Origin of the sequence: Streptomyces agglomeratus (assembly GCF_001746415.1) — a bacterium.
GTDB lineage: Bacteria > Actinomycetota > Actinomycetes > Streptomycetales > Streptomycetaceae > Streptomyces > Streptomyces agglomeratus.
Genome location: NZ_MEHJ01000001.1, coordinates 2,430,343 through 2,543,780, shown reverse-complemented (window position 1 = coordinate 2,543,780; position 113,438 = coordinate 2,430,343). Strand labels below are relative to the sequence as shown.

Annotated in this window: 105 protein-coding genes, 5 tRNA genes and 5 pseudogenes (2 of these 115 only partly in view); 90 read left to right on the top strand and 25 right to left on the bottom strand. The window is 70.2% G+C overall.

The genetic code is table 11. From position 1 onward, the window contains the following. On the top strand, window positions 1–38 hold the end of the coding sequence (locus AS594_RS47230) for a hypothetical protein (RefSeq protein ID WP_256096938.1). 88 nt of this gene lie to the left of the window's left edge; only the last 38 of its 126 coding nucleotides appear in the window; the start codon falls outside the window, past its left edge; its stop codon occupies window positions 36–38. A gap of 29 nt (window positions 39–67) precedes the next feature. Here the strand turns inward: AS594_RS47230 and AS594_RS10650 are convergent, their stop codons facing one another. Then, entirely contained in the window at window positions 68–1,645 is a 1,578-nt protein-coding gene (locus AS594_RS10650; RefSeq protein ID WP_206281712.1) for a purple acid phosphatase family protein, read from the bottom strand. Window positions 1,646–1,772: 127 nt separating this feature from the next. Here AS594_RS10650 and AS594_RS10645 point away from each other — a divergent pair, with 127 nt between their 5' ends. Both AS594_RS10645 and AS594_RS10640 read left to right on the top strand, forming a co-directional pair. Then, a complete protein-coding gene (locus tag AS594_RS10645) occupies window positions 1,773–2,816 on the top strand; it encodes a 3-isopropylmalate dehydrogenase (RefSeq protein WP_069926778.1) in 1,044 nt (347 codons plus the stop codon). A 223-nt stretch (window positions 2,817–3,039) separates the two neighbouring features. After that, window positions 3,040–4,128: a branched-chain amino acid aminotransferase gene (locus AS594_RS10640; protein WP_069926777.1), complete on the top strand. Its 1,089-nt coding sequence runs from the start codon at window positions 3,040–3,042 to the stop codon at window positions 4,126–4,128. A 220-nt stretch (window positions 4,129–4,348) separates the two neighbouring features. Here the strand turns inward: AS594_RS10640 and AS594_RS10635 are convergent, their stop codons facing one another. Then, entirely contained in the window at window positions 4,349–5,788 is a 1,440-nt protein-coding gene (locus AS594_RS10635) for a cytosine permease (protein WP_069935080.1), read from the bottom strand. Between the two features lie 141 nt (window positions 5,789–5,929). Here AS594_RS10635 and ureA point away from each other — a divergent pair, with 141 nt between their 5' ends. From ureA to AS594_RS10605, 6 genes are all read left to right on the top strand, one after another. Then, a complete protein-coding gene (ureA, locus tag AS594_RS10630; RefSeq protein ID WP_069926775.1) occupies window positions 5,930–6,634 on the top strand; it encodes an urease subunit gamma in 705 nt (234 codons plus the stop codon). Further along, window positions 6,631–8,319: an urease subunit alpha gene (locus AS594_RS10625; protein ID WP_069933108.1), complete on the top strand. Its 1,689-nt coding sequence runs from the start codon at window positions 6,631–6,633 to the stop codon at window positions 8,317–8,319. The genes ureA and AS594_RS10625 overlap by 4 nt, the downstream gene beginning before the upstream one ends. A 9-nt stretch (window positions 8,320–8,328) precedes the next feature. Further along, window positions 8,329–9,360, top strand: a complete 1,032-nt coding sequence (locus AS594_RS10620) for an agmatine deiminase family protein (protein ID WP_069933109.1) — start codon at window positions 8,329–8,331, stop codon at window positions 9,358–9,360. A gap of 43 nt (window positions 9,361–9,403) precedes the next feature. Further along, window positions 9,404–10,018, top strand: a complete 615-nt coding sequence (locus tag AS594_RS10615; protein ID WP_069933110.1) for a TetR/AcrR family transcriptional regulator — start codon at window positions 9,404–9,406, stop codon at window positions 10,016–10,018. 321 nt (window positions 10,019–10,339) lie between these two features. Beyond that, window positions 10,340–11,941, top strand: a complete 1,602-nt coding sequence (cimA, locus tag AS594_RS10610; RefSeq protein ID WP_069933111.1) for a citramalate synthase — start codon at window positions 10,340–10,342, stop codon at window positions 11,939–11,941. Between the two features lie 94 nt (window positions 11,942–12,035). After that, on the top strand, window positions 12,036–13,358 hold the full coding sequence (locus AS594_RS10605) for a hypothetical protein (RefSeq protein ID WP_069933112.1): 1,323 nt from the start codon (window positions 12,036–12,038) through the stop codon (window positions 13,356–13,358). 394 nt (window positions 13,359–13,752) lie between these two features. On the opposite strand, the gene AS594_RS10600 is transcribed toward AS594_RS10605, so the two are convergent. Then, the gene (locus AS594_RS10600) at window positions 13,753–14,373 is read right to left on the bottom strand and encodes a YceI family protein (RefSeq protein WP_069933113.1); all 621 of its coding nucleotides are present in this window, start codon (window positions 14,371–14,373) and stop codon (window positions 13,753–13,755) included. 194 nt (window positions 14,374–14,567) lie between these two features. Here AS594_RS10600 and AS594_RS10595 point away from each other — a divergent pair, with 194 nt between their 5' ends. Continuing rightward, window positions 14,568–15,077 carry a hypothetical protein gene (locus AS594_RS10595; protein ID WP_069933114.1) on the top strand — a complete coding sequence of 170 codons (510 nt, stop codon included), beginning with the start codon at window positions 14,568–14,570 and terminating at the stop codon, window positions 15,075–15,077. A gap of 157 nt (window positions 15,078–15,234) precedes the next feature. Here the strand turns inward: AS594_RS10595 and AS594_RS10590 are convergent, their stop codons facing one another. Then, complete coding sequence (locus AS594_RS10590; protein WP_069933115.1) at window positions 15,235–16,458, bottom strand: glycoside hydrolase family 64 protein; 1,224 nt, start codon at window positions 16,456–16,458, stop codon at window positions 15,235–15,237. 332 nt (window positions 16,459–16,790) lie between these two features. On the opposite strand from AS594_RS10590, the gene AS594_RS10585 reads away from it, so the two are divergent. The 3 genes from AS594_RS10585 (at window position 16,791) to AS594_RS10575 (ending at window position 21,116) form a co-directional block, all read left to right on the top strand. Further along, on the top strand, window positions 16,791–19,148 hold the full coding sequence (locus AS594_RS10585) for a polysaccharide lyase 8 family protein (RefSeq protein WP_069933116.1): 2,358 nt from the start codon (window positions 16,791–16,793) through the stop codon (window positions 19,146–19,148). A gap of 164 nt (window positions 19,149–19,312) precedes the next feature. Then, on the top strand, window positions 19,313–20,896 hold the full coding sequence (locus tag AS594_RS10580; protein WP_069926765.1) for an acyl-CoA carboxylase subunit beta: 1,584 nt from the start codon (window positions 19,313–19,315) through the stop codon (window positions 20,894–20,896). 25 nt (window positions 20,897–20,921) lie between these two features. Then, window positions 20,922–21,116 carry an acyl-CoA carboxylase subunit epsilon gene (locus AS594_RS10575; RefSeq protein WP_069926764.1) on the top strand — a complete coding sequence of 65 codons (195 nt, stop codon included), beginning with the start codon at window positions 20,922–20,924 and terminating at the stop codon, window positions 21,114–21,116. A gap of 109 nt (window positions 21,117–21,225) precedes the next feature. Here AS594_RS10575 and AS594_RS10570 read toward each other — a convergent pair whose 3' ends face one another. The 8 genes from AS594_RS10570 to AS594_RS10535 all read right to left on the bottom strand — a co-directional run bounded on the left by AS594_RS10570 (window position 21,226) and on the right by AS594_RS10535 (window position 31,653). After that, window positions 21,226–21,807: a GTP-binding protein gene (locus tag AS594_RS10570; protein WP_028813754.1), complete on the bottom strand. Its 582-nt coding sequence runs from the start codon at window positions 21,805–21,807 to the stop codon at window positions 21,226–21,228. After that, on the bottom strand, window positions 21,788–22,348 hold the full coding sequence (locus AS594_RS10565; RefSeq protein WP_069933117.1) for a DUF742 domain-containing protein: 561 nt from the start codon (window positions 22,346–22,348) through the stop codon (window positions 21,788–21,790). The genes AS594_RS10570 and AS594_RS10565 overlap by 20 nt, the downstream gene beginning before the upstream one ends. A 92-nt stretch (window positions 22,349–22,440) precedes the next feature. Beyond that, window positions 22,441–22,854, bottom strand: coding sequence for a roadblock/LC7 domain-containing protein (locus AS594_RS10560; RefSeq protein WP_037649449.1), 414 nt, complete (start codon window positions 22,852–22,854; stop codon window positions 22,441–22,443). A 10-nt stretch (window positions 22,855–22,864) separates the two neighbouring features. Further along, a complete protein-coding gene (locus AS594_RS10555; RefSeq protein WP_069935079.1) occupies window positions 22,865–26,068 on the bottom strand; it encodes a sensor histidine kinase in 3,204 nt (1,067 codons plus the stop codon). A gap of 338 nt (window positions 26,069–26,406) precedes the next feature. Then, entirely contained in the window at window positions 26,407–26,988 is a 582-nt protein-coding gene (locus AS594_RS10550) for a GTP-binding protein (protein ID WP_028813751.1), read from the bottom strand. Beyond that, window positions 26,969–27,376, bottom strand: a complete 408-nt coding sequence (locus AS594_RS10545) for a DUF742 domain-containing protein (RefSeq protein ID WP_069926761.1) — start codon at window positions 27,374–27,376, stop codon at window positions 26,969–26,971. Before AS594_RS10545 ends, AS594_RS10550 begins: the two co-directional genes overlap by 20 nt. Window positions 27,377–27,489: 113 nt before the next feature. After that, window positions 27,490–27,903, bottom strand: a complete 414-nt coding sequence (locus AS594_RS10540) for a roadblock/LC7 domain-containing protein (RefSeq protein WP_037649408.1) — start codon at window positions 27,901–27,903, stop codon at window positions 27,490–27,492. 9 nt (window positions 27,904–27,912) lie between these two features. Next, complete coding sequence (locus tag AS594_RS10535; protein ID WP_069926760.1) at window positions 27,913–31,653, bottom strand: sensor histidine kinase; 3,741 nt, start codon at window positions 31,651–31,653, stop codon at window positions 27,913–27,915. A 573-nt stretch (window positions 31,654–32,226) separates the two neighbouring features. Here AS594_RS10535 and AS594_RS10530 point away from each other — a divergent pair. The 12 genes and pseudogenes from AS594_RS10530 (at window position 32,227) to AS594_RS10475 (ending at window position 42,693) form a co-directional block, all read left to right on the top strand. Continuing rightward, window positions 32,227–32,406, top strand: a complete 180-nt coding sequence (locus AS594_RS10530) for a hypothetical protein (RefSeq protein ID WP_069926759.1) — start codon at window positions 32,227–32,229, stop codon at window positions 32,404–32,406. A 94-nt stretch (window positions 32,407–32,500) separates the two neighbouring features. Further along, window positions 32,501–33,288, top strand: a pseudogene (locus tag AS594_RS10525) (fumarylacetoacetate hydrolase family protein). Beyond that, complete coding sequence (gltX, locus tag AS594_RS10520) at window positions 33,281–34,756, top strand: glutamate--tRNA ligase (protein ID WP_069926757.1); 1,476 nt, start codon at window positions 33,281–33,283, stop codon at window positions 34,754–34,756. Before AS594_RS10525 ends, gltX begins: the two are co-directional and overlap by 8 nt. Window positions 34,757–34,914: 158 nt before the next feature. Next, entirely contained in the window at window positions 34,915–36,435 is a 1,521-nt protein-coding gene (locus AS594_RS10515) for a type I restriction-modification system subunit M (protein ID WP_069930426.1), read from the top strand. Beyond that, window positions 36,432–37,586: a restriction endonuclease subunit S gene (locus AS594_RS10510; protein WP_069926756.1), complete on the top strand. Its 1,155-nt coding sequence runs from the start codon at window positions 36,432–36,434 to the stop codon at window positions 37,584–37,586. Before AS594_RS10515 ends, AS594_RS10510 begins: the two co-directional genes overlap by 4 nt. 150 nt (window positions 37,587–37,736) lie before the next feature. After that, window positions 37,737–41,348 (top strand): DEAD/DEAH box helicase family protein, encoded by a 3,612-nt coding sequence (locus AS594_RS10505; protein ID WP_079148701.1) that lies wholly within the window; start codon window positions 37,737–37,739, stop codon window positions 41,346–41,348. Between the two features lie 17 nt (window positions 41,349–41,365). Continuing rightward, window positions 41,366–42,088: an HAD family hydrolase gene (locus AS594_RS10500; protein ID WP_069926755.1), complete on the top strand. Its 723-nt coding sequence runs from the start codon at window positions 41,366–41,368 to the stop codon at window positions 42,086–42,088. Between the two features lie 87 nt (window positions 42,089–42,175). After that, window positions 42,176–42,247 (top strand) — tRNA-Gln (locus AS594_RS10495). A gap of 39 nt (window positions 42,248–42,286) precedes the next feature. Further along, a tRNA-Glu gene (locus AS594_RS10490) sits at window positions 42,287–42,359 on the top strand. A 63-nt stretch (window positions 42,360–42,422) separates the two neighbouring features. Continuing rightward, window positions 42,423–42,495: transfer RNA gene (locus AS594_RS10485), tRNA-Glu, on the top strand. 31 nt (window positions 42,496–42,526) lie between these two features. After that, window positions 42,527–42,598 (top strand) — tRNA-Gln (locus AS594_RS10480). A 22-nt stretch (window positions 42,599–42,620) separates the two neighbouring features. Then, a tRNA-Glu gene (locus AS594_RS10475) sits at window positions 42,621–42,693 on the top strand. A 234-nt stretch (window positions 42,694–42,927) separates the two neighbouring features. Here the strand turns inward: AS594_RS10475 and ndgR are convergent. Beyond that, the gene (gene ndgR / locus AS594_RS10470; RefSeq protein ID WP_028813744.1) at window positions 42,928–43,647 is read right to left on the bottom strand and encodes an IclR family transcriptional regulator NdgR; all 720 of its coding nucleotides are present in this window, start codon (window positions 43,645–43,647) and stop codon (window positions 42,928–42,930) included. A gap of 173 nt (window positions 43,648–43,820) precedes the next feature. Here ndgR and leuC point away from each other — a divergent pair, with 173 nt between their 5' ends. The 4 genes from leuC to AS594_RS10450 all read left to right on the top strand — a co-directional run bounded on the left by leuC (window position 43,821) and on the right by AS594_RS10450 (window position 47,103). Further along, the gene (leuC, locus tag AS594_RS10465; protein ID WP_069926754.1) at window positions 43,821–45,245 is read left to right on the top strand and encodes a 3-isopropylmalate dehydratase large subunit; all 1,425 of its coding nucleotides are present in this window, start codon (window positions 43,821–43,823) and stop codon (window positions 45,243–45,245) included. A gap of 11 nt (window positions 45,246–45,256) precedes the next feature. Next, window positions 45,257–45,850, top strand: coding sequence for a 3-isopropylmalate dehydratase small subunit (gene leuD / locus AS594_RS10460; protein ID WP_069933119.1), 594 nt, complete (start codon window positions 45,257–45,259; stop codon window positions 45,848–45,850). Window positions 45,851–46,042: 192 nt separating this feature from the next. Next, complete coding sequence (locus AS594_RS10455; protein WP_069926752.1) at window positions 46,043–46,270, top strand: SCO5555 family protein; 228 nt, start codon at window positions 46,043–46,045, stop codon at window positions 46,268–46,270. Window positions 46,271–46,413: 143 nt separating this feature from the next. Continuing rightward, window positions 46,414–47,103 (top strand): HU family DNA-binding protein, encoded by a 690-nt coding sequence (locus tag AS594_RS10450; RefSeq protein ID WP_069926751.1) that lies wholly within the window; start codon window positions 46,414–46,416, stop codon window positions 47,101–47,103. Window positions 47,104–47,509: 406 nt separating this feature from the next. On the opposite strand, the pseudogene cofC reads toward AS594_RS10450, so the two are convergent. Continuing rightward, window positions 47,510–48,181: pseudogene (cofC, locus tag AS594_RS10445) on the bottom strand (2-phospho-L-lactate guanylyltransferase); the annotation flags it as partial. Between the two features lie 147 nt (window positions 48,182–48,328). On the opposite strand from cofC, the gene AS594_RS10440 reads away from it, so the two are divergent. The 3 genes from AS594_RS10440 (at window position 48,329) to AS594_RS10430 (ending at window position 51,395) form a co-directional block, all read left to right on the top strand. Further along, window positions 48,329–49,081, top strand: a complete 753-nt coding sequence (locus tag AS594_RS10440) for a lysophospholipid acyltransferase family protein (protein WP_069933120.1) — start codon at window positions 48,329–48,331, stop codon at window positions 49,079–49,081. Then, window positions 49,078–50,091, top strand: coding sequence for an NAD(P)H-dependent glycerol-3-phosphate dehydrogenase (locus AS594_RS10435; protein WP_079144681.1), 1,014 nt, complete (start codon window positions 49,078–49,080; stop codon window positions 50,089–50,091). Before AS594_RS10440 ends, AS594_RS10435 begins: the two co-directional genes overlap by 4 nt. A gap of 146 nt (window positions 50,092–50,237) precedes the next feature. Next, window positions 50,238–51,395 carry a D-alanine--D-alanine ligase family protein gene (locus AS594_RS10430; protein WP_069926749.1) on the top strand — a complete coding sequence of 386 codons (1,158 nt, stop codon included), beginning with the start codon at window positions 50,238–50,240 and terminating at the stop codon, window positions 51,393–51,395. A gap of 38 nt (window positions 51,396–51,433) precedes the next feature. Here the strand turns inward: AS594_RS10430 and AS594_RS10425 are convergent, their stop codons facing one another. Beyond that, window positions 51,434–51,934: a DUF3515 domain-containing protein gene (locus tag AS594_RS10425; RefSeq protein ID WP_069926748.1), complete on the bottom strand. Its 501-nt coding sequence runs from the start codon at window positions 51,932–51,934 to the stop codon at window positions 51,434–51,436. A gap of 20 nt (window positions 51,935–51,954) precedes the next feature. Next, the gene (locus AS594_RS10420) at window positions 51,955–52,188 is read right to left on the bottom strand and encodes an Lrp/AsnC family transcriptional regulator (RefSeq protein ID WP_069926747.1); all 234 of its coding nucleotides are present in this window, start codon (window positions 52,186–52,188) and stop codon (window positions 51,955–51,957) included. Between the two features lie 205 nt (window positions 52,189–52,393). Here AS594_RS10420 and AS594_RS10415 point away from each other — a divergent pair, with 205 nt between their 5' ends. Together AS594_RS10415 and thiD are read left to right on the top strand one after the other, a co-directional pair. Continuing rightward, window positions 52,394–53,380 (top strand): thiamine-phosphate kinase, encoded by a 987-nt coding sequence (locus AS594_RS10415; RefSeq protein WP_069926746.1) that lies wholly within the window; start codon window positions 52,394–52,396, stop codon window positions 53,378–53,380. 37 nt (window positions 53,381–53,417) lie between these two features. Further along, window positions 53,418–54,221 carry a bifunctional hydroxymethylpyrimidine kinase/phosphomethylpyrimidine kinase gene (gene thiD, locus AS594_RS10410; RefSeq protein WP_069926745.1) on the top strand — a complete coding sequence of 268 codons (804 nt, stop codon included), beginning with the start codon at window positions 53,418–53,420 and terminating at the stop codon, window positions 54,219–54,221. 135 nt (window positions 54,222–54,356) lie between these two features. Here the strand turns inward: thiD and rpmB are convergent, their stop codons facing one another. Beyond that, on the bottom strand, window positions 54,357–54,542 hold the full coding sequence (gene rpmB, locus AS594_RS10405) for a 50S ribosomal protein L28 (protein ID WP_003957616.1): 186 nt from the start codon (window positions 54,540–54,542) through the stop codon (window positions 54,357–54,359). Window positions 54,543–54,744: 202 nt separating this feature from the next. On the opposite strand from rpmB, the gene AS594_RS10400 reads away from it, so the two are divergent. The 9 genes from AS594_RS10400 (at window position 54,745) to mutM (ending at window position 63,791) form a co-directional block, all read left to right on the top strand. Continuing rightward, window positions 54,745–56,436 carry a DAK2 domain-containing protein gene (locus AS594_RS10400; protein WP_420877893.1) on the top strand — a complete coding sequence of 564 codons (1,692 nt, stop codon included), beginning with the start codon at window positions 54,745–54,747 and terminating at the stop codon, window positions 56,434–56,436. 69 nt (window positions 56,437–56,505) lie between these two features. Then, window positions 56,506–58,731: an ATP-dependent DNA helicase RecG gene (recG, locus tag AS594_RS10395; protein WP_069926744.1), complete on the top strand. Its 2,226-nt coding sequence runs from the start codon at window positions 56,506–56,508 to the stop codon at window positions 58,729–58,731. A 64-nt stretch (window positions 58,732–58,795) separates the two neighbouring features. Then, window positions 58,796–59,380 (top strand): 16S rRNA (guanine(966)-N(2))-methyltransferase RsmD, encoded by a 585-nt coding sequence (gene rsmD, locus AS594_RS10390; RefSeq protein WP_069926743.1) that lies wholly within the window; start codon window positions 58,796–58,798, stop codon window positions 59,378–59,380. A 26-nt stretch (window positions 59,381–59,406) separates the two neighbouring features. Then, a complete protein-coding gene (gene coaD, locus AS594_RS10385; protein WP_206281711.1) occupies window positions 59,407–59,886 on the top strand; it encodes a pantetheine-phosphate adenylyltransferase in 480 nt (159 codons plus the stop codon). 97 nt (window positions 59,887–59,983) lie between these two features. After that, window positions 59,984–61,051, top strand: a complete 1,068-nt coding sequence (locus AS594_RS10380) for an ATP synthase F0 subunit B (protein WP_069926741.1) — start codon at window positions 59,984–59,986, stop codon at window positions 61,049–61,051. 140 nt (window positions 61,052–61,191) lie between these two features. Continuing rightward, window positions 61,192–61,833, top strand: coding sequence for a YceD family protein (locus tag AS594_RS10375; RefSeq protein ID WP_069930422.1), 642 nt, complete (start codon window positions 61,192–61,194; stop codon window positions 61,831–61,833). A gap of 2 nt (window positions 61,834–61,835) precedes the next feature. Continuing rightward, window positions 61,836–62,009, top strand: coding sequence for a 50S ribosomal protein L32 (rpmF, locus tag AS594_RS10370; protein WP_003965982.1), 174 nt, complete (start codon window positions 61,836–61,838; stop codon window positions 62,007–62,009). 19 nt (window positions 62,010–62,028) lie between these two features. Then, entirely contained in the window at window positions 62,029–62,853 is an 825-nt protein-coding gene (gene rnc / locus AS594_RS10365; protein WP_069926740.1) for a ribonuclease III, read from the top strand. Window positions 62,854–62,921: 68 nt separating this feature from the next. After that, window positions 62,922–63,791 (top strand): bifunctional DNA-formamidopyrimidine glycosylase/DNA-(apurinic or apyrimidinic site) lyase, encoded by an 870-nt coding sequence (gene mutM, locus AS594_RS10360; RefSeq protein WP_069926739.1) that lies wholly within the window; start codon window positions 62,922–62,924, stop codon window positions 63,789–63,791. A 2-nt stretch (window positions 63,792–63,793) separates the two neighbouring features. On the opposite strand, the gene AS594_RS10355 is transcribed toward mutM, so the two are convergent. Beyond that, window positions 63,794–64,207: a winged helix-turn-helix transcriptional regulator gene (locus AS594_RS10355; protein WP_069926738.1), complete on the bottom strand. Its 414-nt coding sequence runs from the start codon at window positions 64,205–64,207 to the stop codon at window positions 63,794–63,796. A gap of 80 nt (window positions 64,208–64,287) precedes the next feature. Between AS594_RS10355 and AS594_RS10350 the strand changes: the two genes are divergently transcribed. From AS594_RS10350 to AS594_RS10340, 3 genes are all read left to right on the top strand, one after another. After that, window positions 64,288–64,923 carry a flavodoxin family protein gene (locus tag AS594_RS10350; RefSeq protein WP_240508979.1) on the top strand — a complete coding sequence of 212 codons (636 nt, stop codon included), beginning with the start codon at window positions 64,288–64,290 and terminating at the stop codon, window positions 64,921–64,923. A 310-nt stretch (window positions 64,924–65,233) separates the two neighbouring features. Next, window positions 65,234–65,494, top strand: a complete 261-nt coding sequence (locus AS594_RS10345; RefSeq protein ID WP_141747163.1) for a hypothetical protein — start codon at window positions 65,234–65,236, stop codon at window positions 65,492–65,494. 315 nt (window positions 65,495–65,809) lie between these two features. Further along, window positions 65,810–66,355, top strand: coding sequence for a hypothetical protein (locus AS594_RS10340; RefSeq protein ID WP_069926736.1), 546 nt, complete (start codon window positions 65,810–65,812; stop codon window positions 66,353–66,355). A gap of 1,147 nt (window positions 66,356–67,502) precedes the next feature. Here the strand turns inward: AS594_RS10340 and AS594_RS10335 are convergent. Continuing rightward, window positions 67,503–67,970, bottom strand: a complete 468-nt coding sequence (locus tag AS594_RS10335; RefSeq protein ID WP_069933124.1) for an NUDIX hydrolase — start codon at window positions 67,968–67,970, stop codon at window positions 67,503–67,505. Between the two features lie 18 nt (window positions 67,971–67,988). Here AS594_RS10335 and AS594_RS10330 point away from each other — a divergent pair, with 18 nt between their 5' ends. The 14 genes from AS594_RS10330 (at window position 67,989) to AS594_RS10275 (ending at window position 75,842) form a co-directional block, all read left to right on the top strand. Further along, on the top strand, window positions 67,989–68,768 hold the full coding sequence (locus tag AS594_RS10330; RefSeq protein ID WP_069933125.1) for a GntR family transcriptional regulator: 780 nt from the start codon (window positions 67,989–67,991) through the stop codon (window positions 68,766–68,768). A 138-nt stretch (window positions 68,769–68,906) separates the two neighbouring features. Next, window positions 68,907–69,251 carry an SCO3933 family regulatory protein gene (locus AS594_RS10325; protein WP_069935078.1) on the top strand — a complete coding sequence of 115 codons (345 nt, stop codon included), beginning with the start codon at window positions 68,907–68,909 and terminating at the stop codon, window positions 69,249–69,251. 2 nt (window positions 69,252–69,253) lie between these two features. After that, window positions 69,254–70,609, top strand: a complete 1,356-nt coding sequence (locus AS594_RS10320; protein ID WP_069935077.1) for an FtsK/SpoIIIE domain-containing protein — start codon at window positions 69,254–69,256, stop codon at window positions 70,607–70,609. An 85-nt stretch (window positions 70,610–70,694) separates the two neighbouring features. Continuing rightward, window positions 70,695–70,880 carry a hypothetical protein gene (locus AS594_RS10315; protein WP_069935076.1) on the top strand — a complete coding sequence of 62 codons (186 nt, stop codon included), beginning with the start codon at window positions 70,695–70,697 and terminating at the stop codon, window positions 70,878–70,880. Between the two features lie 69 nt (window positions 70,881–70,949). Then, window positions 70,950–71,126 (top strand): hypothetical protein, encoded by a 177-nt coding sequence (locus AS594_RS44625; RefSeq protein ID WP_167368012.1) that lies wholly within the window; start codon window positions 70,950–70,952, stop codon window positions 71,124–71,126. Window positions 71,127–71,143: 17 nt separating this feature from the next. Next, window positions 71,144–71,779 (top strand): DUF2637 domain-containing protein, encoded by a 636-nt coding sequence (locus tag AS594_RS10310; protein ID WP_069935938.1) that lies wholly within the window; start codon window positions 71,144–71,146, stop codon window positions 71,777–71,779. A 15-nt stretch (window positions 71,780–71,794) separates the two neighbouring features. Beyond that, complete coding sequence (locus tag AS594_RS10305) at window positions 71,795–71,977, top strand: hypothetical protein (protein WP_069926729.1); 183 nt, start codon at window positions 71,795–71,797, stop codon at window positions 71,975–71,977. Window positions 71,978–71,982: 5 nt separating this feature from the next. Beyond that, window positions 71,983–72,174 (top strand): mobile element transfer protein, encoded by a 192-nt coding sequence (locus AS594_RS10300; protein WP_069933128.1) that lies wholly within the window; start codon window positions 71,983–71,985, stop codon window positions 72,172–72,174. Next, entirely contained in the window at window positions 72,174–72,329 is a 156-nt protein-coding gene (locus tag AS594_RS42890) for a hypothetical protein (protein WP_107357950.1), read from the top strand. The genes AS594_RS10300 and AS594_RS42890 overlap by 1 nt, the downstream gene beginning before the upstream one ends. A 22-nt stretch (window positions 72,330–72,351) precedes the next feature. After that, complete coding sequence (locus tag AS594_RS10295) at window positions 72,352–72,657, top strand: hypothetical protein (RefSeq protein WP_069933129.1); 306 nt, start codon at window positions 72,352–72,354, stop codon at window positions 72,655–72,657. 92 nt (window positions 72,658–72,749) lie between these two features. Further along, window positions 72,750–72,938, top strand: coding sequence for a hypothetical protein (locus tag AS594_RS10290; RefSeq protein WP_069935075.1), 189 nt, complete (start codon window positions 72,750–72,752; stop codon window positions 72,936–72,938). Next, window positions 72,935–74,413: a replication initiator gene (locus AS594_RS10285; RefSeq protein WP_069933130.1), complete on the top strand. Its 1,479-nt coding sequence runs from the start codon at window positions 72,935–72,937 to the stop codon at window positions 74,411–74,413. Before AS594_RS10290 ends, AS594_RS10285 begins: the two co-directional genes overlap by 4 nt. Then, window positions 74,410–74,604 carry a helix-turn-helix transcriptional regulator gene (locus AS594_RS10280; RefSeq protein ID WP_069926724.1) on the top strand — a complete coding sequence of 65 codons (195 nt, stop codon included), beginning with the start codon at window positions 74,410–74,412 and terminating at the stop codon, window positions 74,602–74,604. Before AS594_RS10285 ends, AS594_RS10280 begins: the two co-directional genes overlap by 4 nt. Beyond that, entirely contained in the window at window positions 74,604–75,842 is a 1,239-nt protein-coding gene (locus AS594_RS10275) for a tyrosine-type recombinase/integrase (protein WP_069933131.1), read from the top strand. The genes AS594_RS10280 and AS594_RS10275 overlap by 1 nt, the downstream gene beginning before the upstream one ends. A 20-nt stretch (window positions 75,843–75,862) precedes the next feature. Here the strand turns inward: AS594_RS10275 and AS594_RS10270 are convergent, their stop codons facing one another. Then, on the bottom strand, window positions 75,863–76,801 hold the full coding sequence (locus AS594_RS10270; protein ID WP_069926722.1) for a CAP domain-containing protein: 939 nt from the start codon (window positions 76,799–76,801) through the stop codon (window positions 75,863–75,865). A 148-nt stretch (window positions 76,802–76,949) separates the two neighbouring features. Between AS594_RS10270 and AS594_RS10265 the strand changes: the two genes are divergently transcribed. From AS594_RS10265 to AS594_RS10250, 4 genes are all read left to right on the top strand, one after another. Then, the gene (locus AS594_RS10265; protein ID WP_069926721.1) at window positions 76,950–77,231 is read left to right on the top strand and encodes an acylphosphatase; all 282 of its coding nucleotides are present in this window, start codon (window positions 76,950–76,952) and stop codon (window positions 77,229–77,231) included. 371 nt (window positions 77,232–77,602) lie between these two features. Next, the gene (locus AS594_RS10260; RefSeq protein ID WP_028814575.1) at window positions 77,603–77,818 is read left to right on the top strand and encodes a hypothetical protein; all 216 of its coding nucleotides are present in this window, start codon (window positions 77,603–77,605) and stop codon (window positions 77,816–77,818) included. Between the two features lie 202 nt (window positions 77,819–78,020). Next, window positions 78,021–81,602 carry a chromosome segregation protein SMC gene (smc, locus tag AS594_RS10255; RefSeq protein WP_069926720.1) on the top strand — a complete coding sequence of 1,194 codons (3,582 nt, stop codon included), beginning with the start codon at window positions 78,021–78,023 and terminating at the stop codon, window positions 81,600–81,602. 222 nt (window positions 81,603–81,824) lie between these two features. After that, window positions 81,825–83,243, top strand: a complete 1,419-nt coding sequence (locus tag AS594_RS10250) for a sugar porter family MFS transporter (protein ID WP_069926719.1) — start codon at window positions 81,825–81,827, stop codon at window positions 83,241–83,243. 40 nt (window positions 83,244–83,283) lie between these two features. Here AS594_RS10250 and AS594_RS10245 read toward each other — a convergent pair whose 3' ends face one another. Both AS594_RS10245 and AS594_RS10240 read right to left on the bottom strand, forming a co-directional pair. Next, window positions 83,284–84,255 carry an LLM class flavin-dependent oxidoreductase gene (locus AS594_RS10245; RefSeq protein WP_069926718.1) on the bottom strand — a complete coding sequence of 324 codons (972 nt, stop codon included), beginning with the start codon at window positions 84,253–84,255 and terminating at the stop codon, window positions 83,284–83,286. A gap of 62 nt (window positions 84,256–84,317) precedes the next feature. Further along, entirely contained in the window at window positions 84,318–85,745 is a 1,428-nt protein-coding gene (locus AS594_RS10240) for a cytosine permease (protein ID WP_069935074.1), read from the bottom strand. A gap of 188 nt (window positions 85,746–85,933) precedes the next feature. Here AS594_RS10240 and ftsY point away from each other — a divergent pair, with 188 nt between their 5' ends. Next, window positions 85,934–87,157 carry a signal recognition particle-docking protein FtsY gene (gene ftsY / locus AS594_RS10235; RefSeq protein ID WP_069926716.1) on the top strand — a complete coding sequence of 408 codons (1,224 nt, stop codon included), beginning with the start codon at window positions 85,934–85,936 and terminating at the stop codon, window positions 87,155–87,157. 98 nt (window positions 87,158–87,255) lie between these two features. Here the strand turns inward: ftsY and AS594_RS10230 are convergent, their stop codons facing one another. Next, complete coding sequence (locus tag AS594_RS10230) at window positions 87,256–87,933, bottom strand: bifunctional DNA primase/polymerase (protein WP_069926715.1); 678 nt, start codon at window positions 87,931–87,933, stop codon at window positions 87,256–87,258. A gap of 427 nt (window positions 87,934–88,360) precedes the next feature. Here AS594_RS10230 and nsdA point away from each other — a divergent pair, with 427 nt between their 5' ends. From nsdA to ffh, 5 genes are all read left to right on the top strand, one after another. Beyond that, window positions 88,361–89,836: a transcriptional repressor NsdA gene (nsdA, locus tag AS594_RS10225; protein ID WP_069933133.1), complete on the top strand. Its 1,476-nt coding sequence runs from the start codon at window positions 88,361–88,363 to the stop codon at window positions 89,834–89,836. Between the two features lie 328 nt (window positions 89,837–90,164). Then, on the top strand, window positions 90,165–91,526 hold the full coding sequence (locus AS594_RS10220; RefSeq protein ID WP_069926713.1) for an ammonium transporter: 1,362 nt from the start codon (window positions 90,165–90,167) through the stop codon (window positions 91,524–91,526). After that, on the top strand, window positions 91,523–91,861 hold the full coding sequence (locus AS594_RS10215) for a P-II family nitrogen regulator (protein WP_069926712.1): 339 nt from the start codon (window positions 91,523–91,525) through the stop codon (window positions 91,859–91,861). The genes AS594_RS10220 and AS594_RS10215 overlap by 4 nt, the downstream gene beginning before the upstream one ends. A gap of 51 nt (window positions 91,862–91,912) precedes the next feature. Further along, window positions 91,913–94,393: a [protein-PII] uridylyltransferase gene (locus tag AS594_RS10210; RefSeq protein WP_069935073.1), complete on the top strand. Its 2,481-nt coding sequence runs from the start codon at window positions 91,913–91,915 to the stop codon at window positions 94,391–94,393. Window positions 94,394–94,482: 89 nt separating this feature from the next. After that, window positions 94,483–96,036 (top strand): signal recognition particle protein, encoded by a 1,554-nt coding sequence (gene ffh / locus AS594_RS10205; protein ID WP_069926710.1) that lies wholly within the window; start codon window positions 94,483–94,485, stop codon window positions 96,034–96,036. Between the two features lie 72 nt (window positions 96,037–96,108). On the opposite strand, the gene AS594_RS10200 is transcribed toward ffh, so the two are convergent. Next, window positions 96,109–96,996: a methyltransferase domain-containing protein gene (locus AS594_RS10200; RefSeq protein ID WP_069926709.1), complete on the bottom strand. Its 888-nt coding sequence runs from the start codon at window positions 96,994–96,996 to the stop codon at window positions 96,109–96,111. A gap of 595 nt (window positions 96,997–97,591) precedes the next feature. On the opposite strand from AS594_RS10200, the gene AS594_RS10195 reads away from it, so the two are divergent. The 17 genes and pseudogenes from AS594_RS10195 to AS594_RS10115 all read left to right on the top strand — a co-directional run bounded on the left by AS594_RS10195 (window position 97,592) and on the right by AS594_RS10115 (window position 110,556). Further along, the gene (locus AS594_RS10195; RefSeq protein WP_069926708.1) at window positions 97,592–98,185 is read left to right on the top strand and encodes a hypothetical protein; all 594 of its coding nucleotides are present in this window, start codon (window positions 97,592–97,594) and stop codon (window positions 98,183–98,185) included. A 248-nt stretch (window positions 98,186–98,433) separates the two neighbouring features. Beyond that, a complete protein-coding gene (gene rpsP, locus AS594_RS10190; RefSeq protein ID WP_069926707.1) occupies window positions 98,434–98,880 on the top strand; it encodes a 30S ribosomal protein S16 in 447 nt (148 codons plus the stop codon). 2 nt (window positions 98,881–98,882) lie between these two features. Further along, a complete protein-coding gene (locus AS594_RS10185) occupies window positions 98,883–99,122 on the top strand; it encodes an RNA-binding protein (protein ID WP_005311361.1) in 240 nt (79 codons plus the stop codon). Between the two features lie 96 nt (window positions 99,123–99,218). Then, window positions 99,219–99,800 carry a ribosome maturation factor RimM gene (gene rimM, locus AS594_RS10180; protein ID WP_069926706.1) on the top strand — a complete coding sequence of 194 codons (582 nt, stop codon included), beginning with the start codon at window positions 99,219–99,221 and terminating at the stop codon, window positions 99,798–99,800. After that, entirely contained in the window at window positions 99,800–100,621 is an 822-nt protein-coding gene (gene trmD, locus AS594_RS10175; protein WP_069933134.1) for a tRNA (guanosine(37)-N1)-methyltransferase TrmD, read from the top strand. The genes rimM and trmD overlap by 1 nt, the downstream gene beginning before the upstream one ends. A 131-nt stretch (window positions 100,622–100,752) precedes the next feature. Further along, window positions 100,753–101,103, top strand: coding sequence for a 50S ribosomal protein L19 (gene rplS, locus AS594_RS10170; RefSeq protein ID WP_069926704.1), 351 nt, complete (start codon window positions 100,753–100,755; stop codon window positions 101,101–101,103). A 46-nt stretch (window positions 101,104–101,149) separates the two neighbouring features. After that, window positions 101,150–101,941: a signal peptidase I gene (gene lepB, locus AS594_RS10165; protein ID WP_069926703.1), complete on the top strand. Its 792-nt coding sequence runs from the start codon at window positions 101,150–101,152 to the stop codon at window positions 101,939–101,941. Continuing rightward, window positions 101,934–102,983, top strand: a pseudogene (gene lepB / locus AS594_RS10160) (signal peptidase I). The gene lepB (AS594_RS10165) and the pseudogene lepB (AS594_RS10160) overlap by 8 nt, the downstream one beginning before the upstream one ends. Continuing rightward, window positions 102,901–103,821 (top strand): signal peptidase I, encoded by a 921-nt coding sequence (lepB, locus tag AS594_RS10155; RefSeq protein WP_420877771.1) that lies wholly within the window; start codon window positions 102,901–102,903, stop codon window positions 103,819–103,821. The pseudogene lepB (AS594_RS10160) and the gene lepB (AS594_RS10155) overlap by 83 nt, the downstream one beginning before the upstream one ends. A 49-nt stretch (window positions 103,822–103,870) precedes the next feature. Continuing rightward, window positions 103,871–104,602, top strand: coding sequence for a signal peptidase I (lepB, locus tag AS594_RS10150; RefSeq protein WP_069926701.1), 732 nt, complete (start codon window positions 103,871–103,873; stop codon window positions 104,600–104,602). 7 nt (window positions 104,603–104,609) lie between these two features. Next, window positions 104,610–105,122, top strand: coding sequence for an NUDIX hydrolase (locus tag AS594_RS10145; protein ID WP_176741048.1), 513 nt, complete (start codon window positions 104,610–104,612; stop codon window positions 105,120–105,122). Window positions 105,123–105,177: 55 nt separating this feature from the next. Further along, window positions 105,178–105,486 carry a DUF2469 domain-containing protein gene (locus AS594_RS10140; protein ID WP_003993268.1) on the top strand — a complete coding sequence of 103 codons (309 nt, stop codon included), beginning with the start codon at window positions 105,178–105,180 and terminating at the stop codon, window positions 105,484–105,486. Window positions 105,487–105,568: 82 nt separating this feature from the next. Next, window positions 105,569–105,937, top strand: a complete 369-nt coding sequence (locus AS594_RS10135) for a YraN family protein (protein WP_069926700.1) — start codon at window positions 105,569–105,571, stop codon at window positions 105,935–105,937. Then, window positions 105,937–107,562, top strand: a pseudogene (locus tag AS594_RS10130) (YifB family Mg chelatase-like AAA ATPase). Before AS594_RS10135 ends, AS594_RS10130 begins: the two are co-directional and overlap by 1 nt. Next, a complete protein-coding gene (gene dprA / locus AS594_RS10125; RefSeq protein WP_176733158.1) occupies window positions 107,559–108,827 on the top strand; it encodes a DNA-processing protein DprA in 1,269 nt (422 codons plus the stop codon). The pseudogene AS594_RS10130 and the gene dprA overlap by 4 nt, the downstream one beginning before the upstream one ends. A gap of 239 nt (window positions 108,828–109,066) precedes the next feature. Continuing rightward, on the top strand, window positions 109,067–109,903 hold the full coding sequence (whiG, locus tag AS594_RS10120; RefSeq protein ID WP_069926659.1) for an RNA polymerase sigma factor WhiG: 837 nt from the start codon (window positions 109,067–109,069) through the stop codon (window positions 109,901–109,903). A gap of 95 nt (window positions 109,904–109,998) precedes the next feature. Continuing rightward, window positions 109,999–110,556: a TetR/AcrR family transcriptional regulator gene (locus AS594_RS10115; protein WP_069926658.1), complete on the top strand. Its 558-nt coding sequence runs from the start codon at window positions 109,999–110,001 to the stop codon at window positions 110,554–110,556. Window positions 110,557–110,720: 164 nt separating this feature from the next. Here the strand turns inward: AS594_RS10115 and AS594_RS47555 are convergent. Continuing rightward, window positions 110,721–111,083: pseudogene (locus tag AS594_RS47555) on the bottom strand (peptidoglycan DD-metalloendopeptidase family protein); the annotation flags it as partial. A 321-nt stretch (window positions 111,084–111,404) separates the two neighbouring features. Between AS594_RS47555 and rpsB the strand changes: the two are divergent. The 3 genes from rpsB to pyrH form a co-directional block, all read left to right on the top strand. Next, a complete protein-coding gene (gene rpsB, locus AS594_RS10110) occupies window positions 111,405–112,328 on the top strand; it encodes a 30S ribosomal protein S2 (protein ID WP_069926657.1) in 924 nt (307 codons plus the stop codon). A gap of 101 nt (window positions 112,329–112,429) precedes the next feature. Continuing rightward, entirely contained in the window at window positions 112,430–113,266 is an 837-nt protein-coding gene (tsf, locus tag AS594_RS10105) for a translation elongation factor Ts (protein WP_069926656.1), read from the top strand. 158 nt (window positions 113,267–113,424) lie between these two features. Continuing rightward, window positions 113,425–113,438 carry the beginning of a UMP kinase gene (gene pyrH, locus AS594_RS10100; RefSeq protein WP_069926655.1) on the top strand. Its footprint extends 742 nt past the window's final position, so 14 of the gene's 756 nt are visible here — the first part of the coding sequence; it begins with the start codon at window positions 113,425–113,427; the stop codon falls past the right edge of the window.

Genomic DNA, 113,438 nt, shown 5'->3' with positions numbered 1-113,438 from the left:
TGGACCGCCGCGACAACGGCGGCGCGACCGGCCACTGATCCACGGCCCGCGCCCCCGTCGTCCCCGCCTAACGGCTGCGCCGGATCTCGAAGTAGTCGACGCGCTCGCCCGATTCGGCGAGCGCGGAGACTTTCAGCCTCGGCGACGTACCGGCCTCGGCCTCCACCGCGAGGAACGAGAAGCCGGTGTACCGCACCCGTGACCACTCGACCGTGTCCGGGTCCGGGAGCCGCGACTTCGTCCAGTGGAAGCTGACGATGTGGTCGTGGTCGTGGACGTTGCCCTCGTAGCTGTCCTTCACGCCGAGCCCGAACCCGTACAGGTCCTTGCCCGCGCCGCCCGCGGTGACGTACACGATCCCGTCCCGCGTCGGATCGGTCGAGGCCCCGACCGGCACCGGCCTGCCGACTTCACCGTTCTTGATGGCGTCGGTGCGCTCGTACACGTGGTTGTGCCCGTTGATCACCAGGTCGACCTGGTGCTTGGTGAACAGCGCCAGCCACGCGTCGCGTACACCGCCGTCCGAGGCGTGCGTGGACGTCGAGTACACGCAGTGGTGGAAGAAGACGACGACGAAGTCGACGCCGGCCTGCCGCCGCAGCTCGCCGAGCCGCTTGTCGAGCCAGGCACTCTGCGCGCCGTCCGTGTAGCCCCTGTTGGCGGGTATCTCGTACGACACGTCGTTCGCGTCCAGCGCCACGACGCCGACATTGCCGTACGTGAAGGAGTAGATGCCGGGTGCGTTCGCCGCGTCCGGCCCGTTGCCGGGCAGCGACCAGCGGGCCGACTGGCCGCCGTAGCCGTTGGGGGAGTACCAGGCCTCCATGTCGTGGTTGCCGGTGGTCACCATCCACGGGACCCGTGAGGCCACGCTCTCGGTCTGCGCCAGGAACTGGTCCCACACGCGCGCGTCGTAGGTGTCCGACTCCCTGCCGTGCCCGCTGCTGTCCGCATAGCAGATGTCGCCGGCGTGGAGGTGGAACGACGGGTTCTGACCGAGGATCAACTGGTCGTTGGCGAGGGCGTCGTAGCTCACCCCCTGGTCACCGAAGGCCGTGAAGACGAAGGTCTCCGGCCGAGCGGGCGCCGTACGGAACGAGCTGACCGACGACAGCCCCGCCGGCCGTGCGGCGTCGGCCGGGTCGAACCCGTCGTGCCCGACGCCGTAGTAGTACGTCGTCCCCGGCCTCAGTCCGTCGAGCCCCACGTGCAGGTAGAACTGGTCGACCGCGGGCAGCTTGCGCGAGAGCGACGGCGTGTGCAGAGCGCGTACCTCCGCCTCGATCTTGCGGCCCAGCTCCCACGGTTTCAGCCCCACCCGTACGTACGGACGCTTCACCGCGAAGGGCACCTGCCAGGAGATCCGCATCTGTGTCTTCGGATCGGCCCCGAAGGCGAGATGGCGGCCGAAGGGCGCGACGAGTGACCCGTCCACCCGCGCGGTGACGGAGGAGGGCAGCAGAGCGGGGGAGCCGGCGTATGCCGGACTCGCGCCGCCCAACAGGGCGGCGCCGCCCACGGTGGCGGCGGACGAGGCGATGACCCGTCGGCGGGAGAGTTTCGTACGCAGGTACTCGTGCTGCTCCGGCATGCTCATGCCGCGCGCGATCTGCTCGGGGATACCGGTGCGGGGGGTGTCGGCCATGGAAACGAACTTCCCAGTAACAACCAACTCCGGCCAGTCCTGCGGGTGAACAGAATCTGTCGAGATTTTGAGTCCGAATGGCGGACGCCCGGTGTCAGGGGCTGGGACGCGGGAGTAGGGTGCCGACATGTCTCGCAGCCTCAATCTCGCAGTGATCCCTGGTGACGGTATCGGCCAGGAGGTCGTGGCCCAAGGGCTCAAGGTCCTCAATGCCGTCCTTCCGCAGGATGTGAAGCTGCAGACCAAGGAGTACGACCTCGGCGCTCAGCGCTGGCACCGCACCGGAGACACCCTCCCGGACGCGGAGCTCGACTCCCTCAAGCAGCACGACGCCATCCTGCTCGGCGCGATCGGCGACCCGTCCGTGCCGTCCGGCGTCCTGGAGCGCGGGCTGCTCCTCAAGCTGCGGTTCGCGTTCGACCACTTCATCAACCTGCGTCCGTCGAAGCTGTTCCCCAACACGGCGACGCCGCTGGCGGGCCGCCCCGACATCGACTTCGTCGTCGTCCGCGAGGGCACCGAAGGCCCGTACACCGGCAACGGCGGCTCGATCCGCACCGGTACGGAGCACGAGGTCGCGACCGAGGTCAGCCTGAACACGGCGTACGGCGTCGAGCGCGTCGTCCGTGACGCGTACGAGCGGGCCAACGCCCGCCCCCGCAAGAAGCTGACGCTGGTGCACAAGAACAACGTCCTCGTCTACGCCGGCCACATGTGGAAGAACATCTTCGACAAGGTCGGCCAGGAGTACCCCGAGGTCACCACCGACTACCTGCACGTCGACGCCGCGACGATCTTCTTCGTCACGCAGCCGGAGCGCTTCGACGTCATCGTCACCGACAACCTCTTCGGCGACATCCTCACCGACCTCGCCGCCGCCGTGACCGGCGGCATCGGCCTGGCGGCCTCCGGCAACATCAACCCGACGGGGGCCTTCCCGTCGATGTTCGAGCCCGTTCACGGCTCCGCGCCCGACATCGCGGGCCAGGGCAAGGCCGACCCGACGGCCACGGTGCTCTCCGTCGCCCTCCTCCTGCGGCACCTCGGCTTCGACGCCGAGGCCGGCCGTATCGAGGAAGCCGTCTCCGCCGACCTGGCGGAGCGCGACGGCGGCACGGTCCGTACGACGGACGAGATCGGCGACGCGCTCGCGGTACGCGTAGCGGGCTGACCCGACGGATTCCTCCCACAGCCGCCGGGTCGCAGACACCCGGCGGCTGTGCTTTGCCGCGGCCGGGTGGGACCATCAATCCTGGGCCGCACTACACGCCGTTTCATGCACGCATTCCCACGGGCGATAATCGAACGTGGGGCCGCGGTATGAGGGGAAGCTCGGACGTCCTACTAGGCGTGAGCGCGGTCCACCACACACAACCGGTGAAGGACACGCACTCATGACGACGCCCACGATCGAGCTCAAGCCCTCCTCGCACCCGCTGTCCGACGCGGAGCGCGAGGCGATTCTGGCCAACCCCGGATTCGGCCGCCACTTCACCGACCACATGGTCACCATCCGGTGGACCGAAGGCCGTGGCTGGCACGACGCGCAGCTCGTGCCGTACGCGCCGCTGTCGATCGACCCGGCCAACATGACCCTGCACTACGCGCAGGAGATCTTCGAGGGCCTGAAGGCATTCCGCCGGCCCGACGGTTCGGTCGCCACCTTCCGCCCCGACGCCAACGCCAGGCGCTTCCAGGTCTCCGCGCGCCGGCTGGCGATGCCGGAACTGCCGGTCGAGACGTTCATCGCCGCGTGCGACGCGCTGGTCCAGCAGGACAAGGCATGGGTTCCGGCGCACGGCGGTGAGGACTCGCTGTACCTGCGCCCGTTCATGATCGCCAACGAGGTCGGGCTCGGTGTGAAGCCGGCCAACGAGTACCTCTTCATCGTGATCGCGTCGCCCGCCGGCGCGTACTTCCCCGGTGGGGTCAAGCCGGTCTCCGTCTGGCTGTCGGAGAACTACGTCCGCGCCGTCCCCGGCGGCATGGGCTTCGCCAAGACCGGAGGCAACTACGCCGCCTCGCTGCTCGCCTTCGCCGAGGCGGCGGAGAAGGGCTGCGACCAGGTCGTCTGGCTCGACGCGCTGGAGCACAAGTGGGTCGAGGAGATGGGCGGCATGAACCTGTACTTCGTGTACGGCGACCGCATCGTCACCCCGGAGCTCACCGGCTCGCTGCTCGCCGGCATCACCCGCGACTCGCTGCTCAAGCTCGCGCGTGACCTCGGGTACGAGTCCGAGGAGGGCCGGATCTCCACGGCGGACTGGAAGCGCGACACCGAGAACGGGACGCTCACCGAGGTCTTCGCCTGCGGCACGGCGGCGGCGATCACGCCGGTCGGCTCGGTGAAGTCCGAGGGCGCGGAGTGGGTCCAGGGCGACGGGCAGCCGGGCAAGGTGACGATGGAGCTCCGCAAGGCGCTCCTCGCCATCCAGACCGGCACGGCCGAGGACACCCACGGCTGGACCCACGAGCTGGCCTGATCCCCGTCGGCAGTCGTACGTACGCGAGGCCGCGCCCGGCACATTCCGCCGTGGCGCGGCCTCGCGCGTTGCGGCTGAGCGTTGCCGCTGCGCGGCGAGCGGGCCTCGGCCGGCCAAATCCAGCCAGTCCGGCGCTTGAGGACCGGGGGGCGGGGGCAGCGCCCCGGTACGGCAACGGGCGGGCAGGGGGGAAGCTCCGCAAGGCAGCCGGCGGTGGCGCCTACGCCGGGGTGGGCGTCTCGCTCACCGGCTCCGCCGCCGCCTCCGCGGGAAGCGCGGCGTTCCGGCTCTTCGCCGTCAGCGCGGCGTACGCGGCCCCGCCCACCAGGCCCGAGAGGATGAAGCTGCAATCCACGCCGCCGGTAAGGGCCAGCAGCGGGCCCTCATACACCGTCGTCGAGACCGCCGCGAGGCCGACCGCCGCGCCCAGCGCCCAGGACACGGTGGCCCGGACGTTCCAGCCCGAGCGGTACCAGTAGATCCCGCCCTTGGCCCGGCGGTTGAAGACCTGGAGGGCCTCCGCGTCGTACTGCCCGCCGCAGCGCACGTACCCGATCAGGGAGATCACGGCCCACGGCGTGCCGATGGCTGTCAGGAGCAGGACGAACGACGTCATCGCGGACTGCACCGACCAGGCGAAGGAGCCCACGAACACGAACGCGGTCGCGACGGCGGCGGCGATCACGGTGGCCCGGGTGCGCGTGGCGCGCGGCAGGATCGCGTCCAGGTCGAGCCCCATCGAGTACAGCATCAGGCCGGCGTTGCCGACCGACCCGGCGGAGGCCGCCAGCAGCAGCGGCGCCAGGTACCAGAAGGGCGCCGCCTCGACGAGCGGCCCGGCGTAGTCGAGACCGGCGCGGGCGGCGAGCGCGGTGTACGTACCGAAGAGCTGCGGGACGAGAAGGCCGAGGAACAGGCCCAGACAGGTGGCCCAGAAGACCTTGCGTGAGGTGTGGCGGCGCGGCGAGATGTAGCGCGTGTAGTCGCCGAGCAGGGTGATGAAGGCGACGGGGCCGCTCAGCCCGGCGGCGACGGCCGCGAGCAGCCAGGTGGACCAGAAGGAGCCGAGGAGGTACGGCGTGTCCGGGGGCGCGGCCGTGGTGAAGTCGCCCGCGTAGGCGTACACCCCGGCCAGCAGCAGGACCACCATGCCGACGGACAGCACCTTGCTGAGCCGCAGCAGCAGCTTGTAGCCGTACACCGCCGCGACGACCGTGGCGCCCGCGAGCACGGTGTACATCACCGCGCGGGAGGCCCCGCCGTCCGGCAGGCCGGTGAGCCGGGAGAGGGTCCCGACCATCACGTCGCCGCCGATCCACAGCGTGAGCGCCGTATAACCGAGCGAGAGCAGCAGTCCGACGACCGAACCGACGAGCCGGCCGCGTACGCCGAACTGGGCGCCGCTGGAGGTCGAGAGGTTGGTGGCCGTGCGCAGTGAGATGAGCGCGAGCGGTGCGGTGACCGCGATTCCGGCCAGGGTGCCGACGAGGATCGAGGTCACCGAGGGCCACAGGCCCAGGCCGAAGGACGGCGGCAGCCATCCGAAGACGATGACGCCGAGGCAGAGATTCGAGCCGAGAAGGAGGGAGACGAGGTCGCGCGGCCCGCTGGTGCGCTCCTCGTCGGGGATGGTGTCGACTCCGCGCTGTTCTATCGGCATGGCTGGGTCCTCCCGGTCCGCCGGACAACAAAGTTTTGAGTGCTGCTCAATGTGACTTGCCTTAAGGTGGCGCGTCAATGTTTCCAGTGTGTGAATCTCATGGTTAGAGTGAAGTTCTAAACTTCTTGGAGGTGTGGCGGCGTGCGACTGACCCCGACGGAACGCGACCGGCTGCTGCTGTTCGGAGCCGCCGAACTGGCGCGGGCGCGCCGGGCGCGCGGGCTGCGGCTCAACGTGCCGGAGGCGACCGCGCTCATCGCGGACACGGTCTGCGAGGCGGCCCGCGACGGGCGGCGGCTCGCGGAGGCGATCGAGGCGGCGCGGTCCGTGCTCGGCCCCGACGACGTGCTGCCGGGCGTGGCCGATGTGGTGACCGAGGTGCATGTGGAGGCGGTCTTCGACGACGGCTCGCGGCTCGCGGTCGTGTCGTCCCCGATCGGCGGCGGCGCGAGTCTGGGCGCCGGCGCCCCGGGCGCGGTCCTGCCCGGCCCCGCCGACGCGGAGCCGGAGCCGGCGGTGCGGATGACCGTACGCAACACGGCGGGCGTCCCGGTGAGCGTCACCTCCCACTTCCACTTCTTCGAGGCGAACCCCCGCCTCGACTTCGACCGCTCGGCGGCGTACGGCATGCGGCTGTGCGTGCCCGCCGGGTCCTCCGTCCGCTTCGACGCGGGCGGCGAGGCCGAGGTCGGCCTGGTCCCGATCGGCGGCGCACGGGTCGCGATCGGCTTCGCGGGCCTGGTCGACGGCCCGCTGGACGCCCCCGGGGCGAAGGAGGAGGCCCTGCGCAGGGCCGCCGCCTGCGGCTACCTGGGAGCACAGCCCGAAGGAGGAGCTGAGGCATGAGCATCGATCCGCACGAGTACGCCGCCGTCCACGGCCCGCGCGCGGGGGACCGGGTCAGGCTCGGCGACTCCGGGCTGACCGTGCGCGTCGAGTCCGACGCGCAGAAGCCGGGTGAGGAGTTCCTCGCGGGCTTCGGCAAGACGGCCCGCGACGGGCTGCACCTCAAGGCCGCCGCCGTGCGCGACACCTGTGACGTGGTGATCAGCAACGTGCTGGTCATCGACGTGGCGCAGGGCATCCGCAAGGTGTCGATCGGCATCAAGGAAGGCCGGATCCACGCCATCGGGCGGGCCGGCAACCCGGACACCCTCGACGGCGTCGACGTCGTCGTCGGCACCGGTACGTCGATCGTCTCCGGCGAGGGCCTGATCGCGACGGCCGGCTCCGTCGACACGCACGTCCACCTGCTCTCGCCGCGCATCATGGAGGCCTCGCTCGCCTCCGGCGTGACGACGATCATCGGCCAGGAGTTCGGCCCCGTCTGGGGCGTCGGCGTGAACTCGCCGTGGGCCCTGCGCCACGCCTTCGGCGCCTTCGACGCCTGGCCCGTCAACATCGGCTTCCTCGCGCGCGGCTCGTCCTCCCACGCCGCCCCGCTCGTCGAGGCGCTCGCCGAGGGCGGCGCGTCCGGCTTCAAGGTCCACGAGGACATGGGCGCGCACACCCGCGCCCTGGACACCGCGCTGCGCGTCGCCGAGGAACACGACGTACAGGTCGCCCTGCACAGCGACGGCCTGAACGAGTGCCTGTCCGTCGAGGACACCCTCTCCGTCCTCGAAGGCCGTACGATCCACGCCTTCCACATCGAGGGCTGCGGCGGCGGGCACGTCCCCAACGTCCTGAAGATGGCCGGCGTACGGAACGTCATCGGCTCGTCCACCAATCCCACCCTCCCCTTCGGGCGGGACGCGGTCGCCGAGCACTACGGGATGATCGTCTCCGTCCACGACCTGAAGACCGACCTGCCCGGCGACGCCGCCATGGCGCGCGACCGCATCCGCGCCGGGACGATGGGCGCCGAGGACGTGCTGCACGACCTGGGCGCGATCGGCATCACCTCGTCCGACGCGCAGGGGATGGGGCGCGCGGGCGAGACCGTGCGCCGTACCTTCCAGATGGCCGGGAAGATGAAGGCCGAGCTGGGCCCGATGGAGGGCGACGGCCCGGACGACGACAACGCCCGCGTCCTGCGCTACATGGCGAAGCTGACCATCAACCCGGCCATCGCCCACGGTCTCGCCCACGAGATCGGGTCGATCGAGGTCGGCAAGATGGCCGACATCGTGCTGTGGCGGCCGCAGTACTTCGGGGCGAAGCCGCAGATGGTCCTGAAGTCGGGCTTCCCGGCGTACGGCGTCACCGGCGACCCCAACGCGGCGACCGACACCTGTGAACCGCTGGTCCTCGGACCCCTCTTCGGGGCGCACGGCGCGACGCCCGCCGACATCTCGGTGGCGTTCGTCGCCCGGGCCGCACTCGACCAGGGCAACGACCTGATGCCGACGCGCCGGCGCCGCGTCGCCGTGCGCGGCACGCGCGGCATCGGCCCCGCCGACCTGCGCCTGAACTCCCGTATCGGACAGGTGGGGGTGGACGGACACAGCGGCCTCGTCACGCTCGACGGCGACCCGCTGCGCTCCGAACCCGCCGATTCCGTCTCCCTCAACCGTCTCTACTTCCTGTAAGGACCCCCCATGACCTACCGCATGCCCGCCGAGTGGACCCCGCACGAGCGCACCTGGGTGGCGTGGCCCGGCCCCAACGTCACCTTCTCCGACGAGGAGGAGCTCGCCGCCTCCCGCGCCGCGTGGGCGGGAGTCGCCCGCGCCGTGCGTGCCTACGAGCCGGTCACCGTGGTCTGCGGGCCCGGTCAGTCGGACGGCGCGCGCGAGCTGCTCGGCCCGGACATCGAGCTGGTCGAGCGCGAGCTCGACGACGCGTGGATGCGCGACATCGGCCCGACCTTCGTCAAGGACGACGAGACGGGCGAACTGGCCGCCGTGGACTGGGTGTTCAACGGCTGGGGCGCCCAGGACTGGGCGACCTGGGAGCACGACTCGAAGATCGCCGGCATGATCGCCGATCTCACGGGCGTGCCCACGCTCTCCTCCCCGCTCGTCAACGAGGGCGGCGGCATCCACGTCGACGGCGAGGGCACGGTCCTGCTCACCGAGACCGTCCAGCTCGGCCCCGAGCGCAACCCCGGCTGGACGCGCGAGCAGGTCGAGGCGGAGATCCACGCCAAGCTCGGCACCACCAAGGCGATCTGGCTGCCGCGCGGCCTGACCACCGACTACCCGCCGCACGGCTTCGGCACCCTCGGCCACGTCGACATCGTCGCCGCGTTCGCCGCGCCGGGTGTCGTCCTGGCCCACACCCAGCCGGACCCCTCCCACCCCGACCACGAGCCGTGCAAGGCCAACGTCGAGCTGCTGCGCGCGCAGACGGACGCCAAGGGCCGCCCGCTCAAGGTGATCGAGGTGCCCGCGCCGACCAGGGTCCAGGTCGACGGCGACTGGGTCGACTACTCGTACATCAACCACTACCTGTGCAACGGCGGCGTGGTCCTGTGCGCCTTCGACGACCCCCGCGACGAGGAGGCGGCCGAGATCTTCCGCGGCCTCTTCCCCGACCGTACGGTCACCCTGGTCGACGCCCGCGAGATCTTCGCGGGCGGCGGCGGCATCCACTGCATCACCCAGCAGCAGCCCGCGACCCGCGGCTGATCGGGTAGAACATACGGGTGCCTCCTGTGAACGCCTCCGCCTCATGACCGAGCCCGCCAAGCCGCCGTCCCGGCGGCGCAACTCCGCCCCGCCCCGCGAGACGGTGCTCGCCGCCGCCATGGCGAGCATCGCCGGACACGGGCTGGAGAAGCTCACCATGGCCGGGCTCGGCCGTGAGGTCGGCATGAGCAGTGGGCACCTGCTCTACTACTTCCGCAGCAAGGACGAGCTGCTCCTCCAGACGCTCGAATGGAGCGAGGAGCAGCTCGGCATGGACCGCCGGGCGGCGCTCGCCCGCCAGGTCCCGGTCCGCGAACGCCTCGACGCGTACGTCGATCTGTACGTGCCGGCGGGGCCGCGCGATCCGCACTGGGCCCTGTGGCTGGAGCTGTGGAACCGTTCGCACGCCGTCGACGACGAGGCCCGCGCCCGGCTCCTGGACATCGAGCTGTCCTGGCACCGCGACCTGGTGGCCCTGCTCGTCGAGGGCGCCTCGCGGGGGGAACTGCGCACGGTCGTCGACGCCGACCGCTTCGCGACCCGGATACGGGCGCTGCTCGACGGCTTCAGCACCCACGTGGCGATGGGGCTGCCGGGCTCGGAACGGTCCCAGGTCCTCGCCCAGATCGGCGAGTTCCTCGACGAGACGCTGCACTGAACGGGGCTGAACGACACAGTCCCGCCCACAACCCCCACGTGCCCGCATGGTGAGACGCGAGTACCACTCCGGGCAAGACGTGTCAGAATGCCCTTGTGTTCTCGTTCGCCGTGATTATGGGCAGCAGGCGCGCCGGTCCCCAGTGACCGCTCCCGTACCACCATGTACGGCGCGGCCACCGTGCCCCAGACCCGCGCGCAGACCTCTCGCACCCGCGAGGGGTTTTTTCGTTTCCCGGCCTCATCACGGCCGGGACGAGGCGCGCGCGATGATGGGGGCAAGTGGAGCCAGCCCTTCCACTCGACAGGAGTCCAGACAGCCATGACCACTTCAGGCCCCGACGACAGCTTCCACGTCTTCGACACCACCCTGCGCGACGGTGCCCAGCGCGAAGGCATCAATCTGACGGTCGCCGACAAGCTGACCATCGCCCGGCACCTGGACGACTTCGGCGTGGGCTTCATCGAGGGCGGCTGGCCGGGCGCCAACCCGCGCGACACCGAGTTCTTCGCCCGCGCGAAGAACGAGATCACCTTCAAGAACGCGCAGCTCGTGGCCTTCGGCGCCACCCGCCGGCCCGGCGCCGCGGCTGAGAACGACCCGCAGGTCGCGGCCCTCCTGGACTCCGGCGCCCCCGTCGTCACCCTGGTCGCCAAGTCCCACGACCGCCACGTGGAACTCGCCCTGCGCACGACGCTGGAGGAGAACGTCGCGATGGTCCGCGACACGGTCTCCCACCTCCGCTCCCAGGGCCGCCGCGTCTTCGTCGACTGCGAGCACTTCTTCGACGGCTACCGCGCCAACCCCGAGTACGCCAAGTCGGTCGTACGGGCGGCCTCCGAAGCCGGAGCCGACGTCGTCATCCTCTGCGACACCAATGGCGGCATGCTGCCCGCGCAGATCCAGGCCGTCGTCGCCACCGTCCTCGCCGACACCGGCGCCCGCCTGGGCATCCACGCCCAGGACGACACCGGCTGCGCCGTCGCCAACACCCTTGCCGCCGTCGACGCGGGCGCCACCCACGTCCAGTGCACCGCCAACGGCTACGGCGAGCGCGTGGGCAACGCCAACCTCTTCCCCGTCGTCGCGGCCCTGGAGCTGAAGTACGGCAAGCAGGTCCTTCCGCCGGGCGCGCTCGCCGAGATGACCCGCATCTCGCACGCCATCGCCGAGGTCGTCAACCTGACGCCCTCCACCCACCAGCCGTACGTCGGCGTCTCCGCCTTCGCGCACAAGGCCGGCCTGCACGCCTCCGCCATCAAGGTCGACCCCGACCTGTACCAGCACATCGACCCGGGCCTGGTCGGCAACCACATCCGGATGCTCGTCTCCGACATGGCCGGCCGCGCCTCCATCGAGCTCAAGGGCAAGGAACTCGGCGTCGACCTGGGCGACGACCGCGAACTGGTCGGCCGCGTCGTCGAGCGCGTCAAGGAGCGCGAGCTCAAGGGGTACACGTACGAAGCGGCCGACGCCTCCTTCGAGCTCCTCCTGCGCGAGGAGGCCGAGGGCCGCGCGCTCAGCTACTTCCGTACGGAGTCCTGGCGCGCCATCGTCGAGGACCGCCCCGACGGCACCCACGCCAACGAGGCCACGGTGAAGCTGTGGGCCAAGGGCGAGCGCATCGTCGCCACGGCGGAGGGAAACGGCCCGGTCAACGCCCTGGACCGCGCCCTGCGCGTCGGCCTGGAGCGGATCTACCCGCAGCTCGCCAAGCTGGAACTGGTCGACTACAAGGTCCGCATCCTGGAGGGCAAGCACGGCACCGAGTCCACGACCCGCGTGCTGATCACCACGGGCGACGGCGAGGGGGACTGGTCCACGGTCGGCGTCGGCGAGAACGTGATCGCGGCCTCCTGGCAGGCCCTGGAGGACGCCTACACGTACGGCCTGCTGAAGGCGGGCGTCGAGCCCGCCGAATAGGCCAGGGCGCGAGCGGTCGGGTACCTCCACCGAGGTACCCGACCGCTATAAACCCATCTGTCTAAATAAGCACCCTTTCGGGTAGCTTTTAAGCATGAGGACACGACTGTTCTCCGCCCTGTCAGGGCTGCTGCTCTCGCTGGCGGCCACCGCACTAGCCGTGGCGCCGGGCGCGCAGGCTGCCACGGGCCTCGACGCCGTGGCGGATTCTCTGCGCAATGGACCGGTGTACGTCGACGAGCGCGCCCGCGACCAGCTCCCACCCCGCGAGGCGGACGCGCTGGAAGCGAAGATCGTCGACGCGGACAAGCCGGTGTTCGTCGCCGTGCTTCCGCAGAGCGGGGAGTTCCCGCCCGACGGCCTGCTGGCCGACCTGCGGACCAAGACCGGCATCACCGGCGTGTACGCCGTCAGGCTCGGCGACGCGTTCGACGCGGGCGCCGACCGCGTCGTGATGTCGCGTCAGGCGGTCGACAACCTCACCGCCTCCGTCGAACCGGCGGGCGGCACGGACGCCGTCGCCCAGCTGAACGCCTTCGTCGACGACGCCGTCGAACAGGCCAGGGGTGACGCCCCCAGCGCCTGGGAAGGCGCTCAGAGCGGGCCGTCCTCCGTCGTCGGGCTGGTCACCTTCGGACTGCTGCTCGTCGCGGGCTGCGCCGGTGTGTTCCTGGTGGCCAAGCGAAACCGCCGGCGCAAGGCCGCGCAGGAGCGGGCCGCGCTGGAGAAGGTGCGCGTGGTCGTCGACGAGGACATCACCGCGTTCGGCGAAGAACTCGACCGCCTCGACTTCCATCCCGCCGAACCGGGCGCCGACGACGCGATGCGCGCCGACTACGAGCGCGCCCTGGACGCGTACGAGAAGGCCAAGTCGGTCATGGTGAAGGCGACGAAGGCGGAGGACGCCCGCGGCGTCACCGAGGCGCTGGAGGAGGGCCGCTTCGCGCTCGCCGTGCTCGCCGCGCGCCGCGAAGGAAGGCCGCTGCCGGAGCGCCGCCCGCCGTGCTTCTTCGACCCGCGCCACGGCCCGTCCACGACGGACGCCGACTGGGCTCCGGCCGGCGGCTACACGCGCCGGGTGCCGGTCTGCGCGGCGGACGCCACGCGGCTGGCCGACGGTCACGACCCGCTGTCCCGCACCGTCGAGACGGCGGACGGCCGCCGTCCGTACTGGGAGGCGGGCCCGGCGTACGCGCCGTGGATCGGCGGCTACTACGGCGGCGGCATCCTGCCCGGCCTGCTGGTGGGCACGATGCTCGGCTCGATGCTCTCCACGCCCGCCTACGCCGATCCGGGCGTCGGCGGTTACGAGGGAGGGGACTTCTCGGGCGGCGACTTCAATTCCGGGGACTTCGGCGGCGGAGGCGACTTCGGCGGTGGCTTCGGGGGCGGCGACTTCGGCGGCGGCGGGTTCTAGTCGTCCGCGGCGCGCGCATGGCCAGTCGTACGTACCCCGCCTGCGTCCGGCCTGTCGTACGTACCGCCTGCCGTACGTACCGCGGTCGTACGTACCGCGGTCGTGCGCACCGCCTGTCGTGTCTACCGGATGGGCCGTCTGATCGTCCCCGCACATGCAGTCCCCGGTAGTCCGTCCCGGTCTCAGGAGTCCCAGCCGTCACTGGAAGCTCCGAGGCCGAGGGGATCTGCCGGGGGCCTGGCCAGAGCCTGCGAGTGGGTCGTCACGCAAGCCGGCGAACGTCTCCACCGGCCGTGCGGCTCGCTCCGGTTTTCTGGTGTAATAAGGATTTTCCTCCCGATTCATCACGAGTCAAGAGGGGGACGCGGCTTTCTTCGCCCGCCGAGCGGGATCGTCAGCCCTGCGCGGGGACGCTCTTGATCGCGGAGATGTCGAAGGTCAGCTTGACCTTGTCGCTGACCATCACGCCGCCGGTCTCCAGTGCCGCGTTCCAGGTCAGGCCCCAGTCGGAGCGCAGGATCTCCGCGCTGCCCTCGAAGCCGACGCGCTCGTTGCCGTACACGTCGGTCGCCGAGCCGTTGAACTCCAGGTCGATGGCGAGCGGCCGGGTGACGTCCTTGATGGTCAGGTCGCCCACGATCCGGTAGTCGTCGCCGCCGAGCTGCTCGGCCGAGGTGGAGCGGAACGTCATGAGGGGGAACTGCTCAACGTCGAAGAAGTCGCCACTGCGCAGGTGCCCGTCGCGGTCGCCGATGCCGGTGTCGATGCTCGCGATCCTGACGTCGATCGCGGCGGCCGAGCGCGACGGGTCCGAGCCGTTGAGTGTCAGCGTGCCCTCGTGGTCGGCGAAGCTGCCCCGGACGTTGGTGACCATGGCGTGGCGGACGGTGAAGCCGATGCTGCTGTGCGCCGGGTCGATGGCGTACTCGCCGGTCAGCGCGGCCAGCGCGGGGTCCACGTCGAGGGTGGCGGTCGCGGCCGGGGCGGTGGTGGTCTTGCGGTTGAACAGAGCCATGGCTCCTCCTCGGGAAGTTTGTTTAACCTTCAACGAGATTCACTGTAGACCTATGTCGTTCAATTTTCAACAAGTAGTTTTCGCGGCCCTCTGGCGACGCGCGTAGAACTCGGGCACCATCCTCTTGCTCCACCTGCACAGCTGCCCCGTACGACCCCCAGGTCCAGCACGGTCACCAGCAGGAGGAAAACCTCGTGAGAACCCGTTCCGTACTCACCGCACTCGCCCTCGTGCTCGGCGCGCTCTTCGCGCCCGGCATCGGCGTCGTCAGCGGCGCGACCGACGCGCACGCCGTCACGAAGATCAGTCACGCCACCGCGACCTCGATGTTCCGCTCGTCCGGGATCACCTGGTCCTCGTCGGGGGGCTGCTCCGACCGCAACAACCCGACCTGTACGTCCTTCGAGCAGCTCAATCTCGCCAGCGCCAAGGGCGCGCAGACCCTCAAGAGCGCCAGCGGCTGTGCGCTCAACATCACCGGCGGCACCGAGACCGGTCACGCCGGCGGCACGTACTCCCACTGGAACGGCTACAAGCTCGACTACGCCAAGTACACCTGCGTCGGGAACTACATCAAGAACACGTTCACGTACATCGGCGTGCGCGGCGACGGGGCGCCGCAGTGGAAGTCCGGGTCCGGCAACGTCTACGCGGACGAGGGCAACCACTGGGACGTGACCTACTACAACTGCGGCGGCTGCTGACCGGCCCGTAGCCCGCGCGTCGCTTCCGGCCCGCGAGGACGGGTTCGGCCCCGTCCTCGCGGGATCGGCCGGTGCGGGGTTCGGGGCCGGGAAGAGCCGGTCCCGGTGGCTGACCGGGTGAGCGAGGAACCGATCCCGCGGGAGCGGCCGCGCGGTGTCACCCGACGGTCAGCGTGAAGCGCCGGGGATTGCCGTCGTGCGCCGCTCCCGAGACGTCCGGCTGCCCGTCCGGGCGTACGTCGTCGTACGGGAAGGCGTAGCCGATCGGGGTGTTGGCGTGCAGCACCCGTGCGTAGTGGTTGGTGGCCGGATCGCGGTAGTAGTCCGCCGCCGTCGCGCCGTTCGGCTGGTCCGGGTGGGTCAGCAGGGTCGTCCGGTTGAAGGCGGCGGAGAGCCTGGCGAGCAGGGCCTTCTTGTCGTCGGGGTCGCCCGGATTGTTGGCGAACGGGCCGTGGTTGCAGGTGAAGACGTCCCGCGAGGAGGGCCTGGTGAAGGTGTGACCGCCGGTGAAGGTCATGACGTCACCACTGACGCGGCCGGTGCGTACGCCGCGCCCGCCCTGGAGGTCGATGCGCAGGTCAGTGGTGCGGTACTTGTCCCAGACGCGGCTGATGTAGGCGTCGAAGACGTTGCGGAAGGGCATTTCGGCGGGGCGGTCGAAGAAGGGCGCCATCAGATTCTGCGGTGAGATCACCCGGAGCGCCCGGCCGTCGGAGCCCCGGATGACGAGCTTGTCCCACGGCTGGCCGTCGCGTCCTTTCTGCGCGACGAGACCGTCGGCGATCCTCTGGAGGGCCCCGGCCGGCAGGGAGGCGACCGTGTGGGTGGCGTCGCCGGTCAGGGTGAGGCCGATGGGCAGTGCGGTCACCAGATCGACGTAACTGATGTTGGCGTACAGCTGCTGCGGGTTGAAGGTGAACTCCGCGAACGACCAGGTGCGGCCGTAGTTGGCGTCGGTGGAGGTGGCGAACGCCGGCTCGACGAGAGCGGGGCCCGGGTTCAGGAAGAAGTCCAGCTTGCTGTCGCGTACGAAGTAGACGCGGGCCCCGAACATCTGCGGCAGGGTCAGCACCACCGGCCCCGCTCCGGCAGGGCGCAGCGGAATGGCGCAGTCGACGGGAAGGGGCGTCTGGGGCGCCGCGGGGGACTGGGGGTAGTACACGCCACCACCGGGGCGCAGCAGTACCCAGCGGCCGGTGCCCTGCTCGTGACCGGTGACGTAGGCGTTGACGGTGCCCGGCAACGACCTGTTCGTCAGGGCCAGTTCACAGGTGGCGGGCGCGGCGGCGGCGTGCGGGCTGAGAGCGCTCTCCCAGGCGGGGTAGGAGAGGGCTGTCGTGGCCGCGGCGGCGCCGGTGAGAAATGCTCTTCGAGATATCACAGGTCAACTCCTGCTTTTGTGGGGGGAGTTCCACTCTTGCGACGGCCGGAGCGACCGTCAAGAGTTGTGCCTGAGAGCGCTCTCAGAATCTTCGCCGTACGGGACCGGGCCCACGCGCGGCGGTCGTCGCACCCGCGCCCTTCCCATCCGGGGGAGCGGGGTCCGGCAGGCGGAGACCCGGTGCGGGCAAGGGCGGGCCGGGGAAAACCCGCCGCAGCGGCCCCGCCTTGACGGAAAGCGCTTTCGATTCGCGCTGTCGCGCCCATTGAAAGATCTCGCGCGCGGGTGCTAGACACACCGCACAGGTCTAAACCACCGCCCCGGAGGTCCCCGTGCCGCTCTGGTCCCGCCGAACCCTCCTCGCCGTCACGTCCGGCACCGCCCTCGGATTCGCCCTCGCCGGCCCCGTGGAAGCGGCCGGCACCGCCGACGAGTTCGACACCCTCCGCCTGCGCTGGGTCGAGCTCTCGCTCGGCGCCGGATTCGACGCCACCACCGAGCCCTACGCCTCGCGCCTCGCGGAGACCGGCCGCCTGGCCGCCGGCTTCCGCGCCACCATGGCCCCGGCCGACTCGTCACTGTGGCCCGGTCACCCCTTCGACCCGCCCGCCGGCATCACCCAGAGCTACAGCCGCCTGTGGACCATGACCCAGGCGTACCTCCAGCCCGGAACCGGGCTCACCGCGGACGCCACCCTCCTCGCCGACGTCCTCCGCGGCCTCGACCACCTCTCCGCGCGCGTCTACAACCCCTCCACCACCCGCTACGGCAACTGGTGGGAGTGGCAGATCGGCAGCCCCCGGCTCCTCATGGACATCGCGGCCGCCCTCCACGACGAGCTCGGCGACGCCCGGCGCCAGGCCGCCTGCGCCGCCGTCGACCACTTCGTCCCCGACTCCTTGCTGAAGAGCTACTCCGGCACGAGCACCGGCGCCAACCGCGTCGACCTCTGCCGTTCCGTGGCTCTGCGCGGTGTCGTCGGCCGCAGCCCGGCGAAGATCGCCCTCGCCCGCGACGCCCTCTCGCCCGTCTTCCCGTACGTCACCAAGGGGGACGGCCTGTACGCCGACGGATCGTTCGTCCAGCACACCTGGGTCGCCTACTCCGGTACGTACGGCCAGGTCATGCTCGACGGGCTGGGCAGGCTCTTCACCCTCCTCGCGGGTTCGACCTGGGCTGTCACCGACCCGAACCGCCAGATCATCCTCGACTCCGTCGAGAACGCCTACGCGCCGCTCATCTACAACGGCCTGATGATGGACAGCGTCAACGGCCGTGCGATAAGCCGGGGTTACCTCAAGAGCGACGACCGCAAGGTGATGCGCAGCGACCACTTCCACGGTCAGGGACTCATCGCCGCCGTCCCGCTGCTCGCGGGCGGCGCGTCGGCGGCGGAACAGCGGCGCTGGACCGCGATGGTCAAGGGCTGGATCGAGCGCGACCGTACGACGCCGCTGCTCACCGCACCGCAGTTCAACGTCGCGGATCTCTCCCGCCTGCACGCCGTCGCCGCGTCGCCGGTGCCCGCGGCCCCCGAACCCGTCGCGCACAAGCTCTTCGCCTCGATGGACCGGGCCGTGCACCGCCGCCCCGGCTGGGCGGCCGGCATCTCGATGGCCTCCGAGCGGATCGCGTACTACGAATGCGGCAACGGCGAGAACCCGCGCGGCTGGCACACCGGCGCCGGAATGCTCTACTGGTGGCCGGGGGAGCTGCAAAACGACCAGTACACCGACTGGTTCTGGCCGACCGTCGACTTCTACCGCCTCCCCGGGACCACCGTCTCCACCAAGCGCCTCGCCGACCGGGCGGGCGGTGAATGGGGAGCCCCGAAGCCCGCCGTGAAGTGGGTCGGCGGCGCCACCGACGGCGAGTTCGCCGCCGTCGGCCAGCACCTCAAGGGCCTCGGCTCGACCCTCGAAGCCCGCACATCGTGGTTCTGCCTCGCCGACACGGTCGTCTGCCTCGGCGCAGGCATCACCTCCACCGACGGCGTACCCGCCGAGACGATCGTCGACAATCGCATGCTCGGTGAGAACGGTACGCACCCCCTCACCCTCGACGACGACCACGCCGCGCGCCCCCGCTGGGCCCACCTCGAAGGCCACGGCGGCTGGGTCTTCCCCGAGGCGGCGGCCGAAGCGGGCCCCGCGCTCAGGACCCTCCGTGAGGACCGCACCGGCTCCTGGAACGACATCAACACCACCAGCACCTCCGAGCGCCGCACCCGCCGCTACCAGACCCTCTGGCTGGACCACGGCACTGACCCGGTGGACGCCGGCTACGCCTATCTGCTGATGCCGGGAGCCTCACGCCGTACCGTCGCCGCCCGCGCGGCCGACACCGGCTGGTTGCGGACGCTCGCCAACACCCGCGCCGTCCAGGCGGTGGCGATCCGGTCCCTGGGCGTCGCGGCCGCCAACTTCTGGCAGCCGGGCACGGTGGAGAGGCTTACGGTGACGGCCCCGGCGAGTGTGCTCGTACGCGGGAAGCGGCGCACCGCGACCCTGGCCGTCAGTGAACCGACGCGCACCGGGCAGCCCCTGGAGGTCACCTGGGCGCACCGAAACGTGCGTGTCGTCTCGAAGGACCCCGGCGTCGAAGTGCTGTCCACCGGCCGTACGCTGAGGCTCCGCGTCACACCGGGGACGGCCGGCGCGAGCCACCGCTGTGAGGTGGCTCTCAGCTGACCCCCTTATGGCCCCTTGTTGAACCCCGACAATCCCCGACGGCGTTGAGCTGGTGCTTAGGCCGCTTGGCGGGGTGGTTCTGTCCAGTGGTGACAGGAGAACGGGCCGGAGACTGTGAAGAGTCGACGGCCTGTTTTTCTTGTACTCCTTCGTAGGGTCAGTACATGACCGTTTTGGACGAGACGCCGCGCGAGCCCACCGACGCCCGTGGCCGGGTGGCCGAGCTGCTGGCGCTGCGTGAGCAGGCCCGCCGCGGCCCCAGTGACCGGGCGACCGAAGCCCAGCACGCCAAGGGCAAGCTGACCGCGCGTGAGCGCATCGAGCTGCTGCTGGACCCGGGCACGTTCAAGGAGGTCGAGCAGCTGCGCCGGCACCGGGCGACCGGGTTCGGCCTGGAGGCCAAGAAGCCGTACACCGACGGTGTCATCACCGGCTGGGGAACGGTGGAGGGCCGCACGGTCTTCGTCTACGCCCACGACTTCCGCATCTTCGGCGGCGCGCTGGGCGAGGCCCACGCCACCAAGATCCACAAGATCATGGACATGGCCATCTCGGCCGGTGCCCCGCTGGTCTCCCTGAACGACGGCGCCGGCGCCCGTATCCAGGAGGGCGTCTCGGCGCTCGCCGGCTACGGCGGCATCTTCCAGCGCAACACCCGCGCGTCCGGTGTCATCCCGCAGATCAGCGTGATGCTGGGCCCGTGCGCGGGTGGCGCGGCGTACAGCCCGGCCCTCACCGACTTCGTCTTCATGGTCCGCGAGACCTCGCAGATGTTCATCACGGGCCCGGACGTCGTCCGCGCCGTGACCGGTGAGGAGATCACCCAGAACGGCCTCGGCGGCGCCGACGTGCACGCCGAGACCTCGGGCGTCGCGCACTTCGCGTACGACGACGAGGAGACCTGCATCGCCGAGGTCCGCTACCTCATCTCGATGCTGCCGTCGAACAACCGCGAGAACCCGCCCACCGTCGAGTCCGAGGACCCCGAGGACCGTCGCTCCGACGTGCTCCTGGACCTGGTCCCGGCCGACGGAAACCGACCGTACGACATGCGCAAGGTCATCGAGGAGCTCGTCGACGACGGCGACTTCCTGGAGATCCACGAGCGCTGGGCCACCAACATCATCTGCTCGCTGGCCCGTCTCGGCGGTCAGGTCGTCGGCATCGTGGCCAACCAGCCGCAGTCGCTGGCCGGTGTCCTCGACATCGAGGCCAGCGAGAAGGCCGCGCGCTTCGTGCAGATGTGCGACGCGTTCAACATCCCGATCGTCACCCTGTTGGACGTCCCCGGCTTCCTGCCGGGCGTCGACCAGGAGCACGGTGGGATCATCCGCCACGGCGCCAAGCTGCTGTACGCGTACTGCAACGCCACGGTGCCCCGGATCTCCCTGATCCTGCGGAAGGCCTACGGAGGTGCGTACATCGTCATGGACTCCCAGTCCATCGGCGCCGACCTCACCTACGCCTGGCCCACCAACGAGATCGCCGTGATGGGCGCCGAGGGCGCCGCCAACGTCATCTTCCGCAAGCAGATCGCCGACGCCGAGGACCCCGAGGCCATGCGCGCCCGCATGGTCAAGGAGTACAAGGCCGAGCTGATGCACCCCTACTACGCCGCGGAGCGCGGCCTGGTCGACGACGTGATCGACCCGGCCGAGACGCGCGAGGTGCTGATCGCCTCCCTCGCCATGCTCCGCAGCAAGCACGCAGACCTGCCGTCGCGCAAGCACGGCAACCCCCCGCAGTAATCCTGCGACGAAGAGGAGAACCTCAGTGAACGAATCTTTGCTGCGCGTCGAGAAGGGCCACGCCGAGCCCGAGGAGCTGGCCGCGATCACCGCGATCCTGATGGCCCGCGCCGCGAACCGCTCCGACGAGGCCCCCGCCCACCACGGCCGCTCCACGGCCGGCTGGCGCCGCCTGGAGCGCACCCCGGGCTTCCGCGCCCCGCACAGCTGGCAGGGCTGAGCCCCACCGCCTTTCCCGGCGCGTACGACGAAGGCCCCCGTCCACTCCTCGGAGTGGCGGGGGCCTTTCTCGTACGTACGCCGGACGCGACGCGTACGCCGTGTCCGTCCTACCGGAGCCGCGCCATCAGGGCGTGCTCGACGAGCGTGATCAGCGCGCTCTTGGCGTCCGCGCGGTGGCGGGCGTCGGTGGTGAGGATCGGGGTGTCGGGGCCGATCTGGAGCGCCTCGCGCACCTCGTCCGGGTTGTACGGCTGGTGCCCGTCGAAGCCGTTGAGGGCGATGACGAACGGCAGCCCGCTGTTCTCGAAGTAGTCGACGGCGGGGAAGCAGTCGGCGAGCCTCCGCGTGTCGACCAGGACGACGGCGCCGATCGCGCCGCGCACGAGGTCGTCCCACATGAACCAGAAGCGGTCCTGACCGGGCGTACCGAAGAGGTACAGGATCAGGTCCTGGTCCAGGGTGATACGGCCGAAGTCCATGGCCACCGTCGTGGTGGTCTTGTCTCCGGTGTGCGTGAGGTCGTCGATGCCCGCCGATGCGGACGTCATGACGGCCTCGGTGCGCAGCGGGTTGATCTCCGAGACGGCTCCGACGAACGTGGTCTTGCCCACGCCGAAGCCGCCCGCCACCACGATCTTCGCGGAGGTTGTGGAGCGGGCTGCTCCGCTGCTAGAGCTTGCGAAGTCCACTGAGCACCCTTTCGAGCAGTGTCACGTCTGGCTGACCACCGGCGGACTCGTCGCCGCCGGGCTGGTGAATGGCTACAAGTCCGGCCTCTGCCAGGTCGGCGACGAGGATCCGGGCCACCCCGAGGGGGATGGTGAGAAGTGCCGAGATCTCGGCGACCGACTTGATCTCCCGGCACAGATGGCAGATCCGCTGGTGCTCGGGCAGCTGCCCTTGCAGACGTGACGGGTCCGCCGTGGTGCTGACCAGTGCCTCGATGGCGAGCTGGTAACGCGGCCTGGTGCGGCCGCCGGTCATGGCGTACGGCCGGACCAGCGGGTTGTGGTTCGCCTGCGAGGCGGCGGGCGCGGGGGCCCGCCGCGACTGCGTCGGCTGGACGCGCTGCTGAGGCTGCGGCTGCTGCCGCTGCTGCGGCGGCGGCTCGTACGCCTGCGGCCGACTCGGCGCGGAGGGGAAGTTGAACCTGTTGTGCGAGGTGTCACCCTGATTCTGGCCCTGACCGTAAGGCCAGTTGGCCGAAGAACCGTCCGGGGGTGTTGCCACGTTTCCTCCTCCGACTGCCGGGCGCCCGATAGCTGTGGTGCCACGTTCCCGAACATTAAAGCCCGTGGACACCAAAGCGCACTCTCTGTCTGCTAGTTGAGAAGACTTCCTTGCAGCTCGGCGCGCAGGTCCGGAGTGAGGACACTGCCGGCCCTGTCCACCAGGAGAGCCATCTCGTAACCCACGAGACCGATGTCGGCCTCCGGATGAGCGAGCACGGCCAGCGAGGAGCCGTCCGAGATCGACATGAGGAAGAGGAAGCCGCGCTCCATCTCCACCACGGTCTGGTTGACCGCGCCGCCCTCGAAGATCCGGGACGCACCCGCCGTCAGCGAGGTGAGTCCGGAGGCCACCGCTGCCAGCTGGTCGGCGCGGTCCCGGGGGAAGCCTTCGGACATCGCCAGCAGGAGTCCGTCTGCGGAGACCACCACCGTGTGGGACACCCCGGGGGTGTTGTCCACGAAGTTGGTGATCAACCAGTTCAGATTCTGCGCCGCCTGGCTCATCGGGCTCACACTAACGCTCCTGGTTGTAGGTGTTGCCATGGCCACTGTTCTGATCGTATGTGGCCGCCGTGTTCGTGTCCGTTCCCGCATTGCGACCCTGCTGGACACCACGGCGCAGGTTGCTCAACCTGCCCCGGACGTCCTCGGGAGCGCGGGAGACCTGGGGGCCGCCCTGCGGGGTCTGCTCCGCGGTTCCCTCGACCAGGTTGGCCTTGGGCACCCGCCGGGGAAGACCGGAGGAAGTGACTCCGCCAGCCTTGGGCTCACGGAGCTTCTCCGCCCGGTGCCAGCGCTCGTCGTTCGACGAACGCCAGTCGTCGGTGCCGCCGCCGGCGGCCTTCCCGTCACCGTCCTGCTGCGGCTGCTGGGCGGCGACCGGCTGCCGCTCTGCTTCCTGCCCGACGGACTGGCCGACGGACTCCGCACCGGGCTGCCAGTGCTGCTGGCCACCACGCCGCGGGAGGCCGGCGTCGGTCAGCGCGGGGCCGGGGGCCGGGGCGGAACCCGGACGGCCGAAGCCTACGCGCTCCGGGTCGTTCGCGGGAGCGCCCGGCGCAGATTCCGCTTCCGACCCGAACTCCGGGTCGTAAGCCCCCTGGTAGGAGCCCTGGTCCTGCCAGGTCCCCTGGTGGGAGGTGGAATCGTACGTGTCTTCGTATGTCGCCTGCGCTGTCGCCGGGTCCTGGTACTCGGCCTCCGGATACGTCTGGTAGGCCGGGTAGTCGTCGTACCCGCCCTGGTCGTACGCCGACTGCTGGGGCTGCTGCTCGTACTGCTGCTGGGGGTCGTCGTACGCCTGCTGCGAGTCGTCGTACGACCCCTGCTGCGGATCGTCGTACGACGCCTGCTGCATCTCGTCGCGGAACAGCGGACGGTCGCCGGTGGCCTGGGCCTCCAGCTGCGCACGCCGCTCCTCACGCATCAGCGAGCGGCCCACGGGGTCGAGCTGAGACTCCTCGCCCTCGTTGTAGCGCGAGTCGTCGAAGCCCAGCTCGGCCGCGGTGAGCATCGGGGCGCTCTCGTACGACTGCTGCTCGGGGATGATCGAGGAGACCGTGAAGTCGTCGTGCGGGAGCTGCTCGCCGCCGCCACCGTGGGTGATGGCGTCCGGGAGCATGACCAGCGACGTGGTGCCGGCCTGCTCGCCCGAGGGACGGAGCTGGACGCGGATGCCGTGCCGGTCCGCGAGCCGGCCGACCACGAACAGGCCCATGCGCTGCGAGACGGCGGCGTCGACGGTCGGCGGGTTCGCCAGCTTGTGGTTGATGTCCGCGAAGTCCTCGGCGGTGAGGCCGATGCCCTTGTCGTGGATCTCGACCATGACACGGCCGTCGGGCAGCCGGGTCGCGGTGACGCGCACCTTCGTCTGCGGCGAGGAGAACGTGGTGGCGTTCTCCAGCAGCTCGGCCAGCAGGTGCACGAGGTCGGTCACGGCCTGGCCGTGGATCTCCGACTCCGGTACGCCGGTGAGCTCGATGCGCTCGTACATCTCCACCTCGGAGGAGGCGGCGCGCAGCACGTCGACCAGCGGAACCGGCTGGTTCCAGCGGCGGCCCGGCTCCTCGCCGGCGAGGACCAGGAGGTTCTCGCCGTTGCGGCGCATACGGGTCGCGAGGTGGTCCAGCTTGAAGAGGTTCTCCAGCTGGTCCGGGTCGGCCTCGTTGTTCTCGAGGTCGGTGATCAGGGTCAGCTGGCCCTCGATGAGGGACTGGTTGCGGCGCGAGAGGTTGGTGAAGATCGCGTTGACGTTGCCCCGGAGCATCGCCTGCTCGGCGGCGAGCCGGACGGCCTCGCGGTGCACCTGGTCGAAGGCACGGGCGACCTCGCCGATCTCGTCGTGCGACGTGATCGGGATCGGCTCGACCCGGGTGTCGACGCGGCCCGGCTCGGTGCGGGAGAGCTGGTCGACCAGCATCGGCAGGCGCTGCTCGGCGATGCCGAACGCGGCGGTCCGCAGCTGGCGCATCGCGTTGCTCATCTGGCGCGCCATCATGCCGGCCAGGATCACGGAGGCGAGCAGGGCGATGACGACGATCAGACCGTTGGTGATGGCGTCGGTCTTGGCGTCGGAGGAGATCGTCGCGGCCTCGTCCACCGCCCTGTCGACGAGGTCGTTCTCGATCTCGGTGTAACCGTCGAACTTCGCGGTGGCCGCGGCCATCCACACCTCGGGCGTGACGCCCTGCGCCTTGAGGCCCGAGGGCTTGCCCTGGCCGATCTTCTCGGCCATCCCGTCGAGGATCGATCCGTTCTTGCTCGGCGGAGCCTTGAAGGGAACGCCGGCCTGCTCGGCCTGCTGCTCGGCGGCGGCGAGCTTCTTGGCGCCGTCCTCCGCCTTGCCCTTCATGATGCGCTTGAGCTTGTTGGTGTCCTCCTGCGTACCGCCGGAGACGTACTCGCCGAGGGCGATCTGCTCCAGGTAGTTGTACGAGTTGAACGCGACCGTCTGCTGCGCCAGCTTCTCCGGGTCGCCGCTCGGGCGGACCAGGAGGTGCATGCCGATGGAACGCTGGAGCGACGTGGCGGCCTTGGCGAGCTGCACGGCGTAGACCGTACGGCCGTAGGCGGTGACGTTGCCGGTGCCGAGGCCGAGCTCGTTCGACAGCTCCATCAGGTAGTGCTGGATGCCGACGTAACCCTCTTCGGTCTTCACCGGGTCGAGGGCCTCGCTGTAGGCGGCCTTGCGGAGCCCGGGAAGCTTGGGCTCCTCCTTCGCGAGCAGGCCGAGACGGCGCTCCAGGCCCTGCTTCTCGGGGATGTCCTGGGAGGCGTCCGCGAACTTCCTCGCGGCCTCGTCGGTCAGGGCGTAGGCCTGCTTCACCTCGGAGCTGTCGCGCTTGCCCTGGAGGAGCGGGGCGGCCGTCAGGTCACGCTCGTTGAGCAGCGCCTGGCTGTACTCGGAGGCCGCGCGGATGAGGACCGCGGTCTTCTCCGCGTCCTGGGCCTCCTGCCAGGTGTCGACGGAGGACTTGACCTGGAATCCGCCCATGACGAGGCCGACCAGCACGGGTATGAGCAGAATCGCGTTCAGGCGGGTGGGTACGCGCCAGTTGCGCGGCGAGAACTTGCTGCTGCCACCGGCCTTGCCCTTGCCGCCGCTCGCCGGACCGGCCGCGCCGGGCGAGGTCGCGGGCGACGTCGCTGTGCGCGGCGGCGGGGTGAAGTTGCCCCGCGCGCCCTGCTGCTGTGCGGAGCTCGTCTTGCTACGCCTCACTCGACCAACAACCTCTCGGCGCCGGCACCTACGTTGTGCCGTTTTTTCGTTCAGGGCCGTACTACTCGGGAGTTCGACGAATTCCAGCACGGGGAGCGGCTGCGTTCCAAACAGGGGGAACCGTCCATTCCGAGTGGTGTAAGCCTCAGATAAAACGGTCAAAAAGAGCGAGCCCCGCCAAAAGGCGGGGCCAATGTGAGCGCAGCGGCACCGAGCGAACGCGTGCGGTGGCCATGCCCGGACAATTCTCATTCGAAACGTTATGAACGGAGGGGCGGAGAGTGTCAAAAGACACAGTCCGCCCCCTATCCGCTACGACAACTGCCCTATATAAGGGACTACTTGAGGCGTGCCATCAATGCGTGCTCCACGAGCGTGATCAGACCGCTCTTGGCGTCCGCCCGATGACGGGCGTCGGTGGTGATGATCGGGGTGCCGGGGCCGATCTGGAGCGCCTCGCGCACCTCGTCCGGCGTGTACGGCTGGTGCCCCTCGAAGCCGTTGAGGGCGATGACGAACGGCAGCCCGCTGTTCTCGAAGTAGTCGACCGCGGGGAAGCAGTCGGCGAGACGGCGGGTGTCCACCAGCACGATCGCGCCGATCGCGCCGCGCACCAGGTCGTCCCACATGAACCAGAAGCGGTCCTGACCGGGCGTACCGAAGAGGTACAGGATCAGGTCCTGGTCCAGGGTGATACGGCCGAAGTCCATGGCGACGGTCGTCGTCGTCTTGCCACCGGTGTGCGTGAGGTCGTCGATACCGGCGCTCGCGCTGGTCATGACGGCCTCGGTGCGCAGCGGATCGATCTCCGAGACGGCGCCCACGAACGTCGTCTTGCCGACGCCGAAGCCACCCGCCACCACGATCTTCGCAGAGGTGGTGGAACGAGCCGTTCCGCCGCTAGAGCTTCCGAAGTCCACTGAGCACCCTTTCCAGCAGCGTTACATCCGGCGTGCCGCCGGCCTCTCCGTTGCCCGGCTGGTGGATGGCCACCATGCCGGCCTCCGCTAGGTCGGCGACGAGGATCCGCGCGACACCGAGCGGCATCGACAGCAGCGCCGAGACCTCGGCCACCGACTTGACCTCGCGGCACAGGTGGCAGATCCGCTGGTGCTCGGGCAGCAGCGAGGAGAGGTGCGCGGGGTCGGCGGTGGTACTGACCAGCGCTTCGATGGCGAGCTGGTAGCGCGGCCGGGTCCGGCCGCCGGTCATCGCGTACGGACGTACCAGCGGCTGGTCGCCTTCGTGATCGTACGACGCGTCGAGGCGCGCTCCGTACGGATCATGAGAGGCGGGGGGCGGGGTCATGGATCGATCCTCCGGGCATGACGACAGGGGATGGGCCTGCCGTCTGACGGGGCCGGGGTGGGGGGCTGTGCGCGGCCTTGGGTCTGTTCTCGGCAATACCTGGGGTGCGCTGCCTAGTGGAGAAGGCTCCCCTGGAGCTCCGCGCGGAGGTCAGGGGTCAGCACGCTGCCGGCCCGGTCGACCAGCAGCGCCATTTCGTAACCGACGAGGCCGATGTCGCAGTCGGGGTGTGCGAGCACGGCGAGGGAGGAACCGTCGGAGACGGACATGAGGAAGAGGAAACCGCGCTCCATCTCGACGACGGTCTGGGTCACAGCCCCGCCCTCGAAAATCCGGGAAGCCCCCGCGGTCAGCGAGGTCAGGCCGGAGGCCACGGCCGCCAGCTGGTCGGCGCGATCACGCGGGAAGCCTTCGGACATCGCCAGAAGGAGTCCATCGGCGGAGACCACCACCGTGTGGGACACCCCTGGGGTGTTGTCCACGAAGTTGGTGATCAACCAGTTCAGATTCTGCGCCGCCTGGCTCATCGGACTCAACTAACGCTCCTGCTGGTGAGTGGGGTCAATGTTGAAACTCCCGGTCGACGAGCCGCTGCCGGCCTGCCGACCCTGCTGGATACCCCGACGAAGATTGGTCAGCCGTCCGCGCACGTCGTCTGGCGCGCGCGAAACCTGCGGACCGGTCTGGTGGTTCTGCTGCTGCGCGGTTCCCGGCACCAGGTTGGCGCGGGGGACGCGACGCGGCAGACCCGAGGTCGTGACACCGCCGGCTGCGGGCTTTTTGACCCGCTCGGCCTGCTTTACGAGTTCGTCGTTCGGCGAGGTGCGCCAGGCGGCGCCGTTGGTGGCGTTCGTACCGTTGGTGGTGCTGCTCGCGGCACCCGTGTCACGCGCCTGGGCGCGCTGCGGCATCGGAGGGGTGGCGGCGTGCGCGGCGGATGAGTGCTGCGCGGGCCGCCCGGACTGCTGATGGGGCTGCTGGGGTGCGGCGGGCGCCTGCTGCTCGCCCTGCTGCTGCTGGAACCAGTTCGACTCGAGCGTGTCGAAGAGCGGCGTACGTCCGTCACCGGGACCGGCGGCGGGCGGCAGCTCGTGCTGCTGCTGCTGCGGAGGCAGGCTCGCGGCGGGCTGACGCGGCGCGCCGGCGCCGGGGTTGCCGCCGTTGTCGCGGCCGTGCCTGCGGGGAGCCGGGGCGAGGGCCTGGGGCCCGCCCTGGTTCTGGCCGCCCTGGTTCTGCCCCGCCTGCGGACGGCGCTGGCCCGGCCGCTGGTCCTGCGGCCGGCCCGGCGCGCCGTAGGCGCCTGACGGATTGGCCTGCTGCGGGGCGCCGAAGTCGGGCCGGGGCAGCTGCGCGGTGGACGCGGGGTCCACCGGGCCGGGGAGTTCGGGCCGCTGGTACTGGCCGGTCTGGCCCTGCGGAGCGTTGCCGTGCGGGGCGTTGTTCTGCGGGGAGTTGGCCGTGGGCCGTGCGAACTGGCCCGCGGCGGCGGGGTCCTGCTGACCGCGCCGGCCGGGGCGCTCGTACTGGCCGGTGGTCGCCGGACCCACCGGGCCGCGGACGTCGGAACGCTCGAACGCGCCCGTGGACGCGGGCGGCGGTGCGTCGAAGTCGGGCCGCTGGAACTCCGCGGTGGAACCGGGCCCCTGCCGGGACGCCGCGTCCGCCTCTTCGTGACCGCGCGGCTGGTCGTTGCCCCAGCTCGCCGCCTGCGGACGCGCCGGCCGCTGCTGAGCCGGGCCGCCGCCGGGCAGCTCGGCGCGAGCGCCGCCCCGGTTCGGCTGCTGCTGCGGCTGCTGCTGCGGACGGCCCTGGTCGCCCTGGGCCGGGCCGTTCTTCTGGAAAGCGTTGGGGCGTGCGTCGGGCCGCTCGCGGTTCCCGGCCTGGCGGTTGCCGCCGAAGGCACCGCCGAGACCGCCGCCCTGACCGGCGCCGGGCTGCTGGCCCTGTGCGGGGCCGCCGTCCCGGCCGGGCAGCGCGGCGCGGGCGCCGGAGCCGGTGACCTGGCCGCGCGCTCCGCCGGGACCGGCGGGCAGCCGGCCCGCGGGAGCGGCTCCGCCGCCGACCGCACCGGGACCGGACGGCATCCGGGCGCCGGGACCGGAGGGCACCTGCGGCTGAGCGGCGGCGCCGGTCTTCGCCGGGGCCTTCTTGCCGCCCTGCGCGACGTCGACGGGCAGCATGACGAGCGCGGTCGTGCCGCCGGAGTCGGAGGGACGGAGCTGGATGCGGATGCCGTGTCGCAGGGACAGGCGGCCGACCACGAACAGACCCATGCGGCGCGAGACCGAGACGTCCACGGTGGGCGGCGACGCGAGCCGCTCGTTGATCGCCGCGAGGTCCTCGGGGGACAGGCCGATACCGGTGTCGTGGATCTCGACCAGCACACGGCCGTCGGGCAGCGCGTGACCGGTGACCCGGACCTTCGTCTGCGGTGAGGAGAAGGAGGTCGCGTTCTCGAGCAGCTCGGCGAGCAGGTGCACGAGGTCGTTGACGACGCGGCCGGCGACCTCGGTGCCGGGCACCGAGGACAGTTCGATGCGCTCGTACTGCTCCACCTCGGACGCGGCGGCACGCAGCACGTCGACGAGCGGGACGGGCCGGGTCCAGCGGCGGCCGGGCTCTTCACCGGCGAGAACGAGGAGGTTCTCACCGTTACGGCGCATGCGGGTCGCGAGGTGGTCGAGCTTGAAGAGCGAGGACAGCTGGTCCGGGTCGGCCTCGCGCGACTCCAGCTCGGAGATGAGCGAGAGCTGACGCTGGATGAGGCCCTGCGAACGCCGCGACAGGTTGGTGAACATCGCGTTGACGTTGCCTCGCAGCAGCGCCTGCTCGGCGGCCAGTCGGACCGCCTCGCGGTGCACGTCGTCGAAGGCCGCGGCCACCTGGCCGATCTCGTCGCGCGAGTGCACACCGACGGACTCCACGGACGTGTCGACGTCCTGCGGGTCGGCCTCGGAGAGCTGCTTGACGAGCTCGGGCAGACGGTCCTGGGCGACCCGGGTGGCGGTGTCCTGGAGGCGGCGCAGCGAGCGGATCATGGAGCGGGCGACGACGAACGCGCCGACGAGCGAGACGCCGAGGACGAGCAGGATCAGTACACCGTTGAGGATGGCGTCCTGCTGCGACTCGTTGCGCAGCTCACGGGCCTTCTGCTCCATCTCGTTGAGCAGCGTGGCCTCGATCTGCTTCATGGCCTGGATCTTGGTCGAATCGGCGTCCGTCCAGTCCATGTACGAACGCTCGGGCTCGGACTTGAGCCGGCCCGGCGTCGAGAGGACCCGCTTGGCGTACTTGTTCGCCGCCATGATCGTGGGGCTGCCGCTGTCGAGCGAGGCGGTCAGCGACTCGTTGTCGCCGACGTAGACCTGGTCGAACTGCTTGAGCGCCGCCGCCTCGTTGTCCATCGCGGACTTGGCGTAGAGGCGGTCGTTCTCGGTGAGCTTGCCGGGCTCGCGGTCGTTCGCCGGCAGGGAGGCGGCGATGATCGCGCGCTGGATGGAGGCGAACTCCTTGGCGGAGGAGAACGCGGACAGGGCACGCGTCCGCTTGATCATCTCCGGGTTGGAGGTGGCCTGCGCCATGTCCTGGGAGAGGCTCAGCAGCGACTCGATCAACTGGTTGTAGTTGTTGACCGTCTGCGAGTTGGTCGTCTTCTCCTGGTACGCGCCCTCGCGGATCTGGCGGATCGAGTTCAGCCGCATCGCGATCTGGTAGAGGCTGCCCTCAATGCTCTTGAGGCTCTCGTCACCGTTCGGCTCGACCTTCTGGGTCCCCGCGATGAACGCGGCCTTGGCCCGGTCGGTCTTCTCCCGGGGGCCCTTGACCTTGAAGTCGGCCGGGCTGGTGCCGTTGGCGAGCGGACCGGCCGACTTGTCGCGCTCCTCCTGGAGCGCGAGGGCGAGCTCGGTCGCCTGCTTCGTCATGTCGGTCAGCAGCTGCATGTGCTCCAGCTGCTCCATGTCGTTCATGGACTCGTTGATACGCAGGCCGCCGAGGGTGGTCGCCGCGACCACGGGCAGGGCCAGCAGGGAGACCAGACGGGTACTGATGCGCCAGTTGCGCAGGGCTATTCGTGAGCCCGTGGAAGTGGGCTCCTTGGCCTGTACGGGAGCCGCATGCTCGCCACCGCCCTTGGCCCCGGAGCGCGCAGCACGATCGCCGCCGCCGACCGCGGCCGGCGCCTGCTTCTGGGCGTGCTGGGGCGAGGATCCGCGGTCGGTCCCGCGCGGCTCCTGCTCCGCCGCAGCGCTGCCATCCCTCTTGAAACGTCCCTGCACTAGCGTCGCAACCTCTGGACCAGGCGTTCCTCCGCGTGAACGGCGGAACGGTGTCGAGTCGTGGGGCACCGAGCGGCCCCATGGGTGGTCGTGAGTGACCGGCGCCTCTCCCCTTCCCGCCGCCACTCGGCGCTGCGTTGCGCCCTGCGCGCCGGCTGGAATCTCGCGGCGGTCCGGGGAATTCCAGCACAGTGCTCGATCTCCAACAAGGCCCGCGTGTCGCACCGTGACCCGCGTGACACGGTGTGAGTGTCGGGTCACCAGGTGTAGAACCAGTTCAGCATGAAAAGGGGCAAAAGTGAGCGAGTCGCTTAGGGGTAGGGGGTGTCCCAGTCCTGATGATCAGGAGCGGAATGATGGCTTCAGTGAGGCAATGTCCGTTTCCCTCGACGATGCGCGCCGCCTGAAATGGCCGATTTGCCCACCATCTCGTGAGGAAACTCACACGTCTTTCCCGAGTGCTTCACATCTTTGGCGGGGATCGGGATGTTTAGCCTGACGCTTTACAGGGATGGCGAATCCGACAATCACCGCGCCCAGGCGGCGCCCGCACCGACAAGGCACGAACAGCAGATGAAGACCACGACCGCGTCGATGTTCCGCAGCACCGCGAACCCCCGCCGCACCACGCTGGTGCACCTGGAGGACGCCGCGGACCTGGTGACGGCGGAGCGCCCGGAACACCCTGTCGACCTCCCCGCCGAGACGGCCAACCCGCGCCGCACCATCCTCATGGAAGCCCCCGCCGCGTAGCGGGGCGCGACGGCGACACGGGAGGCCGGACGCCCCGGCCGCGTTAGCCTGGGGCGTCAGTCTCCAGCCAGCAAGTAAGGGGCGGCAGCATCCCGTGCGCATCGCCAGGTTCTCCATCGACGGCAATGTGGCCTTCGGCGCGGTAGAGGGGTCCGGCGCCCCAGGCGCAGAGGCAGACCTCGTCCTCGACATCATCAAGGGCATTCCGTACGCCGACTTCGAGCTCTCCGGCGTCAAGGTCCCGCTGAGCAAGGTCCGCCTCCTGCCCCCGTGCTCCCCAGCAAGGTCGTGGCCGTCGGCCGCAACTACGCCGAGCACGCGGCCGAACTCGGCAACGAGGTCCCCGACGCACCCCTCACCTTCTTCAAGCCGTCCACGTCGGTGACGGGTCCGGGCGACGACATCGCGTACCCCTCCTTCTCCAGCGAGCTGCACCACGAGGCCGAACTGGCCGTGGTCATCGGCCGCATGTGCCGCGAGGTCCCGCGCGAGCGCGCCAAGGACGTCATCTTCGGCTACACCTGCGCCAACGACGTCACCGCGCGTGACGTCCAGCAGCGGGAGAAGCAGTGGGCCAGGGCCAAGGGCTTCGACACCTCGTGCCCGCTCGGCCCGTGGGTGGAGACCGACCTCGACCCCGGTGACCTCGCCCTCCAGTGCACGGTCAACGGGCAGCAGCGCCAGCTGGGGCGTACGAGCGAGATGGTCCGCTCCGTCGAGGACCTGATCGTGCACATCTCCGAGGCCATGACGCTGCTCCCGGGCGACGTCATCCTCACAGGGACCCCGGCCGGAGTCGGACCCCTGAACGTCGGCGACGAAGTCGCCGTCACCATCGAAGGCATCGGCACTCTCACCAACAAGGTGATCAAGCGTGGCTAGCGCACCCGTACGTGTACGTTTCTGTCCCTCGCCGACCGGCAACCCCCACGTGGGCCTGGTCCGCACCGCCCTGTTCAACTGGGCCTTCGCCCGGCACAACGGCGGCACGATGGTCTTCCGCATCGAGGACACCGACGCCGCCCGCGACTCCGAGGAGTCGTACAACCAGCTGCTCGACTCGCTGCGCTGGCTGGGCCTCGACTGGGACGAGGGCCCCGAGGTCGGCGGCCCGCACGCCCCCTACCGCCAGTCGCAGCGGATGGACCTCTACAAGGACGTCGCCCAGAAGCTGATGGCGGGCGGCTACGCGTACGAGTGCTTCTGCACCGCCCTGGAGCTGGAAGTCCGCCGCGACGCGGCCCGCGCCGCCGGCAAGCCCTCGGGTTACGACGGCACCTGCCGCAACCTCAGCGAGGACCGCATCGAGCGGTACAAGGCCGAGGGCCGCGAAGCCATCGTGCGCTTCCGCATGCCGGACGAGCCGATCACCTTCACGGACCTGGTCCGCGGCGAGCTGACCTTCAACCCGGACAACGTCCCGGACTACGGCATCGTCCGCGCCAACGGCGCCCCGCTCTACACGCTCGTCAACCCGGTCGACGACGCGCGGATGGAGATCACCCACGTCCTGCGCGGCGAGGACCTGCTGTCCTCCACCCCGCGCCAGATCGCGCTCTACAAGGCGCTGATCGAGCTGGGCATCGCCAAGGAGATCCCGCAGTTCGGGCACCTCCCGTACGTCATGGGCGAGGGCAACAAGAAGCTCTCCAAGCGCGACCCCGAGGCGTCCCTCAACCTCTACCGCGAGCGCGGCTTCCTCCGGGAGGGCCTGCTGAACTACCTGTCCCTCCTGGGCTGGTCGATCGCCGAGGACCGCGACATCTTCACGATCGAGGAGATGGTGGCGGCCTTCGACATCAAGGACGTCAACGCCAACCCGGCGCGCTTCGACCTGAAGAAGTGCGAGCACATCAACGCCGAGCACCTGCGCAAGCTCGCGGTCGACGACTTCATCGCCGCCTGCGAGCCGTGGCTGAAGGCGCCGTACGCGAACTGGAAGCCGGAGTCCTTCGACCGCGCGGCCTTCGAGCGGATCGCCCCGCACGCCCAGACCCGCGTGACGGTGCTCTCCGACATCACGGCCAACGTCGACTTCCTGTTCCTCGACGAGCCGGTCGAGGACGAGGCGTCCTGGGCGAAGGCGATGAAGGGCGAGCCCGTACCGCTGCTCACCACCGCCCGCGCCAAGCTCGAAGCGGCCGACTGGACCAGCCCCGAGTCCCTCAAGGAGGCCGTTCTGGCCGCCGGCGAGGAGCACGGCCTGAAGCTCGGCAAGGCCCAGGCCCCGGTCCGGGTGGCCGTCACCGGCCGCACGGTCGGCCTGCCGCTCTTCGAGTCCCTGGAGATCCTGGGCCGGGAGAAGACCCTGGCCCGCATCGACGCGGCCCTGGCGAAGCTGACCGCCTGACGCTCACGCACGAAGGGGCGGGTCTTCCGGCGAAGGCCCGCCCCTTCCGCGTGGGAACACTTCGCAGGGCCTTCGCGCCGTACGCAGCCTCCTGCGCCGGACCGGTGCCTACCGGCAGCCGGCGGCCGTTGTCCGTGGCCGGCGCTACGATCGCCCACGTGATTACGGGCGAACTGAAGAGCAAGGTAGGGCGGGTCTGGGACGCGTTCTGGTCCGGTGGCATTTCCAACCCGCTGGAGGTCATGGAGCAGATCACGTATCTGCTCTTCGTCAAGCGCCTGGACGAACTCCAGACCGTCAGGGACCGCAGGGCGAACGCCACGGGCAGGCCCGACCCCGCCCCGTTCTTCTCGGCGGAGCAGCAGGACCTGCGCTGGCAGAACTTCAAGGTCAGGGACCCCGAGATCATGTACGGATTGGTCGCCGAGGGCGTCTTCCCGTACCTGCGCCGGATGGGTGGCGACGCGTCGACGTACTCCCACCACATGAAGGACGCTCGTTTCACGATCCCGGGCGCCAACCTGCTGGCGAAGGTGGTCGACCTCCTCGACGAGATCTCGATGGAGTCGAGCGACACCAAGGGCGACATCTACGAGTACCTGCTCGCCAAGATCGCTTCGGCCGGCCAGAACGGCCAGTTCCGTACGCCCCGGCACATCATCGACCTGATGATCGAAATGACGCGGCCCGGCCCCGGCGACGAGATCTGCGACCCGGCGTGCGGCACGGCGGGCTTCCTCGTCCAGACCGCGTCGTACGTCAAGCGGACCCACCGGGACGCCCTGCTGGGTGCGGAGCAGCGCAAGCACTTCAACGAGTCGATGTTCCACGGCTTCGACTTCGACTCCACGATGCTCCGCATCGGCTCGATGAACATGCTGCTGCACGGGGTCGAGAACCCGGACATCCGCCACCGCGACTCCCTGGCGGAATCAGCGGCGAGCGAGTCCGAGAGGTACTCCCTGATCCTCGCCAACCCGCCCTTCGCGGGCAGCCTGGACTACGAATCGACGGCGAAGGACCTGCAAGCGATCGTCAAGACCAGGAAGACGGAACTCCTCTTCCTGGCTCTGTTCCTGCGGCTGCTGAAGCCCGGCGGCAGGGCGGCGGTCATCGTCCCCGACGGCGTCGTGTTCGGCTCCACGAAGGCGCACAAGGAGCTGCGGCGGATGCTGGTGGAGGAACAGCGCCTCCAGGCGGTCGTGAAGCTCCCGAGCGGTGTCTTCAAGCCGTACGCGGGAGTCTCGACGGCGATCCTCTTCTTCACCCGTACGGACAGCGGCGGCACGGAGGACGTCTGGTTCTACGACGTCAGGGCCGACGGCCTGAGCCTCGACGACAAGCGCAACGAACTCCTGCCCACGGACCGCCTGGGTGCGCGCCCGGCGGGCGCTGCCCTGACGGAAGCCGAGCACGCGAAGAACAACCTCCCGGATGTCCTGGCCCGGTGGTTCGAACGCGAGGGTTCGGAGCGCGCCCGCGCCCGCACCGAGCAGAGCTTCTGTGTCCCGAAGGCGGAAATCGCGGCCCACGGCTATGACCTGAGCCTGAACCGCTACAAAGAAGTCGTCCATGAGGAGATCGAGACCCGCGACCCGCTGGACATACTGGCCGACCTGGAACGCCTCGAAGAGGAGATCCTCAAGGGGACGGAAGAGCTGAAGGGGATGCTGGCGTGAGCGTCACCCACCGGCTCGACGAAGTGTGCTCCATCATCATGGGCCAGGCCCCCAAGGGGGAGGCGTACAACACCGAGGAAAAGGGCTGGCCACTCATCGCCGGGGCAGGAGACTTCTCGGCCGGCCGGCTTTCTCCGAAGAAATGGACCACAGAGGCGAGCAAGTTGTCCCGGAGCGGGGACATCGTCCTGAGTATCCGTGCTTCGATCGGCACGAAGGTGTGGTCGGAGGGGGAGTACTGCCTGGGGCGCGGCGTCGCGGCTCTGCGGCCCACCGCGGCGATGGACGCCGGGTTCCTGTGGCACTGGCTCACCTTCAAGGAGCGGGAACTCGCGTCCAAGGGAAAAGGTGCGACATTCCTCCAGGTGAACCGGAGTGACATCGGGGGACTGCAAGTGGAGCTGCCCCCTCTGCCGGAACAGCGGCGCATCGCTGCCGTCCTTGAGCAGGTGGACGCCCTGCGGGTCAAGCGGCGCACGGCCGTCACTCTTCTCGACGACCTCGCCGGGTCCGTCTTCACCGACATGTTCGGCACGGGAAGCGGGGACATTCCCCTCGTGCGCGTCGACGAGCTGTGTTCGCTGGTGGTCGACTGTGTGAACCGGACCGCTCCGACCGTGGACCGAGTGACACCGTTCAAGATGATTCGCACGACCAACGTGCGGAGCGGACGGGTCGACCTCCGGGAGACCCGGCACGTGGAGGAAGACGTATTCAAGCGTTGGAACCGGAGGGCCACGCCGCGGCGCGGCGACGTGGTGCTGACGCGGGAAGCACCGGTTGGCGAAGTGGGCGTTCTCGCCACCGATGATCAAGTGTTTCTGGGGCAGCGCCTCATGCTCTACAGGGTGGATCCCGCGCGTGCTACAGCCGCGTATCTGTCCGCGGCATTGAGAAGCCCCTATCTGAAGGGGCAGTACGAGCAGAGTGGTTCCGGCAGCACCGTCAAGCATCTTTCACTGCCGACGTGCCGAGGACTGAAAATACCTGCCCCGGACCTTGCGGCGCAGGAGCAGTTCGCGGCGAGGATCGCCAAGCTCGACGAATTGAAAGAGCAGCACGGCCGCCAACTCGAAGCCTTGGACGAACTCTTCGGCTCGCTGCAACACCGTGCTTTCGCCGGGCGGCTCTGGGACCGGGCAGCCGCGTAACTCCCAGTACCCCCAGCACCTCCAGCACATCGCGTGACCACACTGAGCGCGCCCGGTCCGGGGAGAGCCCGGGCGCGACCAGTCCCGCCGCACCACGTACACCGCATACGCGCAAGGGACGCCACACCAGGGGAGAGGGGCACCACCGGCATGGGCAGCGACCAGGGAAACAGCACCACCGGCGACAGCAGGAGTCATGGCGAGGCGAACCGGCCCGACCAGCCGCCCCGCCCCATCCCCGCCCCTCCCGGCAGCAGCCCCGTGCAGGGCGAAGCCGTCGCCCGCCGCCCCGCCGGGAACTTCGGCTTCCTCCGCGCCGAGTGGCCCGCCCTCCACGAAGAGGCCACCCGCGCCGAGCGGTTCACCTTCGGTGACCCCCGCGCCGCGTGCTTCTACGCCCGCCGCGCGATCGAGCTCGCCGTGCACTGGATGTACGACAAGGACGACTCGCTCCGGCCGCCGTACAAGAGGGACCTCGCCGCGATGCTGCACGAGCCCTCGTTCCGGACGCTCGTCGGCCCCACCGTGAACGCCAAGATGGACATCATCCGGCGCCAGGGCAACCAGGCCGTGCACAAGCAGGCCCCCGTGCCCCCGCAGGCCGCCGTCGCGAGCCTGCGCGAGCTCTTCCACTCCCTCTACTGGTTCGCCCGTACGTACACGGGCAAGGCCCACGAGCTTCCCGCCGCCGGCATGGAGTTCGACTCCACCGCCATTCCGCGCCCCCTCACCCCCGAGGCCCGTCGCAGGAATCAGGCCGACCTGCGCGAGCAGGCCGAGGACGACCGGGCGCGGTACCAGCAGCAGGCCGACGAACTCAGCAGGGCGCGCGAGCGGAACGAAGCGCTCGCCGCCCAGCTCGCCGGGCTCCGGGCCCAGGTCGCCGCCGCGAAGGCCGCGAACCTGAAGGTCCGGGACACCCACGACTACGACGAGGCCGCGACCCGCGACACCTTCACCGACCTCCTCCTCAAGGAGGCCGGCTGGGAACCGGCCGCGCCGGGCGGCGACACCGCGGGCAGGGTCACCGTCGAGCACCCGGTGACCGGCATGCCGACCGCCTCCGGCAAGGGGTACGTCGACTACGTCCTGTGGGGCGCCGACGGCAAGCCCCTGGCCGTCGTCGAGGCCAAGCGCACCCGGCGCGACGCCCGCGACGGCCAGCAGCAGGCCAAGCTGTACGCCGACGCGCTCGGAGCCCGGTTCGACCGCCGCCCGGTCGTCTTCTGCACCAACGGCTACGAGACGTACCTCTGGGACGACGAGCTCGGCTATCCGCCCCGGCAGGTGCAGGGTTTCCTCACTCACGACCAGCTGCACTGGCACATCGGGCAGCGCGCCGGCCGCCTCTCCCTCATCACGACCCCGGTCAACGAGAAGATCGCGGGCCGCCCCTACCAGCTGCGCGCGATCAAGCGCGTGGGCGAGACCTACGAGCGCGACCGCCAGCGCCAGGCACTGCTCGTCATGGCGACGGGCACCGTCGTGGACCAGCTGAAGAAGGCCGGATGGGCGCAGCGGGTGCTGTTTCTCGCCGACCGCCAGTCGCTGGTGACCCAGGCCATGAAGGCGTTCAAGGAGCACCTGCCGAGCACCCCGGTCGCCAGCCTGCTCGACGACAAGGCCGCCACGGCGCACGTCTTCGTCTCCACGTACCAGACGATGATGAAGCAGATCGACGTCACCGATGCCGCGGGCCGCCGCCGTTTCGGCCCCGGTTACTTCGACCTGATCGTCATCGACGAGGCGCACCGCTCGGTCTACGACAAATACGGCGAGATCTTCCGCTACTTCGATGCGCTGCTGCTCGGCCTGACCGCGACCCCCAAGGACGACATCGACCGCAACACGTACAAGCTCTTCCAGCTCGAGGACGGCGTGCCCACCGACTCCTACGGCCTGGACGAGGCCGTCAGGGACGGCTACCTGGTGCCGCCCAAGGCGGTCAAGGTGCCGCTGAAGTTCATGGAGCGCGGCATCCGCTACGCGGACCTCTCCGAGGAGGAGAAGGCCGAGTGGGACGCCAAGGAGTGGACCGAGGACGGGCAGGTCCCCGACGCCGTCAGCCGCCACGAACTGGACAAGTACCTGTTCAACGCGGACACCGTGGACAAGATGCTGGAAGTCCTGGTCACCCGTGGCCACCGCGTCGAGGGCGGCGACCGGCTCGGCAAGACGATCGTCTTCGCCAAGAACAACGAGCACGCCCGCTTCATCGAAGAGCGCTACAACGCCAACTACCCGCAGGGAGCCGGCCACACCGCGCGCGTCATCACCTACAGGGAGACGTACGCCCAGTCGCTCATCGACGACTTCTCCAACCCGGACCGCCGGCCCGACATCGCGCTCTCCGTCGACATGCTCGACACCGGCATCGACGTACCCGAGGTGGTGAACCTGGTCTTCGCCAAGCCGGTCTTCTCCAAGACCAAGTTCTGGCAGATGATCGGCCGTGGCACCCGTCTGCGCGAAAAGCTGTACGGCCCCGACGAGACCAGCCCGGCCCACAGCAAGCAGGACTTCTACGTCTTCGACTTCTGCGGAAACATCGACTTCTTCAACAGCGGGCTCGCGGGAGCCGAAGGCCGCAGAGGCACGTCCCTCGGCGAGAAACTGCTGCAACGCCAGCTCGACCTGGTCCGGGCCCTCGACTGCCGCCGGCAGCCCGACCCGGGCCGCGACGGAGGGCCGGACGCCATCGGCACCGAGGCCGAGGTGCGCTGGGCGTTCGCACACCGCCTGCACGAGACGGTCACCGGGATGAACCCGGACAACTTCCTGGTCCGCCCCCACCGCCGCGATGTGGAGACGTACAGCGACTTCACCCGCTGGCACCGCATCGACGACGACGCCGAGGCCACGATCCGCGAACGCCTGCTGCGTCTCCCCAGCGAGCACCGCCCAATGGAGACCGAGAACGGCGAGGAGGCCAAGCGCTTCGACCTCCTGGCGTACGGCCTTCAGCTCGCGGCGCTCAACGGCGGCAAGGAGTTCGCCCTGCTGCGCCGCAAGATCCAGGCGATCGCCGAGGACCTCCTGACAAAGACCAACATCCCCGCCGTGGCGGAACGGTCCGAGCTGCTCGAAGCCCTCGCCGGGGACGCCTGGTGGCAGGGCGCCACCCTCCCGATGCTGGAAGAGATGCGCCGCGCACTGCGGGGACTGGCGCGTCTCGTCGACGACAGAGCCAGGCGGAAAGTCGTCTTCACCGACTTCGAGGACGAACTCGGTGAGATCACCGAGGCCGCGATCCGCGGTGTCCCCACCGGCACCGACGAGCACCGCTTCCGGCAGAAGGCCCGCGCGTACCTGCTGCGTCACGAGGACCTGCCGGTCGTGCGCAAGCTGCGCCACAACGAACAGATCACCAGCGACGACCTCGCCGGCCTGGAGGAGATCTTCCTCGCCGAGGCCGTGGCCTCACCGGAAGACCTAGACGAGGTACGGGCGACGGGTGGCCTCGGAGTGTTCGTGCGCACGCTGTGCGGGCTGGACCGGCGGGCGGCGCGGAAGGCGTTCGAGGGCTTCGTCGCGGACAAGCGGCTGAGCGCCGCGCAGCTGGACTTCCTCACGCTGATCATCGAGGTCGTCGCCAAGCGGGGCATGCTCGACCTCGGTGACCTCTACGAGCCGGGCAGCGCGTTCCTCGACCGGGCGCCCGGTGGCCCGGACGACCTGTTCACTCCGGAGGAGATCGACGACTTGAAAATCGTCTTCGTCCGTATCCGGTCGAGAGCGAAGCCCACGACACTGGCCGCGTAGACACCTAGTCTGGGTCCATGCCGATCCGCGCCGTGGTCTGGGACATCGACGACACGATCTTCGACTACGCGAGCGCCGACACCGCCGGCATGCGCGATCACCTCACGGTCGAGGGCCTGCTCGACGGGTACGGGACCGTCGAGCAGGCCCTCGACCGCTGGCGCGAGACCACCGAGCTGCACTGGGCGCGGTTCGCCGCCGGAGAGGTGGACTTCGAGGAGCAGCGGCGCGAGCGGGTGCGCGGCTTTCTCGGTACGCCGCTCATGAGTGACGAGGCGGCGGACGAGTGGTTCCTGCGGTACGTCGCCCACTACGAGGCGGCGTGGAAGCTCTTCCCCGACACCGTCCCGGTGCTCGACGTCCTGGCGGCCGACTACCGCCACGCCGTGCTGTCCAATTCCAGCGTGCGCAACCAGGACCGCAAGCTGCGGATCCTCGGCGTACGCGACCGCTTCGAGGTGCTGCTGTGCGCCGCCGAGCTGGGCTTCTCCAAGCCCGCCGCCGAGGCGTTCCACGCCGCCTGCGACGCGCTCGCCCTGCCTCCGCACGAGGTCGCGTACGTCGGTGACCAGCCCGACATCGACGCCCGGGGCGCCGACGCCGCCGGCCTGGCCGGGATCTGGCTCGACCGCGGGGGACTGGGCGGCCGTCCGGAGCTCGTCCGGATCACGGGCCTTGAGCAGCTACCTGGGCTGTTGCGGGGCGATACCCGTTTTGGAGCGCCGTCCACATTCGGGTAATGTTCTTTCTGCGCCGCCCGCGAGGGCCGAAAGGTCTGGCCGGGAAGCGCAAACCAAACAAACCCCCACCAGGGGGTTGTGTTTTGGTGGGCTATGGTGTAATTGGCAGCACGACGGTTTCTGGTTCCGTTAGTCTAGGTTCGAGTCCTGGTAGCCCAGCTCGCAGGAGCTGTTGAAGTACATGCAGCACTCTGCAAGGCCCCCGTTGTGTAGCGGCCTAGCACGCCGCCCTCTCAAGGCGGTAGCGCCGGTTCGAATCCGGTCGGGGGTACAGATCCTTTCTTTCCATCGCCTTCGGGTCGCTCCCGGATGCGCTGACGCGAGGATCGCTAGGGCCCCCGTTGTGTAGCGGCCTAGCACGCCGCCCTCTCAAGGCGGTAGCGCCGGTTCGAATCCGGTCGGGGGTACGGGTTGAAACCATATTGGTCTAAACCATTTTGGGCTATGGTGTAATTGGCAGCACGAGGGTTTCTGGTTCCCTTAGTCTAGGTTCGAGTCCTGGTAGCCCAGCTCGCAGAGCTAATTCTGCAAGGCCCCCGTTGTGTAGCGGCCTAGCACGCCGCCCTCTCAAGGCGGTAGCGCCGGTTCGAATCCGGTCGGGGGTACGTACAGAGAAGGCCCTCCGCACTACGCGGAGGGCCTTCTCGCATGTGGTCGCACCCGTCGACCGGCATCCGCCCGTCACCGAACCTCGCGTACGTCGAACCGGGCCTCTCGGGGCCCGAGTTCGGGGCCGGGAGCGACGGAAACGCCGGCAGGGGCCGTGAACACGGCCCCTGCCGGCGTTCGGGGCGGCGCCGCGAGCGAGCCGCACCCCGGCGTCCGCTCTTCGGTCCGGCTCAGCCGCCCGAGCGGCGCAGCGCCTCGGAGAGGCGGGCCGCCGAGTCGATGACCGCCTGGGCGTGCATCCGGCCCGGGTGGCGGGTCAGGCGCTCGATCGGTCCGGATACCGAGACGGCCGCGACCACGCGGTTCGACGGCCCGCGCACCGGCGCGGACACCGACGCCACGCCCGGCTCCCGCTCGCCGATCGACTGGGCCCAGCCCCGGCGGCGTACGCCGGACAGCGCCGTCGCCGTGAAGCGGGCGCCCTGGAGGCCCCGGTGCAGCCGCTCCGGCTCCTCCCAGGCCATCAGGATCTGGGCGGAGGAGCCCGCCTTCATGGTGAGCGTGGAGCCCACCGGGACGGTGTCCCGCAGTCCGGACAGGCGCTCGGCCGCCGCGACGCAGATGCGCATGTCGCCCTGCCGGCGGTAGAGCTGCGCGCTCTCGCCGGTCACGTCGCGCAGGTGCGTCAGTACGGGGCCGGCCGTCGCCAGCAGCCGGTCCTCGCCCGCCGCCGCGGAGAGCTCCGACAGCCGCGGACCGAGGATGAACCGGCCCTGCATGTCCCTCGCCACCATCCGGTGGTGTTCCAGTGCCACGGCAAGGCGATGTGCCGTGGGTCGTGCGAGCCCTGTCGCCGCGACCAGCCCGGCGAGGGTGGCCGGACCGGACTCCAGTGCGCTCAATACCAGAGCTGCCTTGTCGAGAACGCCGACGCCGCTAGAGTTGTCCATGCGTCGATACTCGCGTCTCACTCTGTGAAACGCAAGTTCAATTTTTCCGGGAACTTGCGAATCTGTAGTGAGGCCGCACAACGGCTCAGCAAGCCACCGCCCCGCACGGGGGTTCAGCGGGGGCGATCCGATCTCTAGATGGGCCGGCGAAGACGCCGGTCGAAGGGAAAGCGATGGGTAGGACACTTGCGGAGAAGGTCTGGGACGACCATGTCGTCAGGCGCGCCGAGGGCGAGCCGGACCTCCTCTTCATCGATCTGCACCTGCTGCACGAGGTGACCAGCCCGCAGGCCTTCGACGGCCTCCGCAAGAGCGGCCGCCAGGTGCGGCGGCTCGACCTCACCATCGCCACCGAGGATCACAACACTCCGACCCTCGACATCGACAAGCCGATCGCGGACCCGGTCTCCCGGGTCCAGCTGGAGACGCTGCGCAAGAACTGCGCGGACTTCGGCGTACGGCTGCACCCGCTCGGCGACGTCGAGCAGGGCGTCGTCCACGTGGTGGGACCGCAGCTGGGCCTGACCCAGCCCGGCACCACCGTGGTCTGCGGCGACAGCCACACCTCCACGCACGGCGCGTTCGGCGCGCTGGCCTTCGGCATCGGTACGTCGCAGGTGGAGCACGTGCTGGCCACCCAGACCCTGCCGATGGCCCCGCCGAAGACCATGGCGATCACGGTCGAGGGCGAACTGCCCGCCGACGTAACCGCCAAGGACCTGATCCTGGCGATCATCGCGAAGATCGGCACCGGCGGCGGTCAGGGCTACGTACTCGAATACCGCGGTTCCGCCATCGAGAAGCTCTCGATGGAGGCCCGGATGACCATCTGCAACATGTCGATCGAGGCCGGCGCCCGTGCGGGCATGATCGCCCCCGACCGGACCACCTTCGACTACCTCCAGGGCCGTGCGCACGCCCCGAAGGGCGAGGACTGGGACGCCGCCGTCGCCTACTGGCAGACGCTGCGCACCGACGACGACGCCGTCTTCGACGCGGAGGTCGTCATCGACGCCGCCGAACTGGCGCCGTTCGTCACCTGGGGCACCAACCCCGGCCAGGGCGCGCCGCTGTCGGCGAACGTCCCCGACCCTGCTTCGTACGAGGACCCTTCGGAGCGCTTCGCCGCCGAAAAGGCCCTGGAGTACATGGGGTTGACCGCGGGACAGCCGCTGCGCGACATCAAGGTCGACACCGTCTTCGTAGGTTCGTGCACCAACGGCCGCATCGAGGACCTGCGGGCCGCGGCCGCGCTGATGGACGGCCGCAAAGTCGCCGACGGCGTACGGATGCTCGTCGTCCCGGGTTCCGTGCGGGTCGCCCTCCAGGCCATCGAAGAGGGCCTGGACAAGGTGTTCACGGCCGCCGGGGCCGAATGGCGGCACGCGGGCTGCTCGATGTGCCTGGGCATGAACCCCGACCAGCTGGCCCCCGGTGAGCGCTCCGCGTCCACCTCCAACCGCAACTTCGAGGGCAGGCAGGGCAAGGGCGGCCGCACCCACCTGGTGTCGCCGCAGGTCGCCGCCGCGACGGCGGTGCTGGGCCACCTGGCCGCGCCCGTCGACCTGTCCGACGCTCCGACGCTCGTGGAGGCCTGAGCATCATGGCAATGGAAGCTTTCACCGCACACACCGGCCGGGCCGTTCCGCTGCGCCGCAGCAACGTGGACACCGACCAGATCATCCCGGCCCACTGGCTGAAGAAGGTCACCCGCGACGGTTTCGAGGACGGGCTCTTCGAGGCATGGCGCAAGGACCCGCAGTTCGTGCTCAACCGCCCGGAGCGGGAAGGTGCCACCGTTCTGGTCGCCGGCCCGGACTTCGGCACCGGCTCCTCGCGCGAGCACGCCGTGTGGGCCCTCCAGAACTACGGCTTCAAAACCGTGATCTCCTCGCGGTTCGCGGACATCTTCCGCGGCAACTCGCTCAAGAACGGCCTGCTGACGGTCGTACTGGACCAGCAGACCGTGGACGCCCTCTGGGACCTGGTCGACGCCGACCCCACGGCGGAGATCACGGTGGACCTCCAGGACCGTCAAGTCCGTGCCGAAGGCATTACGGCTGATTTTGAACTTGACGAGAATGCCCGCTGGCGGCTGCTGAATGGTCTGGACGACATCAGCATCACCCTCCAGAACGAGCCGTCCATCGCCGCCTACGAGGCCGCGAGGCCGTCGTTCAAGCCCAGTACGGTGCAGGTCTGACGCCTTCGCATCACTCTGTTGCCCCCTGCCGTCCGCGGTGGGGGGCATCGGTGTGTTTGGGGGGCAACTCCGGTGGTACGTGAGGAAGATGAGAACGGAGCCGTCGGTGTCCAGGGCGTCTTTTGGCCGCCCGGATTCCATTAGTTGCCCCCGCCGGAGGCGACAACTCGCCCCAGATGGCACAATCGGTGCATGGAACGCGACAGCCAACTCAAGCTCTATGAGGTGGTCGCGGACCGGTTGAAAGAAGCACACACAAGGGTGCGCACACTGCAAGTCCCGGAGGGCGTACGGATGGCGCTGACCCGGAAGCTGCTGGTCATAACGGCTGCGGCGAAACACGATCTCGCCGATGCGGCAAGGCGCCTGGACAGGTTGATGAAGGACCTCGATGAGGGTCGATTCCCTGAAGGTGACTGAGACCTGTGGAAGTCCTCAAGGTCTACTTCGTTGCGGCACTAGGGTGATTAGCCCGTTTCGTGTTTGATTTGCGGTATATATCTGCCTAACGTGCGAAAAAGCTTGAACACATTCGTTCTGGCAATGTCTCCGAAGGGGAAGACGTGAACAAGGCGCAGCTCGTAGAAGCGATTGCAGACAAGGTCGGCGGCCGTCAGCAGGCCGCGGACGCGGTCGACGCGGTACTCGACGCGATCGTCCGTGCAGTGGTCGCCGGCGACCGTGTGTCGGTCACCGGCTTCGGATCGTTCGAGAAGGTCGACCGTCCGGCCCGTTACGCCCGCAACCCGCAGACGGGCGAGCGGGTACGGGTCAAGAAGACCTCGGTTCCGCGCTTCCGTGCAGGTCAGGGCTTCAAGGACCTGGTCAGCGGCTCGAAGAAGCTCCCCAAGGGTGGCGAGGTCGCCGTCAAGAAGGCGCCCAAGGGCAGCCTTTCGGGCCCGGCCCCCACCATTGCCAAGTCCGCGGCCAAGAAGGCGGCCACCAAGCGGGCCGCCGCCAAGAAGACGACCCCCGCGAAGAAGGCGGCTCCGGCCAAGAAGACCACGGCCGCCGCGAAGAAGGCGGCCCCGGCCAAGAAGACCACGGCCGCCGCCAAGAAGACCACCGCCACCGCCAAGAAGACGACGGCGACGGCGAAGAAGACGGCCGGCGCCAAGAAGGCCACGCCCGCCGCCAAGAAGACCGCCGCGAAGACGACCGCGCCGGCCAAGAAGGCCACCGCGAAGAAGGCGCCCGCCAAGAAGGCCACGGCGCGCAAGACCACCGCGAAGAAGACCGCCGCCGGGAAGTAGCCGGGGCGGCAACGATCCACGCGCCGGGCCGGGCTCCCTCCGGGGAGCCCGGCCCGCGGTGCGTCCTGGGCGCAGGGAGCCGCCGGCAAGGGCCGCGAGCCCGTGCCCCGGCCGGGACCGGGCAGAGCCCGCCGGGCCGGTCCCGGACAGCCCGCCGGGCGGTGCGGCCGGCCCTTCCTCAGAAGGTCTGCAGCGTCACCAGGGTGATGCGCAGGCCCGCGCCCTCGCCCTCGCCCTCGATCCGCACCCGCTGCCCGGGACGCAGCAGCCGCAGGCCGCCCGCGTCGAAGGCCGTGGCGTCGAAGTCCACCGGGGTGCCGTCGTCCAGCAGCACACTGCCGCTGCGGGTCTCGGAGTCGTACGTGTACGCGGTCGCCTGCATGACCGCAGCGTATCTTCCGGTGACCGCCCCGCTCAGCCGGGCCGTGCGCGGGCCCACGCCGAGCGCCAGCGCCGCCCGCAGATCGTCGCCGGTGTCCACGTCCTGGCGTACGGAATCGACTCCGGCGAGCGGTATTTCCCGGGCTCCCGCGGCCGAATGCCGGGCCCGCGAAGGGCCGCCGAAGAACGGCGCCAATTCCACCCCCGGAGCCGCGGAAAGCAGTGTCGTACCGATTCCGGTCGCATCAGCCAGAAATGCGCGGGGAAATACGGCCGCATAATCGAGCACTTGCTGCAATTCGGCCGGCCGCAGAGCGGGAAGATCCGCATTCAGCGCCGCGACGGCCGCGCCGGGGCGTCCGGCCCGCACCGTGCGTGCCCCGTGTGCCAGAGCCGCGTTGAGACCCGCCGCCGGGGTGTCCGGCGTGATGCGCGCGCCGAGCGCGGCCAGCGCGGCGCCCGCCGGGCCGTCGTCCGTGACGACCACCACATCCCGTACGGCCTCGCAGGCCAGCACGGCGGCCACGGTGTCCTCGGCGAAGGCCAGAGCGAGCCTCCGGCGCAGGGCGTCGCCCGCCGACCGGGCGAGCCTGCTCTTGGCCAGCACCAAGGGCTTCAGAGGGACGACCAGGGACCAGGGAGCGGTCCGGAGCGTGTTCAGTGGCCAGTCCTCCGTCCAGTGCGCGTCGGGCCCCATTGTGGCCTGCGGGTACGGCGGGCACGGGGTCCGGGGCCCGGCCCGGGGCGTACGGTGTTCTCGACAGACAGGGGACCTGGCGCGACACTTGTGCGGCTGACCAGGCACATACGTACAAGCAGCCCGGTCCTAGAGGAAGGTGTCCGAGTGTCCCGCCGCAGAATCGGCTTCTGGTACCGCCTGGCGGCGGTCATCGCAAAACCGCCGCTGGTGGTTCTGTTCAAGCGGGACTGGCGAGGAATGGAGAACATTCCGGCCGAGGGCGGATTCATCACCGCGGTCAATCACAACTCGTACCTGGACCCGCTCTCCTACGGGCACTTCCAGTTCAACACCGGACGCGTTCCCCGGCTGCTGGCCAAGGCGGGCCTCTTCAAGACGCCCTTCGTCGGGATGATGCTGCGCGGTACGGGCCAGATCCCCGTCTACCGCGAGACCACCGACGCGCTCGACGCCTTCCGCGCGGCGGTCGACGCCATCCGGCGCGGCGAATGCGTCGCCTTCTACCCCGAAGGCACGCTCACCCGCGACCCCGACATGTGGCCGATGGCGGGAAAGACCGGTGCGGCACGCGTGGCCCTCATGACGAAGGCCCCCGTCATTCCGGTCGCCCAGTGGGGCGCCAACTTGGCCATGCCGCCGTACGCCAAGGAGAACAAGCTTCGGCTCTTCCCGCGCAAGACGCTTCAGGTGCAGGCGGGTCCGCCGGTCGACCTCGACCGGTTCTACGACAAGGAACCGACGCCCGAAGTGCTGCGCGAGGCGACCGAGGCCATCATGTCCGCCATCACGCGGCAGCTGGCCGAGCTGCGCGGCGAGCCCGCGCCCGCCACGCTGTACGACCACCGCAGGGCGCGCGCGCAGCAGCGGCGCAAAGCCGAGGGAGAGAACGCAAAGTGACACGCCAGCCGGTCAAGGCGGCCGTATTCGGAACAGGCTCCTGGGGCACGGCCTTCGGCATGGTGCTGGCCGACGCGGGCTGCGAGGTGACCCTGTGGGGCCGCCGCGCGGAAGTCGCCGACGCCATCAACAACGGCCGTACGAACCCGGACTATTTCCCGGGTGTCGAGCTGCCCCCCTCGCTGCGCGCCACCACCGACCCGGCCGAGGCCGCCGAGGGCGCCGACTTCACGGTGCTCGCCGTCCCCTCGCAGACCCTGCGCGTCAACCTCGCCGCCTGGGCGCCGGTGCTGCCCTCCGACACCGTCCTCGTCTCCCTGATGAAGGGCGTCGAACTCGGCACCGCCAAGCGGATGAGCGAGGTCATCGAGGAGGTCGCCAAGGCGCCCGCCGAACGGGTCGCCGTGGTGACGGGCCCCAACCTCGCCAAGGAGATCGCGGCCCGCATGCCCGCCGCCGCGGTCGTCGCGTGCAGCGACGAGTCGGTGGCCACCCGGCTCCAGTCCGTCTGCCACACCCCGTACTTCCGCCCGTACACCAACACCGACGTCGTCGGCTGCGAACTCGGCGGCGCCGTCAAGAACGTCATCGGCCTCGCCGTCGGCATCGCGGACGGCATGGGCCTCGGCGACAACGCCAAGGGCTCCCTCATCACCCGCGGCCTCGCCGAAACGACCCGCCTGGGCCTGGCGATGGGCGCCGACCCGCTCACCTTCTCCGGTCTCGCGGGCCTCGGCGACCTGGTCGCCACCTGCTCGTCGCCGCTCTCGCGCAACCACACCTTCGGCACCAACCTGGGCCGCGGGATGACGCTGGAAGAGACCATCGCCGTCACCCGGCAGACCGCCGAGGGGGTCAAATCCTGCGAGTCGGTGGCCGATCTGGCCCGCCGCCACGGCGTCGACATGCCGATCACGGACACGGTCGTCGACATCGTCCACAACGGGAAGCCGCCGATCGTCGCGCTGAAGGAACTGATGTCTCGCAGCGCCAAGCCCGAGCGCCGCTGATCCCTTCCCCGGGCACCTCCCGCGCCGCTTCGCGGGCCTCGAGGCGCCGCGGCGGCCTCCGCCACCGGCCCCGGGGAGCCGGGCAGCACGCCGCGCCCGCGCCCGCACTCCCCGGCGCCGGATGTGCACGGTAGTCTCAACGCGATATGAGCAGCGAGAACCTCCCCCAGAGCCCCGCGCAGGAGCCCCGCAAGCCGCGCGTGGCCGTCGTTTTCGGCGGCCGCAGCTCCGAGCACTCCATCTCGGTCGTCACGGCCGGCGCCGTACTGCGGGCCATCGACCGCGAGAAGTACGACGTACTGCCCATCGGGATCACGACGGACGGCCGCTGGGTGCTGACCGCCGACGAGCCCGACCGGATGGCGATCGCCGACCGGGCCCTGCCGAGCGTCGAGAGCCTCGCGGAGTCGACCGAGGGCGGCGTCGTCCTCTCGGTCGATCCGGGCAACCGTGAAGTCGTCCTCAGCGAGCCGGGCTCGGTGCCCAAGGCGCTGGGCGAGGTCGACGTCGTCTTCCCCATGCTGCACGGCCCGTACGGCGAGGACGGCACCCTCCAGGGCCTCCTGGAGCTCTCCGGTGTCCCGTACGTCGGCTCCGGCGTGCTCGCCTCGGCCGTCGGCCAGGACAAGGAGTACATGAAGCGGGTGTTCATCTCCTTCGGGCTGCCGGTCGGCCCGTACGAGGTCATCCGCCCCCGGGACTGGGAAAACGATCCTTCCGCCGCCCGGAAGAAGATCGTCGACTTCGCCGGCGAGCACGGCTGGCCGCTCTTCGTGAAGCCGGCCCGCGGCGGCTCCTCCATGGGCATCACCAAGGTCGACGACCTCTCCGGCCTCGACGAGGCCATCGAGGAGGCCCGGCGCCACGACCCCAAGATCCTCGTCGAGTCGCTGCTGCGCGGCCGTGAGATCGAGTGCGGAGTGCTGGAGTTCGAGGACGGACCGCGCGCGAGCGTGCCCGCCGAGATCCCGCCGGTCACGTCCCACGACTTCTACGACTTCGAGGCGAAGTACATCGACTCGGCGGCCGGCCTGGTGCCCGCGCCGATGACCGAGGAGCAGACCGCCGAGGTGCGGAAGCTCGCGGTCGACGCGTTCGACGCCGCGTCCTGCGAGGGTCTCGTACGGGCCGACTTCTTCCTGCTCGACAGCGGCGAGTTCGTCATCAACGAGATCAACACGATGCCGGGCTTCACGCCGATCTCCATGTACCCGCGGATGTGGCAGGAGACCGGGGTGTCGTACCCGGAACTCGTCGACCGGCTGATCCAGGCCGCGCTGCGCCGCCCGACGGGCCTGCGCTAGCGAACGGCGCGACGTGACACGGGGCCGGGCGGCCAGCACTACACGCTGTCCGGCACCGTCTTCCTCACCGGCTCCGCGAAGGCCGCCAACGTCGTGACGTCGTGGGCGTACTTCGCGGGGAGCGTGACTTCGACGTACACCTCGCGGTACGTGGTGGTGAACCGCGGGCTGCCGTCCTTCTGCCGCTCCAGCATCCAGTTGACGCCGTCCGCTTCCACCGCCTGCGCCGCCGGATCGTTCATCTTCTCCGGCCGCGGGACGCCGCAGCGCAGTACGATCGCCGGATCTCCCCATACGGCGGTGAGATCCGACTCCGGGTCCGCGGTGCGCCGCTTCTGCCCTTCGACGGACTCCGGCAGCTCACGGTGCAGCGCCCGGCACAGCTCGGCCCCTTCCGGGGCCGGGGTGGGAACCGGGATCGCCACGGCACCGTCCGTGAAGGAGCATCCGGCGGCAGCGAGGAGCAGGGCGGCACACGACAGCGCCGACAGTCCCGGCACCGACGAACGCGACAGGAGCCGGCGGGAAGTGGAAGTCACCGGCCAAGAGTAGACGGGGGCTAGATGTGCACGACCGGGCAGGTCAGAGTACGGGTGATCCCGTCCACTTGCTGGACCTTGGCGACCACCAGCCGGCCGAGGTCGTCGACCGTGTCGGCCTGCGCCCGCACGATCACGTCATAGGGTCCGGTCACGTCCTCGGCCTGGATCACTCCCGGAATCTTGCCGATGGTCTCGGCGACGGACGACGCCTTGCCCACCTCGGTCTGAATGAGGATGTACGCCTGTACCACGGAACCTCCAGGGCGGCCACGAGGATCATGTGGGAGATAAAGAGACGCCACCGTATCGCGTCGTCGCGGGCAGCGGGGAGACCTGCGCGGCCGTCGGCGCACGGAGCACGGCGTACGGAGACCAGAAGTTGACTTATGTGTTGACGGTACCTACAGCAGTGATGGCTCGCGACCGCAAGCGCACTGGGGCAGAAGGGGCACATCCATGAAGGGCACTGTGGGCGAACTGGGGGAGTTCGGCCTCATCCGAGAGCTCACCTCCCGGCTCACCTCCACCCCGGCGGTTCGGCTGGGGCCCGGCGACGACGCCGCCGTCGTGGCCGCACCCGACCGGCGGGTCGTGGCGAGTACGGACATCCTGCTCGAGGGGCGTCACTTCCGGCGCGACTGGTCGACGGCGTACGACGTGGGCCGCAAGGCCGCCGCGCAGAACCTGGCCGACATCGCCGCCATGGGGGCCGTGCCGACCGCGCTGCTCCTCGGCCTCGTCGTCCCCGCCGAACTCCCCGTGAGCTGGCCGACCGAGCTGATGGACGGCATCAGGGACGAGTGCCAGGTGGCGGGCGCCGCCGTCGTCGGCGGTGACGTCGTGCGCGGCGAGACGATCACGGTGGCGATCACCGCGCTCGGCGACCTGCGCAACCACGAACCGGTGACCCGGGGCGGCGCCCGGCCCGGCGACGTCGTCGCGGTCACCGGCTGGCTGGGCTGGTCGGCGGCGGGTCTCGCGGTGCTCTCGCGCGGCTTCCGCTCGCCGCGTGCCTTCGTCGAGGCGCACCGGCGCCCCGAACCGCCGTACCACGCGGGCCCCGCCGCCGCCGGGCTCGGCGCCACCGCCATGACGGACGTCAGTGACGGACTCGTCGCCGACCTGGGGCACATCGCGGAGGCCAGCAAGGTCCGTATCGACCTGCGGTCCGGTCTCATCGACATCCCGACGCAGATGTCCGACATCGGGCAGGCCGTCGGCGTGGACCCGCTCCAGTGGGTACTGACCGGGGGAGAGGACCACGCGATCGTCGCGACGTTCCCGCCGGACACGAAACTTCCGGCCCGCTGGAAGATCATCGGTGAGGTCCTCAACCCGTCGGCGCTGCCGCAGGTGACGGTCGACGGGGCGCCCTGGACGAGCAAGGGCGGCTGGGACCACTTCGGGAACGACCACTTCGGGGACATCGAGACGGGACCGTAGGACCCGCCGCCGACCCGGCGCGTACTAGATTCGCCGTATGCGAATACTTCCCTGCGTCCTCACCGTCGCCGGCTCCGACTCCGGCGGCGGTGCGGGTATCCAGGCCGACCTCAAGACCATGCTGGCCCTCGGCGTGCACGGCATGAGCGTGCTCACCGCCGTGACGGCGCAGAACTCCGTGGGCGTGCAAGGCGCCTGGGACCTGCCGGTGGAGGCCGTACGGGCCCAGTACCGCAGCGTCGTCGACGACATCGGCGTACAGGCCGTGAAGACCGGCATGCTGTCCTCGGCCGAACTCGTCGAGGCGGTCGCGGAGCTGCTCGCAGGCACCGACGCCCCGGTGGTCGTCGACCCGGTGGGCGTCTCGAAGCACGGGGACCCGCTGCTCGCCACGTCCGCCCTGGAATCCGTACGGACGAAGCTGCTCCCCACGGCGACCGTCGCCACCCCCAACCTGGACGAGGTGGCCCAGCTCACCGGCGTACGCGTGGAGTCCGAGGCCGGACTGCGGCGGGCGGCCGGCGCGCTGCTCGAATTCGGGCCGCGCTGGGTCCTCGTCAAGGGCGGGCACCTGCCGGGCGACGCGGTCGACCTCCTCACGGACGGCACCGAGGAGCACTGGCTCCGCGCCCCCCGCCACGACAACCGGCACACGCACGGGACGGGCTGCACGCTGGCGTCCGCGATCGCGTCGGGCCTGGCGAAGGGCCTCGACGTACCGCAGGCCGTGTCGGCCGCCAAGGAGTACGTGACCGAGGCGATCGCCGCCGGGTTCGCGCTCGGCGCCGGGATCGGACCGGTGGACCACGGCTGGCGGCTCAGGAACAGTCCCTCGTCCTGACGCCGGCCAGTTCCGACAAGCCGCCGCCCTGTTCCGAACAAGGCGGCGTACGGCACCGGGACAAAAAAGAACCGGCCCACCACAAGGGTGGACCGGTTCTTAAGCAACCAGCTAGGTGGCCGCGCTTGGCATACGTCAGCGCGAGACCTTGCCGGCCTTGATGCACGAGGTGCAGACGTTGAGCCGCTTCGGCGTCCGACCGACCACTGCACGCACGCGCTGGATGTTGGGATTCCAGCGACGGGACGTACGGCGGTGCGAGTGCGAAATGTTGTTGCCGAAGCCCGGCCCCTTGCCGCAGACGTCGCAGTTGGCAGCCACGGGTCACTCCAAAGACTTCAGATGCACTTACAGTGGATCCCGGCATGCCGGGATCGAAGAATCGAGTGGCGTAGCCGGGGGAATGTCCCGATTTTCATCGGGCAACCGGAGCAGCATACATCGGCTGCTCCCGTAGAACGAAACTACCACGGCTCCCGAGGCACCCCGCCCCCCGTCCCCCTGGGCCGCCCCCGCCGCCGTGGTGGCACACCGCGGGACTACCCTGCCGTTCAACCGCTCTCAAGGAGGACGCCAGGTGCCGCAGACCCTCGACGCCGTCGCGGTACGCACCTGGTGCTCGCTGGCCCTGGAGGCCCTGGGGAAGGCCCGCGAGGAGATCGACGCGATCAACGTCTATCCGGTCGCGGACGGGGACACCGGTACGAACCTCTACCTGACCGTGGAATCCGCCGTTCAGGCCGTCGAGGCGGTGTTCACCGCCCACGGGACCGTCACGGGCGCCGAGCCCTCGGTGCCGGCGCTCGCCGACACGGTGCGCGCGATGGCGCACGGCGCCCTCATCGGCGCCCGGGGCAACTCGGGAACGATCCTGGCGCAGCTCCTGCGCGGCATGGCGCAGGTGCTCTCCGGCCCGGCCGCCGACGCCGAGGCCCTGCGCCGGGCGCTGCGCAGGGCCGCCGAATCGGCGTACCAGGCGGTCGCGCACCCGGTCGAGGGAACCGTCCTCACGGTCGCCACGGCGGCGGCCGAGGCCGCCGAGCAGACCCGTGGGGACGCCGCCGCGGTGGTGCGCGCGGCGTACGAGGGGGCGCGTACCGCACTCGACCTGACCCCCGGCCAGCTTGCGGTGCTCGGCCGCGCGGGCGTCGTCGACGCCGGCGGACGGGGCCTGGTGGCCGTGCTCGGCGCGCTGGTGGAAGCCGTCTCGGGCGAGGCCGTCGCCGTACACCGGCGCCGGCCGCCGGCGCCCCTGCCGGCCGGCGACGACTGTCCGGCGGACGAGTGGGCGGACGCGGTGCAGGAGGGCGGCCCCGCCTTCGAGGTGATCTACCTGCTGGAGGCGGACGACGCGGCGGTGGCCCGGCTGCGCAGACGGCTGGACGGCCTCGGGGACTCGCTCGTCGTCGTCGGCGGCGACGGTCTGTGGAACGTCCATGTGCACGTGGACGACCCGGGAGCCGCCGTCGAGGCGGGCGTCGAGGCCGGCCGGCCGTACCGGATCCGCATCACGCACTTCGCCGCCGACCGCCTCGCACCGCCCCGGGAACGGGCCCAGCGGGCCGTCGTCGCCGTCGTACCCGGCGAGGGGCTCGCGGGGCTCTGCGCCGAGGCCGGCGCCACCACCGTGCTGGCGCGCCCCGGGGAGCCGCCCGCCAGCGGGGAGCTGGCGGAGGCGATCAGGCGCGCCCACGCGCGTGAGGTCGTGCTGCTACCGAACGACGCCGATCTGCGGCACACCGCGGCCGCGGCGGCGGAGCAGGTCCGCGCCGAAGGGGTACGGGTCGCCCTCATCCCCACCCGCGCGGCGGTCCAGGGCATCGCGGCCCTCGCCGTCCACGAACCGGAGCGGCGCTTCGACGAGGACGTCGTCGCGATGACATCGGCGGCCGGCGCCACCCGCTACGGCGAACTGACCGTCGCGGAACGGCAGTCCTGGACGATGGCCGGCATCTGCCAGGCCGGCGACGTGCTCGGCCTGATCGACGGCGACGTGGTCGTGATCGGCTCCGACCTCACGGCGGCGGCCCGTACGGTCCTGGACCGGATGCTGGCCGCGGGCGGCGAGATGGTCACGCTGGTCCTGGGCGAAGAGGCCCCGGCGGGCCTCGCGGAGTACCTGGAAGCCCACGTCCGGGAGTCCCACCTGGCGGTGGACACGGTGACGTACGACGGCGGCCGCCAGTCCTCCCCGCTGCTGATCGGCGTCGAGTAGCGCCTTTTCCGCCCCGCCGAGGCGCCCGCGGCGGGGGAACGTGGCCCGTTGTCAGTGGTGTGGTGTGCAATGGATCCCGTGCCCGCGCTCGACGAACCACTCAAGAAGACGCTCGGCGGCACCACCGCGAAGGTGATGGCCGAGCACCTCGACCTGCACACGGTCGGAGACCTGCTGCACCACTACCCCCGGCGGTACGCCGAGCGCGGCGAGCTGACCCAGCTCGCCGACCTCCCGCTCGACGAGCACGCCACCGTCGTGGCGCAGGTCGCCGACGCCCGCGTCCTGCGGTTCAACAACGGCAAGGGCCAGCGCCTGGAGGTCACCCTCACCGACGGCAGCGGACGGCTCCAGCTGGTCTTCTTCGGCAAGTCGATCTACCACCACCAGAAGGAACTGCTGCCGGGCCGCCGCGGCATGTTCTCCGGCAAGGTCGGCATGTTCCGCAACATCCGCCAGCTCTCCCACCCGGCGTACGAGATGCTCGGCAAGGACAGCGGCGAGGACGCCGTCGAGGCGTGGGCCAACCAGCTGATCCCGCTCTACCCGGCCTGTGCCCAGATGGAGAGCTGGAAGATCGCCAAGACGGTCGACGTGGTCCTGGCGTCCATGGAGGCCACCGGCTGGAAGGAGATCGCCGACCCGCTGCCGCCCGCCCTGCGCGAGGGCCGCGGGCTCACCGGCCTGCCCGACGCGTTCCGCAAGGTCCACCGGCCGCGTACGAAGGCGGACATCGCCGAGGCGCGGGACCGGCTGAAGTGGGACGAGGCGTTCGTGCTCCAAGTGGCGCTCGCCCGGCGCCGGTTCGCCGACACCCAGCTTCCCGCCGTCGCGCGCAGGCCCGCCCCCGGCGGCCTGCTCGACACCTTCGACGCCAAGCTGCCCTTCACCCTCACGGACGGCCAGCAGAAGGTCTCCAAGGAGATCTTCGACGACCTGGCCACCGAGCACCCCATGCACCGCCTCCTCCAGGGCGAGGTGGGCAGCGGCAAGACCATGGTGGCGCTGCGCGCGATGCTCGCCGTCGTCGACGCGGGCGGCCAGGCCGCGATGCTCGCGCCCACCGAGGTGCTCGCCCAGCAGCACCACCGGTCGATCACCGAGATGATGGGCGAGCTGGCCGAGGGCGGCATGCTCGGCGGCGCCGAACAGGGCACCAAGGTCGTACTGCTCACCGGGTCCATGGGCATGCCGGCCCGCCGCCGGGCCCTCCTCGACCTGGCGACGGGCGAGGCGGGCGTCGTCATCGGTACGCACGCGCTGATCGAGGACAAGGTGCAGTTCCACGACCTCGGCCTGGTCGTCGTCGACGAACAGCACCGCTTCGGCGTCGAGCAGCGCGACGCCCTGCGCTCGAAGGGCAGGCAGCCCCCGCACCTGCTGGTGATGACGGCGACCCCCATCCCGCGCACGGTCGCGATGACCGTCTTCGGCGACCTGGAGACCTCGGTCCTTGACCAGCTCCCGGCCGGCCGCTCGCCCATCGCCACCCACGTCGTCCCGGCCAAGGACAAGCCGCACTTCCTCGCCCGCGCGTGGGAGCGCGTGCGCGAGGAAGTGGAGAACGGGCATCAGGCGTACGTCGTCTGCCCCCGCATCGGCGACGACGAGGACGACCCGAAGGGCGCGAAGGCGACCGCGAAGGCGACGAAGAAGCAGGCCGAGGACGATCCCGAGAAGCGGCCGCCGCTCGCCGTCCTGGAGATCGCCGAGCAGATCGCCGCCGGCCCCCTCAAGGGGCTGCGAGTCGAGGTCCTGCACGGGCGGATGCAGCCCGACGACAAGGACGACGTGATGCGCCGCTTCTCCGCGGGCGACGTGGACGTCCTGGTCGCCACCACCGTCATCGAGGTCGGCGTGAACGTCCCCAACGCCACCGCGATGGTGATCATGGATGCCGACCGGTTCGGCGTGTCGCAGCTCCACCAGCTCCGGGGCCGGGTCGGCCGTGGCTCGGCGCCCGGACTGTGTCTGCTGGTCAGCGAGATGCACGAGGCGAGCCCGGCCCGTGCCCGGCTGGCCGCCGTTGCCGCCACCCTCGACGGCTTCGAGCTCTCCCGCATCGACCTCGAACAGCGCCGCGAGGGCGACGTGCTCGGGCAGGCCCAGTCGGGTGTCCGGTCGTCCCTGCGGATGCTCGCCGTCATCGACGACGAGGAGGTCATCGTGGCCGCCCGCGAGGAGGCCGTCGCCGTCGTCACCGCGGACCCCGAGCTCGAAGGGCTCCCGGAGCTGCGCACCGCCCTGGACGCGCTGCTCGACAAGGAGAGGGAGCAGTACCTCGACAAGGGCTGACAATGGGGGAGCGGAATCCGTTCCGCTCGCCGCTTCGCCACTACGACCCTAGGACCCGACACCCATGACCCGCGTGATCGCCGGCACGGCCGGCGGACGCCGCCTGGCCGTCCCGCCGGGCAACGGCACCCGCCCCACCTCCGACCGCGCGCGTGAGGGCCTGTTCTCGACCTGGGAGTCCCTCCTCGGCACGCTGGAGGGCATCAGGATCGCCGACCTGTACGCGGGCTCCGGGGCCGTCGGCCTGGAGGCGCTGTCCCGCGGCGCCGTGCACGCCCTGCTGGTCGAGGCCGACAGCCGGGCCGCCCGCACGGTCCGGGACAACGTCCGCACCCTGGGCCTGCCCGGCGCCGAAGTCCGGGCGGGCAAAGCGGAGCAGATCATCACAGGACCGGCGCCCGAAGAGCCGTACGACGTGGTCTTCCTCGACCCGCCGTACGCCGTCACCGATGACGATCTTGGGGAGATCCTGCTCACACTCCGCACTCAGGGCTGGCTCACGGACGATGCCGTCGCCACCGTGGAGCGCAGCACAAGAGGTGGAGAGTTCAACTGGCCCAAGGGATTTGAGCCACTGCGGGCCCGTCGCTACGGCGAGGGCACGCTTTGGTACGGTCGCGCCGCCTCTACGTGCGAAGACGCACGATGACCGGACCGGAGAGCGAGGGACTACAGATGCGCCGCGCAGTCTGTCCCGGGTCATTCGACCCGATCACCAATGGACATCTCGACATCATCGCCCGCGCCTCCAAGCTGTACGACGTCGTACACGTCGCGGTGATGATCAACCAGTCGAAGCAGGGTCTTTTCACGGTCGAGGAGCGGATCGACCTGATCCGCGAGATCACCGCGGAGTTCGGCAACGTCGAGGTCGAGTCGTTCCACGGCCTCCTCGTCGACTTCTGCAAGGAGCGCGACATCCCGGCCATCGTGAAGGGCCTGCGCGCGGTCAGCGACTTCGACTACGAGCTCCAGATGGCCCAGATGAACAACGGCCTCTCGGGTGTCGAGACCCTGTTCGTCCCCACCAATCCCACCTACAGCTTCCTCTCCTCCAGCCTGGTCAAGGAGGTCGCGGCCTGGGGCGGCGACGTCTCCCACCTGGTCCCCCCGAGGGTGCTCGGCGCGCTCACCGAGCGTCTCGCCAAGAAGTGACAATCTGACAGAGCGTCACCAGCTGTCGGACGGGGGCCGACTGCCCGTACAGTCGTCCCGTCCGTCTCCAGCCGGAAGAACAGGTGGCGAGCACACGGTGGACGTGCAGAAGAAGCTCGACGAGATCGTCGAAGCGGTGGGCAGCGCCCGGTCCATGCCCATGTCGGCCTCGTGCGTGGTCAACCGCGCCGATCTGCTCTCGATGCTCGAAGAGGTGCGCCAGGCTCTGCCCGGCTCGCTCGCGCAGGCCCAGGAGCTGATCGGCGGCCACGAGCAGATGACCGAGCAGGCCCGCCAGGAGGCCGAGCGGATCATCGAGTCCGCACACGCCGAGCGCGCTTCGCTCATCTCCGACACCGAGGTCGCCCGCCGTTCCCAGGAGGAGGCCGACCGGATCCTCGGCGAGGCCCGCCGGGACGCCGAGGAGATCCGCGCCGAGGCCGACGAGTACGTCGACTCCAAGCTCGCGAACTTCGAGGTCGTCCTCACCAAGACCCTCGGGTCCGTCGACCGTGGCCGCGAGAAGCTGCTCGGCCGGGGCCCCGGCCTCGACGACCAGGGGTACGCCGACGAGGAGGCGCCCGAGCGCAGCCACGACCCGGAGACCCTCAGGCAGCGCGCGGACGAGTACGTCGACACCAAGCTCGGCGCCTTCGAGGCCGTCCTCTCGAAGACCCTCGAAGCGGTCGGCCGGGGCCGGCAGAAGCTGCACGGGCGGGTGGCCTCGGACGAGCTCGGCGCGCACATGGTGGCCCAGGACGAGGCCGGAGCGCAGCACAGCAGCGACGCCGACTTCCTCGCCGACCTGGCCGAGCCGCAGTCCCTCGTACCGGCCGGCGGGCACCAGCAGGCCCCGCAGATCCCCGCGCAGCAGCCGTACGACCCGTACGCCTACCAGCAGCAGCCACAGCAGCAGGACCCCTACGCGTACCAGCAGCCCCAGGACCCGTACGCCGCCCAGCAGCCGGATCCGTACGGCTACCAGCAGGACCCCTACGCGTACCAGCAGCAGGGCTACGACCAGGGCCAGGGGCAGGGCCAGGACTACGGTCACCAGCAGCAGGGGCACGTCCCCCAGCAGCAGGGCGCGCTCGACGAGACGAGCCTGTTCGACACGAGCATGATCGACCTCGATCAGCTGCGGGAGTACGAACAGGGGCGCTAGGCCGCCGATTGGGCGCTGGGCGAAGCGTCAAGTATCCTGGCTCTTCGGTCGCGCGTATGCCCGCGATCACGGCTGCCCGCTTCGCGTTCCGCGACGGCGACACGGCGGCCCACCACAGCGAACCGAAAGCAGGAAGACCCCTGAACGCCCACCTCGACCACCGCAACCCCCTCGTGTTCGACACGCACGAGCTGGGTCGGCGTCCCGGTGCGCTCCAGCGGCTGACCCGCTCGGTGGGCGCCCCCAAGGACCTCGGTCTCGACGGGGTCATCGGAGTGCCCGAGGGCGCGCCGGTCAATCTCAGGCTCCGCCTCGAATCCGTCATGGAAGGGGTGCTTGTCACAGGCACCGCCCGTGCGACGGCCGAGGGGGAGTGCGTAAGGTGTCTGGAGCCGCTGGAGCTGGACGTTGCAGCGGACTTCCAGGAGATGTTCTCGTACCCTGCCGCCGATGACCGTGGCCGCTCAAAAGCGGAACCGGCCGACGACGACGAGGACGACGAGGACACGCTCTACCTCGAGGACGGTCTGTTCGACCTCGAGTCCGTGCTGCGTGATGCGGTAGTGCTCGCACTGCCGATGCAGCCGGTGTGCCGGGAGGACTGCCCCGGCCTGTGCCCGCAGTGCGGGATCAGGCTGGACGAGAACCCCGATCACAACCATGACGCCGTCGACATTCGATGGGCGGCACTGCAAGGACTCGCCGGGACCAACCAGGACGGCGAGAAGGACAACATTGGCGACGCCGCCGAGTCGGGCGTCGACGAGAAGCAGGAGAAGTAGCCGTGGCTGTTCCGAAGCGGAAGATGTCGCGCAGCAACACGCGCCACCGCCGGTCGCAGTGGAAGGCTGCGGTCCCCACCCTGGTTTCGTGTGAGCGTTGCCAGGAGCCGAAGCTCCAGCACATCGCGTGCCCGAGCTGCGGCACGTACAACAAGCGCCAGGTCCTCGAGGTCTGAGCGGCTGGTGAGAGGCACGATGTCTGACGCCAAGGCGGACAACGCCAAGAAGCCGGCGGAGAACACGGCCTCGTCCCACACGCTTCTGGAAGGGCGGCTCGGGTATCAGCTCGAGTCCGCCCTTCTGGTGCGCGCGCTGACCCACCGTTCGTACGCGTACGAGAACGGCGGCCTGCCCACCAACGAGCGTCTGGAGTTCCTCGGGGACTCCGTGCTCGGGCTGGTGGTCACGGACACGCTGTACCGGACCCACCCCGATCTGCCGGAAGGCCAGCTGGCCAAACTGCGGGCCGCGGTGGTCAATTCTCGTGCACTGGCGGAGGTGGGCCGCGGCCTCGAACTCGGCTCCTTCATCCGGCTCGGCCGGGGCGAAGAGGGCACGGGTGGCAGGGACAAGGCATCCATCCTCGCCGACACCCTCGAAGCGGTGATCGGCGCGGTCTATCTCGACCAGGGTCTCGGAGCCGCATCGGAACTGGTGCACCGGCTCTTCGACCCGCTGATCGAGAAGTCTTCGAGCCTCGGTGCGGGCCTGGACTGGAAGACCAGTCTCCAGGAGCTCACCGCGAGCGAGGGCCTCGGTGTTCCCGAGTACCTCGTGTCGGAGACCGGACCCGACCACGAGAAGACCTTCACTGCTGCTGCCCGCGTCGGTGGTGTCTCGTACGGCACCGGCACCGGCCGCAGCAAGAAGGAAGCGGAACAGCAGGCGGCGGAGTCCGCGTGGCGCGCGATTCGCGCGGACGCGGACGAGCGCGCGGCGGCGGCCGAAGCCACCGCCGCGGCGACGCCGGTCAAGGCCACGGCCGACGACGTGACGTCGTCGGCCCAGCCCACCGCCTGAGCCAGCCGGCACGGCTCGCTGTGCCCCCTGCCGGACTCCGGCAGGGGGCACAGCGGTATGCTGCGAACGTGCCCGAGCTGCCCGAAGTCGAAGTCGTGCGCCGCGGGTTGGAGCGCTGGGTCACCGGCCGCACCGTCTCCGAGGTGCAGGTCCTGCACCCCCGGGCGGTACGCCGCCACCTCGCCGGCGGTGAGGACTTCGCCGTACGCCTCAAGGGGCACCGCATCGGGGCCGCGCGCCGCCGCGGCAAGTACCTGTGGCTGCCGCTGGAGGACACCGCCGCCTCCGTACTCGGCCACCTCGGGATGAGCGGCCAGCTGCTGGTGCAGCCGGAAACCGTCCCCGACGAGAAGCACCTGCGCATCCGGGTGCGCTTCGACGACGCCCTCGGTACGGAGCTGCGCTTCGTCGACCAGCGCACCTTCGGCGGGCTGTCGCTGCACGACAACGCGCCCGACGGGCTTCCCGACGTCATCGCGCACATCGCGCGGGACCCGCTGGACCCGCTCTTCGACGACGACGCGTTCTGCGCGGCGCTGCGCCTGCGACGTACGACCGTCAAGCGCGCCCTGCTCGACCAGTCGCTGATCAGCGGCGTCGGCAACATCTACGCGGACGAGGCTCTGTGGCGCGCGCGGCTGCACTACGACCGCCCCACCGCGACCCTCACGCGCCCCCGCGCGGCCGAGCTGCTCGGCCACGCGCGCGACGTCATGAACGCCGCGCTCGCCGTCGGCGGGACCAGCTTCGACAGCCTGTACGTCAACGTGAACGGCGAATCGGGCTACTTCGAGCGGTCCCTGGACGCGTACGGGCGTGAGGACGAGCCCTGCCGGCGCTGCGGCACGGCGATGCGCCGGCGCCCCTGGATGAATCGCTCCAGCTGCTTCTGCCCGCGCTGCCAGCGCCCGCCCGTCTCCCGCCGCCGCCCTCTGTAGAGCTAGGCGCGCGCTCCCGGGTCGCCGTGCTTCTCGTCGTAGCGCGACCGCGCCGTCAGCACCTCCGGCATGCGCCCCTCCACCAGCTCGATGAGGGCGAGCAGCCGTTCTCCGATCTCCTGCCCCAGGGGCGTCAGCTCGTAGTCCACGCGCGGCGGGTTGGTCGGCTGTGCCTGCCGGCTGACGAGCCCGTCGCGCTCCAGCGCGTGCAGCGTCTGGGACAGCATCTTCTCGCTCACCCCGTCGACCCGGCGGCGCAGCTCGTTGAAGCGCAGGGTGCCGCCCTCGCGCAGGGCGCCGATCGTCAGGCTGCCCCAGCGTCCCGTCACGTCCTCCAGCGTGCCCCGCGACGGGCAGAGCCGGGAGAACACGTCGAAGTCGAAGTCGCCGCAAATCTGCTGCCCTGTGCTGTCCATGGGGCCAGCATACTCCGGGGTAGCGCTAACCAGCAGGTTGCGCTTTCTGAAAGTTAGTGCTTTTCTTCTGGTGTCCGCCATTGAGCAGAAGCGCCGACGAGGAGACCGTCACCGTGACCACCCCCGCTGTTCAGCCCGTTGTCTCGATCGCCTACCACTCCGGCTTCGGCCACACGGCCGTCATCGCCGAGGCCGTCCGCGCCGGTGCCGCCGACGTCGGCGCCATCGTCCACCTGATCAACGTCGACGGGATCACCGACGACCAGTGGGAGCTGCTCGACGTCTCCGACGCGATCGTCTTCGGCTCGCCCACCTACATGGGGACGGCGTCCGGCGCCTTCCACCGGTTCGCCGAGGAGACCTCCAAGCGCTGGTTCACCGGGGCCTGGCACGACAAGCTCGCCGCGGGCTTCACCAACAGCGGCTCGAAGAGCGGCGACAAGCTGCACACGCTCCAGTACTTCCAGACGCTGGCCGCCCAGCACGCCATGCATTGGGTGAACCTCGGTCTCAAGCCCGGCTGGAACTCGACCGAGGGCTCCGAGAACGACCTCAACCGTCTCGGCTTCTTCTCCGGCGCCGGCGCCCAGACCAACTCGGACGAGGGTCCCGAGGGCGTGCACAAGGCGGACATCGCCACCGCCGAGCACCTCGGGCGCCGGGTCGCACAGACCGCCAGGGTCTTCACGTCGGGCCGGGAAGCCGTCACCGTCTGACCCCGCGAGCAATGCGCCGATGCGCGAAAGCAAAGGCCCCCGTCGTCGTGGACGGGGGCCTTCGTGCTGTGCGGGTGCCGGCTCGGCAGCGGGATCAGAAGCCGAAGAAGTGACGCGGGGCCTCGCTGACCTGGGGCCTCTTGAGCGACCAACGCTGTGACCTGTGGCTTATCCGTCGATGGTTGTCAACGTTGGTCGTCTTCGGCTGCTCTCGGACGGCCCGGCGACGGCCCGGAATTCCCAGACATGATCGAACCCATTCGGACCGGCTCCCGTGCGTGAGCACCTGCGAGACCTCATGGTGGACGGCATGACTCAGCTTCGTGTGACGGCGTTGATGGAAGACGGCCAGACCGTGCAGGTAACTGCCATCACAGCGTTCCAGCACCAGGACCCGTGGACCACGCTGGAGCCGGGACAGGGAGGGAGTGAAGACGAGATCCGCAAAGGGCTTGCTGAGAAGCTGAGGGCTTACCTGGAAGAGCATGTGGGGCGGGCGCTTGTGCTGCGTGGGCCCGACTCGGTGATCGTCTGTCCGCCCGGCCAAATCCCCTACTTCCGGGTACGTTAGCTCGGTTGCTGAGGCAGCCAACCGGCCCAAGGTGCCACCTTCTGATCCGTAGCTCTAGCAAGATCGGTCACTTGAGGTCATACAGGCCGCCCGGAAGTCCCTGAGGGCCTGTACTGGGTGCTGCCGGTTGCTGGGGTTGCTGTACTTCGCTGCGGTACAGCAACTGCCCGAGGGCTCCGGAGATGTAGTGGCATTCGGCCGTTGATCCCGGCTCCGCTGAGAAGGCCGTTCAGCTCTCATACCAGCCTGAGGCCCTTACGCGTCAGAGCCTCCGGCCGTATGTTCTCTCCTGACAGATACATGATAGGCGGGGGCATGTCAGGACAATTGTTCACCTTGATCGGTGTGCTCGTCGGCGCGGTTGCGTCGTACGTCGGTGGAGCCCTGATGGAGAGATCTCGGTGGCGGCGCCAACTTTCCACACGGTGGGACGAACGTCGCCTGGAGTGCTATCTCCGGTTTGCCGACGCGGTCAAGAGGTTCACCTCGCTGGCAGGTCGTCTGGCTGCAGGCAAGGGACTCTTCGACCTGCCTCAGCCACTCGCCAGGGAGGCCGGCCTGGAGCTGCTGGCCGAAGCTGAGCTTGAGCGTGGCTATGCGTTCGAAGCCGTGCTCCTTATGGGAGACGCGGAATCCATCTCGGCAGCCAGATCGCTACAGCGGCATGCCTGGGTACTGGAACAGTTCGTTCGAGACATGCGCCCAGGTACGTCAGACGACTGGATGAGGGCGTTCCGGGAGTTTCAGGAGAAGCGTGATGAGTTCTACATTGCCGCACGCAACAGCCTCGGCGTCCATGCAAAGTTCCGGCTGCGATCCGAAGATCCAGCCATCCTCAGCCCGGACGCCCGCCATTTGTAGCCACGTCTGGCCGGCGAACAGCGCTCTTTCCAACTGTGGTGGTGGGTGGTGGGCTGCGCACAGGGCCGTTCGCCTGCGTTCATGGGCGGCTAGTCACCGGTGTTGGGAGCGCTGCACGTCCCGTCTGAACGGCCCTGAACGGGGCTGAATGAGAAGGAAACCGAGACGGCCGCCCTTGATCCTAGAGCTGGCCTCGCCACCAGGGCGCGTCCAGGCTGTCAGCCGGGATGACCTTGGCCCTTGCCAGAATCTTCTCATCGAGGGTCCGCACAAGGGCGCGCAACTCACGTGCGCTCTTCCTGGGCAGCGCGTGAAGCACGGCTTCGAGGTGCTCACGGAAGCCGGCGCCGTAGCACCCACACTCAGGAATGCCGCAATCAGGACCTAAGAGTGGATCTACAAGTTGTCTGACGGGGCCATGGGCAAAGGCCTGCCAGTGCCAGAACGCTTCCTCTGTGGCCTCGGGCCAGAAGCGGGTCCGCTCCAAGCGGCGCAGGTCGGCTGTGCAAGACCCCGAAAGGCGATCTATGAGCGGGTACCGTCGCTGTCGCAGAAGGTGGATGGGGAACTCGCCCCGGAGGGCTGAGGGGCGCCTACGCGGCATTGCCCCTTCGGTTGTAGGTCATGGGGGCAAGCTACAGAACCAGTTGTCAGGTGGCTACCGCATATCTGGGGCGACGACTAAGGAGAGCATCCGCCCGATCAGCTCGCCCCCAACTCCCATCCCGTCTGCCGTCGACCCACACACCGTGGAGCAGGCGCGGTGCCGGGCGTCCAGGTGGAGCGCGCCACTGTACGAACGACCTGGACGCCCGGTGCCGTGTCTGCTCGGCTTGTCCTGGGTCGATGGCGGACGGGATGGGAGTTCCCCACCGCCACACCCCACCGGCCGACACCCGCGTGCGGCGCCCCCGCCATCCCGGAGCCGGAGCGCCCCCGCCGGAGGCATGTCGGTGAGGGAGAGGGAACCGCGGCGCCGGTTGGGGGCTCGGCTCATGCCCTCGGGCCTGTCCCACTCGCAGGGGCGGGCGTCGGCGCAGCGCGCGCGGAGCGGGCCGAAGGCAGGAGCGTCGCGCGGAGCGGAGCCGGGAAGCCCGCCCGGCGGAGCGGAACGCGGAGCCGGGTGCTTGATGAAGTAGGGAAACTCTTACCGCGCTTGGATCAGGTGCTTGCCGTCATGGCTCCGGACATGGGGCCCGCCCCCGTCGAGAGCGTCGAGCAGCCGGATCGCGTAGACCTCGGCCATCCGCTCGGAGACTTCAGCGGGCGTGAGCCAATCAACTGCCGTCGACTCGGTGGAGGTTCGTTCGCTGCCTCCGGCAGGCTTGCACCTGAACACCAGGGCCACGATGCCTCGCGTCGTGTTCTTGTAGACCCCGGTCAGCTCGTCTACCTCGACCCGGATGCCGGTCTCTTCCCAGACCTCGCGGGCTACGCCCTCCTCCGGGGCCTCGGTGAGTTCGAGGACTCCGCCTGGGAGTTCCCACCTTCCGTTGTCCGCTCGGCGGATCGCCAGGAGTCGCCCGTCCTCGCGCACCACCGCTCCCGCAACCGACACGGAGTGCAGTGGCGTTGACTGGGTCTCGCAGGCGCTGTTACTCATATACAGGAGCATAGGAGAGTGAGAAGGACTATGGGAACAGCGGTAGGAGGTGGCAGGGCCGTACCTCGATACGTTCAGATCGCCGAAGAGATCATTCAACAGATCCGGGCGGGTGTCCTCAAGCCTGGTGACATGGTGCCGAGTGAGTCGGAGCTCGTTGAGCGCTACGGCGTCTCCGGCGGAACGATCCGCAAGGCAATGGTGGAAGTCCGGGCGAGCGGCCTGGTGGACACCCGCCACGGCAAGGGCTCGATCGTGAAGGACCGCCCGCCCGTGCGGCTGCGCTCCTCGGACCGCTTCCGGGCATCGCATCGCCGGGGCGGGAAGGCCGCGTACCTCGCCGAGTCTGCGCAGTCCGGAGCCACGGCCAAGGTGAGCGTCCTCTACATCGGCCCAATGGAGGCCCCGGAGGAGATCGGCGAACGGCTCGGGATTCCGGCCGGCACTCAGGTCCTCGCCCGGCGGCGGCTCTACTTCCGTAACGGTGTCCCGGTGGAGACGGCCACCTCGTACCTGCCCTGGGACGTGGTCAAGGACATCCCCGAACTGTTCGCCGAGAACCCTGGCCCCGGCGGAATCTACGCCCGGCTGGAGGACGACGGCCACACCTTCGCCGAGTTCGTTGAGACGCTGCAAGCGCGCCCGGCCGCCAAGGCTGAGGCATCCGAACTGGCGCTGAGCCCCGGCGCACCCGTCGTTCACCTGATCCGTGACGCGGTCACCGACGCCGGTCGCGTAGTGGAGGTGTGCGACACGCTCATGGCTGCTGACCAGTTCGTTTTCAGCTACCGCATCCCTGCTGCCGACTGACGCTCGCTCAACTCCCCTCAACCCGCCGCGATTTCTTCTTCGCAGCGGGTTGACTCATGTATAGGAGTCAGGCACTCTTCTCAATGTCACTCATGTACATGAGTGGCGGAGTCCAACCCCTCTACAGGAGTGATCTAGATGCGTCAGATTCCCGTCGACACTTCCGCCGCCATGGTGATGGTGGCCCAGCCGCCGCAGCCCAAGGTCAAAGACCGTCGCACCGGTGAGCTCGCCCTGGATGTCGAGACCGGTGCCCAGTTGATGACGGTGGGCGTGCTGTTCGCCGCCAACGGTGAGGCTGAGGTCCTGGCCGTCACGGTTCCTCAGCCGGGCGTCACCGGTGAGTTGGTCATGGGTAGCCCGGTCGCGCTGACCGGCCTGACGGCCCGCCCGTGGGAACGAGACGGTCGTCACGGGATCGCGTTCCGCGCCGTCGCCGTCACGTCGCTGGCTGAGGGCGCTTCGAAGTCGAAGGCTGCTTGATCATGTCGTGGCTGACTGCGTTACTGCTGCTGGTCGTTGTCGCTGCGGGTCTCCTGCGGTGGCAGCGCCCGGCCTGGTACTGGCTGACCTTCGGGGTCACCTTCGCCGCGCTGCGGGTCCTGGTCCGCTACGCCTCGGTCATGGACGCCTGCGGACTGACTGTCCCGCCCTCACGCTGGCGTCTCCACCTGGCCCGGGCAACCCACCGCCCGGCACCCGAAAGTCGCCCGCCGCAGATCCTGCGGCTTCGCCCCACACGCACCGGCCTGGTCCTGCGGATCAAGCTTCGCCCCGGTCAGGACGCGTTCGATGTGGCTGCGGCCACGGACCGGCTACGCCACTCGTTCGCCATGTACGGCGTCACCTCCCGCGAACTGCGCTCCGGAATCGTCGAGTTGCGGATGACCGGCTACGACGTCCTCAAGCGGGTGCAGATGCCCGTCAAGGTCGACCGTGCCCCGATGCGGGTCCCGGTGGCGCTGCGGGAGGACGGGGCCGTGCACTACCGCGACTACCGGCAGATGCCACACGCCCTGACCCTTGGCGCCACCATGTCGGGCAAGTCGGTCTACCAACGCAACCTGGTCGCCGAACTCGCCGCACAGGATGTCGCCCTGGTCGGCATCGACTGCAAGCAGGGTGTGGAGCTGTTCCCACTGGCCCGCCGGTTCACCGCGCTCGCCGACAACCCCGACACCGCCGCCGCACTCCTCGATGCCCTGGTGACCCGCATGGAGAGCGTCTACCAACTCATACGGGCCGAGCAGCGCATCACCTCGGACGTGCCGGATGCGGAGATCGCCGCCGAGATCTGGGACCTTCCCGACCACCTACGCCCCACCCCGATCGTCGTCCTCGTCGATGAGGTCGCCGAGCTGGCCCTGTTCGCGTCCAAGGAGGAGGAGAAGCGCAGGGACCGGATCATCACCTCCCTGGTTCGCCTCGCCCAGCTCGGACGCGCGGCCGGCATCCATCTGGAGATCTGCGGACAGCGCTTCGGCTCCGAACTCGGCAAGGGCATCACCATGCTCCGCGCCCAGCTCACCGACCGCACCGCCCACCGCGTCAACGACGAGACCTCGGCCAACATGGCCTTCGGCGACATCTCCCCGGACGCCGTACTCGCCGCGATCCAGATCCCCACCGACGCCCCCGGCCTCGCCGTCACCGGCGACTCCACCGGCGGATGGGCCCGCATCCGCGCACCGCACACCACGCTGCGCCAGGCCGTCAACGCCTGCAACCGGCACGCCGACCGCACCCCGGACGTGCCCGAACTCGCGGCCTTCAGGCCCGTGCTCCCGCACTTGGCCCTGACCCCCACCCCGGCCATCGAGACGACCCCGGCTACAGCCTGATCAACCCCCGCTTTATCGGTCGGCGTGACCCCATCACGCCAGGTCCCTACCCGCTCCATGCCTGATCCCGGAAGGAGCACCACCCATGACCGCACGCAAGACCACCACCGCCCGCAAGCGCCCGGCGAAGAAGTGCACGGACTGCAAGGGCACAGGCGAGATCACCGAAACCGTCCGCGTCGGCTCCGCCCGCAAGCACCGCGACACCGAAGATCGGCAGTCCGCCTTGTGCCTGGCCTGCATCGGCACCGGCCACGCCCCCACCAACTGATCACCGCCGGGACCGGGCGGCCGAAGAACCTTCCCCGCCCGGGACCCGCCTCGCGAAAGGTCACCCTCCATGCGAGCCGAGAGCGAAAGCACGGTCCGCGAAGTCCTCCAAGCCATCGACGCAGACGACCGCACCACGGCTCTCCGCGTCGCCCGCTCTGCCTACCAGGCGGCGGACGAAACGCAGCGCGCCGAACTGCTCCTCTGCCTCGGCCCGCGTGCCGCCGACGGACCGGACGACCAGTGACCAGGAAGGAGGACTCGATGTTCCGTCCCTCGATTCGCCCCGACGCTGTCCTCGTACAAGCCGTCATTGCCGGGGCTCTGTCCTTCGCTCACCTGCACGACCTGGCCGCCGCCGCAGGGCAGACCGGCTGGAAGGCGTGGGCCTACCCGATCAGCGTGGACCTGCTCTTGGTCGCGGCCTGGCGACGGCTTCGTGGTGGTGGCCGGTCCCGTCTGGCGTGGTGCTGGTTCCTGATCGCTCTGGTCGCCTCGCTCGGCGCGAACGTCGCCACCGCCGGATTCCTCGACCTGGCCAACCCCCCGGCCTGGCTGCGCTTCAGCGTCGCCGGATGGCCCGCCCTCGCATTCCTCGGCGGCACCCTCCTCGCCCACACACCCACCCCGGCCCCGGCAGCGCCGGCCGATTCGGTCCCGGCCGATGACCTCGGCCTTGAGCTGGTCGAACGTGATCAGCCTCCGGCCCCGGAAGCGGCCCCCGCCCTGCTTGCACCGCCCTCGGTTCCTTCGGTTCCGCCCGCGCTGGTGGAGCACGCCCGCAAGGTCGCCGACGACCACCGCACCCGCACAGGCTCCGAGATCGACCCCGACACCCTGCGCGCCCGCCTCGGTGTCCCCGCGCCGATGGCCGACGCCATCGCCGCCCAACTCGCCTGAAAGGACTGATCACCGATGCGTGGAAGTGACCCGACCCGAGACGAATACCTCGCCGCTGCCCGCGAGATGGCCGACACCGGCCGCCCGACCCTGGCCCGCCTACTCGCCGAGGAAGCCGCCGACCGCACCGCCGACCCGGCTGAGGCGGCCCGCATCCTCAGTGACCACCCCGGCCCCAGCCTGCGAACGGAGAACTGATCTCCATGCCTTCTCGCGACTTCTTTCACTCCGTGATGCGGATCGGGCCGGTGCAGATCGGCACGCACCGCGACCGCAACGGCCGCACCAAGCACGCCGCCGTCTGCACCTCCGACCGCTGCGGCTGGTCCGCCGACTTCTCCAGCCAGTCCGCCGCCCAGCTCGCCGCCCGCACCCACCGCTGCCGGGTCCGCTGATGGACGTCCCGCTCTGGATCGCCCTGATCGCCGTCGGCTACCTCGGCATCAAGCTCATCCGCCCGCCGCTGTGGCTCGTGGTCGTGCTCTTGCTCGGCGGCTACCTCCTCGCCGACAGCCTGCTCGCCCCCGTCATCGACACCGCCATCAAGTAACCCGCTGAAAGGAGCACCACCGATGTTCAAGCCCAAGTACCCGGCCCCCGACACCTACACCGCGCCCCGTGCACCCGCCGCCCCGGCCTCGGCCCCCGTGCAGCACACGGTGCCCGCCCCGGCCCCGGTGCCCACCCGCCCGGCTCCGGCAGTACAGCTCACCCCCGGCGCGCTGGTCGCCCTCGTCGGCGGTGGCCTCACGGCCGTGCTCGTCGTCGGCGCCGTGCTGGTCTCCATGCTCCTCGCAGTCGCCATCACCGCCGTGTCCGTCGCGGTCTGCGCCGTCGTCCTGCGCTCGCTCCTGCACTCCAGCCACCTGCACCGCTGACCGGCCCCCGGGGCGGCCTCTACCGCCAAGTTTCGTCCGCCCCGGGAGCCGTGCCCCTGCCCGAACCACTGATCCGGAAGGAACCACCCATCATGGCCCACCGCCCGACCACCACGGCCCGCATCTGCCCGGACTGCGACGGGTTCGCCTCCGCCGCCATCACCCTCGGCGGACGCGACCGCACCGGCAACCGGCGCACCATCACCGCGCACTGCCCGACCTGCCACGGCACCGGCACCCGCCCCGCCTCCTCCCGCGCGACGGCCGGAAGCCGCGCATGACCGAGACCCTCACCGGTCTGGACCCGGCCACCCTGGGGGACATCCTCAAGGTGGCCGGGTCCCCCGGCTTCGACCGCTGGCAAGACCAGATCCGCCGCACCGGCGGCTGCGCCAACCCCATCCACCTCACCGGCTGGACCCTCGCCAAGGACAAGACCACCGGCGAGACCCTCCGCCACTACACGACCGAGCACGAGCCCGGCGGACGGCTACGGGTCGCCTGCGGCAACCGGCGCGCCTCACGCTGCCCGGCCTGCGCCTGGACCTACGCCGGAGACACCTACCACCTGATCCGCGCCGGACTCGCCGGAGACGACACCAAGGACATTCCCGCGACCGTGCGCGAACACCCCCGGGTCTTCACCACCCTCACCGCCCCCTCCTTCGGACCCGTCCACAACCAGCCCTCCAACGGCCGCTGCCGCTGCGGCACCAACCACCCGGACGATGACCCGATCCTCGGCACAGCCCTCGACCCGGCAACCTACGACTACGCGGGCACGGTGCTCTTCAACAACCACGCCGGAGAACTCTGGCAGCGCTTCACCACCCGGCTCCGCCGGGAGATCGCCACCCGCGCCGGACTCACCCAACGCGAGCTGACGGAAGCCGCGCGCGTCTCGTACGGCAAAGTCGCCGAATTCCAGAAGCGCGGAGCGATCCACTTCCATGCCGTGATCCGTCTCGACGGACCCGACGGACCCGAGAGTGCCCCGCCCTCGTGGGCCTCCGTGACCCTGCTGACCGACGCGATACGCGCTGCCGCCGTCCACGCGTACACGACGGTGACCGTGCCCGCCGCCGACGGGCAGCCGCGCCGGCCTTTTCGCTGGGGCACCCAACTCGACGTTCGCCCCATCCGCGCCTTCGACGACGGAGCTGACATCACCGAGCAGGCCGTTGCCTCCTACGTCGCCAAGTACGCGACCAAGGCAGCCGAGAACACCGGGGCGACCGACACGGCCGTGCACTGCCGCAAATGCCGCGGAACTGGCCTCTCCGACCGCTACAACCGCCCCGGCTCCGCACTGAGCCGCTGCGCCCGCTGCCACGGATCCGGCCTCGGCGAGGACCTCGCCCAGTTACCCATCACGGAGCACGCCCGCCGCCTCATGGGGGCCTGCGCCGCGTTGCAACCCCTCTACCCAGACCGCGCCCTCACCCGTTGGGCCCACATGCTCGGCTTTCGCGGTCACTTTTCGTCCAAGTCCCGCCGCTACTCCACCACCCTCGGCGCCCTGCGCCAGATCCGCGCCGACTACCGCGCCGCCCAAGAACGCGAAGCACTCGGACTCGACGACCGCGAGCCGGACACCGTACTCGTCCTCGCCGACTGGCAGTACGCCGGCCACGGCCACACCCCCGGCGAATCCGCCCTCGCCGCTTCGATCGCCCGGGACCTACAGCTCAACCGCGAAACCGCCCGCGAAGCACTCGCGACCATGCCTGCTTCCGACGTGGAGGCGTGGGCATGAAGCGACCGCTTCCCGATCGCTACCTGACACCGCTCGACCTGGCCGACCTCCTCGGCGTCCCTGTCGAGACGGTCTACCAGTGGCGCCGGAAGGACACCGGGCCCCGCGGCTTCCGTGTCGGCCGACACCTCCGCTACGACCCGGAAGACGTACGCGCCTGGGTCTCCACCCTCATGGAAGAGGCTGCCTGATGGCTGGACACGTTCAAGACCGCTGGTACAAGAGCGAGCCGGGGCCGGACGGCAAGCCCGCCAGAGTCAAGACCGACCGCTTCGGCGTCGGCCTGCGCTACCGCGCCCGGTACGTCGCTCCGGATGGCACGGAGAAGAGCAAGGCATTCCCTGACAAGCAGAAGCGCAAGGCGGATGCCTGGCTAGCCACCATCGAAGCCGACATGACGCGGGGCGACTACATCGATCCGCAGGCGGGAAAGGTCACGTTTCGGCAGTACGTGGCGGGCTGGCTGAAGACACAGACCACGGACCCGGCGACGCGGGCCGCCGTCGATATGCGGCTTCGCCTGCACGCTGTCCCTTACTTGGGCTCGCGCACCATGGGGGCTATCCAGCCCTCGCACCTGCGGCTCTGGATGCGGCAGATGGAGGACGCCGGACTCTCGGCTGGCTACCGGCGTGTGATCTTCGCGCACGTTTCGACCGTCTTCACCGCTGCTGCGGAAGACCGCTTAATCAAGGACAACCCGTGCCGTGCCCGCTCGGTCAAGGCTCCTCGGCTGGACCCTCGTAAGACCAAGCCTTGGACGTACGAACGCGTGATGAGCGTTCGCTCGGAGCTCCCCGACCGCTACTGCGAGATGATCGAGGTTGCCGCCGGATGTGGGCTGCGACAGGGGGAAGTCTTCGGGCTCGCTGTCGAAGATGTCGACTTCCTCGGTGGCGTCGTGCACGCCGTTCGGCAAGTCAAGCTGCTCGGCAGTCGCGCGGTCTTCGCCCCGCCCAAGGGTGGCAAGGAGCGTGACGTACCGCTTCCCGAGTCGGTGGCCTTCGCGCTTGCGGCTCACATCACTCGGCACCAGCCCACTGAGGTCACGCTGCCGTGGAAGACCGTGGACGGGCCGCCGGTGACGGCAACGCTCATCTTCGTCAGCGCTGAAGGGCTGGCGCTGAACCGGAACCGCTTCAACGATCGCGTCTGGCGTCCCGCCCTGCGTTCGGCCGGCATAACGACCGGACGCGAGAACGGCATGCACGCGCTGCGGCACTTCTACGCCTCGGTCCTCCTGGACGCGGGGGAGAGCATCAAGGCACTGAGCGAATACCTGGGACACCACGATCCGGGCTACACCCTCCGGACGTACACGCACCTGATGCCGAGCAGCGAGACCCGGACGCGGGCAGCCGTTGATGGGGTCTTCGCTCACCAAACTCGGGCCGCCGACGGCCCTGACACGGCCCGAGCGTCAGACTAGGTCGCTGACCTGCGGAAATCTCAGAAGCCGAAGTTCTGAGTCCACCAGGGGCCGCCGGGCGCCATGTGCACGCCGACGCCGAGGGTCTTGAATTCGCAGTTCAGTATGTTCGCCCGGTGGCCTTCGCTGTTCATCCAGGCGTCCATCACCGCCTGTGCGTCGGCCTGGCCCCGGGCGATGTTCTCGCCGCCCAGGCCCGCTATGCCCGCCTTCTCGGCGCGGTCCCACGGGCTCGCCCCGTCCGGGTCGGTGTGGTCGAAGAAGCCGCGAGCGGCCATGTCCTCGCTGAAGTCCCCGGCCAGCGCGGCCAGTGACCGGTCGGCCCGTACCGGCGAGCAGCCGGCCGTCGCCCGCTCCTGGTTCACCAGGGCCAGGACGGCCGCCTCGGCGGTGGCCTCGGCGCCGGAGCCGACCGCGTTGCCGGGCTGGGGAGCCTTCGTGGTGGGGGCCGGTACGACGCGTTCGGGCTTCGCCGTCTTCGGCGGCGCGGCCGGCTTCTCCGTGCGCTCGGCCGGGGCCGTCTTCCGCTCGGAAGGCTTCGCCGAGGGCTTGGCGGACGGCTTCTCGGCGGACTTGGACGGCTCGGCGGGCTTGGAGGGCTTCGCGGAAGGAGCCTTCGACGGCGCGTCGGGCCGTCCGGTGTCCTCGGCCGCCGGAGTCGTCGCGCGGTCCGTGGGCCGCACGGTGCCGCCGCCCTGCGTTTCGAGTCCGGCCGGGCCCTCGGCGCTCACCCGGTCACCCGAGCCGCCGCTGAAGGAGTAGTTCTCCCCGCCGGGAACGAGCCCGGAGGTGACGGCGACGGCGCCCATGGCCACTGCGGCGGAGACGCCGAGCAGGCCCGTGCGTACGGGTGCGGCCCGCTTCTTCCGGCGGCGCGCGCCACCCTGGTACCGGCCTGCCGGTGCGTCCGCGTGGTCTGCTGCTACGGGTCCGGCGGCGGAGCGACGATGGCGTCCCATCTGCTGTGCCTTCCTCATGCTTGCTCGACGTGGTCAACGTCAATGCGCCTCACCCGAACGAGTGAGGCCCTTTATTTCGTCGGGACTGTACGCCATGACGCGTGGGGGCGAAGTGCCCCGTGAGCTATTGGCCGGTTAGCGTGCGCTCATGAACGAAGATGTACGGCTCACCGCCTGGGTGCGCGGCCGAGTACAGGGAGTGGGCTTCCGCTGGTTCACCAGGGCAAACGCGCTGGAGATCGGAGCCCTCGCCGGCTTCGCCCTCAATCTGGACGATGGCCGTGTGCAGGTTGTGGCAGAGGGGCCGCGTGAGAATTGCCACCGTCTCCTGGAATGGCTGCGCTCGGACGACACTCCCGGGCGGGTCGACGGTGTGACGGAGATCTGGGGCACACCGCGCGGCGGTTATACGGGCTTCGCCATCCGGTGATCATTCGCGTCGCGGGGGCGCCTCCGGCGCATTCCGCGGATGCCCGTGGCGGGCGCCTGGGACAGAAACAACCTGGTGGTTGCCAAGAAACGCTTGTCGTGGAAAGCTGCCGAGGTACGGATGATCTCTACGCCCCCAGGGCCCCGCAGAAGAGGCGGCACCGCGCATTCCGCGGCTGCGCGCCCCCGGGCTGCCCCGCGATACGGGGCGTGATCGTGTTGACCGTCAAACTTTTTGGTGAGACTCTGGAAGCCCCGCGCACCTTAGCTGTTTGGCATTGAGAACAACAGAGATGACAAGCACCGCGGGTGCGATTCCCTCACGACCCACCACCGCTTCGGTCGGTCACTCAGTGTGGAGGACCATCCATCATGGCAAAGGCGCTTCTCGGTTACGTCGGCGGCTCCGACCCGCGACTCCTCGCCGAGATGCGACGGCTTCAGCAGCGCGTCCAGGATCTTGAGTCCGAGCTCAACCGGATTCAGTCCGAGAACGACGCGCTGAGCGCCGCCGCTCACCACCGCGGAGATTCGCTGCTCGACAGCATCGACATCGACGTACCCCAGGCGGAGCCTGCGCTCACCTGACACGGCTCGTAGGAGAATCCGAGCCCGTCAGGCTGTCCGTATCAGCCGCTTGAGATCTGCTCAAGATCTATCAGCAAGACATTGCAAGGGACGCTTCGGCGTCCCTTCTTTCTTTCGGCCTCTGGATAGGCCTCTTCCCTTACCGTCTGATGTGCCCTGCACGTTCATGGGTGAAACCGACGGTGAAAGGTAGAGTGCGGCGGTGCATCTCAAGGCCATGACTCTCCGCGGTTTCAAGTCATTCGCATCGGCCACGACACTCCGGTTCGAACCAGGCATCACCTGCGTCGTCGGCCCCAACGGATCGGGCAAGTCCAACGTCGTGGACGCCCTGTCCTGGGTCATGGGAGAGCAGGGCGCGAAGTCGCTGCGCGGCGGCAAGATGGAAGACGTGATCTTCGCCGGGACCACCGGGCGGCCGCCGCTCGGACGGGCCGAGGTCTCGCTGACCATCGACAACTCCGACGGCGCGCTGCCGATCGACTACGCCGAAGTCACCATTACGCGGATCATGTTCCGCAACGGCGGCAGCGAATACCAGATCAATGGCGACACGTGCCGGCTGCTCGATATCCAGGAGCTGCTCTCGGACTCCGGGATAGGGCGCGAGATGCACGTGATCGTCGGGCAGGGCCAGCTCGACTCCGTACTGCACGCCGATCCGATGGGCCGCAGGGCATTCATCGAGGAGGCCGCCGGCGTACTCAAGCACCGCAAGCGGAAAGAGAAAGCGCTGCGGAAGCTCGACGCCATGCGGGCCAACCTCTCGCGCATACAGGATCTGACCGACGAACTGCGCGGGCAGCTCAAGCCCCTGGGGCGGCAGGCGGCGGTCGCGCGGCGGGCCGCCGTCATTCAGGCCGACCTGCGCGACGCGCGGCTGCGGCTGCTCGCCGACGACCTGGTGACCTTGCGCGAGGCCCTGAGCGCGGAGATCGCGGACGAGGAGGCGCTCAAGGAGCGCAAGGACGCCGCCGAGGCGCAGCTCCGGGCCGCGCTGGCGCGCGAGGCGGAACTGGAGGAAGAGGTACGCCGCCTCGCCCCGCGGCTCCAGCGGGCGCAGCAGACCTGGTACGAGCTGTCGCAGCTGGCGGAGCGGGTGCGGGGCACGGTCTCGCTCGCCGACGCACGGGTCAAGAGCGCCACGGCGCCACAGGAGGAAGAGCGGCGCGGGCGCGATCCCGAGGACATGGAGCGCGAGGCCGCGCGGGTCCGTGAGCAGGAGGCGGAGCTGGAAGCCGCGCTGGAGGCGGCGCGGCGCGCGCTGGAGGACACGGTCGGACACCGGGCCGAACTCGAACGGGAACTCGCGGCCGAGGAACGCAGGCTCAAGGACGCCGCGCGGGCCATCGCCGACCGGCGCGAGGGGCTCGCCCGGCTCAGCGGCCAGGTCAACGCGGCCCGCAGCAGGGCCGGCTCCGCCCAGGCGGAGATCGACCGGCTGACCGCCGCGCACGAGGGCGCCCAGGAGCGGGCCGTCGCGGCGCAGGAGGAGTACGAGCAGCTCAGGGCCGAGGTGGAAGGGCTGGACGCGGGCGAATCCGACCTCGCCGAGCAGGACGAGGCGGCCCGCCGGGAGCTTGCCGAGGCGGAGGCCGGCCTCACGGCGGCCCGGGAGGCGGCGACGTCCGCCGAGCGCCGCCGGGCCGCGACGTCCGCGCGGCACGACGCGCTGGCCCTCGGCCTGCGGCGCAAGGACGGCACGGGCGTGCTGCTCGCCGCGCAGCCCCGGCTCACGGGCCTGCTGGGACCGGCGGCGGAGCTTCTCACCGTGACCCCCGGCTTCGAGGTCCCGGTGGCGGCGGCGCTGGGAGCGGCGGCGGACGCCCTCGCGGTGAGCGACCCGGCCACGGCGGCCGAGGCGATCCGGCTGCTGCGCAAACAGGACGCGGGCCGGGCGGTACTGCTGCCGGGCGCGCCCGCCGCCGCCGACGCCCCGGCCTCCCTGGCCGCTGACGCCGGCCCCGGCACGGCGGACGCGTCCGCGACAGCCGTCGCCGATCTGGTGCGGGGGCCCGCCGAACTGATGCCCGCGGTGCGGCGGCTCGTACGGGACATGGTCGTCGTCGGAACACTGGAGGACGCCGAGGACCTGGTCGCCGCCCGGCCCGCGGTGACCGCCGTGACCGCCGAGGGAGATGTGCTCGGGGCGTACTTCGCTCAGGGCGGCTCGGCCGGGGCGCCGAGCCTGCTGGAGGTGCAGGCGTCCGTCGACGAGGCCGCCGCCGAACTGGAGGAACTGGCCGTACGGTGCGAGGAGCTCGCGGCCGCGCAGCACCGTGCGGGGGAGCGGCGCGACGCGTGCGCCGCGCTCGTCGAGGAGCTGGCGCAGCGGCGTCGCGCCGCCGACCGCGAGAAGTCCGGCGTCGCCCAGCAGCTCGGCCGGCTCGCCGGGCAGGCGCGCGGCGCCGCCGGTGAGGCCGAGCGGTCGGCCGCGGCCGCCGCCCGCGCCCAGGACGCGCTGGAGCGGGCGATGGAGGAGGCCGAGGAGCTGGCCGAGCGGTTGCTAGTGGCCGAGGAAGCGCCCGTACAGGAGGAGCCGGACACCTCCGTACGAGACCGCCTCGCCGCCGACGGCGCCAACGCCCGCCAGACCGAGATGGAGGCCCGGCTCCAGGTCCGTACGCACGAGGAGCGGGTGAAGGGCCTCGCCGGGCGGGCCGACGCGCTCGACCGCGGAGCGCGGGCGGAGCGTGAGGCGCGGGCGCGCGCCGAGCAGCGGCGGGCCCGGCTGCGCCACGAGGCGCAGGTCGCGGCCGCGGTCGCCTCCGGTGCGCGTCAGCTGCTCGCCCACGTCGAGGTCTCACTCGTACGCGCCGACGCGGAGCGCGCCGCGGCCGAGGCAGCAAAGGCGGAGCGCGAGCGGGAACTGACGGCCGAACGCGGCCGGGGACGCGATCTCAAGGGCGAGCTCGACAAGTTGACGGATTCGGTGCACCGGGGTGAGGTGCTGGGCGCCGAGAAGCGGCTGCGCATCGAGCAGCTGGAGACCAGGGCGCTGGAGGAACTGGGCGTGGAACCGGCCGGGCTGGTCGCGGAATACGGGCCCGCCCAGCCCGTGCCGCCGTCGCCGCCCGCCGAGGGCGAGGACGTGCCGGAGGACCCGGAGCATCCCCGCAACCGGCCCCGGCCCTTCGTACGGGGAGAGCAGGAGAAGCGGCTTCGCGCGGCCGAACGGGCGTACCAGCAGCTCGGGAAGGTGAATCCGCTGGCGCTGGAGGAGTTCGCGGCGCTGGAGGAGCGCCACAAGTTCCTCTCGGAGCAGCTTGAAGACCTGAAGAAGACGCGCACCGACCTCATGCAGGTGATCAAGGAGGTCGACGAGCGCGTCGAGCAGGTCTTCGGCGAGGCGTTCCGGGATACGGCGAGGGAGTTCGAGGGCGTCTTCTCGCGTCTCTTCCCGGGCGGTGAGGGCCGGCTGGTCCTGACCGATCCCGGGAACATGCTGACCACGGGCGTCGACGTCGAGGCCAGGCCACCGGGCAAGAAGGTCAAGCGCCTCTCACTGCTCTCGGGCGGCGAACGGTCGCTGACCGCGGTGGCCATGCTGGTGTCGATCTTCAAGGCCAGGCCGAGTCCGTTCTACGTGATGGACGAGGTCGAGGCCGCGCTCGACGACACCAACCTCCAGCGGCTGATCCGGATCATGGAGGAGCTCCAGGAGAGCTCGCAGCTGATCGTGATCACTCACCAGAAGCGGACGATGGAGGTCGCCGACGCGCTGTACGGCGTCTCCATGCAGGGGGACGGCGTCTCCAAGGTCATCAGCCAGCGACTGCGCTGACCACGGGCGCTGCCTTCCCGCCGCCCTCTCTTCAAAAGGTGAACACAAGCCCTCACGCCAGGTCCATGAATTTCACAATCTCTTGCTCTTGACTTCGAAACCTGAAGGCATAGTCTCGGCAACGTCGTTTTTACCTTCAAGTGGTGCGCGGCGCGATGTTGTGCCCCACTTGGAGTGCTTGCCCCCCACGCCAGGCGACGCGGCCAGGCCTCAGGAGTTGATGTGACCAGCACTGCGCAACCCACGGCGTCCGGAGCCCGCGAGGCCCACCCGGACCACCTCGGCCACGTCATCTTCATCACGGCGGCAGCCGCGATGGGCGGCTTCCTCTTCGGTTACGACAGCTCGGTCATCAACGGCGCGGTCGAAGGCATCCGGGGCAAGTACGACGTGGGCTCCGCGACCCTCGCCCAGGTCATCGCCATCGCCCTGATCGGCTGCGCCATCGGTGCCGCCACCGCGGGCCGCATCGCCGACCGCATCGGCCGCATCCGCGTCATGCAGATCGCCGCCGCGCTCTTCACGATCAGCGCCGTCGGCTCCGCGCTCCCGTTCGCCCTGTGGGACCTCGCCTTCTGGCGCGTGCTCGGCGGTATCGCCATCGGCATGGCCTCGGTCATCGGCCCGGCCTACATCGCCGAGGTCGCCCCGCCGGCGTACCGCGGCCGCCTCGGCGCCTTCCAGCAGGCGGCGATCGTCATCGGCATCGCCGTCTCGCAGCTCGTCAACTGGGGCATCCTCAACCTGGCCGACGGCGACCAGCGCGGCGAGCTGCTCGGCATCGAAGCCTGGCAGGTCATGCTGGGCGTCATGGTCGTCCCGGCCGTCCTGTACGGCCTGCTCTCGTTCGCCATCCCCGAGTCGCCGCGCTTCCTGATCTCCGTGGGCAAGGTCGACAGGGCCAAGGAGATCCTGGCCGACGTCGAAGGCAAGACCATCGACCTCGACGCGCGCGTCAACGAGATCGAGCTGGCGATGCGCAGTGAGCACAAGTCCACGTTCAAGGACCTGCTCGGCCGCCGCTTCGGCTTCCTGCCCATCGTCTGGGTCGGTATCGGCCTCTCGGTCTTCCAGCAGCTCGTCGGCATCAACGTCGCCTTCTACTACTCCGCGACGCTGTGGCAGTCGGTCGGCATCAACCCGAGCGACTCCTTCTTCTACTCGTTCACCACGTCGATCATCAACATCATCGGCACCGTGATCGCCATGATCTTCGTCGACCGGATCGGCCGCCGCCCGCTCGCCCTCATCGGCTCGACCGGCATGGCGCTCGCCCTCGCCTTCGAGGCATGGGCCTTCTCCGCCGACCTGATCGACGGCAGGCTGCCGCACACCCAGGGCATCGTCGCGCTGATCGCCGCGCATGTCTTCGTGCTCTTCTTCGCCCTCTCGTGGGGTGTCGTGGTCTGGGTCTTCCTCGGCGAGATGTTCCCCAACCGGCTGCGCGCCGCCGCGCTGGGCGTCGCCGCCTCCGCGCAGTGGATCGCCAACTGGGCGATCACGGCGAGCTTCCCCAGCCTCTCCGAGTGGAACCTCTCGGGGACGTACGTGATCTACACATTCTTCGCCGTGCTCTCGATCCCCTTCGTGCTCAAGTTCGTGAAGGAGACCAAGGGCAAGGCGTTGGAGGAGATGGGCTAATCCCCGCTGCCCCGCTCCTCGGACACGGCACTGCCCCGGCTCACCCGTTGAGCCGGGGCAGTACGTTTTCCGCGAACAGATGGAGGCTGCGCCAGCCCTCGTCGACCGGCATCCCGCCGCACAGCGGATGCAGTACGAGACTGCCGGCGGCCAGCCCCACGCACTCGTCCGGCGTCACGACGCGGTAGACCCCTTCGGCCCGCAGCTCCTCGACGCCGGTCGCCCGCGAACGTACGGCCGACGTGATGTCCTTGGACTGCCAGGAGGCGTACGTCTGCGCCTCGTGCAGGAAGTACTCGCCGTACTCGGCCCACGTCCGGTCCGGGTCCTCGGCGACATGCAGCAGCGGCGTCTCGGCCGCCGGCATCATGCAGAAGCCGTCCGTCCCGAACTCGGCCCGCCGCTCGTGGTAGTACGCCTCCAGCTCGGGCAGGTGCGCGCTCGGGAAGAACGGCAGCCCGAAACGGGCGGCGCGCCGGGCGGCCGCCCGCGAGGAACCGCCGACCAGCAGCGGCGGATGCGGCCGGGAGTACGGGCGCGGCGTCACGCGCACGGTACGGCCCCGGTACGGGAAGGGCTCGCCGGTCCATGCCAGCAGCAGTGTTTCGAGGACCTCGTCCTGGAGCCTGCCGCGCCGGCCCCAGTCCACACCCAGCTGCTCGTACTCCTCGGGCCGGTAGCCGATGCCCGCGACCGTGACCAGGCGTCCCTTGCCGATCAGGTCCAGTACGGCGATGTCCTCGGCCAGCCGCAGCGGCTCGTACAACGGCCCGATGACGGCGGAGACGGTGACGGTGATGCGCCGGGTCGCGCCGAGGACCGAGCCCGCGAAGACGAACGGGGAGGGGATCCAGCCGTTGGCGGCGCCGTGGTGCTCCTCGGTCTGGACGGTGCCGATGCCGCGGTCGTCGGCGTAGGCGGCCATCTCCAGGGCGGCGCGGTAGCGGGCCGCGTGCGTGTCGGGGGTCGCGTCGGGATCGACGAGGTTGAAGCGGACCACTGTGAAGGCCATGACGAGTCGTCCCCCTCCGCCGGGTGTCGATGTGGCGAAGAGGGACGTTAGTTGACGTTACGTCAGATGGACAGGCTTCCGGCGGTCTCCGGCGCCTTCTCCGCCTCGGCCGTCCGCTCCGGCGCCACGGCCTTCGTCCTCGGCAGCACCGCGTACAGCAGCGCGGCCACGACGACCGTCGCCGCCCAGCCCAGGCCGTTGCGCCCGATCCAGGAACCGGCGAGCGGCCCGGTGAACCAGTCGACCTTGGTGAACAGCAGGCCCGCCACCAGCGCGAGGCCCCACGCCGTCATGGCCTGCCAGGCGAAACCGCCCCGGTACCAGTAACCACTGGTGCGGGTGGTGTCCATGAGTGCCTCGCCGTCGTACGTACGACGGCTCAGCATGTCCACACCGAAGACGCCGATCCACGCGGAGAACGCCACGGCCAGCAGCGTCAGGAAGGAGATGAAAGAACCGAAGAAGCTCGTGGCGACCACCATCAGCAGGAAGCCGAAGATCAGGCTGATGACGGCGTTGACACTCACGGCCCAGGCGCGCGACACCTTGATGCCGAGCGTCTGCGCGGTGAACCCGGCCGAGTACATCGACATCGAGTTGATCAGCAGCATGCCGACGAGGGCGATCAGCAGGTACGGAACGGCGATCCAGGTCGGCAGCAGCTCGCCGATGAAGGACACCGGGTCGGCCGCCGACGCCAGGCTCGGCGTACTGACGGCCATGACCGCGCCCATCAGGACCATCGGCAGGACGACGACGCCCGCGCCGCCCACGGTGGCGGAGACCAGGCCCTTGCTCGACGCCGTACGCGGCAGGTAACGGGTGAAGTCCGGGCCCGAGGGGACCCAGCTGATGCCGCCGGCCGCGATGGTGCCGATGCCCGCGATCATCATCGCGGTCGAGCCGGCGGGCTTGGCGAACACGGCGGACCAGTCGGTGCCGGCGATCAGATAGACCAGCACGAGCACGCTGAAGGCGCCGAAGAGGTACGTCGACCAGGTGCTGCACCGGCGCAGGGCGTTGATGCCGAGGCCCGAGACGAGGAACGTGCAGCCGACGAAGAGCAGCAGCGTCACCACGATGAGCGCGGTGTTGCTCTTGATGCCGAAGAGCAGATCGAGCACGGTCAGCACGGCGTACGCGCCGGTCACCGCGTTGATCGTCTCCCAGCCCCAGCGCGCGACCCAGATCAGGGAGCCGGGGAAGAGGTTGCCCCGCTGGCCGAAGACGGCGCGGGAGAGCGCCATGCCGGGGGAACCGCCGCGCTTGCCCGCGATCGAGATCAGGCCGACGAGTCCGTACGACACGACGGGCGCGGCGACGGCCACGCCCAGCACCTGCCAGAAGTTCAGACCGTTGAAGACGACCAGACCGGCGCCCATGGTGAGCAGAAGCACGCTGATGTTGGCGGCGACCCAGGTAGGGAAGAGTTCACGGACGCGGCCCGAGCGCTCGTTGTCGGGGACGGGCTCAAGACCGCGGGTCTCTATCGCGCCCTCGGACTCGGGGCGGCGGTTTCAGGCATGGGGAACTCCGTGCAGGGGTGGGGGGAACGAACAGCATCTTACGGGCACGGCTCCGTACGGTCCCCCCAAAAGGTCCAAATCCTACGGAAGCCCCTCGTGTGATCCTCCGACAAGGCTCTGCGTACACCGCTGTGACTGATACTGGGTGCGTTATGGAAATCGTCATCCTTGCTGTAGTCATCGCCCTGGTCGCGATCGGCGCCATCAGCGGGCTCGTGGTCAGCAGCCGCAAGAAGAAGCAGCTGCCGCCGCAGGCGCCGCCGACCACGCCGACCATCACCGCCCCGCCCGCCGAACCGCAGGTCGGCGAGGACGCGGCGCCACCGCGCGACGAAGCGCGCCGGACCATCGAGGAGGTGGACCTCCCCGACGCGTCGACCGCAGTCGAGGAGCCCGTCGCCCTCGAGGACCCGGTCGTAGCCGAACCCGTCGCGCCCGAGATCGAGATCCCCGAGCCCACCGCCGGCCGCCTGGTGCGGCTGCGCGCCCGGCTCGCCCGCTCGCAGAACACGCTCGGCAAGGGTCTGCTGACCCTGCTCTCCCGCGAGCACCTCGACGAGGACACCTGGGAGGAGATCGAGGACACCCTGCTCACCGCGGACGTCGGCGTGGCCCCCACCCAGGAACTGGTCGAGCGCCTGCGTGAGCGCGTACGGGTGCTCGGCACGCGTACGCCCGAAGAGCTGCGCGGCCTGCTCCGCGAGGAGCTGCTGAACCTGCTCGGTACGGACATGGACCGCGCGGTGAAGACCGAGAGCGCCGCCGACGTCCCCGGCATCGTCATGGTCGTCGGCGTCAACGGCACCGGAAAGACCACCACGACCGGCAAGCTCGCCCGCGTACTGGTGGCCGACGGCCGCAGCGTGGTGCTGGGCGCGGCGGACACCTTCCGCGCGGCGGCCACCGACCAGCTCCAGACCTGGGGCGACCGGGTGGGCGCGCGCACCGTGCGCGGACCCGAGGGCGGCGACCCGGCGTCGGTGGCCTTCGACGCGGTGAAGGAAGGTATCGCCGAGGGCGCGGACGTCGTGCTCATCGACACGGCGGGCCGACTGCACACCAAGGCCGGCCTCATGGACGAGCTCGGCAAGGTCAAGCGCGTCGTGGAGAAGCACGGTCCGCTCGACGAGGTGCTGCTCGTGCTGGACGCGACGACCGGCCAGAACGGTCTCGTCCAGGCGCGGGTCTTCGCCGAGGTCGTCGACATCACCGGCATCGTGCTGACGAAGCTGGACGGCACGGCGAAGGGCGGCATCGTGATCGCGGTGCAGCGCGAACTGGGCGTACCGGTGAAGCTGATCGGCCTCGGGGAGGGCGCGGACGATCTGGCGCCGTTCGAGCCGGAGGCGTTCGTGGACGCGCTGATCGGCGACTGACGAAGCGGTACGCGAAACGCCGGACGGGCTCGCTGTCGAGCCCGTCCGGCGTTTTCGTTACGCCGTTACGCCGTTACGCCGCTCCGCCCAACGCCGCGCTACGCCGGAGAGCGGTGCGCCACGTACGCCAGCGTGCCCAGCAGCAGCCGCGCCTGCGGCGGCGCCTGGGCCGTGTCCAGGGAGGGCGGGCGGAGCCAGCGGACCGGGCCGAGTCCCGCCAGGTCCGAGGGCGGCGCGGTGATGTGGTCGCCGGCGCCGAGCCCGCGCAGGTCGAGATCCGCGTCGTCCCAGCCCATCCGGTAGAGCAGGTGGGGGAGCCCCGCGGCGGCTCCGGGAGCGACGAAGAAGTGCGCGCGGCCGTCCGGCGTCGCGGCCACGGGGCCCAGCGGCAGCCCCATCCGCTCCAGCCGTACGATCGCCCGCCTCCCCGCGGCCTCGGCGACCTCGATCACGTCGAACGAACGCCCCACGGCCAGCAGCACCGACGCGCCGGGAAAGTCCGACCAGGTCTTCGTCACCTCGTCGAGGGTGGCACCCGCCGGCACCTCGGGCGCGAAGTCCAGCGGATGGGCGCCGGGTGCCCGGCACTGCGTAACGCCGCAGGAACAGACCCGCGCTCCCGCCGCACCCGAACCGGCCGCGGCGGAACCCGCTCTGGCGCCCGGCACGACCGCCCAGCCCCAGAGCCCGGTGTACTCGGCCACCGTTGTGCAGTCCGACATGCGGCCGCGACGCCGTGAGCCGGACCGTGTCTCCCGGCCGATCGTGAAGCCCATGCCCCCTCCAACGGGTCCAGTGCGCCGGTGGTTACGACTTGGAGTCAACCTGTTACGCTCCGCTGCCGTCGAGGCGGACTGGCGGCGCATCGAGGCATCCGAGGTGGTGCGGGCCGGAACGAGCGCCCCGGCGCACATCGCTCCGCCGACTCCCGATCGGCGTATGTCAAGTGAATCGCGCCCGGCGGCAGGGGAGTTCATTCGATGGGGTGGCGAATGGTGGCGTTTGTGGAATCGCCATGGCCGGAGGGGTGATCGTAGGATTACTTTCGGTACGCGAACCCCGGAATAACTGCGCGTGTGGGTATGCCGGAGGCAAGCCGGTTTCCTGTTCGAAGGGGCGCATCCCCGGGACAACAGGCCCCAACTCACGGCATTCTGTCAGGGGTCCGGGCAAAGAGGCTTTCGGCGGGATGGGGGCGTTCCAGTGAGCGGCAGTGGCGCAGGCGGTACGAACGCTGGGAAGCGCCCGAACGAGCAACTGGGTTCGTGGTTCGTGCGCAGCGGCTGGTCCAAGGGCGAACTCGCGCGGCAGGTGAACCGCAGGGCCCGCCAGATGGGCGCGCACCACATCAGCACGGACACCTCACGCGTGCGCCGCTGGCTGGACGGCGAGCAGCCGCGCGAGCCGATCCCGCGCATCCTCTCCGAGCTCTTCTCCGAGCGCTTCGGCAGCGTCGTGGCCATCGAGGACCTCGGGCTGCGCTCCGCCCACCAGTCACCCTCGGTGTCCGGCGTGGACCTGCCCTGGGCCGGCCCGCAGACGGTCGCCCTGCTCAGCGAGTTCTCCCGCAGCGACCTGATGCTCGCCCGGCGCGGCTTTCTCGGCACGTCCCTGGCGCTCGCCGCCGGGCCCGCCCTCATCGAACCCATGCAGCGCTGGCTGGTGCCCTCGCCCCCCGGCGAGCCCGGCCGCCAGGAGCCGGCCGGATCGTCGCGGCGGCCGTCCCGGCTCTCCAGGCCCGAGCTGGACCTGCTGGAGTCGACCACCATGATGTTCCGCCAGTGGGACGCCCAGTGCGGCGGCGGGCTGCGGCGCAAGGCCGTCGTCGGACAGCTGCACGAAGTAACGGACCTTCTCCAGGAACCGCAGCCGCAGGCCACCTCGAAGCGGCTCTTCAAGTGCGCCGCCGAGCTGGCCGAGCTGGCCGGCTGGATGAGTTACGACGTGGGCCTCCAGCCCACCGCCCAGAAGTACTTCGTCCTCGCGCTGCACGCCGCCAAGGAAGCGGGCGACAAGCCCTTCGGCTCGTACGTCCTGTCGAGCATGAGCCGCCAGATGATCCACCTCGGCCGCCCCGACGACGCGCTGGAACTCATCCACCTCGCGCAGTACGGCAGCCGCGACTGCGCCACGCCCAGGACCCAGGCGATGCTGTATGCGATGGAGGCACGCGCCTACGCCAACATCGGGCAGCCCAGCAAGTGCAAGCGGGCGGTCCGGATGGCCGAGGACACCTTCTCCGACGCGGGCCTGGACGGCGAGCCCGAGCCCGACTGGATCCGCTTCTTCTCCGAGGCGGAGCTGAACGGCGAGAACGCCCACTCGTACCGCGACCTGGCCTATGTCGCCGGCCGCAGCCCCACCTACGCCTCGCTCGCCGAGCCGGTCATGGGGCGGGCCGTCGAGCTCTTCGGCAAGGACGAGGAGCACCAGCGTTCGTACGCCCTGAACCTCATCGGCATGGCCACCGTGCACCTGCTGAAGCGCGAGCCCGAGCAGTCCGTCGTACTGGCCGAACAGGCCCTCGGGGTCGCCAGGCGCGTGCGCTCCGAGCGGGTGAACACCCGGCTCCGCAAGACCGTGGACACCGCCGCCCGCGACTTCGGCGACGTGGCCGAGGTCGTCGACCTCACCGACCAGCTCGCAGCCCAGCTGCCCGAAGCCGCCGAGGCGGTCTGAGGGCCCGGCCGACGGCCGCCAAAGACGCCGGCCGCGACAGTCACCCCGTGAAGCCCGACTCGGCTCCCCCGCGCCAGGTCAACCGGGTGTCGGTCGCGGCCGGTTTTTGATGGTTGCGACACGATAACGGGGGCGCGGCTTCCGGTCCGGCGGTTCACCCGCACGTAACACGCACGACCTCATCGTCATGGGCGTGAAACATCGAGCGGCATTGGCCGAAACGGCGCTGCGCCAACCTCATGGCGCATAAGCGGCGCACCCCTTTGCTGCCGAACAGGCCAACAGGCTCCGCCCCCGCACGGGCCGCACCGACGACGAGGAGACGCCGATGCCTCCAGGCATCACGACGCTTGCCGCAGACAAGATCGAACTGTCTGCCGCCAACACCGGCTTCATGCTCATCTGTTCCGCCCTGGTGATGCTCATGACGCCGGGCCTGGCCTTCTTCTACGGAGGCATGGTCCGAGTCAAGTCCACCCTGAACATGCTGATGATGAGCTTCATCAGCCTCGGGATCGTCACGATCCTCTGGGTGCTGTACGGCTTCAGCCTCGCCTTCGGCGCCGACGTCGGCTCGGTCATCGGCTGGTCCTCGGACTACGTCGGATTGAGCGGCATCGGCATCACAGAACTCTGGGACGGCTACACCATCCCGGTCTACGTCTTCGCCGTCTTCCAGCTGATGTTCGCGATCATCACTCCCGCCCTGATCAGCGGCGCGCTGGCCGACCGCGTCAAGTTCACCGCCTGGGCGCTGTTCGTCACCCTCTGGGTCACCGTCGTCTACTTCCCGGTCGCGCACTGGGTGTGGGGCTCCGGCGGCTGGCTCTTCGAGATGGGCGTCATCGACTTCGCGGGCGGCACGGCCGTCCACATCAACGCCGGCGCCGCGGCGCTGGGCGTCATCCTCGTCATCGGCAAGCGCGTCGGCTTCAAGAAGGACCCGATGCGCCCGCACAGCCTCCCGCTGGTGATGCTCGGCGCCGGGCTCCTGTGGTTCGGCTGGTTCGGCTTCAACGCCGGCTCCTGGCTGGGCAACGACGACGGCGTCGGCGCCGTGATGTTCCTCAACACCCAGATCGCCACCGCCGCAGCCATGCTCGCCTGGCTGGCGTACGAGAAGATCCGGCACGGCTCGTTCACCACCCTGGGCGCCGCTTCCGGCGCCGTCGCGGGCCTCGTCGCGATCACCCCGGCCGGCGGCTCCGTCAGCCCGCTCGGCGCGATCGCCGTCGGCGCCATCGCCGGCCTGCTGTGCGCCATGGCCGTGGGCCTCAAGTACAAGCTCGGTTACGACGACTCCCTGGACGTCATCGGCGTCCACCTCGTCGGCGGTGTCGTCGGCTCGCTCCTCGTCGGCTTCTTCGCCACCGGCGGTGTCCAGTCCGACGCCAAGGGCCTGTTCTACGGCGGCGGATTCGACCAGCTCGGCAAGCAGGCCGTGGGTGTCTTCGCGGTGCTGGCCTACTCTCTGGTGGTCTCCGCGCTCCTCGCCTTCGTCATCGACAAGGCGATGGGCATGCGGGTCCCCGAGGACGACGAGGTCTCCGGTATCGACCAGGTCGAGCACGCCGAGACCGCGTACGACTTCAGCGGAGCGGGCGGCGGTTCGGCCTCCCGCACGGCCGCACCCGCTCCCGGCCTGACCGACAGGGCCGGCGCCGCGAAGAACAAGAAGGTGGACGCATGAAGCTCATCACCGCGGTAGTGAAGCCGCACCGGCTCGACGAGATCAAGGAGGCCCTCCAGGCGTTCGGAGTCCAGGGGCTTACGGTCACCGAGGCCAGCGGCTACGGCCGCCAGCGCGGCCACACCGAGGTCTACCGGGGCGCCGAGTACACGGTCGACCTCGTACCGAAGATCCGGATCGAGGTGCTGGTCGAGGACGGTGACGCCGAAGAGCTCATCGAGGTGGTGGTGAAGGCCGCCCGGACCGGCAAGATCGGTGACGGAAAGGTGTGGAGCGTGCCGGTCGACACGGCGGTCAGGGTACGGACGGGCGAACGCGGTCCGGACGCCCTCTGACCCGACCGACCGGATCCTCCGACCGGACCGCATGACAACGGGAGCTGCTGGGTGACGAGCGCACGAGAGACCACGAAACCGTCCGACGACTCGGGACCCAGCGGCTACGCGGCGGCCCGGCTGCGACTTCTCCAGGAGGAGTCGCGGTCCGGGCCGTCGCGCCGGTCCGGCCTCGCCCGGCTGACCGACGACTGGCTGGCGGCGCTGTTCACCACGGCCGCCCGCGAGGCGGAGGTGCGCGGCGCGGCCCTGGTCGCCGTCGGGGGATACGGGCGGGGCGAGCTGTCCCCGCGCAGCGACCTCGACCTGCTGCTGCTGCACGACGGCGGCGCCGACAAGGGAGCCGTCGCGGCGCTCGCCGACCGCGTCTGGTACCCCGTCTGGGACCTGGGCATGGCCCTTGACCATTCCGTACGTACGCCCGCCGAGGCCCGCAGGACCGCCGGCGAGGACCTCAAGGTGCACCTCGGGCTCCTCGACGCCCGCCACATCGCCGGCGACCTCGGCGTCACGGCCGGGCTGCGCACCGCCGTACTGGCCGACTGGCGCAACCTCGCCCCCAAGCGGCTGCCCGAACTCCACGAGCTGTGCCAGGACCGGGCGGCGCGGTCGGGTGAGTTGCAGTACCTCCTCGAACCCGACCTCAAGGAGGCCCGCGGCGGCCTGCGCGACGCGACCGCGCTGCGCGCCGTCGCCGCTTCCTGGCTGGCCGACGCCCCCCGTGAGGGGCTCGACGCGGCGCGCCGCCGGCTCCTCGACGTACGCGACGCACTGCACCTGACCACCGGGCGCGCAACCGACCGCCTCGCCCTCCAGGAGCAGGACCAGGTCGCCGCCGCCCTCGGGCTGCTGGACGCGGACACCCTGCTGCGGGAGGTGTACGAAGCGGCCCGCACCATCTCGTACGCCAGCGACGTCACCTGGCGCGAGGTCCACCGGGTCCTGCGCGCCCGGTCGGTCCGGCCGAGGCTGCGCGCCATGCTCGGCGGCAAGACGGCGCCGGACCGCACCCCGCTCGCGGAGGGCGTGGTCGAGCAGGACGGCGAGGTGGTGCTCGCCCGTACCGCCCGCCCCGAGCGCGACGCGGTGCTCCCGCTGCGGGCCGCAGCGGCGGCGGCCCAGTCGGGACTGCCGGTCTCGCTGCACGCCGTCCGCCGCCTGGCGGCCGTCGCGCGGCCGCTGCCGGTGCCGTGGCCAGCGGAGGCGCGGGAGGAACTGGTCACGCTGCTCGGCGCCGGCGAGGCCACGATCGGCGTGTGGGAGGCGCTGGAGGCCGAAGGGCTCATCACCCGGCTGCTGCCCGACTGGGAGCGGGTGCGTTGCCGTCCCCAGCGCAACCCCGTGCACACCTGGACCGTGGACCGCCACCTCGTCGAGACGGCCGTACGGGCCGCCGCGCTCACCCGCCGCGTCCACCGCCCCGACCTGCTGCTGATCGCGGCCCTCCTGCACGACTTCGGCAAGGGCTGGCCCGGTGACCACTCGGTGGCCGGCGAGATCATCGCGCGCGACGTCGCCACCCGGATCGGCTTCGACCGGGCGGACGTCGGAGTGATCGCCACGCTCGTACGCCACCACCTCCTCCTCGTCGACACCGCGACCCGCCGCGACCTGGACGACCCCGCCACCGTCCGCGCGGTGGCCGACGCGGTCGGCGCGACCGGCACCCTGGAACTCCTGCACGCGCTCACCGAGGCCGACGCCCTGGCCACCGGGCCCGCCGCCTGGTCCACCTGGCGCGCCTCGCTCGTCACCGACCTGGTCAAGCGCGTGGCCGCCGTCCTCGCGGGCGAGGAACCGGCCGCACCGGAGCCCGCCGCCCCCAGCGCCGAGCAGGAACGTCTCGCCATCGAGGCTTTCCGTACCGGCGGGCCCGTCCTGTCACTGCGCGCGCAGCCCGAGGCGCAGGAGGAGGACGCCGGCGAGGAGCCCGAGCCCCTGGGCGTCGAGCTGCTGATCGCCGTACCGGACCAGCCCGGTGTGCTGCCGGCCGTGGCCGGTGTACTGGCGATGCACCGGCTGACCGTCCGCACGGCGGAGCTGCGGGCCGCCGGACTCCCCGACTCGGTGGCGGCCGAAGGCACGCGCGGACCCAGCGGCGTCCTGCTGCTCGACTGGCGGGTGGCGGCCGAGTACGGGGCGCTGCCGCAGGCAGCCCGCCTGCGGGCGGATCTCGTACGCGCCCTGGACGGCTCGCTGGACATCCCCGCGCGACTGGCGGAGCGGGAGCGCGCGTACGAGAAGAACCCGCGCAGGCGCGGTGCCCAGGCACCGCCGCCGCGCGTCACGGTCGCACCCGCCGGCTCCAGCCTCGCGACGGTGATCGAGGTGCGCGCCCAGGACGCCCCGGGGCTGCTGCACCGCATCGGCCACGCGCTGGAGGCGGCGAAGGTACGGGTGCGCAGCGCCCACGTCTCGACGCTGGGCGCGAACGCGGTCGACGCGTTCTACGTCACAGGCCCCGAGGGCGCCCCGCTTCCGGAGATCGAGGCGGCCGAGGTGGCCCGGGCGCTGGAGGGCGCGCTGCGGTAGGGGAAGGGGGCAGACCCCACCGCAGACGGACAGATACCCTGGGGGCATCTGTGTCCACCCGCCCCCTGACCCGAGGATTCGCGACCGCCGTGTTCGATACTCTTTCCGACCGCCTCGCAGCGACATTCAAGAGCCTCCGGGGCAAGGGCCGCCTGTCCGAGGCGGACATCGACGCCACGGCACGTGAGATCCGTATCGCGCTGCTGGAAGCGGATGTCGCGCTGCCCGTCGTCCGGGCGTTCATCAAGCAAGTCAAGGAACGTGCCGCCGGGGCCGAGGTCTCGCAGGCGCTGAACCCCGCGCAGCAGGTCATCAAGATCGTCAACGAGGAGCTCATCGGCATCCTCGGCGGCGAGACCCGCCGCCTGCGGTTCGCCAAGAACCCGCCCACCGTGATCATGCTCGCGGGTCTCCAGGGCGCCGGTAAGACGACCCTCGCCGGAAAGCTCGGCCTGTGGCTCAAGGGCCAGGGCCACTCGCCGATCCTGGTCGCCTGCGACCTCCAGCGTCCCAACGCCGTGAACCAGCTCAGCGTCGTCGCCGAGCGCGCCGGCGTCGCGGTCTACGCGCCCGAGCCGGGCAACGGCACCGGTGACCCGGTCAAGGTCGCCAAGGACTCGGTCGAGTACGCCAAGAACAAGCTGCACGACATCGTCATCGTCGACACCGCGGGCCGCCTCGGTATCGACCAGGAACTGATGCAGCAGGCCGCGGACATCCGCGACGCCGTCAGCCCCGACGAGGTCCTCTTCGTCGTCGACGCGATGATCGGCCAGGACGCGGTCAACACCGCGGAGGCGTTCCGCGACGGCGTCGGCTTCGACGGCGTGGTGCTCTCCAAGCTCGACGGTGACGCCCGTGGTGGCGCCGCGCTGTCGATCGCCAAGGTGACCGGCCGCCAGATCATGTTCGCCTCCAACGGCGAGAAGCTGGACGACTTCGACGCGTTCCACCCGGACCGCATGGCGTCCCGCATCCTCGGCATGGGCGACATGCTGTCGCTCATCGAGAAGGCCGAGCAGACCTTCAGCCAGCAAGAGGCCGAAGCGATGGCGGCCAAGCTGGCGAGCAGCAAGGGCAAGGACTTCACGCTCGACGACTTCCTGGCCCAGATGGAGCAGGTCCGCAAGATGGGCTCCATCTCCAAGCTGCTCGGCATGATGCCCGGCATGGGGCAGATCAAGGAGCAGATCGCCAACATCGACGAGCGCGACGTGGACCGTACCGCCGCGATCATCAAGTCGATGACCCCCGCCGAGCGCCAGGACCCGACGATCATCAACGGCTCGCGCCGGGCCCGTGTCGCCAAGGGTTCGGGTGTCGAGGTCAGCGCGGTGAAGAACCTCGTGGAGCGGTTCTTCGAGGCGCGCAAGATGATGTCGAAGATGGCCCAGGGCGGCGGAATGCCCGGTATGCCGGGGATTCCGGGCATGGGTGGCGGCCCCGGCCGTCAGAAGAAGCAGCAGAAGCAGGCCAAGGGCAAGCGCAAGAGCGGCAACCCGCTGAAGCGCAAGCTGGAGGAGCAGGCCGCGGCCGAGCGCCGCGAGCAGGCCGCCCAGTCCGGCGGCGCGCTGGGTCTGCCGGCCGGTCAGGGCGCGAAGGACTTCGAACTGCCCGACGAGTTCAAGAAGTTCATGGGCTGACGCCCGAAGGCACGTCCAGCGCTGTGGGCGCCCCCTCCTTGCCGGAGCGGGCGCCCACAGCCGCTCAGGTGCTCACGGCGTGCGCGCGATCAGATAGCGGAAGACGTTCGACATCCAGACCGTTCCGTCCCGCCGCACGTGCGGGTGCAGCGCCTCGGTGAGCTCCTTCTCCACCTGTCCCGGGTCCGTGGCCCGTGCCGCCGCGTCGAACAGCCCGGTCGACAGCAGGCCGCGTACGGCGCTGTCCATGTCGGCGTAACCGAACGGGCACGCCACCCGTCCCGAGCCGTCCGGCTTCAGCCCGGCCCGCGACGCCACGTCCTCCAGGTCGTCCCGGAGCGCCGGACGCCAGCCGCGGCCGCCGCCGGTGGCGCGCAGGGTCTCGGTCAGCCGGGAAGCGACCCGCAGCACCGACGATGTCGCGCAGCGCTCGGGCGGGCCCCAGCCCGCCAGAACCACTTCGCTGCCGCGCTCGGCGAGGGGTATCGCGCTTTCGAGAGCCGTGGCGAGCTCCTCGGAGTCGCCTGCCGCGCACCCGAGCGGTTCGAAGGCGGTGACGAGGTTGTACGCCCGGGGGCCGTCGTCACAGACCGCCGCCGATTCGCCCTCGTACAGGCGCGTGTCCTCGCCGGGACTGCCACCGGCGCTGCCACCCGTGCGCGCCCCGTCGGCCCTCAGACGTTCACGGGCCAGCGCGACCCGGCCGGGATCGGCTTCGACGCCTGTCACGTGCGCGCCGCGCGAGGCGGCGATCAGCAGGGCGAGCCCCGAGCCGCAGCCGAGGCCGAGCAGCCGGGTGGCGGGGCCCACCTCGAGCCGTTCGTACGCCGCTTCGTAGAGCGGCACCAGCATCCGCTCCTGGATCTCGGCCCAGTCGCGGGCGCGCGCGCCCGCGTCGGTCGCCGGCGACGAGGCTGTGTTCGGACCGTGCCGGTGGTGCCGGACGAGCGTAGGTGTCATCGAAAGCGCCCCAATCCGCCGAGAGGTCATGACGTGTCCTGATGGACGTTCCCCCGTGTGCGTGCGCCTGTACTCCCCGTAGCCAGGGAACTCCGCATCCGGCGGCAAGTCCAGGGGTTGTATGGCAATGCTTGTATGCCCCTGCCGTGCGCCCCCGCGCCGGAGTGGACCCGGGCTCCGCACCGGAGCGGATCCAGATTCCAGAGTGCCGCCGCCGGGCGGATCGCGCCACGGGAAGGTCCGGCGGCCGTCCGGCCGCGGGACACCGGGGACGGGGCGGTGCCCGGTGCGGCACGCGCCCCCGGTACTGTCGCCGTCTGCGGCTTCGTCCGCGGCCGGCTCGCGGCCCCGTCCGTCGGCGCCCGGGGCGTCGTCCGCGCCCCTGGAGCGACCGATGCCCCGGCGTGCGGCCTTTTTCTACGCGCCGGGGCGTACGCGCGGGTACGCCCCGGGATGATGCGCGCTGGGCGTCTCCTCCGCAGATCAGCGCACCCGCCCTCGTCAGGACGCATCAAGGGCAACTGACTGGTACGTGCAAATTATTTGGGATGGCCCGGAATAGGAACACCGGGGCACCCCGGCTCGTTGTCACGACGTGAGCACGACACCACCTGTTCTCGCCGCAGAGCTGGCGCAGGCGTGGGCCGACATTCAGCGGTACCACCCCGAGCTGCCAGACCTAGCCGCGCCCGAATCCCTGATCGGAGAGTCCTCGTCCGCCTGTGGCGCCGAGCTCTCCTTCGAACGCCTGCTGCACGAGGCAGTCCACGGCATCGCCGCCGCGCGCGGCGTCCGTGACACCTCGCGCGCCGGCCGCTACCACAACCGCAGATTCCTCGCGATCGCCGAGGAGATGGGCCTCGACCACCCCGATGAACCGCACCCGAGCAGCGGTTTCTCACTGGTCTCGCTCAACCCCGAGGCGAGGCGGCGCTACCGCCCGACGATCGAACGGCTCCAGCGCGCCCTCAAGGCGCACACGGTCGCGACCGCGTCGGACACCAAGCGCTCCTTCCGGGGGCCGGCCGCCCGGCACGGCTCGTCCGGCGGCGGGGTGCGGGTCAAGGCCGTCTGCGACTGCGGACGCAACGTCCGCGTCGTGCCGTCGGTCCTGGCCCAGGCCCCGATCGTGTGCGGGGGCTGCGGAAAGCCGTTCCGTATCCCGGAAGTGGTGGCCGCAGCGAGCTGACCGCGTTTTGCCTACCTTTCACGCCCGTACGGAGCCGTGCCGGCCGGGTGGTGGTCGCGTGCTGGGCCGTACCGGCCGGGTGGCGTCCGTGCCACAGGTATGTGGCACAATGGCTAGCTGTACTCGACAGCCGCACAGGAACCCTCTCGCCTCCGGCTGACGCGTCCATCGGGCACCCCGAGTACCGCAACCCCACGTGGCATCTTCGTTGTGCCCAACCACGTCAGAGACCAGGAGACACCACTCCAGTGGCAGTCAAGATCAAGCTGAAGCGTCTGGGCAAGATCCGTTCGCCTCACTACCGCATCGTCGTCGCCGACTCCCGTACCCGCCGTGACGGCCGGGCCATCGAGGAGATCGGTCTGTACCACCCGGTGCAGAACCCGTCGCGCATCGAGGTCAACTCGGAGCGTGCGCAGTACTGGCTGTCCGTCGGCGCCCAGCCGACCGAGCCGGTCATGGCCATCCTGAAGCTCACCGGCGACTGGCAGGCGCACAAGGGCCTCCCGGCCCCCGCGCCGCTGCTCCAGCCGGAGCCGAAGGCCGACAAGCGTGCCGCGTTCGACGCGTTCGCCAAGGGTCTCGAGGGTGGCGACGAGTCCAAGGGCGAGGCGATCACCCAGAAGGCGAAGAAGGCCGACAAGAAGGCTGACGAGGCTCCCGCGGCCGAGTCCGCTGAGTCGACCGAGGCCTGAGCATGCTCGAGGAGGCTCTTGAGCACCTCGTGAAGGGCATTGTCGACAACCCCGACGATGTGCAGGTCGCCTCGCGCAACCTGCGCCGCGGACGCGTGCTGGAGGTCCGGGTTCACCCGGACGACCTCGGCAAGGTGATCGGCCGCAACGGCCGCACCGCTCGCGCTCTGCGTACGGTCGTGGGTGCCATCGGCGGCCGGGGCATTCGCGTCGACCTCGTCGACGTGGACCAGGTCCGCTGAACAAGTTGGCCGTTTTTACCTAGATACGCCGGCTCGGGCCGGGAAGGGCTCACGAGCCCTTCCCGGCCCGTAGTCGTAAGACAGGAGAAACATCAAGTGCAGCTCGTAGTCGCGCGGATCGGCCGCGCCCACGGGATCAAGGGCGAGGTCACCGTAGAGGTGCGTACGGACGAGCCGGAGCTGCGGCTCGGGCCCGGCGCCGTACTCGCCACGGACCCGGCCTCCGTCGGGCCGCTGACCGTCGAGACCGGCCGGGTGCACAGCGGCCGGCTGCTGCTGCGCTTCGCGGGCGTCAAGGACCGCACGGCCGCCGAGGCGCTGCGCAACACGCTCCTCATCGCCGAGGTCGACCCCGAGGCGACTCCGGAGGACCCCGAGGAGTTCTACGACCACCAGCTGATGGATCTGGACGTCGTCCTCGTCGACGGCACCGAGATCGGCCGGATCACCGAGATCACCCACCTGCCCTCGCAGGACCTGTTCATCGTGAAGCGCCCCGACGGCAGCGAGGTGATGATCCCCTTCGTGGAGGAGATCGTCACCGAGATCGACCTGGAGGAGCAGCGCGCGGTCATCACCCCGCCGCCGGGCCTGATCGACGACAGCGAGGCAGAGGTGGCGTCCGGCCGGGACGAGGAGTCCGGCGGCGACGAAGAGTCCGGCCGGGACGAGGGCTGATGCGACTCGACGTCGTCACGATCTTCCCCGAGTACCTGGAGCCGCTGAACGTCTCGCTCGTCGGGAAGGCACGCGCGCGGGGGCGGCTCGACGTGCACGTGCACGACCTCAGGGACTGGACGTACGACCGGCACAACACGGTCGACGACACCCCCTACGGCGGCGGCCCCGGCATGGTCATGAAGACCGAGCCGTGGGGTGCCGCGCTCGACGACGCCCTCGCCGACGGCTACGAGAGCGGGGCGCACGGCCCGGTCCTGGTCGTTCCGACGCCCAGCGGGCGCCCCTTCACCCAGGAACTCGCCGTCGAACTCTCGGAGCGGCCCTGGCTGGTCTTCACGCCCGCGCGCTACGAGGGCATCGACCGCCGCGTCATCGACGAGTACGCGACCCGCATGCCGGTGTACGAGGTCTCCATCGGGGACTACGTCCTGGCGGGCGGTGAGGCCGCCGTACTGGTGATCACCGAGGCCGTCGCCCGGCTGCTGCCCGGCGTGCTCGGCAACGCCGAATCGCACCGTGACGACTCCTTCGCGCCCGGCGCGATGGCGAACCTTCTCGAAGGCCCCGTCTACACCAAGCCGCCCGAGTGGCGCGACCGGGGCATCCCGGACGTGCTGCTCAGCGGCCACCACGGGAAGATCGCCCGGTGGCGGCGGGACGAGGCGCTGCGGCGTACGACCGCCAACCGGCCGGACCTCATCGAGCGCTGCGACCCCGCGGTCTTCGACAAGAAGGACCGCGAGATGCTGAGCATCCTGGGCTGGCGGCCCGGCCCCGACGGCCGATTTGGGCGTAACCCCGAGGCCGTGGAAGAATAGGCCGCTGCTGTACGTCCGGCGTGCGCCCCTGCCACAGGGGGAACGACGCCCGCCCGACGCGGACAGCACCCCGAAACTCTCTTATCGAATTCCGTCGATGACCTGTGGCATCGGCGAGGAAGCAGACTCACATGTCCAGCCTTCTCGACTCCGTCGACTCCGCATCGCTGCGTACCGACCTCCCCGCGTTCCGCCCCGGTGACACCGTGAACGTCCACGTTCGCGTCATCGAGGGCAACCGCTCGCGTGTGCAGCAGTTCAAGGGTGTAGTCATCCGCCGCCAGGGTGCGGGCGTCCGCGAGACCTTCACGGTCCGCAAGGTCTCTTTCTCCGTCGGCGTCGAGCGCACCTTCCCCGTGCACAGCCCGATCTTCGAGAAGATCGAGCTCATCTCCCGCGGTGACGTCCGCCGCGCGAAGCTGTACTTCCTCCGTGAGCTGCGCGGCAAGGCCGCGAAGATCAAGGAGAAGCGCGACCGCTAAGTCGCGCTCTCGGCGCCCGGGACCGGCCGGATAGGCTCACGTCCCGATGGACACCGAAGCACACGACACGGAGCGCGACCGCTCCTCCGACCCCCAAGCAGGGGTGGAGGAGGGGTCGCGCTCCGTGCGTTTTCTCGACGCCCCGTGGCGCGGGCCGGCTCTGCTCGGCGCCGCGTGCGCGGCTTTTCTGCTGCTCTTCAGCACCTTCCTCATGCAGCCCTTCCTCATCCCCAGCGGCTCGATGCGGCCCACCCTGGAGATCGGCGACCGGGTCCTCGTCAACAAGTTGGCGTACCGTTTCGGGTCCGTACCGCAGCGCGGAGACGTGGTCGTCTTCGACGGCACCGGGTCCTTCGTACGCGAGGAGCCGGGCGGGAATCCGGTCACCGGGCTGGTGCGGTGGGCGGCAGCGGCCGTGGGACTGGCCGAACCTGCCGAGACCGACTACATCAAGCGCGTGGTGGGCGTGGGGGGCGACCGGGTCGTGTGCTGCGAAAAGCGGGGGAGGGTCGAGGTGAACGGCCGGGCGGTGGACGAGGAGTACCTGTTCCCCGGTGACGCCCCGTCGCGCGTCCCGTTCGACATCGTCGTCCCGCAGGGCACGCTGTGGGTCATGGGCGACCACAGGTCGCAGTCGCGCGATTCCCGCGACCACCTGGGCGAGCCGGGCGGTGGCATGGTGCCCGTCGAAAAGGTCGTGGGCCGGGCGGACTGGATCGGCTGGCCGGTGGGCCGCTGGTCCACGCTGGACGGGGCCGGCAGGGGTTCCGGGGGCGGTGCCCCGCAGAGCCCGGCCACGCGCGTCACCGCGCCGGGACCGGTCGGGTCCCATGGGTAACCGGGGGCGGGCGCGGGCCAGCCACCGCGCGGACACCCGGCTGCCCACCGGTACGCGGCCGACGACCGGGCCCGCGCTGCCGGGCCGGGCGGAACGGCGCAAGCTGGCGAAGCGGGTGAAGCGGCGGCGGCAGAGGTCGGCCGTGAAAGAGATACCGATCCTGATCACCGTGGCGCTGCTGATCGCGCTCGTCCTCAAGACTTTCCTGGTGCAGGCCTTCGTGATCCCGTCGGGTTCGATGGAGCAGACCATCCGGATCGGCGACCGGGTGGTGGTCGACAAGCTGACCCCGTGGTTCGGGTCGAAGCCGGCCCGCGGTGACGTGGTGGTCTTCAAGGACCCGGGCGGCTGGCTTCAGGACGAGAACACCGAGATCAAGGACGATCCGGTCGTGGTCAAGCAGATCAAGGAGGCTCTGACCTTCATCGGACTGCTGCCGTCCGAAGACGAACAGGACCTGATCAAGCGGGTGGTCGCGGTCGGCGGGGACACCGTCAAGTGCTGTGACGAGGACGGGCGGGTCACCGTCAACGGCGTACCGCTCGCGGAGCCGTATCTGAATCCGGGCGACCGGCCCTCCGAGCTGAAGTTCGATGTGACGGTTCCGGCCGGGCGGTTGTTCGTCATGGGTGACCACCGGTCGAACTCCGCCGATTCGCGCTTCCACCTCAACGAGAGGTTCGAGGGCACGGTCGGGGAGGAAGAGGTCGTCGGGCGGGCCGTCGCCATCGTGTGGCCGTTCAGCCACTGGCGGAAGCTGGAGGAGCCCGAGACGTACGCCGGCGTCCCTGACCCGCGCGGCGGGGCGGCCTCGGCGGCCGGCCCGTCGAATAGGGTGTCGTCCCAGGACCCGAACGCGATGATCCTGCTCCCGACCCCTGCGGAACTCCCGCTCGTTATGGGAGTGGTGGGCCTGCGTCAGGTATGGCGCCGGCGGTGGAACGGAGTGAGGAGTTGATGTGGGGGATTTGGCGGTCGGCGCACGATCCGAACGCGACGAGCCCGAGGAACGACCGGAGTCACCCGCAGCCGTGAGCGATGACGTACGGGGCGAAGACCCGTCCAGCAGCGACAGCAACGACAACAGCAGTGGTGACAGCGCGGGGCGGAAGAAGCCGCGCTCGTTCTGGAAGGAGCTTCCGCTGCTGATCGGCATCGCGCTCGTGCTGGCGCTGCTGATCAAGACCTTCCTGGTGCAGGCGTTCTCGATCCCCTCGGACTCGATGCAGAACACCTTGCAGCGGGGCGACCGGGTGCTGGTCGACAAGCTGACACCGTGGTTCGGCTCGGAGCCGGAGCGCGGCGAGGTCGTGGTCTTCCACGACCCGGGCGGCTGGCTGGAGACCACCGAGGCACCCGACCCGAACGTCGTCCAGAAGTTCCTCAGCTTCATCGGCCTGATGCCGTCCGCGGAGGAGAAGGACCTGATCAAGCGGGTCATCGCGGTCGGCGGAGACACGGTCGAGTGCAAGAAGAACGGCCCGGTCAAGGTCAACGGGAAGGTGCTGGACGAGAAGTCGTACATCTTCCCCGGCGACACCCCGTGCAACGACGAGCCCTTCGGGCCGCTCAAGGTGCCGGACGGCCGGATCTGGGTGATGGGCGACCACCGCCAGAACTCACTGGACTCGCGTTACCACCAGGAGCTGCCGGGCCACGGCACGGTCGCGAACGACGAGGTCGTCGGCCGGGCCGTCGTGGTGGCGTGGCCGGTCAACCGCTGGGCCGCGCTGTCGGTTCCCGCCACGTTCGACCAGCAGGGCCTCAATGCCGCCGGTGTCGCGATGACGGCGGCGCCCGGGGCGCTGGGGCTCGCGGGTGCGGTGCCGCTGGTGCTGTGGCGCAGGAGAAGGCTGACCGGCGGGCGTACCGCCGGGTAGGGTGCCGCTCGGATCAGCGATTTTCGATCTCCGAGGTGGGAGCGCTGCGATGAGCGGAACAGGACGTACAGAAGGCGGCCGCGGCCGGCTCGGCAACGCGTTGTCCGGGCTGGCCGTGGCCGTCGGCTGTGTGCTCTTCCTCGGCGGCTTCGCCTGGGGAGCGGTGCAGTACAAGCCGTACACGGTGCCGACCGATTCGATGACCCCCTCGATCAAGGCGGGCGACCGGGTGCTCGCCCAGCGAATAGACGGCGGCGAGGTGCGGCGCGGAGACGTGGTGATCTTCACCGACTCCGTGTGGGGCAATCTGCCGATGGTCAAGCGTGTGGTCGGGGTCGGCGGCGACAAGGTCGCCTGCTGCGGCAAGGACGGCCGGCTGACGCTGAACGGCAAACCCCTGGACGAGCCCTACCTGGCGGGCGGAGAGCCCGCGTCGACCACCCCGTTCACGTCCGAGGTGCCCGAGGGGCACCTCTTCCTGCTGGGTGACGAACGGCGTACGTCGGTCGACTCGCGCGGGCACATCGAGGACGCCGCGAAGGGCACGGTCCCGGTGGGCAATGTGGACGCGCGCGTCGACGCCGTCGCCTGGCCGTGGGGCGGGACCCTGGAGCGGCCGGACGGATTCGAGACCCTGCCCGGCGGCGTTTCGCAGCCCGGACCGGTCGTCCCGGTGCTGGCCGCCGTGGCGGCGGGGGTGGTGCTGATCTTCGGCGGAGCGGCGTACGGACCGGTCGCCAAGCGGGTCGGGCGGCGGAAGGCGGGTACCGGTGGACGGTGAGGTGACCGTGGAGACGCAAGCGCAGGCCGAGGCCCGGGGCGGGCACCGGAAGGTCGCGCGGGTGATCCTGCTCGACCCGGCCGACCGGGTCCTGCTGATGCACGGCTACGAGCCGGACGACCCGGCGCTGACCTGGTGGTTCACCCCGGGGGGCGGGGTGGAGGGCGACGAGACACGGGCCGAGGCCGCGCTGCGGGAGCTGGCGGAGGAGACGGGGATCACAGAGGTCGAGCTGGGCCCGGTGATCTGGCAGCGGCACTGCTCCTTCATGTTCGACGGGCGGCGCTGGGACCAGGACGAATGGTTCTACCTCGCCCGTACGACGCGGACCGAGACGGTGCTCGACGGACTGACCGTACTGGAGCGGCGGAGCGTCGCGGGGCTGAGGTGGTGGACCTCCGCCGAACTGTCCGCGACGCGTGAGACGGTGTACCCCACCAAGCTCGCCGGGCTGCTGCGTACGCTGCTCGACGAGGGTCCTCCTGGTACGCCGTTGGTCTTGGCCCCGGAAGTCGCATAGGGGCGCACGGGGCTGGCGCACAATAGGGGGACGCAAGGCTGAAGGGGAACATGCCATGAGCGCCGAGGACCTCGAGAAGTACGAGACCGAGATGGAGCTGAAGCTCTACCGGGAGTACCGCGATGTCGTCGGTCTGTTCAAATACGTGATCGAGACCGAGCGGCGGTTCTACCTCACGAACGACTACGAGATGCAGGTGCACTCGGTCCAGGGTGAGGTCTTCTTCGAAGTATCCATGGCGGACGCCTGGGTCTGGGACATGTACAGGCCGGCCAGGTTCGTCAAGCAGGTACGGGTACTGACGTTCAAGGACGTGAATATCGAGGAGCTCAACAAGAGCGATCTCGAACTTCCGAGTGGCTGAGTTTTCCACAACCGACCGGTTGTCCACCAAGATCCACTAGTTGGCGGTGATCGCGGCACATTCGGTTCCGGGGTGGAACCGGATGAACGCGAAGAATGCCACAGGAGCTCTCGGCCGGTACGGCGAGGACCTCGCGGCGCGCAGGCTCGTCGAGGGCGGCATGACCGTCCTGGAACGCAACTGGCGCTGCCGCGCGGGAGAGATCGACATCGTCGCCCGGGACGGCGACGCCCTGGTCATCTGCGAGGTCAAGACCCGCAGGGCGGGCCCGTTCGAACACCCGATGCAGGCTCTCAGATCCACGAAGGCGGAGCGGCTGCGCCGTCTCGCCGAGCGCTGGACGCACGAGCACGGAGGACCGCCGCCCGGCGGGGTGCGGATCGATCTCGTCGGGGTGGTGCTGCCCCGGCGCGGGGCCCCTCTCGTCGAGCACGCACGGGGGGTGGCGTGATGGGGTTCGCGCGTACGTGCTCGGTGGCCCTGGTCGGGGTCGAGGGCGTGGTGGTCGAGGTCCAGGCCGACCTGGAGCCGGGGGTGGCCGCCTTCACGCTGGTGGGCCTGCCCGACAAGAGCCTGATCGAGAGCCGGGACCGGGTGCGGGCGGCCGTCGTCAACTCGGGGGCCGACTGGCCGCAGAAGAAGCTCACGGTGGGGCTGAGCCCCGCCTTCGTACCGAAGAGCGGCAGCGGATTCGATCCGGCCGTCGCGGTCGCGGTGCTGGGGGCGGCCGAGCGCATCGACCCCAGGGAGATCGCCGATCTGGTGATGATCGGGGAGCTGGGGCTCGACGGGAGGGTGCGGCCGGTGCGCGGCGTCCTGCCGGCCGTCCTCGCCGCCGCCGAAGCGGGGTACCGGTAGGTCGTCGTGCCGCAGCAGACGGCGGCGGAGGCCGCGCTCGTGCCCGGTGTCTCCGTGCTCGGCGTGCGGAGCCTGCGCCAGCTCATCGCCGTGCTGACCGGAGCCGAGGTGCCGGAGGAGGAGCGGGCCGAGGAGGGGCGGCCCGACGCGATGCTCGCCGGGCTGATGGTGCCGGGCGCCGGGGTGGGCACGGGGCTGGCCACCGGTGACCGGGGCGGCGGGGGCGACGGCCCCGACCTCGCCGAGGTCGCCGGGCAGCACGCGGCCCGTACGGCGCTCGAGGTCGCGGCGGCGGGAGGCCACCACCTGCTCCTCCACGGCCCGCCGGGCGCGGGCAAGACGATGCTGGCGGAGCGCATGCCCGGCGTGCTGCCGCCGCTGACCAGGCAGGAGTCGCTGGAGGTGACGGCCGTGCACTCGGTGGCGGGCATCCTGCCGCCGGGTGAGCCACTGGTCAGGACACCGCCGTACTGCGCGCCGCACCACTCGGCCACCATGCAGTCGCTGGTCGGCGGAGGCAACGGACTGCCGAGGCCGGGGGCCGTCTCGCTGGCCCACCGCGGGATTCTCTTCCTGGACGAGGCCCCCGAGTTCAGCGGACGGGCCCTGGACTCGCTGCGCCAGCCGCTGGAGTCGGGGCATGTGGTGGTGGCGCGCAGCGCGGGTGTGGTGCGGCTGCCCGCGCGGTTCCTCATGGTCCTGGCGGCCAACCCCTGTCCCTGCGGACGGCACACCCTGCACCGCTCCGGGTGCGAGTGCCCGCCGTCCGCGATCCGCAAGTACCAGGCCCGGCTTTCGGGACCGCTGCTCGACCGGGTCGACCTGCGGGTCGGGGTGGAGCCGGTGCAGCGGGCCGATCTGCTGGGGCAAGGCGGACGCGGCGAGTCGTCGGCGGTGGTCGCCGCGCGTGTGCTGGAGGCGAGGGCGCGGGCGGCGGCGCGACTGGAGGGCACCCCGTGGCACACGAACAGCGACGTGCCGGGACGTGAGCTGCGTACCCGCTGGCAGCCGGCGCCCGGGGCGCTCGGCGCGGCCGAACGCGACATGGAGCGCGGACTGCTGACCGCCCGTGGCCTGGACCGGGTGCTGCGCGTCGCCTGGACGGTCGCGGACCTGGCCGGCCGCGACCGGCCCGACGCGGGACACGTCGACCTGGCGCTGGAGCTGCGCACGGGGATCGCGCGGGGCGCTCCCGCGCTGACCGGAGGCAGGGCATGAGCGGGGGAGCGCGGCGGGAGACCGACGACGTGATGGGCGCGCGAGCGGTCGGGACAGCGGCAGGGGGGACGCACGGCGGCGTGCGCCGGGCGGAAGGCCGGCGGGTGAGTGATCAGGAACGGCTGGCGAGGGCTGCGCTGACCCGGGTCGTCGAGCCCGGGGACGAGGCCGCCGGCCGGTGGCTCCGCGAGTGCGGCGCGGTGGAGCTGATGCGCAGGCTGACCTCGCTCGACTTCGAGGAAGCGGCCGAGGCGCTGACCGGCGTGACGGGCAAGCGGCTCGGCGGCTACCGGACGCGGGCGGCGGGCGCCGACCCCGCACGGGACCTGGCGGCAGTGGCAGCGGTCGGCGGCCGCTTCGTCTGCCCCGGCGACGAGGAGTGGCCCGGCCAGCTCGACGATCTGGGGGACGGCAGACCGGTGGGGCTGTGGGTGCGCGGCGGACCGCATCTGAGGATGTGGGCGCTGCGGTCCGTCGCCGTCGTCGGGGCCCGGGCCTGCACGCCCTACGGGGCGCACATGGCCGCTTCGCTCGGCGCCGGGCTCGCCGAGCGCGGCTGGGTGGTGGTGTCCGGGGCCGCGTTCGGCGTGGACGGCGCCGCCCACCGGGGGGTGCTGGCGGCGGGCGGAGCCACTGTCGCGGTGCTGGCGTGCGGGGTCGACGTGGTCTATCCCCGGGGGCACGCGGAGTTGATCGGGCGCATCGCCGAACAGGGACTCGTGGTGGGCGAGTTGCCGCCCGGCGGCCATCCCACGCAGAGCCGGTTCATCCTCCGGAACCGGGTGATCGCCGCCCTCACCCGGGGCACGGTCGTCGTGGAGGCGGAGTACCGCAGCGGCTCGCTGGTGACGGCGCGCGGCGCTCAGCGGCTCGGGCGATTCACCATGGGCGTCCCCGGCCCCGCCACCAGCGGCCTCTCGGCGGGGGTGCACGAACTGCTGCGGGGTGAGGGCGTGCTGGTCACCGACGCGGCCGAGGTGGTCGAGCTGGTCGGGGACATCGGGGAGCTCGCCCCGGCGCGCCGGGGACCCGTACTGCCGAGGGACCTGCTCGATCCGGTCGCCGCTCTTGTCCTGGAGTCGTTGCCGGCCCGGGGCCGCGCCGACGTGCGCGGCGTCGCCCGGGACGCGGGAACCACCCCGGACGAGGCACTCGGCAAGCTGTACGAACTGCACTCCTTGGGGTTCGTGGAACGACGGGGTGACGGATGGCAGTTGACGTCCGGGGCCCCGGACCATGCGAACGTGCGGCGAGGCGGTACTTGACCAGCGGCATTCGGGTGAAAAGGTACTGGTGATGAGCTTCTCGGCCCACCTGGACCGCGCTCCGGGGCCGCCGTACACCGTGACGGCCCCGGAGCGCGGCGTGCTGCTCGTCATTCATCTTGTAGGGGGCCATCCCATATCCTGCGCGGACTGCGACGCCGCAGTCACGCTACGCTCACGAGCATTCCCCCAGACGCAAGATTCCCCCGACGTCACAGCAGAACGGCTCAAGGCAACGCATGCCCCAGCACACCTCCGGGTCTGACCGCGCGGCAGTGCCACCCGCGGCGCGTGGCAGTGTGCGGCCTGCCGCACCCTCGTCTGTCGACGAGTTGTGGCGGTCGTACAAGACCACGGGCGACGAGCGGCTGCGAGAGCAGCTGATCCTGCACTACTCGCCGCTGGTGAAGTACGTCGCGGGGCGGGTCAGTGTCGGGCTGCCTCCCAATGTCGAGCAGGCCGACTTCGTCTCCTCCGGTGTCTTCGGGCTCATCGACGCCATCGAGAAGTTCGACATCGAAAGATCGATCAAGTTCGAGACCTACGCGATCACCCGGATCCGCGGCGCCATGATCGACGAGCTGCGGGCCCTGGACTGGATCCCCCGTTCGGTGCGCCAGAAGGCCAAGGCCGTCGAGCGCGCGTACGCGACGCTGGAGGCGCAGTTGCGCCGTACGCCCTCCGAGAGCGAAGTCGCGGCCGAGATGGGCATCCTCCTGGAGGAACTGCACGCTGTTTTCAGCCAGTTGTCGCTGGCGAACGTGGTCGCCCTGGAAGAGCTGCTGCACGCCGGGAGCGAGGGCGGCGACCGGCTGAGTCTGATGGACACGCTGGAGGACACCCACGCCGACAACCCGGTCGAGGTGGCCGAGGACCGCGAGCTGCGCCGGCTGCTCGCCCGCGCCATCAACACGCTGCCCGACCGTGAGAAGACCGTGGTCACGCTGTACTACTACGAAGGTCTCACCCTCGCGGAGATCGGCAACGTGCTCGGCGTGACCGAGAGCCGGGTCAGCCAGATCCACACCAAATCGGTGCTCCAGCTGCGGGCGAAGCTGGCCGACGCGGGGCGCTGACAACGGCGCTGAATCGTCCCTGCCGCTACGGCCGCATCGTCAGGGCGGCGGCTCATCCGTAGAGTGGGACCGTGCCAAGGATTCGAGCGGCCTCGGTGGCCGAGCACCGGACGATGCAGCGCGGCGCCCTGCTGGACGCCGCCCGCTCCCTGCTGTCCGAAGGCGGTACGGAGGCGCTGACCTTCCCCGCCCTCGCTGAGCGCACCGGCCTCGCCCGGTCGTCCGTGTACGAGTACTTCCGTTCCCGCGCCTCCGTGGTCGAGGAGCTGTGCGCCGTCGACTTCCCGGTCTGGGCCGCCGAGGTCGAGAACGCCATGGAGCGGGCCGACACCCCGGCGGGCAAGATCGAGGCGTACGTACGCGCGCAGCTGGTGCTCGTCGGCGACCGGCGTCACCGCGCCGTCGTCGCGATCTCCGCCAGCGAGCTCGACGCGGGCGCCCGCGAGAAGATCCGCGCCGCGCACGGCGGTCTGGTGACGATGATCGTCGAGGCGCTCGCCGCACTGGGCCACGAGCAGCCACGGCTGGCCGCGATGATGCTCCAGGGGGTCGTCGACGCGGCGGTACGCCGCATCGAGCTCGGCGCGGCGGAGAATCCGGACGTGATCGCGGACACGGCCGTGGCGATGGCCCTGCGCGGCGTCCAGGGCTGAGCCACCCGCCGCGGGGACCCGGCCCGCGCCGGGAGCGGGACGCCGAAGACCGGCAGCAGGCGCGGCGGGCCCCTCCGGAGCAGGTGGCCGGGAAGCAGCGTCAGCGGGTCCAGGTAGGTCCCGCCCCGGAGCAGCCCCCAGTGCAGACAGCCGACCGGGCAGTGGAACGGGCCGTTCTGGAGCACGGCCACCACCTGCCCGGCGGTCACCTCCTCGCCCTTGTCCACCAGCGCGAGCACCGGTTCGTACGTCGTGCGCAGCGGTGGTTCGCCGGTGCCCGGCAGGGTGATGGCCAGGACTCCGCGCCCGGCCACCCGCCCCGCGAAGGAGACCCGGCCCGAGGCCGCCGCTCGTACGGCCTCGCCCGGAGCCGCCGCCAGATCCACGCCCCGGTGCCCCGCCGCGTAGGGGGACGGGGGCGGCTCCCAGGACCGTACGACCGGCGGGCGCTCGCCCACCGGCCACACCGCCGCGTCCGGCGGCTCGGCGGCGATGGCGCCGGGGGAGCCGGGGGAGGGGATGAGCATCGCGGTGATCAGGGCCAGGACCAGCACAGTCATTCGTCGCATCCACGAACCGTCTCGTCCTGAGCCGATTTCCGGGGATCATGGCCCGGATCTGTGGACGGTGGTGTGGTTGTGGACAGCGCCGTCACCCGGCACCGCGTAGGTCCCGTACACTTCTTGTGGCGATCCGGGTCACCGGGTCGACTTCGCACGCCCCGCCACCACACCCTCTCTGCGGTCGGTGGCCGCGCCGCTCGGTCCCTTGTGGCACGGCGCATGGGGCGTCAGGCGCGACCGCAATCCTGCGGACGCGGCAAACCGAGTAACTCAAGGAGTACGGCCATGGCCGTCGTCACGATGCGGGAGCTGCTGGAAAGCGGCGTCCACTTCGGTCACCAGACCCGTCGTTGGAACCCGAAGATGAAGCGCTTCATCTTCACGGAGCGCAACGGCATCTACATCATCGACCTGCTCCAGTCGCTGTCGTACATCGACCGCGCCTACGAGTTCGTCAAGGAGACCGTCGCCCACGGCGGCTCCATCATGTTCGTCGGCACCAAGAAGCAGGCGCAGGAAGCGATCGCCGAGCAGGCGACGCGCGTGGGCATGCCCTACGTCAACCAGCGCTGGCTCGGCGGCATGCTGACCAACTTCTCCACCGTCTACAAGCGCCTTCAGCGTCTGAAGGAGCTTGAGCAGATCGACTTCGAGGACGTGGCCGCGTCGGGCCTCACCAAGAAGGAGCTGCTGGTTCTCTCCCGCGAGAAGACCAAGCTGGAGAAGACCCTCGGCGGTATCCGCGAGATGTCCAAGGTGCCCAGCGCCGTCTGGATCGTGGACACCAAGAAGGAGCACATCGCCGTCGGTGAGGCGCGCAAGCTCCACATCCCGGTCGTCGCGATCCTCGACACCAACTGTGACCCCGACGAGGTCGACTACAAGATCCCGGGCAACGACGACGCGATCCGCTCCGTCACCCTGCTCACCCGCGTGATCGCCGACGCCGTCGCCGAGGGCCTCATCGCCCGCTCCGGCGCAGCGACCGGCGACCAGAAGCCGGGCGACAAGGCCGCCGGCGAGCCGCTCGCCGAGTGGGAGCGCGACCTGCTCGAGGGCGACAAGAAGGCTGACGAGGCCGCTCCGGCCGCCGACGCCGCCGCCACCGAGGCTCCGGCTGCCGCCGAGGCCGAGGAGAAGGCCGCTGACGCCGACGCCGAGAAGGCCGACGAGGCTGCCGCCCCGGCCGCCGAGGCCGAGCAGGCCTGACACCCGTCACGGTTGACGACGGCGGGGGAGGGCGCGACGAGCGCCCGCCCCCGCCGCCACCCGTAGATCTTCGCTTCGACTTCGAGAGAGATTCACAGATCATGGCGAACTACACCGCCGCGGACGTCAAGAAGCTCCGTGAGCTCACCGGCGCCGGCATGATGGACTGCAAGAAGGCGCTCGACGAGGCCGAGGGCAACGTCGACAAGGCCGTCGAGGCTCTGCGTATCAAGGGCCAGAAGGGCGTCGCCAAGCGCGAGGGCCGTTCCGCCGAGAACGGTGCCGTCGTCTCCCTCATCTCCGAGGACGAGACCTCCGGCGTCCTGCTCGAGCTGAAGTGCGAGACGGACTTCGTCGCCAAGGGTGACAAGTTCCAGAGCGTCGCCAACACGCTCGCCGCCCACGTCGCCAAGACGTCCCCGGCCGACATCGAGGCGCTCCTCGCGTCCGAGATCGAGCCCGGCAAGACCGTCCAGGCGTACGTCGACGAGGCCAACGCCAACCTCGGCGAGAAGATCGTCCTCGACCGCTTCGCGCAGTTCTCCGGCGCTTACGTGACCGCGTACATGCACCGCACCATGCCCGACCTGCCCCCGCAGATCGGTGTTCTGGTCGAGCTGGACAAGGCCGACGCCGACCTGGCCCGTGGCATCGCCCAGCACATCGCCGCCTTCGCCCCGAAGTACCTCGACCGGGACGACGTCCCCGCCGAGATCGTCGAGGCCGAGCGCCGCGTCGCCGAGGAGACCACGCGCGCCGAGGGCAAGCCCGAGGCCGCGCTCCCGAAGATCGTCGAGGGTCGCGTCAACGGCTTCTTCAAGGAGGCCACCCTCCTCGGCCAGCCGTACGCCCTGGACAACAAGAAGTCCGTCCAGAAGGTCCTGGACGAGGCCGGTGTCACCCTGAAGCGCTTCTCGCGCATCAAGGTCGGCATCTGAGTCCGTTTCAGCGATCGAGCGTAGACCCCGCTAGGGTCTACAGCAGTCGGACGCGCACGTAACGGACGACCGCAGATCTTACGAGGAGGCCATTGCCGCGCACGGGACTCAGCACCCACCGGCAATGGCCTTCTTCGTATGTGCACTAGGAGATCTCCATGACGAATACCCA

What these genes read in the sequence shown, in the direction of transcription:
- AS594_RS10650 (WP_206281712.1), bottom strand. Translation starts at nt 1,645, where the DNA reads ATGGCCGACACCCCCCGCACCGGTATCCCCGAGCAGATCGCGCGCGGC.
- AS594_RS10645 (WP_069926778.1), top strand. Translation starts at nt 1,773, where the DNA reads ATGTCTCGCAGCCTCAATCTCGCAGTGATCCCTGGTGACGGTATCGGC.
- AS594_RS10640 (WP_069926777.1), top strand. Translation starts at nt 3,040, where the DNA reads ATGACGACGCCCACGATCGAGCTCAAGCCCTCCTCGCACCCGCTGTCC.
- AS594_RS10635 (WP_069935080.1), bottom strand. Translation starts at nt 5,788, where the DNA reads ATGCCGATAGAACAGCGCGGAGTCGACACCATCCCCGACGAGGAGCGC.
- AS594_RS10625 (WP_069933108.1), top strand. Translation starts at nt 6,631, where the DNA reads ATGAGCATCGATCCGCACGAGTACGCCGCCGTCCACGGCCCGCGCGCG.
- AS594_RS10620 (WP_069933109.1), top strand. Translation starts at nt 8,329, where the DNA reads ATGACCTACCGCATGCCCGCCGAGTGGACCCCGCACGAGCGCACCTGG.
- AS594_RS10615 (WP_069933110.1), top strand. Translation starts at nt 9,404, where the DNA reads ATGACCGAGCCCGCCAAGCCGCCGTCCCGGCGGCGCAACTCCGCCCCG.
- cimA (WP_069933111.1), top strand. Translation starts at nt 10,340, where the DNA reads ATGACCACTTCAGGCCCCGACGACAGCTTCCACGTCTTCGACACCACC.
- AS594_RS10605 (WP_069933112.1), top strand. Translation starts at nt 12,036, where the DNA reads ATGAGGACACGACTGTTCTCCGCCCTGTCAGGGCTGCTGCTCTCGCTG.
- AS594_RS10600 (WP_069933113.1), bottom strand. Translation starts at nt 14,373, where the DNA reads ATGGCTCTGTTCAACCGCAAGACCACCACCGCCCCGGCCGCGACCGCC.
- AS594_RS10580 (WP_069926765.1), top strand. Translation starts at nt 19,313, where the DNA reads ATGACCGTTTTGGACGAGACGCCGCGCGAGCCCACCGACGCCCGTGGC.
- AS594_RS10560 (WP_037649449.1), bottom strand. Translation starts at nt 22,854, where the DNA reads ATGAGCCAGGCGGCGCAGAATCTGAACTGGTTGATCACCAACTTCGTG.
- AS594_RS10545 (WP_069926761.1), bottom strand. Translation starts at nt 27,376, where the DNA reads ATGACCCCGCCCCCCGCCTCTCATGATCCGTACGGAGCGCGCCTCGAC.
- AS594_RS10540 (WP_037649408.1), bottom strand. Translation starts at nt 27,903, where the DNA reads ATGAGCCAGGCGGCGCAGAATCTGAACTGGTTGATCACCAACTTCGTG.
- AS594_RS10530 (WP_069926759.1), top strand. Translation starts at nt 32,227, where the DNA reads ATGAAGACCACGACCGCGTCGATGTTCCGCAGCACCGCGAACCCCCGC.
- AS594_RS10505 (WP_079148701.1), top strand. Translation starts at nt 37,737, where the DNA reads ATGGGCAGCGACCAGGGAAACAGCACCACCGGCGACAGCAGGAGTCAT.
- AS594_RS10500 (WP_069926755.1), top strand. Translation starts at nt 41,366, where the DNA reads ATGCCGATCCGCGCCGTGGTCTGGGACATCGACGACACGATCTTCGAC.
- ndgR (WP_028813744.1), bottom strand. Translation starts at nt 43,647, where the DNA reads ATGGACAACTCTAGCGGCGTCGGCGTTCTCGACAAGGCAGCTCTGGTA.
- leuC (WP_069926754.1), top strand. Translation starts at nt 43,821, where the DNA reads ATGGGTAGGACACTTGCGGAGAAGGTCTGGGACGACCATGTCGTCAGG.
- leuD (WP_069933119.1), top strand. Translation starts at nt 45,257, where the DNA reads ATGGAAGCTTTCACCGCACACACCGGCCGGGCCGTTCCGCTGCGCCGC.
- AS594_RS10455 (WP_069926752.1), top strand. Translation starts at nt 46,043, where the DNA reads ATGGAACGCGACAGCCAACTCAAGCTCTATGAGGTGGTCGCGGACCGG.
- AS594_RS10430 (WP_069926749.1), top strand. Translation starts at nt 50,238, where the DNA reads ATGAGCAGCGAGAACCTCCCCCAGAGCCCCGCGCAGGAGCCCCGCAAG.
- AS594_RS10415 (WP_069926746.1), top strand. Translation starts at nt 52,394, where the DNA reads ATGAAGGGCACTGTGGGCGAACTGGGGGAGTTCGGCCTCATCCGAGAG.
- thiD (WP_069926745.1), top strand. Translation starts at nt 53,418, where the DNA reads ATGCGAATACTTCCCTGCGTCCTCACCGTCGCCGGCTCCGACTCCGGC.
- recG (WP_069926744.1), top strand. Translation starts at nt 56,506, where the DNA reads ATGGATCCCGTGCCCGCGCTCGACGAACCACTCAAGAAGACGCTCGGC.
- rsmD (WP_069926743.1), top strand. Translation starts at nt 58,796, where the DNA reads ATGACCCGCGTGATCGCCGGCACGGCCGGCGGACGCCGCCTGGCCGTC.
- coaD (WP_206281711.1), top strand. Translation starts at nt 59,407, where the DNA reads ATGCGCCGCGCAGTCTGTCCCGGGTCATTCGACCCGATCACCAATGGA.
- rnc (WP_069926740.1), top strand. Translation starts at nt 62,029, where the DNA reads ATGTCTGACGCCAAGGCGGACAACGCCAAGAAGCCGGCGGAGAACACG.
- AS594_RS10355 (WP_069926738.1), bottom strand. Translation starts at nt 64,207, where the DNA reads ATGGACAGCACAGGGCAGCAGATTTGCGGCGACTTCGACTTCGACGTG.
- AS594_RS10345 (WP_141747163.1), top strand. Translation starts at nt 65,234, where the DNA reads ATGACTCAGCTTCGTGTGACGGCGTTGATGGAAGACGGCCAGACCGTG.
- AS594_RS10340 (WP_069926736.1), top strand. Translation starts at nt 65,810, where the DNA reads ATGTCAGGACAATTGTTCACCTTGATCGGTGTGCTCGTCGGCGCGGTT.
- AS594_RS10335 (WP_069933124.1), bottom strand. Translation starts at nt 67,970, where the DNA reads ATGCTCCTGTATATGAGTAACAGCGCCTGCGAGACCCAGTCAACGCCA.
- AS594_RS10330 (WP_069933125.1), top strand. Translation starts at nt 67,989, where the DNA reads ATGGGAACAGCGGTAGGAGGTGGCAGGGCCGTACCTCGATACGTTCAG.
- AS594_RS10325 (WP_069935078.1), top strand. Translation starts at nt 68,907, where the DNA reads ATGCGTCAGATTCCCGTCGACACTTCCGCCGCCATGGTGATGGTGGCC.
- AS594_RS10320 (WP_069935077.1), top strand. Translation starts at nt 69,254, where the DNA reads ATGTCGTGGCTGACTGCGTTACTGCTGCTGGTCGTTGTCGCTGCGGGT.
- AS594_RS10315 (WP_069935076.1), top strand. Translation starts at nt 70,695, where the DNA reads ATGACCGCACGCAAGACCACCACCGCCCGCAAGCGCCCGGCGAAGAAG.
- AS594_RS44625 (WP_167368012.1), top strand. Translation starts at nt 70,950, where the DNA reads ATGCGAGCCGAGAGCGAAAGCACGGTCCGCGAAGTCCTCCAAGCCATC.
- AS594_RS10310 (WP_069935938.1), top strand. Translation starts at nt 71,144, where the DNA reads ATGTTCCGTCCCTCGATTCGCCCCGACGCTGTCCTCGTACAAGCCGTC.
- AS594_RS10305 (WP_069926729.1), top strand. Translation starts at nt 71,795, where the DNA reads ATGCGTGGAAGTGACCCGACCCGAGACGAATACCTCGCCGCTGCCCGC.
- AS594_RS10300 (WP_069933128.1), top strand. Translation starts at nt 71,983, where the DNA reads ATGCCTTCTCGCGACTTCTTTCACTCCGTGATGCGGATCGGGCCGGTG.
- AS594_RS42890 (WP_107357950.1), top strand. Translation starts at nt 72,174, where the DNA reads ATGGACGTCCCGCTCTGGATCGCCCTGATCGCCGTCGGCTACCTCGGC.
- AS594_RS10295 (WP_069933129.1), top strand. Translation starts at nt 72,352, where the DNA reads ATGTTCAAGCCCAAGTACCCGGCCCCCGACACCTACACCGCGCCCCGT.
- AS594_RS10290 (WP_069935075.1), top strand. Translation starts at nt 72,750, where the DNA reads ATGGCCCACCGCCCGACCACCACGGCCCGCATCTGCCCGGACTGCGAC.
- AS594_RS10285 (WP_069933130.1), top strand. Translation starts at nt 72,935, where the DNA reads ATGACCGAGACCCTCACCGGTCTGGACCCGGCCACCCTGGGGGACATC.
- AS594_RS10280 (WP_069926724.1), top strand. Translation starts at nt 74,410, where the DNA reads ATGAAGCGACCGCTTCCCGATCGCTACCTGACACCGCTCGACCTGGCC.
- AS594_RS10275 (WP_069933131.1), top strand. Translation starts at nt 74,604, where the DNA reads ATGGCTGGACACGTTCAAGACCGCTGGTACAAGAGCGAGCCGGGGCCG.
- AS594_RS10270 (WP_069926722.1), bottom strand. Translation starts at nt 76,801, where the DNA reads ATGGGACGCCATCGTCGCTCCGCCGCCGGACCCGTAGCAGCAGACCAC.
- AS594_RS10265 (WP_069926721.1), top strand. Translation starts at nt 76,950, where the DNA reads ATGAACGAAGATGTACGGCTCACCGCCTGGGTGCGCGGCCGAGTACAG.
- AS594_RS10260 (WP_028814575.1), top strand. Translation starts at nt 77,603, where the DNA reads ATGGCAAAGGCGCTTCTCGGTTACGTCGGCGGCTCCGACCCGCGACTC.
- AS594_RS10245 (WP_069926718.1), bottom strand. Translation starts at nt 84,255, where the DNA reads ATGGCCTTCACAGTGGTCCGCTTCAACCTCGTCGATCCCGACGCGACC.
- ftsY (WP_069926716.1), top strand. Translation starts at nt 85,934, where the DNA reads ATGGAAATCGTCATCCTTGCTGTAGTCATCGCCCTGGTCGCGATCGGC.
- AS594_RS10230 (WP_069926715.1), bottom strand. Translation starts at nt 87,933, where the DNA reads ATGGGCTTCACGATCGGCCGGGAGACACGGTCCGGCTCACGGCGTCGC.
- AS594_RS10220 (WP_069926713.1), top strand. Translation starts at nt 90,165, where the DNA reads ATGCCTCCAGGCATCACGACGCTTGCCGCAGACAAGATCGAACTGTCT.
- AS594_RS10215 (WP_069926712.1), top strand. Translation starts at nt 91,523, where the DNA reads ATGAAGCTCATCACCGCGGTAGTGAAGCCGCACCGGCTCGACGAGATC.
- AS594_RS10200 (WP_069926709.1), bottom strand. Translation starts at nt 96,996, where the DNA reads ATGACACCTACGCTCGTCCGGCACCACCGGCACGGTCCGAACACAGCC.
- AS594_RS10185 (WP_005311361.1), top strand. Translation starts at nt 98,883, where the DNA reads ATGCTCGAGGAGGCTCTTGAGCACCTCGTGAAGGGCATTGTCGACAAC.
- trmD (WP_069933134.1), top strand. Translation starts at nt 99,800, where the DNA reads ATGCGACTCGACGTCGTCACGATCTTCCCCGAGTACCTGGAGCCGCTG.
- rplS (WP_069926704.1), top strand. Translation starts at nt 100,753, where the DNA reads ATGTCCAGCCTTCTCGACTCCGTCGACTCCGCATCGCTGCGTACCGAC.
- lepB (WP_069926703.1), top strand. Translation starts at nt 101,150, where the DNA reads ATGGACACCGAAGCACACGACACGGAGCGCGACCGCTCCTCCGACCCC.
- lepB (WP_069926701.1), top strand. Translation starts at nt 103,871, where the DNA reads ATGAGCGGAACAGGACGTACAGAAGGCGGCCGCGGCCGGCTCGGCAAC.
- AS594_RS10140 (WP_003993268.1), top strand. Translation starts at nt 105,178, where the DNA reads ATGAGCGCCGAGGACCTCGAGAAGTACGAGACCGAGATGGAGCTGAAG.
- AS594_RS10135 (WP_069926700.1), top strand. Translation starts at nt 105,569, where the DNA reads ATGAACGCGAAGAATGCCACAGGAGCTCTCGGCCGGTACGGCGAGGAC.
- dprA (WP_176733158.1), top strand. Translation starts at nt 107,559, where the DNA reads ATGAGCGGGGGAGCGCGGCGGGAGACCGACGACGTGATGGGCGCGCGA.
- whiG (WP_069926659.1), top strand. Translation starts at nt 109,067, where the DNA reads ATGCCCCAGCACACCTCCGGGTCTGACCGCGCGGCAGTGCCACCCGCG.
- rpsB (WP_069926657.1), top strand. Translation starts at nt 111,405, where the DNA reads ATGGCCGTCGTCACGATGCGGGAGCTGCTGGAAAGCGGCGTCCACTTC.
- tsf (WP_069926656.1), top strand. Translation starts at nt 112,430, where the DNA reads ATGGCGAACTACACCGCCGCGGACGTCAAGAAGCTCCGTGAGCTCACC.